This window comes from Pseudonocardia sp. Ae505_Ps2 (genome assembly GCF_001932425.1).
In the GTDB taxonomy this organism is placed as follows: domain Bacteria; phylum Actinomycetota; class Actinomycetes; order Mycobacteriales; family Pseudonocardiaceae; genus Pseudonocardia.
The window spans coordinates 888,350-1,003,692 of the sequence record NZ_MCIP01000001.1; the positions used below are offsets into that span (position 1 = coordinate 888,350).

General features: G+C 74.9%; 95 protein-coding genes, 2 pseudogenes and 2 riboswitches (2 of these 99 running past the window's edge). Of the genes and pseudogenes, 35 read left to right on the forward strand and 62 right to left on the reverse strand.

Features of this window, described 5'->3' with window-relative positions; translation table 11 throughout:
* The 3 genes from Ae505Ps2_RS04065 to Ae505Ps2_RS04075 all read left to right on the forward strand — a co-directional run.
* Positions 1–275: the 3' end of a glutaminyl-peptide cyclotransferase gene (locus tag Ae505Ps2_RS04065; protein ID WP_233147671.1), read on the forward strand. The gene continues 550 nt to the left of window position 1, outside the view; only the last 275 of its 825 coding nucleotides appear in the window; the start codon falls outside the window, past its left edge; the stop codon is at positions 273–275.
* Positions 276–351: 76 nt separating this feature from the next.
* Positions 352–1,881, forward strand: coding sequence for an MFS transporter (locus tag Ae505Ps2_RS04070; RefSeq protein ID WP_075309932.1), 1,530 nt, complete (start codon positions 352–354; stop codon positions 1,879–1,881).
* Positions 1,882–1,924: 43 nt separating this feature from the next.
* Positions 1,925–2,434: a DUF2771 family protein gene (locus Ae505Ps2_RS04075; protein WP_075309930.1), complete on the forward strand. Its 510-nt coding sequence runs from the start codon at positions 1,925–1,927 to the stop codon at positions 2,432–2,434.
* Between the two features lie 40 nt (positions 2,435–2,474).
* Here Ae505Ps2_RS04075 and Ae505Ps2_RS04080 read toward each other — a convergent pair whose 3' ends face one another.
* From Ae505Ps2_RS04080 to Ae505Ps2_RS04095, 4 genes are all read right to left on the reverse strand, one after another.
* Positions 2,475–3,398 (reverse strand): MsnO8 family LLM class oxidoreductase, encoded by a 924-nt coding sequence (locus tag Ae505Ps2_RS04080; RefSeq protein ID WP_233147672.1) that lies wholly within the window; start codon positions 3,396–3,398, stop codon positions 2,475–2,477.
* 88 nt (positions 3,399–3,486) lie between these two features.
* Complete coding sequence (locus Ae505Ps2_RS04085; RefSeq protein ID WP_043281879.1) at positions 3,487–3,873, reverse strand: cold-shock protein; 387 nt, start codon at positions 3,871–3,873, stop codon at positions 3,487–3,489.
* Between the two features lie 105 nt (positions 3,874–3,978).
* Positions 3,979–5,640, reverse strand: a complete 1,662-nt coding sequence (locus Ae505Ps2_RS04090; RefSeq protein ID WP_233147805.1) for an AMP-binding protein — start codon at positions 5,638–5,640, stop codon at positions 3,979–3,981.
* Positions 5,641–5,730: 90 nt separating this feature from the next.
* Positions 5,731–7,245 (reverse strand): phospholipase D-like domain-containing protein, encoded by a 1,515-nt coding sequence (locus Ae505Ps2_RS04095; protein ID WP_249265214.1) that lies wholly within the window; start codon positions 7,243–7,245, stop codon positions 5,731–5,733.
* A gap of 164 nt (positions 7,246–7,409) precedes the next feature.
* On the opposite strand from Ae505Ps2_RS04095, the gene Ae505Ps2_RS04100 reads away from it, so the two are divergent.
* On the forward strand, positions 7,410–8,087 hold the full coding sequence (locus Ae505Ps2_RS04100) for a hypothetical protein (protein WP_075309924.1): 678 nt from the start codon (positions 7,410–7,412) through the stop codon (positions 8,085–8,087).
* Here the strand turns inward: Ae505Ps2_RS04100 and Ae505Ps2_RS04105 are convergent.
* From Ae505Ps2_RS04105 to Ae505Ps2_RS04120, 4 genes are all read right to left on the reverse strand, one after another.
* Positions 8,084–9,274 carry a S8 family peptidase gene (locus Ae505Ps2_RS04105; RefSeq protein ID WP_084786195.1) on the reverse strand — a complete coding sequence of 397 codons (1,191 nt, stop codon included), beginning with the start codon at positions 9,272–9,274 and terminating at the stop codon, positions 8,084–8,086. The two genes, Ae505Ps2_RS04100 and Ae505Ps2_RS04105, sit on opposite strands and share 4 nt — an antisense overlap.
* Before the next feature lie 175 nt (positions 9,275–9,449).
* Complete coding sequence (locus tag Ae505Ps2_RS04110; RefSeq protein ID WP_170917101.1) at positions 9,450–10,526, reverse strand: ATP-binding cassette domain-containing protein; 1,077 nt, start codon at positions 10,524–10,526, stop codon at positions 9,450–9,452.
* Between the two features lie 35 nt (positions 10,527–10,561).
* On the reverse strand, positions 10,562–11,335 hold the full coding sequence (locus tag Ae505Ps2_RS04115; RefSeq protein ID WP_075312735.1) for an ABC transporter permease: 774 nt from the start codon (positions 11,333–11,335) through the stop codon (positions 10,562–10,564).
* Positions 11,336–11,430: 95 nt separating this feature from the next.
* On the reverse strand, positions 11,431–11,835 hold the full coding sequence (locus tag Ae505Ps2_RS04120; protein WP_020627631.1) for a helix-turn-helix transcriptional regulator: 405 nt from the start codon (positions 11,833–11,835) through the stop codon (positions 11,431–11,433).
* 95 nt (positions 11,836–11,930) lie between these two features.
* Here Ae505Ps2_RS04120 and Ae505Ps2_RS04125 point away from each other — a divergent pair, with 95 nt between their 5' ends.
* From Ae505Ps2_RS04125 to Ae505Ps2_RS04135, 3 genes are all read left to right on the forward strand, one after another.
* The gene (locus Ae505Ps2_RS04125; RefSeq protein WP_075309922.1) at positions 11,931–13,148 is read left to right on the forward strand and encodes an acyl-CoA dehydrogenase family protein; all 1,218 of its coding nucleotides are present in this window, start codon (positions 11,931–11,933) and stop codon (positions 13,146–13,148) included.
* Positions 13,149–13,300: 152 nt separating this feature from the next.
* Positions 13,301–14,425 (forward strand): GTP 3',8-cyclase MoaA, encoded by a 1,125-nt coding sequence (moaA, locus tag Ae505Ps2_RS04130; RefSeq protein ID WP_075553420.1) that lies wholly within the window; start codon positions 13,301–13,303, stop codon positions 14,423–14,425.
* Positions 14,426–14,427: 2 nt separating this feature from the next.
* Positions 14,428–14,700 carry a MoaD/ThiS family protein gene (locus Ae505Ps2_RS04135; protein ID WP_043281880.1) on the forward strand — a complete coding sequence of 91 codons (273 nt, stop codon included), beginning with the start codon at positions 14,428–14,430 and terminating at the stop codon, positions 14,698–14,700.
* 50 nt (positions 14,701–14,750) lie between these two features.
* Here the strand turns inward: Ae505Ps2_RS04135 and Ae505Ps2_RS04140 are convergent, their stop codons facing one another.
* A complete protein-coding gene (locus Ae505Ps2_RS04140; protein ID WP_075309920.1) occupies positions 14,751–15,233 on the reverse strand; it encodes a hypothetical protein in 483 nt (160 codons plus the stop codon).
* 104 nt (positions 15,234–15,337) lie between these two features.
* On the opposite strand from Ae505Ps2_RS04140, the gene Ae505Ps2_RS04145 reads away from it, so the two are divergent.
* Together Ae505Ps2_RS04145 and Ae505Ps2_RS04150 are read left to right on the forward strand one after the other, a co-directional pair.
* Positions 15,338–16,048: a response regulator transcription factor gene (locus Ae505Ps2_RS04145; RefSeq protein ID WP_020627636.1), complete on the forward strand. Its 711-nt coding sequence runs from the start codon at positions 15,338–15,340 to the stop codon at positions 16,046–16,048.
* Positions 16,048–17,331, forward strand: coding sequence for a HAMP domain-containing sensor histidine kinase (locus Ae505Ps2_RS04150; RefSeq protein WP_075333930.1), 1,284 nt, complete (start codon positions 16,048–16,050; stop codon positions 17,329–17,331). The genes Ae505Ps2_RS04145 and Ae505Ps2_RS04150 overlap by 1 nt, the downstream gene beginning before the upstream one ends.
* Before the next feature lie 87 nt (positions 17,332–17,418).
* Here the strand turns inward: Ae505Ps2_RS04150 and Ae505Ps2_RS04155 are convergent, their stop codons facing one another.
* From Ae505Ps2_RS04155 to Ae505Ps2_RS04170, 4 genes and pseudogenes are all read right to left on the reverse strand, one after another.
* Complete coding sequence (locus tag Ae505Ps2_RS04155) at positions 17,419–18,444, reverse strand: hypothetical protein (protein ID WP_139320126.1); 1,026 nt, start codon at positions 18,442–18,444, stop codon at positions 17,419–17,421.
* Positions 18,441–22,988, reverse strand: a complete 4,548-nt coding sequence (locus Ae505Ps2_RS04160) for a hypothetical protein (RefSeq protein WP_075553421.1) — start codon at positions 22,986–22,988, stop codon at positions 18,441–18,443. Before Ae505Ps2_RS04160 ends, Ae505Ps2_RS04155 begins: the two co-directional genes overlap by 4 nt.
* A gap of 517 nt (positions 22,989–23,505) precedes the next feature.
* A pseudogene (locus Ae505Ps2_RS30140) lies at positions 23,506–24,216 on the reverse strand (hypothetical protein); the annotation flags it as partial.
* Positions 24,213–25,673 (reverse strand): hypothetical protein, encoded by a 1,461-nt coding sequence (locus tag Ae505Ps2_RS04170; protein WP_075309908.1) that lies wholly within the window; start codon positions 25,671–25,673, stop codon positions 24,213–24,215. The pseudogene Ae505Ps2_RS30140 and the gene Ae505Ps2_RS04170, both read right to left, overlap by 4 nt.
* 146 nt (positions 25,674–25,819) lie before the next feature.
* On the opposite strand from Ae505Ps2_RS04170, the gene Ae505Ps2_RS04175 reads away from it, so the two are divergent.
* Positions 25,820–26,317 carry a PepSY domain-containing protein gene (locus tag Ae505Ps2_RS04175; RefSeq protein WP_075309906.1) on the forward strand — a complete coding sequence of 166 codons (498 nt, stop codon included), beginning with the start codon at positions 25,820–25,822 and terminating at the stop codon, positions 26,315–26,317.
* A gap of 82 nt (positions 26,318–26,399) precedes the next feature.
* Here the strand turns inward: Ae505Ps2_RS04175 and Ae505Ps2_RS04180 are convergent, their stop codons facing one another.
* The 7 genes from Ae505Ps2_RS04180 to mftF all read right to left on the reverse strand — a co-directional run bounded on the left by Ae505Ps2_RS04180 (position 26,400) and on the right by mftF (position 34,332).
* The gene (locus tag Ae505Ps2_RS04180) at positions 26,400–26,708 is read right to left on the reverse strand and encodes a hypothetical protein (RefSeq protein ID WP_020626515.1); all 309 of its coding nucleotides are present in this window, start codon (positions 26,706–26,708) and stop codon (positions 26,400–26,402) included.
* Entirely contained in the window at positions 26,705–27,721 is a 1,017-nt protein-coding gene (locus tag Ae505Ps2_RS04185) for a P1 family peptidase (RefSeq protein WP_020626514.1), read from the reverse strand. The genes Ae505Ps2_RS04180 and Ae505Ps2_RS04185 overlap by 4 nt, the downstream gene beginning before the upstream one ends.
* Before the next feature lie 76 nt (positions 27,722–27,797).
* The gene (locus Ae505Ps2_RS04190) at positions 27,798–28,517 is read right to left on the reverse strand and encodes an SRPBCC family protein (RefSeq protein WP_075309904.1); all 720 of its coding nucleotides are present in this window, start codon (positions 28,515–28,517) and stop codon (positions 27,798–27,800) included.
* Positions 28,518–28,602: 85 nt separating this feature from the next.
* Positions 28,603–29,454, reverse strand: coding sequence for a xanthine dehydrogenase family protein subunit M (locus tag Ae505Ps2_RS04195; RefSeq protein WP_075309902.1), 852 nt, complete (start codon positions 29,452–29,454; stop codon positions 28,603–28,605).
* Entirely contained in the window at positions 29,451–31,934 is a 2,484-nt protein-coding gene (locus tag Ae505Ps2_RS04200; protein ID WP_075309900.1) for a xanthine dehydrogenase family protein molybdopterin-binding subunit, read from the reverse strand. The genes Ae505Ps2_RS04195 and Ae505Ps2_RS04200 overlap by 4 nt, the downstream gene beginning before the upstream one ends.
* A gap of 1 nt (position 31,935) precedes the next feature.
* Complete coding sequence (locus Ae505Ps2_RS04205; protein WP_020626510.1) at positions 31,936–32,454, reverse strand: (2Fe-2S)-binding protein; 519 nt, start codon at positions 32,452–32,454, stop codon at positions 31,936–31,938.
* 384 nt (positions 32,455–32,838) lie between these two features.
* Positions 32,839–34,332, reverse strand: a complete 1,494-nt coding sequence (gene mftF, locus Ae505Ps2_RS04210) for a mycofactocin biosynthesis glycosyltransferase MftF (protein WP_075309898.1) — start codon at positions 34,330–34,332, stop codon at positions 32,839–32,841.
* Positions 34,333–34,429: 97 nt separating this feature from the next.
* Between mftF and Ae505Ps2_RS04215 the strand changes: the two genes are divergently transcribed.
* Complete coding sequence (locus Ae505Ps2_RS04215) at positions 34,430–35,560, forward strand: nucleotide pyrophosphatase/phosphodiesterase family protein (RefSeq protein WP_075309896.1); 1,131 nt, start codon at positions 34,430–34,432, stop codon at positions 35,558–35,560.
* A gap of 12 nt (positions 35,561–35,572) precedes the next feature.
* Here Ae505Ps2_RS04215 and Ae505Ps2_RS33085 read toward each other — a convergent pair whose 3' ends face one another.
* From Ae505Ps2_RS33085 to Ae505Ps2_RS04245, 6 genes are all read right to left on the reverse strand, one after another.
* Positions 35,573–37,264, reverse strand: coding sequence for an adenine deaminase C-terminal domain-containing protein (locus Ae505Ps2_RS33085; protein WP_075309894.1), 1,692 nt, complete (start codon positions 37,262–37,264; stop codon positions 35,573–35,575).
* The gene (locus Ae505Ps2_RS04225; RefSeq protein ID WP_349289819.1) at positions 37,261–38,016 is read right to left on the reverse strand and encodes a nucleoside hydrolase; all 756 of its coding nucleotides are present in this window, start codon (positions 38,014–38,016) and stop codon (positions 37,261–37,263) included. Before Ae505Ps2_RS04225 ends, Ae505Ps2_RS33085 begins: the two co-directional genes overlap by 4 nt.
* Before the next feature lie 237 nt (positions 38,017–38,253).
* Positions 38,254–39,318, reverse strand: a complete 1,065-nt coding sequence (locus tag Ae505Ps2_RS04230; protein ID WP_075309892.1) for an ABC transporter substrate-binding protein — start codon at positions 39,316–39,318, stop codon at positions 38,254–38,256.
* Positions 39,318–40,385, reverse strand: coding sequence for an ABC transporter ATP-binding protein (locus Ae505Ps2_RS04235; RefSeq protein WP_139318907.1), 1,068 nt, complete (start codon positions 40,383–40,385; stop codon positions 39,318–39,320). Before Ae505Ps2_RS04235 ends, Ae505Ps2_RS04230 begins: the two co-directional genes overlap by 1 nt.
* On the reverse strand, positions 40,382–41,176 hold the full coding sequence (locus Ae505Ps2_RS04240) for an ABC transporter permease (protein WP_075309891.1): 795 nt from the start codon (positions 41,174–41,176) through the stop codon (positions 40,382–40,384). Before Ae505Ps2_RS04240 ends, Ae505Ps2_RS04235 begins: the two co-directional genes overlap by 4 nt.
* The gene (locus Ae505Ps2_RS04245) at positions 41,173–41,994 is read right to left on the reverse strand and encodes an ABC transporter permease (protein WP_075309889.1); all 822 of its coding nucleotides are present in this window, start codon (positions 41,992–41,994) and stop codon (positions 41,173–41,175) included. The genes Ae505Ps2_RS04240 and Ae505Ps2_RS04245 overlap by 4 nt, the downstream gene beginning before the upstream one ends.
* A gap of 142 nt (positions 41,995–42,136) precedes the next feature.
* Between Ae505Ps2_RS04245 and Ae505Ps2_RS04250 the strand changes: the two genes are divergently transcribed.
* Complete coding sequence (locus tag Ae505Ps2_RS04250; RefSeq protein WP_075309887.1) at positions 42,137–43,114, forward strand: LacI family DNA-binding transcriptional regulator; 978 nt, start codon at positions 42,137–42,139, stop codon at positions 43,112–43,114.
* A gap of 63 nt (positions 43,115–43,177) precedes the next feature.
* Here Ae505Ps2_RS04250 and mftE read toward each other — a convergent pair whose 3' ends face one another.
* The 5 genes from mftE to mftA all read right to left on the reverse strand — a co-directional run bounded on the left by mftE (position 43,178) and on the right by mftA (position 50,268).
* Complete coding sequence (mftE, locus tag Ae505Ps2_RS04255; RefSeq protein WP_075309885.1) at positions 43,178–43,900, reverse strand: mycofactocin biosynthesis peptidyl-dipeptidase MftE; 723 nt, start codon at positions 43,898–43,900, stop codon at positions 43,178–43,180.
* Between the two features lie 130 nt (positions 43,901–44,030).
* Positions 44,031–48,599: a mycofactocin system FadH/OYE family oxidoreductase 2 gene (locus Ae505Ps2_RS33090; protein ID WP_249265371.1), complete on the reverse strand. Its 4,569-nt coding sequence runs from the start codon at positions 48,597–48,599 to the stop codon at positions 44,031–44,033.
* An 8-nt stretch (positions 48,600–48,607) separates the two neighbouring features.
* Complete coding sequence (gene mftC / locus Ae505Ps2_RS04275) at positions 48,608–49,843, reverse strand: mycofactocin radical SAM maturase (protein ID WP_075553423.1); 1,236 nt, start codon at positions 49,841–49,843, stop codon at positions 48,608–48,610.
* Between the two features lie 37 nt (positions 49,844–49,880).
* Complete coding sequence (mftB, locus tag Ae505Ps2_RS04280; protein ID WP_043280690.1) at positions 49,881–50,192, reverse strand: mycofactocin biosynthesis chaperone MftB; 312 nt, start codon at positions 50,190–50,192, stop codon at positions 49,881–49,883.
* A complete protein-coding gene (gene mftA, locus Ae505Ps2_RS04285; protein ID WP_060710386.1) occupies positions 50,182–50,268 on the reverse strand; it encodes a mycofactocin precursor MftA in 87 nt (28 codons plus the stop codon). The genes mftB and mftA overlap by 11 nt, the downstream gene beginning before the upstream one ends.
* A 264-nt stretch (positions 50,269–50,532) precedes the next feature.
* Between mftA and Ae505Ps2_RS33095 the strand changes: the two genes are divergently transcribed.
* Positions 50,533–51,558: a GNAT family N-acetyltransferase gene (locus tag Ae505Ps2_RS33095; protein WP_249265215.1), complete on the forward strand. Its 1,026-nt coding sequence runs from the start codon at positions 50,533–50,535 to the stop codon at positions 51,556–51,558.
* Positions 51,559–51,657: 99 nt separating this feature from the next.
* Positions 51,658–53,244: an ABC transporter substrate-binding protein gene (locus tag Ae505Ps2_RS04295; RefSeq protein ID WP_158071540.1), complete on the forward strand. Its 1,587-nt coding sequence runs from the start codon at positions 51,658–51,660 to the stop codon at positions 53,242–53,244.
* A gap of 92 nt (positions 53,245–53,336) precedes the next feature.
* On the opposite strand, the gene Ae505Ps2_RS04300 is transcribed toward Ae505Ps2_RS04295, so the two are convergent.
* Positions 53,337–53,699 (reverse strand): hypothetical protein, encoded by a 363-nt coding sequence (locus Ae505Ps2_RS04300; RefSeq protein WP_075309882.1) that lies wholly within the window; start codon positions 53,697–53,699, stop codon positions 53,337–53,339.
* A gap of 170 nt (positions 53,700–53,869) precedes the next feature.
* Here Ae505Ps2_RS04300 and Ae505Ps2_RS04305 point away from each other — a divergent pair, with 170 nt between their 5' ends.
* From Ae505Ps2_RS04305 to Ae505Ps2_RS04320, 4 genes are all read left to right on the forward strand, one after another.
* Positions 53,870–54,256, forward strand: coding sequence for a hypothetical protein (locus Ae505Ps2_RS04305; protein ID WP_075333935.1), 387 nt, complete (start codon positions 53,870–53,872; stop codon positions 54,254–54,256).
* 75 nt (positions 54,257–54,331) lie between these two features.
* Positions 54,332–54,535, forward strand: a riboswitch (cobalamin riboswitch).
* Between the two features lie 130 nt (positions 54,536–54,665).
* Positions 54,666–57,551: a ribonucleoside-diphosphate reductase subunit alpha gene (locus tag Ae505Ps2_RS04310; RefSeq protein WP_075309880.1), complete on the forward strand. Its 2,886-nt coding sequence runs from the start codon at positions 54,666–54,668 to the stop codon at positions 57,549–57,551.
* Positions 57,548–58,636, forward strand: coding sequence for a ribonucleotide-diphosphate reductase subunit beta (locus tag Ae505Ps2_RS04315; protein ID WP_020624607.1), 1,089 nt, complete (start codon positions 57,548–57,550; stop codon positions 58,634–58,636). Before Ae505Ps2_RS04310 ends, Ae505Ps2_RS04315 begins: the two co-directional genes overlap by 4 nt.
* 301 nt (positions 58,637–58,937) lie before the next feature.
* Positions 58,938–59,990 (forward strand): HoxN/HupN/NixA family nickel/cobalt transporter, encoded by a 1,053-nt coding sequence (locus Ae505Ps2_RS04320; RefSeq protein ID WP_233147807.1) that lies wholly within the window; start codon positions 58,938–58,940, stop codon positions 59,988–59,990.
* On the opposite strand, the gene Ae505Ps2_RS04325 is transcribed toward Ae505Ps2_RS04320, so the two are convergent.
* From Ae505Ps2_RS04325 to Ae505Ps2_RS04340, 4 genes are read right to left on the reverse strand one after another with little or no spacing between them, the layout of a single operon-like run.
* Positions 59,980–60,837 (reverse strand): siderophore-interacting protein, encoded by an 858-nt coding sequence (locus tag Ae505Ps2_RS04325; protein ID WP_075309879.1) that lies wholly within the window; start codon positions 60,835–60,837, stop codon positions 59,980–59,982. The genes Ae505Ps2_RS04320 and Ae505Ps2_RS04325 overlap by 11 nt on opposite strands.
* Positions 60,834–62,579 (reverse strand): ABC transporter ATP-binding protein, encoded by a 1,746-nt coding sequence (locus tag Ae505Ps2_RS04330; protein WP_075309878.1) that lies wholly within the window; start codon positions 62,577–62,579, stop codon positions 60,834–60,836. The genes Ae505Ps2_RS04325 and Ae505Ps2_RS04330 overlap by 4 nt, the downstream gene beginning before the upstream one ends.
* Positions 62,576–64,375, reverse strand: coding sequence for an ABC transporter ATP-binding protein (locus Ae505Ps2_RS04335; protein ID WP_075309877.1), 1,800 nt, complete (start codon positions 64,373–64,375; stop codon positions 62,576–62,578). The genes Ae505Ps2_RS04330 and Ae505Ps2_RS04335 overlap by 4 nt, the downstream gene beginning before the upstream one ends.
* Positions 64,372–65,121, reverse strand: a complete 750-nt coding sequence (locus Ae505Ps2_RS04340) for an ABC transporter substrate-binding protein (RefSeq protein WP_075553424.1) — start codon at positions 65,119–65,121, stop codon at positions 64,372–64,374. The genes Ae505Ps2_RS04335 and Ae505Ps2_RS04340 overlap by 4 nt, the downstream gene beginning before the upstream one ends.
* Positions 65,122–65,416: 295 nt before the next feature.
* Here Ae505Ps2_RS04340 and Ae505Ps2_RS31765 point away from each other — a divergent pair, with 295 nt between their 5' ends.
* Entirely contained in the window at positions 65,417–66,094 is a 678-nt protein-coding gene (locus Ae505Ps2_RS31765) for a helix-turn-helix domain-containing protein (RefSeq protein ID WP_020626904.1), read from the forward strand.
* A 6-nt stretch (positions 66,095–66,100) separates the two neighbouring features.
* On the opposite strand, the gene Ae505Ps2_RS04350 is transcribed toward Ae505Ps2_RS31765, so the two are convergent.
* Positions 66,101–67,120 (reverse strand): hypothetical protein, encoded by a 1,020-nt coding sequence (locus Ae505Ps2_RS04350; protein WP_075309875.1) that lies wholly within the window; start codon positions 67,118–67,120, stop codon positions 66,101–66,103.
* Positions 67,121–67,206: 86 nt separating this feature from the next.
* Between Ae505Ps2_RS04350 and Ae505Ps2_RS31770 the strand changes: the two genes are divergently transcribed.
* Positions 67,207–67,344 carry a hypothetical protein gene (locus Ae505Ps2_RS31770; RefSeq protein WP_020627609.1) on the forward strand — a complete coding sequence of 46 codons (138 nt, stop codon included), beginning with the start codon at positions 67,207–67,209 and terminating at the stop codon, positions 67,342–67,344.
* A gap of 2 nt (positions 67,345–67,346) precedes the next feature.
* Here Ae505Ps2_RS31770 and Ae505Ps2_RS04355 read toward each other — a convergent pair whose 3' ends face one another.
* The 4 genes from Ae505Ps2_RS04355 to metE all read right to left on the reverse strand — a co-directional run bounded on the left by Ae505Ps2_RS04355 (position 67,347) and on the right by metE (position 73,096).
* The gene (locus tag Ae505Ps2_RS04355) at positions 67,347–68,165 is read right to left on the reverse strand and encodes an ABC transporter permease (protein ID WP_075309873.1); all 819 of its coding nucleotides are present in this window, start codon (positions 68,163–68,165) and stop codon (positions 67,347–67,349) included.
* Entirely contained in the window at positions 68,162–69,106 is a 945-nt protein-coding gene (locus Ae505Ps2_RS04360; RefSeq protein WP_075309871.1) for an ABC transporter permease, read from the reverse strand. The genes Ae505Ps2_RS04355 and Ae505Ps2_RS04360 overlap by 4 nt, the downstream gene beginning before the upstream one ends.
* Complete coding sequence (locus tag Ae505Ps2_RS04365; RefSeq protein ID WP_075309869.1) at positions 69,103–70,629, reverse strand: ABC transporter substrate-binding protein; 1,527 nt, start codon at positions 70,627–70,629, stop codon at positions 69,103–69,105. Before Ae505Ps2_RS04365 ends, Ae505Ps2_RS04360 begins: the two co-directional genes overlap by 4 nt.
* A 166-nt stretch (positions 70,630–70,795) precedes the next feature.
* On the reverse strand, positions 70,796–73,096 hold the full coding sequence (gene metE / locus Ae505Ps2_RS04370; RefSeq protein WP_084786197.1) for a 5-methyltetrahydropteroyltriglutamate--homocysteine S-methyltransferase: 2,301 nt from the start codon (positions 73,094–73,096) through the stop codon (positions 70,796–70,798).
* Positions 73,097–73,222: 126 nt separating this feature from the next.
* Positions 73,223–73,432: riboswitch (cobalamin riboswitch) on the reverse strand.
* Between the two features lie 230 nt (positions 73,433–73,662).
* Between metE and mdo the strand changes: the two genes are divergently transcribed.
* The 3 genes from mdo to Ae505Ps2_RS04385 all read left to right on the forward strand — a co-directional run bounded on the left by mdo (position 73,663) and on the right by Ae505Ps2_RS04385 (position 77,923).
* Positions 73,663–74,955, forward strand: coding sequence for an NDMA-dependent methanol dehydrogenase (gene mdo / locus Ae505Ps2_RS04375; protein WP_020626210.1), 1,293 nt, complete (start codon positions 73,663–73,665; stop codon positions 74,953–74,955).
* Positions 74,956–75,091: 136 nt separating this feature from the next.
* Entirely contained in the window at positions 75,092–76,369 is a 1,278-nt protein-coding gene (locus Ae505Ps2_RS04380) for a MoxR family ATPase (RefSeq protein WP_075309867.1), read from the forward strand.
* Positions 76,370–76,381: 12 nt separating this feature from the next.
* Positions 76,382–77,923, forward strand: a complete 1,542-nt coding sequence (locus tag Ae505Ps2_RS04385) for a VWA domain-containing protein (RefSeq protein ID WP_075309865.1) — start codon at positions 76,382–76,384, stop codon at positions 77,921–77,923.
* A gap of 39 nt (positions 77,924–77,962) precedes the next feature.
* On the opposite strand, the gene Ae505Ps2_RS04390 is transcribed toward Ae505Ps2_RS04385, so the two are convergent.
* The gene (locus tag Ae505Ps2_RS04390; RefSeq protein WP_075333939.1) at positions 77,963–78,958 is read right to left on the reverse strand and encodes a zinc-binding alcohol dehydrogenase family protein; all 996 of its coding nucleotides are present in this window, start codon (positions 78,956–78,958) and stop codon (positions 77,963–77,965) included.
* 131 nt (positions 78,959–79,089) lie between these two features.
* On the opposite strand from Ae505Ps2_RS04390, the gene Ae505Ps2_RS04395 reads away from it, so the two are divergent.
* Positions 79,090–79,692 (forward strand): hypothetical protein, encoded by a 603-nt coding sequence (locus Ae505Ps2_RS04395; RefSeq protein ID WP_139318906.1) that lies wholly within the window; start codon positions 79,090–79,092, stop codon positions 79,690–79,692.
* Between the two features lie 125 nt (positions 79,693–79,817).
* Complete coding sequence (mftM, locus tag Ae505Ps2_RS04400; protein WP_075553425.1) at positions 79,818–80,528, forward strand: mycofactocin oligosaccharide methyltransferase MftM; 711 nt, start codon at positions 79,818–79,820, stop codon at positions 80,526–80,528.
* Here mftM and Ae505Ps2_RS33100 read toward each other — a convergent pair.
* From Ae505Ps2_RS33100 to Ae505Ps2_RS04410, 3 genes and pseudogenes are all read right to left on the reverse strand, one after another.
* A complete protein-coding gene (locus tag Ae505Ps2_RS33100) occupies positions 80,482–80,637 on the reverse strand; it encodes a DUF418 domain-containing protein (protein ID WP_349289845.1) in 156 nt (51 codons plus the stop codon). The genes mftM and Ae505Ps2_RS33100 overlap by 47 nt on opposite strands.
* Before the next feature lie 91 nt (positions 80,638–80,728).
* Positions 80,729–81,409: pseudogene (locus tag Ae505Ps2_RS33105) on the reverse strand (DUF418 domain-containing protein); the annotation flags it as partial.
* 199 nt (positions 81,410–81,608) lie between these two features.
* On the reverse strand, positions 81,609–82,208 hold the full coding sequence (locus Ae505Ps2_RS04410) for a hypothetical protein (RefSeq protein ID WP_020626203.1): 600 nt from the start codon (positions 82,206–82,208) through the stop codon (positions 81,609–81,611).
* A gap of 110 nt (positions 82,209–82,318) precedes the next feature.
* Between Ae505Ps2_RS04410 and Ae505Ps2_RS04415 the strand changes: the two genes are divergently transcribed.
* Positions 82,319–83,554, forward strand: coding sequence for a histidine kinase (locus tag Ae505Ps2_RS04415; RefSeq protein ID WP_083695323.1), 1,236 nt, complete (start codon positions 82,319–82,321; stop codon positions 83,552–83,554).
* Positions 83,551–84,192 (forward strand): response regulator transcription factor, encoded by a 642-nt coding sequence (locus tag Ae505Ps2_RS04420; protein WP_075309853.1) that lies wholly within the window; start codon positions 83,551–83,553, stop codon positions 84,190–84,192. The genes Ae505Ps2_RS04415 and Ae505Ps2_RS04420 overlap by 4 nt, the downstream gene beginning before the upstream one ends.
* Before the next feature lie 33 nt (positions 84,193–84,225).
* On the opposite strand, the gene Ae505Ps2_RS04425 is transcribed toward Ae505Ps2_RS04420, so the two are convergent.
* The 5 genes from Ae505Ps2_RS04425 to thiC form a co-directional block, all read right to left on the reverse strand.
* Positions 84,226–85,044 carry a xanthine dehydrogenase family protein subunit M gene (locus Ae505Ps2_RS04425; RefSeq protein ID WP_075553426.1) on the reverse strand — a complete coding sequence of 273 codons (819 nt, stop codon included), beginning with the start codon at positions 85,042–85,044 and terminating at the stop codon, positions 84,226–84,228.
* Positions 85,041–85,589, reverse strand: a complete 549-nt coding sequence (locus Ae505Ps2_RS04430; protein WP_075309849.1) for a (2Fe-2S)-binding protein — start codon at positions 85,587–85,589, stop codon at positions 85,041–85,043. Before Ae505Ps2_RS04430 ends, Ae505Ps2_RS04425 begins: the two co-directional genes overlap by 4 nt.
* Positions 85,586–87,847, reverse strand: coding sequence for a xanthine dehydrogenase family protein molybdopterin-binding subunit (locus Ae505Ps2_RS04435; protein ID WP_075553427.1), 2,262 nt, complete (start codon positions 87,845–87,847; stop codon positions 85,586–85,588). Before Ae505Ps2_RS04435 ends, Ae505Ps2_RS04430 begins: the two co-directional genes overlap by 4 nt.
* Before the next feature lie 191 nt (positions 87,848–88,038).
* Positions 88,039–88,890 (reverse strand): bifunctional hydroxymethylpyrimidine kinase/phosphomethylpyrimidine kinase, encoded by an 852-nt coding sequence (thiD, locus tag Ae505Ps2_RS04440; protein WP_139318905.1) that lies wholly within the window; start codon positions 88,888–88,890, stop codon positions 88,039–88,041.
* A gap of 196 nt (positions 88,891–89,086) precedes the next feature.
* Complete coding sequence (gene thiC / locus Ae505Ps2_RS04445) at positions 89,087–90,724, reverse strand: phosphomethylpyrimidine synthase ThiC (RefSeq protein ID WP_075309843.1); 1,638 nt, start codon at positions 90,722–90,724, stop codon at positions 89,087–89,089.
* A 199-nt stretch (positions 90,725–90,923) separates the two neighbouring features.
* On the opposite strand from thiC, the gene Ae505Ps2_RS04450 reads away from it, so the two are divergent.
* Positions 90,924–91,355 (forward strand): nitroreductase family deazaflavin-dependent oxidoreductase, encoded by a 432-nt coding sequence (locus Ae505Ps2_RS04450; RefSeq protein WP_075309841.1) that lies wholly within the window; start codon positions 90,924–90,926, stop codon positions 91,353–91,355.
* A 55-nt stretch (positions 91,356–91,410) separates the two neighbouring features.
* Here the strand turns inward: Ae505Ps2_RS04450 and Ae505Ps2_RS04455 are convergent, their stop codons facing one another.
* Positions 91,411–93,522: an FtsX-like permease family protein gene (locus Ae505Ps2_RS04455; RefSeq protein WP_075553428.1), complete on the reverse strand. Its 2,112-nt coding sequence runs from the start codon at positions 93,520–93,522 to the stop codon at positions 91,411–91,413.
* Entirely contained in the window at positions 93,519–94,331 is an 813-nt protein-coding gene (locus tag Ae505Ps2_RS04460; RefSeq protein ID WP_075554171.1) for an ABC transporter ATP-binding protein, read from the reverse strand. The genes Ae505Ps2_RS04455 and Ae505Ps2_RS04460 overlap by 4 nt, the downstream gene beginning before the upstream one ends.
* Before the next feature lie 120 nt (positions 94,332–94,451).
* Between Ae505Ps2_RS04460 and Ae505Ps2_RS04465 the strand changes: the two genes are divergently transcribed.
* On the forward strand, positions 94,452–95,615 hold the full coding sequence (locus Ae505Ps2_RS04465; protein ID WP_158071542.1) for a histidine kinase: 1,164 nt from the start codon (positions 94,452–94,454) through the stop codon (positions 95,613–95,615).
* Positions 95,612–96,256 (forward strand): response regulator transcription factor, encoded by a 645-nt coding sequence (locus Ae505Ps2_RS04470; protein ID WP_226361709.1) that lies wholly within the window; start codon positions 95,612–95,614, stop codon positions 96,254–96,256. The genes Ae505Ps2_RS04465 and Ae505Ps2_RS04470 overlap by 4 nt, the downstream gene beginning before the upstream one ends.
* A 6-nt stretch (positions 96,257–96,262) precedes the next feature.
* On the opposite strand, the gene Ae505Ps2_RS04475 is transcribed toward Ae505Ps2_RS04470, so the two are convergent.
* Positions 96,263–96,538 (reverse strand): hypothetical protein, encoded by a 276-nt coding sequence (locus Ae505Ps2_RS04475; RefSeq protein WP_139318904.1) that lies wholly within the window; start codon positions 96,536–96,538, stop codon positions 96,263–96,265.
* A gap of 107 nt (positions 96,539–96,645) precedes the next feature.
* A complete protein-coding gene (locus Ae505Ps2_RS04480) occupies positions 96,646–97,227 on the reverse strand; it encodes a peptide deformylase (protein ID WP_075309834.1) in 582 nt (193 codons plus the stop codon).
* Positions 97,228–97,431: 204 nt separating this feature from the next.
* Between Ae505Ps2_RS04480 and Ae505Ps2_RS04485 the strand changes: the two genes are divergently transcribed.
* Entirely contained in the window at positions 97,432–97,749 is a 318-nt protein-coding gene (locus Ae505Ps2_RS04485) for a DUF3263 domain-containing protein (protein WP_020622870.1), read from the forward strand.
* A 16-nt stretch (positions 97,750–97,765) separates the two neighbouring features.
* Positions 97,766–98,464, forward strand: a complete 699-nt coding sequence (locus Ae505Ps2_RS04490) for a LytR C-terminal domain-containing protein (RefSeq protein ID WP_075309832.1) — start codon at positions 97,766–97,768, stop codon at positions 98,462–98,464.
* Between the two features lie 162 nt (positions 98,465–98,626).
* Here Ae505Ps2_RS04490 and Ae505Ps2_RS04495 read toward each other — a convergent pair whose 3' ends face one another.
* The 4 genes from Ae505Ps2_RS04495 to glp all read right to left on the reverse strand — a co-directional run bounded on the left by Ae505Ps2_RS04495 (position 98,627) and on the right by glp (position 104,567).
* Positions 98,627–100,969 carry an AAA family ATPase gene (locus Ae505Ps2_RS04495; protein ID WP_075309830.1) on the reverse strand — a complete coding sequence of 781 codons (2,343 nt, stop codon included), beginning with the start codon at positions 100,967–100,969 and terminating at the stop codon, positions 98,627–98,629.
* A gap of 24 nt (positions 100,970–100,993) precedes the next feature.
* On the reverse strand, positions 100,994–102,001 hold the full coding sequence (gene pssA, locus Ae505Ps2_RS04500; RefSeq protein WP_075309828.1) for a CDP-diacylglycerol--serine O-phosphatidyltransferase: 1,008 nt from the start codon (positions 101,999–102,001) through the stop codon (positions 100,994–100,996).
* Positions 102,002–102,011: 10 nt separating this feature from the next.
* Positions 102,012–102,722, reverse strand: coding sequence for a phosphatidylserine decarboxylase (locus tag Ae505Ps2_RS04505; RefSeq protein WP_020622655.1), 711 nt, complete (start codon positions 102,720–102,722; stop codon positions 102,012–102,014).
* 603 nt (positions 102,723–103,325) lie between these two features.
* Entirely contained in the window at positions 103,326–104,567 is a 1,242-nt protein-coding gene (gene glp, locus Ae505Ps2_RS04510) for a gephyrin-like molybdotransferase Glp (RefSeq protein ID WP_020622656.1), read from the reverse strand.
* 217 nt (positions 104,568–104,784) lie between these two features.
* Here glp and groL point away from each other — a divergent pair, with 217 nt between their 5' ends.
* Positions 104,785–106,413: a chaperonin GroEL gene (gene groL, locus Ae505Ps2_RS04515; RefSeq protein WP_075553429.1), complete on the forward strand. Its 1,629-nt coding sequence runs from the start codon at positions 104,785–104,787 to the stop codon at positions 106,411–106,413.
* A 116-nt stretch (positions 106,414–106,529) separates the two neighbouring features.
* Here groL and Ae505Ps2_RS04520 read toward each other — a convergent pair whose 3' ends face one another.
* Positions 106,530–107,495, reverse strand: coding sequence for a WYL domain-containing protein (locus Ae505Ps2_RS04520; RefSeq protein ID WP_075309824.1), 966 nt, complete (start codon positions 107,493–107,495; stop codon positions 106,530–106,532).
* A 63-nt stretch (positions 107,496–107,558) separates the two neighbouring features.
* Here Ae505Ps2_RS04520 and Ae505Ps2_RS04525 point away from each other — a divergent pair, with 63 nt between their 5' ends.
* Positions 107,559–108,176 carry a TIGR03086 family metal-binding protein gene (locus tag Ae505Ps2_RS04525; protein WP_075309822.1) on the forward strand — a complete coding sequence of 206 codons (618 nt, stop codon included), beginning with the start codon at positions 107,559–107,561 and terminating at the stop codon, positions 108,174–108,176.
* Between the two features lie 47 nt (positions 108,177–108,223).
* On the opposite strand, the gene Ae505Ps2_RS33110 is transcribed toward Ae505Ps2_RS04525, so the two are convergent.
* The 3 genes from Ae505Ps2_RS33110 to Ae505Ps2_RS04540 form a co-directional block, all read right to left on the reverse strand.
* Positions 108,224–108,841 (reverse strand): PspC domain-containing protein, encoded by a 618-nt coding sequence (locus Ae505Ps2_RS33110; RefSeq protein ID WP_233147673.1) that lies wholly within the window; start codon positions 108,839–108,841, stop codon positions 108,224–108,226.
* A gap of 140 nt (positions 108,842–108,981) precedes the next feature.
* A complete protein-coding gene (locus Ae505Ps2_RS04535) occupies positions 108,982–109,200 on the reverse strand; it encodes a hypothetical protein (protein ID WP_075309820.1) in 219 nt (72 codons plus the stop codon).
* An 83-nt stretch (positions 109,201–109,283) separates the two neighbouring features.
* Entirely contained in the window at positions 109,284–110,945 is a 1,662-nt protein-coding gene (locus Ae505Ps2_RS04540) for a DNA repair helicase XPB (protein WP_075309818.1), read from the reverse strand.
* A 404-nt stretch (positions 110,946–111,349) separates the two neighbouring features.
* On the opposite strand from Ae505Ps2_RS04540, the gene Ae505Ps2_RS04545 reads away from it, so the two are divergent.
* Positions 111,350–115,343, forward strand: partial view of a nitrate- and nitrite sensing domain-containing protein gene (locus Ae505Ps2_RS04545; protein ID WP_075333944.1) — the 5' portion only. It continues 500 nt past the right edge of the window; 3,994 of the gene's 4,494 nt are visible here — the first part of the coding sequence; its start codon is at positions 111,350–111,352; its stop codon lies off the right edge, out of view.

Here is a 115,343-nt window from a genome sequence, read left to right on the forward strand (position 1 = left end):
TGGACGGCGTCCCGGTGACCCGGCTCAACGAGCTGGAGTGCGTCGGGGACCGGGTGTGGGCCAACGTCTGGCAGACCGACGACATCGTGCGGATCGACCCGGCGACCGGGGTCGTCGACGCCGTCGTCGACGCGACCGGGCTGCTGCCGGCCGGGCAGCGGGCCGGGGCCGACGTGCTCAACGGCATCGCCCACGTCGACGGCGACGAGTACCTGCTCACCGGCAAGCTGTGGCCGACGACGTTCCGGGTGCGGCTCCCGGTGCCCCCGGCCTGACGCACGCTGCGCCGGCCGGGTGACACCACCCGCCGGGATCGCCTGAACCGTCGGTGCCCGCCTGCACAATGACCGGGTGGCACCGAACCCGTTCCGCAGCCGCCGCCGGGCGGCCGCGTCGAGACGTGGCCGGGATCCGCGCACCACCCCGGTCAGGGCTCCGGCCACGACCCCGATCGCCTCGGACCCGGCGCTGCGCCGCGGGCGCCCCGCCGGTGCCGCCACCGACGAGCTGCCCCGCCCCGGCCCGGCCTCCGTCCCCCGCAGGCCGACGGTCACCCGGGTCGCCGTGCACCGCACCCGCGAGCTGGGCGGGCGCGCGGTCGCGCTGTTCCGGCGCGCCGCGACCGCCGACGGCGCCGACCGGTCCGGGCTGACCGCGCTCACCTACGCCACGATGCTGACCTACGCGCTCGACGCCGCGGTCGCCGTCGCGCTGGCGAACACGCTGTTCTTCGCGGCGGCGACGGCGGAGTCCACCGCGAACGTCGCGCTCTACCTGGCGATCACCGTCGCACCGTTCGCGCTGGTGGCGCCGGTGATCGGTCCCGCGCTGGACCGGTTGCAGCGGGGCAGGCGGATCGCGATGGCGGTGTCCTGCGCCGGGCGCGCGGTGCTCGCCGTGGTGCTGGTGTTCCACCTCGACGACTGGCTGCTCTACCCGGCCGCGCTGGGGATCATGGTGCTGTCCAAGTCGTTCCTGGTGCTCAAGGCGGCCGTGACCCCGCGGGTGCTGCCCTCGACGATCACCCTGGCGACGACGAACTCCCGGCTCACCACGTTCGGGATGGCCGCGGGCGGGGTCGCCGGGGCCGTCGCCGGCGGGGCTGCGCTGGTCGCGGGCGGGGCCGGGCCGCTGTGGTGGACGGCGCTGCTCGGGGTCGCCGGCGCGGTGCTCTGCCTGCGGATCCCCCGGTGGGTCGAGTCGACCGCGGGCGAGGTGACAGCCGCGGTGCCCGCCGCCCGCCCGGGCTCGCGCCGCTCCCGCGTCCCCGCCACCCGGGCGGTGCTCGTCGCGCTGTGGGGCACGAGCACGGTGCGGGTGCTGACCGGGTTCCTCACGCTGTTCGTCGCCTTCGTGGTGAAGGCCGGGGCCGAACGGTCACCCGACGGCGACCCCGCCGGCCAGCTGATGGTGATCGGGATGGTCGGTGCGGCCGCCGGCGTCGGGCTGTTCGTCGGCAACGCGGTGGGCGCGCGCAGCCGCTTCTCCCGGGTCGAGCCGGTGGTGCTGGCCGCGGCCGCGGCGGCGGTACTGGCCGCGGCGACGGTGGCGCTGCTGCCGGGCGTGCCGACGGCGGTGGTCGCGGCGCTGGTCGCGTCCACGGCGAGCGCGCTGGCGAAGGTCTGCCTCGACGCGGTGGTGCAGCGCGACCTGCCCGAGCACGCGCGGGCGTCGGCGTTCGGGCGGTCGGAGACCGTGTTGCAGCTGGCCTGGGTGCTGGGCGGCGCGATCGGGGTGCTCGCCCCGCACGACACGTTCCGCACCGGGTTCGTGATCGTGACCGGGGTGGTGGCGGTGTTCGCGCTGCAGGCCGCCCTGGTGCGCCGCGGCACCTCGCTGGTGCCGGGGCTGGGTCCGCGCCCGGCCGCCGTCGCCCGCTGAGGGCCGGCCCGCCCGCCGGGCCCCGGTCCGTACGCTGGTCGGCGTGATCACCCGCCCCCGACCGCGCCCCCGCCGGTCCGCCGGTGTGCTGGCCGGGACCCTGGCCGCGGCCACCCTCGTCCTCGCCGGGTGCGGTGGCGCGGCCCCGACCGTCACGTTCGACGTCGGCGGCACCGCGCTGGTCGCCGCACCCACCCAGTTCTGCGACACCAGCCTGCAGAACTGCCAGGACGCCCCGAACGCCCGGGTGACCGCGCCGGTCCCGCCCGGGACGGAGGTCCGCATCACGGTGCCCGAGGAGGTCTCCTCCGCGCCCTGGCAGGTCGCCTACGCGTTCACCCGCGGCACCGACCCGACCCCGGTCCAGCAGCGCAGCGCGATCGCCGCGCCGGGCACCCGCACCGACTTCACGCTGTCCCTGCCCGAGCCGGGCGACCGGCTCGTCACCGCGCAGGTGCAGGTGTTCGGGGCGCCGCCGTCGATCGACCCGGAGAGCACCGACATCCAGTTCCCGGTCCGCGCGACCTGGGTCCTGGTCGGCGAGCAGGGCTGAGCGGGCACGGACACCGGTCCCAGCGGCACCGATCCGGGTCTCAGCGGCCCGCGCCGAGCAGCCGGGCCAACGCGGCGTCGGAGTCGGCCTGCGCGTCGCGGTCGTGGGTCGAGGAGAACACCAACAGCTCGTCGGCGCCGGTGCGGGTCACCAGGTCGTCGAGGCGCTCGGCGACCGTGTCCTCGTCGCCGACGACGGAGCGGGCCAGCGCCCGGTCCACGGTCTCCCGCTGGCGCCGGGTCGTCACCCGCCGCGGGTCCGGCGGTTCCAGCGGCGGGAACTCGCCGGTGGTGCGGGCCGCGGCGTGCGCCCACGCCTCGGACAGCGCCAGCTGCGGGTCCCCGACGAGCACGTCGACGGACACCACGAGGTGCGCCGCGTCCCCGGCCCGCTCGCGGTAGTCCGCCAGCGTCGCCGGGTCGTCGAGCACCGGGCCGCCGACGACGACGGGCAGGCCCAGGTCACCGGCCATGGCCAGGCCCGCCCCGGTCGCGAGCAGGAACAGCGGCACGGCGTGCTCCAGCCGCGGCCGGGCGGTGACCGGGCCGCTGCCGTCGAGGTAGGCGCGCAGCTCGTCGAGGGCGGCGCGGAACGCGGCGTCGTCCGCGGCCCCGGCACGCAGGGCACGGCGCACCGGCTCGGTGAACCCGGGCGAGCGCCCGATCCCGAGGTCGATCCGCCCGGGGTGCAGCGCCTCCAGCAACGCGACCTGCTCCGCGACGACGAGCGGCTGGTGGTTGGGCAGCATGATCCCGCCCGAGCCGACCCGGATCCGCGACGTCGCCGCGCCCACCGCGGCCATCAGGACCGGCGGGCTGCCCGACGCGATCCCGGGCACGGCGTGGTGCTCGGCCACCCAGAACCGGTGGTAGCCGAGCTGCTCGGCGCGCACCGCGCGCGCCACCGTCCCGCGGACCGCGGCGGCGTCGGGCTCCCCGGCCCGCGTCCGCGAGCGGTCCAACATCGACAGGCGCACACCCGCCCCAACACCGCCCGCCCCCGCGACCATTCCGCCCCGCCCCGCCCCGCTGCGGCCCGGCGGGGCGGGTGGGTCAGCCGTCCAGGTCGCGGGCCACGGCCCGCACGGCCTCGGCGGCCAGCTTGCAGGTCTTGCGGTCGGGGTAGCGCCCGTGCCGCAGCGCCGGCTGGATCTTGTTCTCCAGCAGCCCCATCATGTCCTCGATGAGGCCGTGCAGCTCCTCGGCCGGGCGGCGGGTGTTCTCCACCGCGGACGCCTGCTTCTCGACGATGCGCACGGACAGCGCCTGCGGACCGCGGCGGCCCTCGGCCATCCCGAACTCGACCCGCTGACCGGACTTGAGCGCCTCCACGCCGGACGGCAGCGCCGCCTTGCGCACGTAGACGTCCTCACCGCCGTCCTGGGAGAGGAACCCGAAGCCCTTCTCCGCGTCGTACCACTTCACCCTGCCGGTGGGCACCGTCGTCCTCGATTCCTGCTTGCTGTGTTGCTGCGTGCACGACAAACGCGCCCGGGCTCCCCGGACGCGCCGTCCCTGATGGTACGCCTGGGAACCCGTCCGGGGTCAGGCGTTTCGGACGTTCGCCGCACCCTCCAGGTCCAGCAGCCCCACCGACTTCTCGCGCATCTCGACCTTGCGGACCTTGCCGGTGACCGTCATCGGGAACTCGTCGACGACGAGCACGTAGCGCGGGATCTTGTAGTGCGCCAGCTTCCCCGTGGCGAACTCGCGCAGCGTGTCGGCGGTCATGGTCGCCGCACCGTCGCGCAGCACCACCCAGGCGCAGAGCTCCTCGCCGTAGCGCTCGTCGGGGACCCCGATGACCTGGGCGTCGACGACGTCGGGGTGGGTGTAGAGGAACTCCTCGATCTCGCGCGGGTACACGTTCTCCCCGCCGCGGATGACCATGTCCTTGATCCGGCCGGTGATGTTGAGGTAGCCCTCGTCGTCCATCACGGCGAGATCGCCGGTGTGCATCCAGCGGGCGCGGTCGATGACCTCGGCGGTCTTCTCCGGCTGCTCCCAGTAGCCCAGCATCACCGAGTAGCCGCGGGTGCACAGCTCGCCGGGCTCGCCGCGCGGCAGTGTCCGGCCCGTCTCCGGGTCGACGACCTTGACCTCCAGGTGCGGGTGCACCCGCCCGACCGTGGACACCCGCCGTTCGAGGGTGTCGTCGGCGCGGGTCTGGGTCGACACCGGGCTGGTCTCGGTCATGCCGTAGGCGATGGTCACCTCGGTCATGCCCATCCGGTCGACGACCTGCTTCATCACCTCGACCGGGCACGGCGAGCCGGCCATGATCCCGGTGCGCAGGGTGGACAGGTCGTAGGAGCCGAAGTCCGGGTCGTTGAGCTCGGCGATGAACATCGTCGGCACCCCGTAGAGCGAGGTGCAGCGCTCCTGCTGCACGGCGTGCAGGGTCGCCTTCGGGTCGAAGCCCTGCGCCGGGACGACCATCGTCGCGCCGCTGGTGGAGCAGGCGAGGTTGCCCATGACCATGCCGAAGCAGTGGTAGAAGGGCACCGGGATGGCGACCCGGTCGGCCTCGGTGTAGCCGCAGGTCCGGCCGACGTAGTAGCCGTTGTTGAGGATGTTGTGGTGCGACAGCGTCGCGCCCTTCGGGAACCCGGTCGTCCCGGACGTGTACTGGATGTTGATCGGGTCGTCGGCCGTCAGCGACGCCTGGACCTGCGCCAGCTCGTCGCGGCGGGAGGCGTCGCCCGCGGCCAACGCGTCCCACTCGGGCGATCCGGTGATCACGACCTGCGTCAGCTCGGGGCAGTCCGGCCGGACCTCGGCGATCATCTTCTCGTAGTCGGAGGTCTTGAACGACGACGCTGACACCAGCGTCGAGATCCCGGCCTGCTTGAGCACGAACTCCAGCTCGTGGGTCCGGTAGGACGGGTTGATGTTGACCAGGACGACGCCGATCTTGGCCGTCGCGAACTGGGTCAGCGTCCACTCCGCGGTGTTCGGCGACCAGATCCCGAGCCGGTCCCCCACGGTGAGCCCGGTCGCGAGCAGGCCGGTGGCCAGGTCGTCGACGGCGGCCCGCAGCTCGCGGTAGGTCCAGCGGCGCCCGGTCTGCACCTCGACGAGCGCGTCGTTGTCCGGGACCCGGGCGACCGTGCGGTCGAGGTTGTCGCCGATGGTGTCGCCGAGCAGCGGGGTGTCCGAGATCCCGGACGCATAGGACGGGACGGCGGGGGTTCCGGCGGGGATCACGACGTCGTACTCCTCGGGTGGCTCAGTGCTGGTCGTCACATCCTCACCCCGGACGACGCGGTTGCCAACACCCGTCGGCATCACGCGACGTCACGACGAGGACAGGCGGCGCCTCCCGGACTCGGCGACCTTCGCCGCCCCGCGCCGTGCCCCGTGGGCCGCGCGGCGCAGCGGCCGCGGGGAGGGCTCGGGCCAGGGCCCGACCGGCACCAGTACCCGTTCGGCCGGGGCGAACCCGGCGGGGTAGCCGGGCACCCGCCAGGTCCCGGCCGGCGCGTCCGGCGGCAGCCACTCCGGCCGCCACATGCCCAGGGCGAGGTCCAGGTCGGCCAGCCGGGGGGCGAGCTCGTCGGTCAGCTCGGTGCGCAGGTGCTCGGCCCACAGCCGTACCCGCAGGTCACGCACCTGGTGGCCGGAGGTGACGAACGCCGTCGACAGCTCGGTGTCGGTGCCGCGCATCGAGCGGGAGAAGAAGTTGGCCGACCCGATGGAGGCGAAGACGTCGTCGACCAGCGCGAGCTTGGTGTGGACGGTGAGGTCCTCGATCCGGTGCATGATCACGTTGCCGCGGTCGCCCGGGGCGAGCTGGTCGATCACGCCGCGCTGGACGTCGCCGGTGACGCGGCGGCGGAACTTGTTCACCCCGGCGTCGACCGGGTCCTTGCGTCCCGAGCAGACGAGCACGACCTTCACCCCGCGGGCGGCGGCGTCGCGCAGCAGCCCGTAGAGCCGGAACGCCCGTCGCCCGCCCGGGACCTCGAAGAAGTACTGGTCCTCCAGGTAGACGTAGCGCCGGGCGCCGCGGATCGCCGCGGACAGCGTGTGGAAGACCTCCTGCACGCCGTGCCGCGGGAGCACCGTCCAGTGCCGCCGGTAGAGCATCCCGAAGTGGTCGATCTTCCACGGCCGCAGCGAGCGCAGGACCTGCACCGCGGTGCCCGGGGAGGGGTACGGCGGGGCCGGCGGCGACGGCGGCAGGTCGGCGACGAACGGCTCGGGGTTCATCGGCTCCCAGTCGGTGGGGCCGACCATGAACCGGCGCGGCGGGAGCGTGGCGGCCTCGGTCCACCGGCCGCGGTAGACCTCCCACACCCGGGCGGCACCGGGCCCGCGCAGCGCGGCGGCACCGTCGTGCCAGCCCCAGCGCTCCTCGCCGATGGACAGCCGGTCGTGCGGCTCGGCGTCGAACCGGTTGGCGGACAAATCCAGCCCGCCGACGAACGCCGTCAGCTCGCCGCCGACGTGGGTGAGCACCACCTTCTGGTGGTGGCAGCCGATCCCGGAGCCCGACCAGTCGAGCAGCACCCGTCCGGCCAGCTGCGGGCGGCGGCGCAGCTCCAGCGCGGCGAACGCGTTCGCCCGGAACGGCCCGATCGCCACCCCGGGCACCGAGCCGGAGAACACCGCCGCGGTGAGCAGCACGCGCAGGTCGACCCCGGCGTCGACGAGGCGCGCGAAGCGGTCGGCGAGCGCTTCGTAGCCCTCCTCGTCCGGAGCCAGGCCGCGCAGGTCCATGTCGGGTTCGAGGTTCAGGCCGGTGACCAGCACCGTGTCGCCGGGCCCCGCCCGGTCGAACAGGTCCCGCAGCCGGGCGAAGTAGTCCACGCCGTCGACGATCGGCTCCCACTCGGTGTCCTCGACGAACGTGGGGCACTCGGCGGTGGCGGGGGCGAGGTAGCGACGAGCGAGGGACGCGAGGTCGGCGGGGGCGTGCCGGGCATGCGCCGGACGCTATCGGGGTCACCGGGGGTCGCGCCTATCCTGCGGACATGGCACGCCCTGGCACGGTCGACCGGGTCTCCGCAGCGATCTCGGCGGCGGGGGCGGTGGTGGTCGGCGGCTGGTTCGTCGTGGCCGGCGTGCAGGCCGGGCGGGCGATCCCGTTCGTGGCGGCCGCGGTGGCCGTCACGGTGTTCGGGTTCCTGGCCCGGCGGTCGTGGCGGCTCGCGCGACAGGCCGAGTTCGCGCCCGCGGTGCCGGCGACGGAGGTCGTGGTACCCGGCGCGGGTGGGGCGGCCTCGACGCTGCCGGACGCGGTGCGGGTGGTGCCCGCGCTGTCGGCGGAGGGCCGGGAGCGGCTGGACCGGGTGGTGGACGTACTGGTCGCGGCCGCGGTGCTGCCGGCCGGGGTGGTGGACCCGGACCGGATCGCGGCGTCGGTCGCCGACCGGGGCGAGCCGGTGACCAGCGGGACCGTGCTCGACGCACTCGACGAGGCGGGCCCGGACGGCTGGGACGGGTTGCTGGACCGCCGTCCGGCGCGGGACGGCGCGCCCGACCTCTCCGGAAACCGCGGACCTCGCCTCGCGTGGCTGTGGACCGACCGGACGGTGTGGGTCGCGGCCCCGTCGAACGACCCGGCCGAGCTGAACGACCTGCTCGACCAGCCCGCGTACGAGCTGTGGGAGTGGGCCGACGAGGCCCGGATCGACGGGGCCCGGAGCTAGAGCCCGCCGGTCTGCAGCAGCCGGTTCGGGGTGCCGCCGGTGTCGCCGCCGTCGATCTTCCCCGGGACCGCGTTGTCGACGATCCACTTCTTGACGGTGGTGGCCGGGGCGTCCCCGCGGGCCTGCTTGTAGAGCGCCGCGACACCGGCCGCGAACGGCGCGGCCATCGAGGTCCCGCTGTAGGAGGCGGTGCCGCCACCGGGGACCGGCGCGACGATCCGGGTGCCCGGCGCGTAGAGCGCGACACAGCGGCCGGTCGAGGAGTTCGAGGCGCGCTTGTCGTCGATCGTCGAGTTCGCGACGACCAGCACGTCGTCGATCGCGCGGGGCAGCGCGGTGCAGTCGTCGCCGCCGGTGTTGCCCGCCGAGGACGCCGCGAACACCCCGGAGTCGATCATGCGCTGGACGGCCTGCTGGAGCATCGGCGAGCCGCCGTAGCTCCACGACATCACCGCGACCGCGGGGCCGCGCTTGTTCTTCGACACCCAGTCCAGACCGGCGATCAGCGACGACAGCGTCCCGGTGCCGTTGCAGTCGAGCACCTTCACCGCGCGCACGTTCGCGCCCGGTGCCACGCCGTAGTCCGTCGACGCGGCGATCCCCGCGACGACCGTGCCGTGCCCGTCGCAGTCGGTGTCGGTCCGGTCGATGGTGTTGAGCTCGAGCTTCGCCCGGCCGCCGAACTGCGGGTGGCTCGCGTCGACACCGGTGTCGAGGACGAAGACGGCCACCCCGGCGCCGGTCGCGGTGTGCCGGTACTGCCCGTCCAACGGCAGGTTCGGCTGGTCGATGCGGTCGAGCCCCCAGTTGCCCGGCGCCTGCTCGGCAGTGGCGAGCGGGACGACCGGCGCGTCCTGGTGGACGGCCTGCGGGTCGAGCGGGGAGATCGTGCGGTCCTCCTCCACCCCGACGACGCCGGGCCGGTCGCGCAGCTCGGTCGCCTGGGCGGGGGTGAGGTCCGCGGCGAAGCCGTGCACCACGCTGTCGAAGGTGGCCGTGGGTTCGACGCCGACGGACTCGGCGGCGGCCCGGGTCTGTCCGTCGGTCGCCGTCTGCACCAGGTATCCGGCAGGCGCCGACGCCGCCGTCTCGGTGGCGGACGCCGTCGGTGCGAGAGGAACACCGAGCGCGACCGCCAGGACACCGGCAGTGACCAGTCGGGCGGCGCGGGGACGCAGGGGACTCACAGACAGCGACGGTATGCGCCTGTGACGCCTGATGCGAGAGACACGATGGTGGTCCGGGTGACACATGGGACCACCCGGGTGACGGAGTGTTTCGGCACCGGGGGTGCCGGGCACGCCTGCCGACCGGGGTCCGGCAGGGCGCCGAGCTGCGCGATCAGCGGATCGGTCGCTGCTCTCAGGCGTGCCGGCCGTGCACGGCGACCTCGGTCGCCTTCACCGCGAACCACACCTCGTGACCGGGTTCGACACCCAGTTCGGCGACGGCGGCCGGGGTGACGTCGGCGGCCAGCCCGGCCACCCAGTCCGGCCCCCCGGCGACCGGTGCGGCCCGCAGCCGCACGGTGTCCCCGCGCGGCTCCAGCGCGGCGATCCGGACCGGGAAGACGTTGCGCGGACTGCCCCCGGGCCTGCTGCCGTGCACCGCCACCGCCGACGGCGGGAACACCGCGACCGCGGGCTCGCCCGCGGTGACCTCGACCGCGCGGCCCTGGATCTCGGTCCCGTCGGCGGTGCGCACCCCCGAGCCCTCGGCGGTGCCCGGCACCAGGTCCAGCCCCGCGATCCGGGCGGAGAACGCGCTCCGCGGACGGGCCAGGACGTCCCGGGCGGGACCGGACTCGACGATCCGGCCCCGGTCCAGCACGACGACGCGGTCGGCGAGCACGAGCGCGTCGAGCGCGTCGTGGGTGACCAGCAGGGCGGTCTGCTTGCCGTCGGCGATGACCCGGCGCAGCAGGGTGCGCATGGCGGGGGTGGCGTCGACGTCGAGAGCGGCGAGCGGCTCGTCGAGCAGCAGCAGCCCCGGGCGGGGGGCCAGCGCACGGGCCAGCGCGACCCGCTGCTGCTGCCCGCCGGAGAGCTGCGCGGGCCGGCGAGCGGCGAGCCCGCCGACACCGACGGCGTCGAGCAGGTCACGGGCCCGGGACTCGGCCGCGGCACGGGGCGTGCCCTGGGCCCGCGGCCCGAACGCGACGTTCGCCAGCGCCGACAGGTGCGGGAACAGCAGCGGTTCCTGGGCCAGCAGCCCGACGCCGCGCCGGTGCGGCGGCACGAAGGTCCCGTCGGCGGTGTCGAGCAGCGTCCGGCCGTCGACGCGCAGGTGCCCGGCGTCCGGACGCAGCAGCCCGGACAGGATGCCGAGCATCGTGGACTTGCCCGCCCCGTTCGGGCCGAGCACCGCGAGCACCTCGCCCGCGGCGACCGACAGCTCCAGGTCCAGGGCGAACCCGTCCCGGTCCAGCCGCGCCCTCATGTCCACACCGGGCTCCACCGTGTCGCCGCCGCTGCTCATCCGCGGCCGTCCAGACCCCGCGGTCGCCCGACGACGATCACCACCAGCGACACGACCACCAGCAGCAGCGACAGCGCGACGGCCCCCGCGACGTCGGTCTCGCCCTGCAGGTAGACCAGCAGCGGCAGGGTCCGGGTGGTGCCCTCCAGACTGCCGGCGAACGCGATCGTCGCACCGAACTCACCCATGCAGCGGGCGAAGGCCAGGACCAGCCCGGACGCCAGGCCGGGCAGCACCAGCGGCACGGTGACCCGGCGGAACGCCAGCCCCGGCGACGCGCCGAGGGTGGCCGCCGTCGCCTCGTAGCGCTCCCCCGCGGTCCGCAGCGCACCCTCCAGCGACACGATCAGGAACGGCATCGCGACGAAGGTCTGGGCCAGGACCACGGCGGCCGTCGAGAACGGGATGAAGATCCCGAACGCGGTGTCCAGACCCTGCCCGACCAGGCCGTTGGCGCCGAGCAGGAACAGCAGCGAGAGTCCGCCGACGACCGGCGGCAGCACCAGCGGGAGCAGCACGACCGAGCGGATCCCGCGCATCAGGCGGGGCAGCCGGTTGATCCGGCCGCGGGCCAGGACCACCGCGAGCGGCCCGCCGAGCAGCAGGCACAGCGTCGTGGAGATCGCCGCGGTCAGCAGCGACAGGCGCAGCGCCGACAGCGCGGCCTCGCTGGTGAGCAGACGGGGGGTCTCGGCCCAGTCGGCCTCCCAGAGCAGGCCGAGCACGGGCAGCGCGATCACGGCGAAGCCGATGCCGGCCGGGATCCACATCCAGACCGGCAGGCCGACGCCGGTGCCGTGGCGGTCGGCTGCGCCCTCGCGTCGCCGGGTCGGGGCCGGCGCGGCGGCGGTGCCGGCCCCCGGGATCACAGGTGTCCGCCCGGCGTCTCCACCACCACGTTCGTCGACTTGATCACCGCCACGGCGAGCGCACCGGGCTCGAGACCGAGCTCGCGCACGGCCTCGCTGCTCATCAGCGACACCACGCGGTGCGGCCCGCACTGCATCTCCACCTGGGCCATCACCGTGTCGGCCAGCACCGAGGTGACCAGACCGACCATCCGGTTGCGGGCCGAGCGCTGCACCACCGAGGGGTCCGGCGGGGCGGTCGCGTGGTCGCGGGCGAACGCGGCGAGCGCGGCACCGTCGATGACCTTGCGGTTCGACGCGTCGGCCTGCACCGGCAGCGTCCCCGCGTCCACCCAGCGGCGGACGGTGTCGTCGCTGACGCCGAGCAGTCGGGCGGCCTCGGAGATCCTGAAGTGCGGCACGGTCGCGATACTAGGGTCGCGCCTGCGGCGAGGCCACGGCGGACCGTCGACGCACGACCTGCCACCCGACGACGGCGTGTGGTCTGATCCTCGGCGTGGACTTCGCACCCAGCGCCGTGGCCGCCGACTACACCGGGCGCATGCGCGCCTTCCTCGACGAGCGCATCCTGCCGTCCGAGGCCGCCTACGACGCCTTCCGTGCGCAGCGGCGCGGCACGCCGCAGGAGTGGGACCTGCCACCGGTGGTGGAGGAGCTGAAGGCCGAGGCCCGCGAGCGGGGCCTGTGGAACCTGTTCCTGCCCGACGTCTCGGGCCTGTCCAACGTGGACTACGCCGCGGTGGCCGAGGTGTCCGGCTGGTCTCCGGTGATCGCCCCCGAGGTCATCAACTGCCAGGCCCCCGACACCGGGAACATGGAGACCCTGCACCTGTTCGGCACCCCCGCGCAGAAGCAGGAGTGGCTGGAACCGCTGCTGGCGGGCGAGATCCGCTCGGCGTTCGCGATGACCGAGCCGGACGTCGCCTCCTCCGACGCCACCAACATCCAGACCCGGATCCGGCGCGACGGCGACGACTACGTCATCGACGGCCGCAAGTGGTGGATCTCCGGTGCCGCCGACGAGCGCTGCCGGATCTTCATCGTCATGGGCAAGACCGCCGCGGACGACGACACCGTGTCGAACCACCGCCGCCAGTCGATGATCCTGGTCCCGCGCGACACGCCGGGCCTCACCATCGAGCGGCACCTGCCGACCTTCGGCTACCAGGACCAGCACGGGCACTCCGAGCTGCGGTTCGACGGCGTGCGGGTGCCCGCGTCGAACCTGCTCGGCGAGGAGGGCGGCGGCTTCGCGATCGCCCAGGCCCGCCTGGGCCCCGGCCGGATCCACCACTGCATGCGGCTGATCGGCATGGCCGAGCGTGCCCTGCACCTGATGACCGAGCGCGCACGGTCCCGGGTGGCCTTCGGCGGGCCGCTGGCCGACCAGGGCGTGGTGCGCGAGCAGATCGCGCTGTCCCGGATGGAGATCGAGCAGGCCCGGCTGCTCACCCTGAAGACGGCCTGGCTGATCGACGCGCACGGCGCCAAGGGCGCGGCGACCGAGATCGCCTCGATCAAGGTCGTGGTGCCCCGGATGGCCTGCACGGTGATCGACCGGGCGATGCAGGTGCACGGCGGCGCGGCGATGAGCGACGACACCCCGCTGGCCTACTTCTACGCGTGGGCGCGCGCCCTGCGCTTCGCCGACGGACCGGACGAGGTGCACGTCCGCTCCGTCGCCCGGCAGGAGCTGAAGGCCCACCGGACGTAACTATGTGACTAGTTCTTCGACTAGGTACACGGTGACTAGTTCCGCACCTGCGACGACGTAGCCGCAGCCACGTCCGCGGGTGCGGAATACCGGTCTGAGCTGCGGAAACCCACTCTGGGCGAGCGTCGCCGTCGGCGGCTAGCCTCGGCCCCATGACCACCCAGCTCGGCCTGCCGTCGCTGCGGGGCGGCACGTCCCGGGACCCGTCCCGCCCGGCCGACCCCCGTCTCGTCGACGGGTTCGGACGGGTCGCGACCGACCTGCGGATCTCGCTCACCGACCGCTGCAACCTGCGCTGCACCTACTGCATGCCCGCCGAGGGCCTGGACTGGATGCCTCGCTCCGAGCAGCTGACCGACGCGGAGCTGAACCGGCTGATCGCGCTCGCCGTGCGGGACCTCGGTGTCGAGGAGCTGCGGTTCACCGGCGGCGAGCCGCTGCCGCGCAAGGGCCTGGAGGACATCTTCGCCGCCGCGTCGGCGCTGGAGCCCCGTCCGGACATCTCGCTGACGACCAACGGCATCGGACTCGCCCGTCGTGCCGAGGCCCTCGCGGCGGCCGGGGTGAACCGGCTCAACGTCTCGATGGACACCCTGCGCCCGGAGCGGTTCGCGCAGATCACCCGGCGCGACCGGCTGTCGGACGTCATCGACGGGATGGCCGCCGCGCAGGCCGCGGGCCTGGCCCCGGTGAAGATCAACGCGGTGCTGCTGCGCGGCGTCAACGACGACGAGGCCGCGGACCTGCTGGAGTTCGCGCTGGCCCACGGCTACCAGCTGCGGTTCATCGAGCAGATGCCGCTGGACGCCCAGCACGGCTGGCGTCGCACCGAGATGATCACCGCCGACGAGATCCTGGCGCGGCTCGAGGAGCGCTTCGTGCTCACCCCGTCCGACGAGGACCGCGGCGGGGCACCCGCCGAGAAGTTCGTGGTCGAGAGCAGGCTGGACGGAACGAGCATCGGCACCGAGAGCAGGCTCGACGGAACGAGCATCGGCACCGCCGGGGGCCCGGCCACCGTCGGTGTGATCGCCTCGGTGACCCGCCCGTTCTGCGGGGCCTGCGACCGGACCCGGCTCACCGCCGACGGCCAGGTCCGCACCTGTCTGTTCGCCACCGGCGAGACCGACCTGCGCGCCATGCTCCGCGGCGGCGCGACCGATGCCGAGATCGCCGACGTCTGGCGCGACGCGATGTGGGGCAAGAAGGCCGGCCACGGCATCGACGACCCCGGATTCCTGCAGCCTGCGCGCCCGATGAGCGCGATCGGAGGATGACCATGACTCTGTCCCTGGAGACCAGGACCCTCACCGTCCGGTACTTCGCCGCGGCCAAGGCCGCCGCGGGGACCGGCGAGGAGACCGTGGAGCTCCCCGCCGGCGCGACGGTGGCCGACGCCGTCGCCGCGCTCGGCACCGCGCACGGCCCGGAGCTGGAGCGGGTCCTGCTGCGCTGCAGCTTCCTGCTCGACGAGGTGGCGGTGCGCGACCGCTCCGCCGTGGTGGGCGGGGCGGCCACCCTCGACGTGCTCCCGCCGTTCGCCGGCGGCTGAGCCCGACGCGTCCCGCCGCGGTGTCCCCCGAGGGCGTTCGCCCGGGCCGCTCAGTCCTCGGGGACGGTCGCGACCCGTCCGGTCGGAACCCCGCCGGCGCAGCTCAGGGTGACCCGGACGTCCGGTACGTCGTCGCCGTCGAAGACGACCTCGGCCGGGCCGATGTCCTTGTCGTCCTCGCGCTCCCAGCCCTGCGCGGGGTTGACCGAGACGATCCGCGGGGTCGCGCCGTCGCAGCGGGCCAGGACGTTCCCCGCGGCCCCGGCCTGCACCACCGCGGGCGGGGCCGCCACCGGCGCCGTCGTCGGGGCCGGTACGGGTGCCGGTGCAGCAGGCGCGGTGGGGGTGGCTGCGGCGGTGGCGGAGTGCTGGGCCAGCCGGGCGTCCACCTGCTCGGCGCTCAGCGGCTGTGTCTGGGTGCCCGCGAGGTCGCTGCCGATGCTCCCGACGGCCGTCAGGCCCAGGAGCAGGGCGCCGGCGGCCGCGGCGGTCCAGAGCGCGATCTGCAGGACGGGGCGGGTCGGTCGTTCCACGCGCACAGCATGCCCCGGACCCCGGTTAACGGATCCCTAAACGGGACACAAGCGACGGCTGGGACCCACCGCGGGCGCGGTCACGGCGGATAGGTTCTCCCCCCGTGGCCCAGATCCTGATCGTCGAGGACGACCCCGGCATCCGCGGTGCCCTCATCCGCGGGCTGACCGAGCGGGGGCACGCCGTCGACTCCGCGCCGACCGCGATGGCGGGGTTGGAGCACGCCGTCGGGAAGCGGCCCGACCTCGTGGTGCTCGACCTCGGCCTGCCCGACATGGACGGCACCACCATGCTGCGCATGCTTCGCGGTGCCAGCACGGTGCCGGTGATCGTCGCGACCGCCCGCGACGACGAGACCGAGATCGTCTCCGTGCTCGACGCGGGCGCCGACGACTACCTGGTCAAGCCGTTCGCGGCCGCCCAGCTCGACGCCCGGATCCGGGCGGTGCTGCGCCGGCTCGGCGACGGGGCCGGCGACCCGACGGTCGTCGTCGGCGGGCTGTCGGTGGACCCGCGGTCGCGGCGCGCGGTGCTCGACGGCGCCGAGCTGGAGCTGACCCCGCGCGAGTTCGACCTGCTGCACCACCTCGCCGCCCGCGCCGACCAGGTCGTCGGCAAGCGGGAGCTGATGACCGAGGTGTGGCAGCAGCCCTACGGCGGCGCCGACAAGACCGTCGACGTGCACCTGTCGTGGCTGCGCCGCAAGCTCGGCGAGACCGCGCAGGCCCCGCGCTACCTGCACTCGGTGCGCGGCGTCGGGGTCCGGCTGTCCGCGCCGTCGGCGCCGTCGGGAACCGGGCCGGGCACCGCCTGATGCGGCGGCGCATCCTCGTCCTCGTCGGGGCGACCGTGCTGCTGGTGCTGGTCGCGTTCGCGATCCCGCTCGCGACGCTGATCCGCTCGGTCGCGGAGAGCTCGGCGGTGTCCGCCGCGACCGTCCAGGCCCAGGTGCTGACCCCGGCCGTCGCGGGCGGCGACCGGTCGGTGCTGGCCCCCGCCGTCCAGAACGCCGACGGCCGCGACGCCTCCGACGTGTCGGTGTTCCTGCCCGACGGCACCGTCCTCGGCGCGCCGGCACCGCGCAGCCCGGTGGTCCGGCTGGGGCTGCTCGGGACGAGCGCGTCGACCGAGGCGCCCGGCGGGCGCGAGCTGGTGTTCGCGGTGACCGGTGCCGCCGGCGGCAACGCCGCGATCCGGGTGTTCGTCCCCGACGCCGAGCTCACCCGCGGTGTGACCCGCTCCTGGCTGCTGCTGGGCGGGCTCTCGCTGGTGCTGCTCGCCGGCGGGCTGCTGGTCGCGGACCGGCTGGCCCGCACCCTCGTCGACGCCGCCACCGACCTGTCCGGGGTGTCGGAGCGGCTCGCGGCCGGGGACCTGTCCGCGCGCGCCGACCCCGGTGCCCCGGCCGAGCTCGGCGTCGTTGCGGGGGCGTTGAACGGGCTGGCCGGGCGGATCTCGGAGCTGCTGCGCGAGGAGCGGGAGAACGTCGCGGACCTCGCGCACCGGGTCCGCACCCCACTCACCGCGCTGCGCCTGGACGCCGAGGCCCTGCGCGACCCGGACGACGTCGCCCGCATCTCGGCCGGGGTCGACGGCGTCGCGCGGGCGGTCACCGGCGCGATCGAGCAGGCCCGGCGACGCGGCGGCGGCACGACCCGCAGCACGGACGCGGCGGCCGTCGTCCGGGAGCGGGTGGAGTTCTGGCGGGTGCTGGCCGAGGACACCGACCGCTCGGTGACCCTGCACCTGGCCGACGGCCCGCTGCCCGTGGCCTGCGCGCCGGGTGACCTGGAGGCGTGTGTGGACGCGCTGCTGGGCAACGTGTTCGCGCACACCCCGGACGGGACGGCCTTCGGCGTGGAGCTGACGGCGCGCCCGGGCGGGGGCGCCCGGATCGTCGTGCACGACGACGGTCCCGGCCTGCCACCGGGCACCGACCCCACCTCGCGCGGGGTCAGCGGAGGCGGCTCGACGGGCCTGGGCCTCGACATCGCCCGACGCACCGCCGAACAGGCCGGCGGATCCCTGACCGTGACCTCACCCCCCACCAACGGCCTCCGAGTAGACCTGACCCTCGCCCCACCACCACCCCCCTGACGACGAAGTCACCCGCTCCCACAGGGGGTCGTGCGTCCCACACGGGTTCGGGTCCCGTGTGGGACACCGGAACCCGTGTGGGAGCGCTCAGTCGGGGGCGAGCCCGGCGCGCCAGGTCGGGGTGGCGGCCAGGTGGGTGGCGCCGACGGCTTCCTGGGCCAGGCGTGCACCTGACGCGAACAGGTCGCGGACGGGGCCGCGCAGCGCGGGATCGAGCCACTCGACGTCGGCGTGGTCGACGCTCGACGCGGCCGCCGGACGGCCGTGCTCCAGCAGCGCCCGGTACAGCCCGGTCGCTGGCCACACCGGCGGCAACCCCTCGGCGACGGCCAGCTCGCCCGCGCGGCGCGGGATCCGCAGCCCCGCCGCGTCGAGGTCGCCGAAGTACCGGATCGCGGAGTACCGGACCTCCGACGGCGGGGCCTCCCGCAGCGCGAGCACCGACGCGGTGAACGCGTCCCCGGCGCCCCAGGCGACCCCGCCGACCGCACCCGGCTCGGGTCGCAGCGCCCGGAGCAGCGAGTCCATCGTGTCGGCGTTCTCGACGACGAGCAGCACCGGCCCACCCCCGGGCAGCGGCTCGCGGTGCAGCGGCGGGACGACCCGGCGCGCCCGCAGGATCGCCAGGGAGAGCGCGCCGGGCAGGCGGCCGTCGAACGCCTTCTCGTCGCCGGTGATCTCCAGTGCGCGCTCCCGCAGCGGGACCTCGACCGCCCGCGCCGCGTGCCGGAACAGCCACTCGTTGACCTGCAGCAGCGTCGGCGACGGCCGGGGCAGGTCCGCCGCCCAGGACAGCTCGGCGTGCCACGGGGTGCGGTCCTGCGGCGCCGGGGCCGGGGCGGTACGCAGCAGCCGGACCGAGTTCGGCAGCGGCGGGCTGCCGTCGTCGGCGCGGTCGGTCGGCTCGATCACCCCGGCGGCGGTCAGCTCGGCCAGGACCGCGGCCAGGTTCCGCCGGGTGTCGACGCTGCCGACCATCGTGGGGTCGGCCCGCAGGAAGGCCGCGCGCACCGCCGAGCGCGGGATCCGGGTCCGCCCGGAGGCCCGCAGCAGCTCCGCGAGCCGTTCCGCGACCGGCCCGAGCGCAGCCCCTGCGTCCCCGGGCACGGTCATCCTGCCGATCCCGCGCCGTCGCCTGCGCCGGCGCGGCCTGCCCCGCCGTTGCGTGCGCCGGCGGGGACCACGGCCTCGGGGCGCCGGTAGACCCGCGCCGCGGTGATCCGGCCGCCGGGGGCGTCGGCGTCGGGCACCGACCGGGTGACCCGCTCGTCGACGGACAGGTACTTGCGTCCCGCGCGCAGGTCGGCGTCGTTGCGGAGCCGCACGAGCAGCGGGAACGACGACAGCGCGCCCGCGTCGAACAGCCCGGTCGTGTAGACCAGCTGCACCCCGAGTGCCTGCGCGACGCCGAACTGCAGCTCCAGCAGGTAGCCCGCCGACGCGCGCCCGATCGGGTTGTCGAGGAACAGCACGCCCGCGTGCGCCCGCCTGCCCTGCCCGCGCTGGTGCGCCCGCAGCGCCGCCATCGTGCAGTACAGGACGATCGCCGCGGTCAGCTGCTGCCCGCCGGAGAACACGTCCTTGATCGCGGAGACGCGCAGCCGCTCGGTTCGCAGCACGGCGTCGGGCTTGAGCATCTCGACCCGGACACCCTTCGGCATCGCCGCCCTGACCCCGCGCAGCAGCATGGACATGCCGTCGCGCCGGTCCTTGGCCTTGCCGCCCGCCATGCCGGTCGCGGTGCGGTCGACGACGGCGCCGAGCTCGTGGCGCAGCGCCGCGTCGGGCAGCTCCTCGAACCGGATCCGCAGGAACTGCTGGCCCGACCAGTCGCCGAGGCCCTCGGGCAGCTGGGACAGCCGCTGGGCGAGGCGCACCGTGCGCAGCGCCTCGCCGACCATCCCGGACAGCCGGGTGACGATCCCGGAGCGGTGCCGCTCGATGTTGCCGAGGTCGTCGTCGAGGGACCGCAGCCGCGGGCGCAGCGCCGCGATCCACTCCGCGGCGAGGCCCGGCATCTCCGACCGGTCGACGCCGGCGATGTGACGGTGCACCGGGGAGGTGAGGGTCGCGAACCGCGGGTCCTGCGCGAAGCGGGCGACGGCGTCGACCCCCTCGCGGACCTTCTTCTCGGCCCGCGTCCGCTCCCCCGCCGCGTCCCGGACGGCGTTCTGGTGGCGCTTGAGCGCGGCCTGCGCGGCTTCGACGTCGCCGTCGAACGGCACCCCGGACGGCTCGGGCGTCTCGTCCAACGAGGACACGACCAGCCCGAACCCGCGGGCGAGGTCGGTGGCGGTGCGGTGGGCGTCCTCGGCGGCGGCCCGGGCCCGACGACGGCGTTCCAGCTCCGTGCCCGCCGCGTCCAGGTCCGCCGCGGCGCGGGCGACCAGCTCACGGCCGTGCTCGGCGTCGCGGGGCGCGTCGTAGGGCGCGCAGTCCGCGGAGCGCCCCTCGGCACCGTGGTCGATCGGCCGCTCGCCGCCGGTGAACCGCTCCAGCTCGCGACGGGCGACGGCCAGCTCCGTCGCGGCGTCGGCGCGGCGGCGTTCGGCCTCGTCGTAGGCGGCCCTGGCCTGCTCCGCGGCGGCGCGACGGCTGGCGGCGTCGGCGCCGTCGGGGGTGTGCAGGAACGCCGTCGCGGCCTCGACGACGGTGCGCGGCAGCCCGTCGACGGCGATCCGGCGCTCCCGCGCGTCGGCCTCGGCCCGCTCCAGCGCACCGTGCAGGTCGGTGTCGACGGCGGCCGAGGCGTAGGCGTCGCGGGCCCGCTGGAACTCCTCGCGCAGCTCGGCCAGCGATCCCTCGGGGGCCCCGTCCGGCTCCGCGGTCGGGTCGCCGATCTCCTCGGGGGAGACCGGGAGCGCCGCGGCCTCGTCGCGCAGGGTGGTGCCGATGCCGCGCTGCCGATCGCGGGTCTGCTGGGCGTCGGCGGCCTCGCGAGCGGCGCGGTCGGCGGTGGTCCCGGCGGCGTCGGCCTCCTCGCGGGCCCGCGGGGCGTCGGCCTCCCCGGTGCGGATCCGCTCCTCGTGCGTCGCCCGGCGGGAGAGCTCGGTGCGCAGCGCGGCCAGCGCGTCCGCCCGGCGACGCGTGTCCCCGGCGGTCCGTTCCAGGCCGGGCCGGTCGGCGGCGAGCCGGTCGGCGCGCTCGTCGAGGTCCTCGACCGCGGCGCGGGTCGCCTCGTGCTCGGCGACGGCCGCGGCCCGTGCGGCCTCGGCGATCTCGGCGGCCTCGGTGAGGTCGGCGAGGGTGGGACGACGGTCGCGCAGCGCGGCGAACCGGTCCCGCAGCCTGCGGTCGTCGTCGAGGACGGTCTCCAGCTCGGCGAGCCGGGCGGCGCGCTCGGTGGTCTCGGCGACGAGGCGGACCCGGACCTGCTCGGCGGCCTCCTCGTCGTGCAGGGCCGGGTTGGGCGGCACGACGAAGTCGATCCCGGGCGCCGGGTCGGCGTCGGCGCGCAGCGCGGCGGTGGTGCCGACCGCGACCAGGCAGGCCGGCAGCAGCCGCGCGGAGTCCAGCCGGGTGCGGGCCCGCTCGGCGTCGCGCGCGTCGTTGAGCAGTACTCCGCCGGCCAGGTGCGGCAGCCGCGCCAGCACGGTCTCCCGGTCGGGGGCGGGCAGCTTCGCCAGGTAGCGACGCCCGGACCAGGCCGTGATCCCGGCGGACTCCAGCACCGCGAGGACGTCCTCGATCTCGGGCGGGTCGGGCAGCAGGCCGCCGTCGCCGAGCGCGGCGAGCGCGCGTTCGTCGCGGCGCTGGTCGCCGTGCAGGGTCGTCCGTTCCCGCTCGGCGCCGCGGATCGCGGTGGTCAGGGTGTCGACGACGAGGCCCGCGTCGGTGTCCGGACGGATCTCGTCGAGCCCGAGCAGCTCCGCGGGTCGGGTCTCCCCGGCGAGCGCGACGGCCTCGGCCTCCGCCGCGGATCGTGCGGCCTCGGCGGTCGCGGCGTCGGCGCGGGCGGCGGCCGCCGCGTCCTGTGCCGCGGTGCGGCGGGTCTCGGCGGCCCGGCGCTCCTCGCGGATCGCCGCGGCGGCGGTGTCGGCCTCGGCGAGCGCGGCGGCGCACCGCTCGGCGTCGATCCGGGCAGCCGCCGCCTCGTCCTCGACGTCGGCGGCGGTCGAGCCCGCCTTCAGGTGCCCCGCCTCGACGGCGGCCGCGACCCGGGTCTCGAGCTCGTCGAGGGCCTCGCGGGCGGCGCCGGCCGCGCTCTCGGCACGGGCGGCGTCCGCGGTGCGGGTGACCTGCTCGCGACGGGCGGCCGCCGCGCGCTCCTCGGCGTCGGCGCGGCGGGTCTCCGCGGCGTCCGCGGCGGCGTCGGCCTCCGCGGCGACGCGGGCCAGCGCGGCCGCGAGGGCACGGGCCGCGTCCTGCCGGGCCGCGAGCGCGGGCCGGGACTTCTGCTCCTCCTCCTCGACGCGGGCGCGCAGCCGCGCGGCCTCGGCGGCGGCGACGCGGTGCGCCAGCACCGGTTCGACGGCGTCGCGGGCCATCGACACGGCCGACGCGTCGTCGCGCTCGCGGGTCGCCTCGGCCGCGATCCGCTCCGCGGCCTCGACGGTGAGCACCGCGGTGAGTCTGCGCAGCTCACCGACGGTGTCCTGCAGCCGCTCCGCCGCACGGGCCGCGGACTGCTCGGCCTCGACGGCGCCGGCGGCCTCCTCGGCGGCGGTCACCGAGCGGGCCTCCTCGGCGACCCGGCGGGCCGCGATCCGCGACGCGGTCGCCGCCAGCTCGGCGCGCGCTGCGGTCTCGGTGTCGCGGGCCGCGGTCGCGGTGGCCTCGGCCTCGGCCTCGACCATCGGCTCCAGCCGGGACAGCGTGCCGTCGACGAACTCCCGCTCGGTCTCCAGCTCCTCGCGCTGGGCGAGCCGGTCGGCGTACCCGGCGACGAGCTCGGCGACGTTCTGCGGCTCCGCCGGGTCGAGCACCGCCCGCAGGAGGAAGTCGACGAACGCCTCGTCGGAGGAGAACGAGAACGCCTCGGCGGCCTCGCCCTCGCCGGCGTTCATGGCGCGCTGGTAGCGGAACAGCTCCGGGTCCAGCCCGACGTCGACGAGGTGACGCGTCCAGTCCCGGTGCCCGGTCTCCCAGGCGAGCTCGGCGTCGGGGTACTCGCGGTGCGCGGTCTGCAGACGCTCCCGGAACGCGGCCAGGGTGACCCTGCGGCCGTCGTGGGTGAACGGCAGGTCGTCGAGCCCCATCCCGGGGACCGGCCGGAAGGAGTACCACGCGTCGGCCAGCTTCTCCGGATCGGTGGAGGCGACGTGCCCGCGCCACTCCGACACCTTCCCGGTGACCAGGAGCCGCCCGGTGCCGACGTGCATCCACTCGCAGACGACGTGCGCCACGTCCTCGGCGAGCACGAAGTTCTCCAGCACCGTGGTGCTGGTGGTGCCGACGACCTGACGCCGCCCCGGCAGCAGCACCGAGAAGATCAGCTTGAGCAGGACGGACTTGCCGCCACCGTTCTCCAGGAACAGCACCGACGCCGGCGACGGCCGCCGCGGTGTCGTGCGGTCCAGCGCGTCCGGGGCGAACAGGTCCTCCTGCACGGCGACCTTCACCGGGGCTCCGACGCCCCGCAGGTCGAGCGCGACGTCCTGGTAGCGCGCGGCGGTCGGCCCGCCGGAGAACAGGCGGACGCGGGTCAGCTCATACATCGCGTGCCTCCGTGGGTTCGTCGGTCGCCGGAGGGTCCGCCCGATCCGTCGGGCCGGGCTCGTCCGTCGCGCCGGCATGCGCTGTCGGGCCGGCATCCGTGTCCCCGACCGGGACCCCCTCCTGTGCGGAGTCGCTTACCGGGTAAGCGAGTTCCGCACCGGCACCTCCCGCATCGGCACCTCCCGGTGCGCCATCCGCCACCACTCCGTCTCCCCCGGCACCCTCCCGGCCGAATTCGCTTACCCGGTAAGCGAATTCCTGCGGGACACCCGTTCCGTCGAAGCCGTCGGGATCACCGGCGCCGTCGAGGACACCGGCCCGTTCGGCGCCACCGGCGCGTTCGGGGCCACCGGCGCCGTCGAAGGCACCGGCCGGGCCGCCACCCCGTGCAGCGGGCGACGGTTCGGCGGACTCCGCCGGCCCGGACGGCCCGGCCGTGCCCTCCGCACCGGCGCCCGGCGGGTCGAACACCCCGTCGTGCTCGGTCACCAGGGTCCCGGCGGCGGTCGCGGCGGGCAGGACGTTCAGGGCCAGCAGCTCGTCGAAGGCCCGCTGGGCGGCGAGCTCCCGCACCTGCACCTGGTAGCGCGGCGTCGTCCGGTAGGCGCCCTCCGCCCCGACCGGCACGAGGAAGCCCTGGTCGGCGAGGAACCGCAGGGCCTTGCCGACGATCCCGCGGGTGGTGGACTCCCCGACCCGGCCGTCCTTGGTCGCGGTGGCCTCCGGACGGCGCTGCCAGACCCGCCAGACCTCCTCGAGCTGCGGGGCGTCGGACTCGGGGTCGGCGGGACCCGCGGCACGCTCGTTCAGCACCCGGCAGGCCTCGCGGACGGCGCCGTCGACGAGCTCCACCGAGACCCGGCCGACGTAGGAGTCGTCGCCGAGGTCGTCGGGGCGGGGGAAGGCCAGCGCGGCGACGGCGAGGTGCGCGATGCCGTGCAGGACCTTGTCCGCGCCGCGGTTGGCCAGGGCGGTGCGGCGGGCGTACTCGTCCATCCGGATCTCGAAGACCGAGCCCTCGGTCGCGGCGAGGACGATGCCCGGTCCGGTGTCGACGGCGAGCACGACCAGGCCGAGGCCGGAGGCTACGCGCTGCACGGTCGTGCGGAACTCGTCGTCCTCCCGGTAGCGGCGGACCAGGTCGGCGTAGTCGGGGTCGCGTCCGGGCAGCGCCTTGGGTCGCATGCCGTAGCCGACCAGGCGGGCCGCGGTCTCGGTGTCACTCATGTCTGCGCCGTCCGTCGGTTCGTCTGTCCACCCAGCACACCGGCCCGCGCCAGCAGCAGGTCGGCGCCGCCGAACTCGGGGTCGTCGAGGACCGTCCCGTCGTCGACGGCGACCAGCACCGACGGGTCGCCCTGGGTCCGGGCCGTGGCCACCGCCGTCCCGACGGCGTGCACCGCCCGCAGCGCGACCAGCTGCGGCAGGTCCGCCCCGGCGGCGCGGGCCGCCGCGAGCGCCGCGGACAGCCGCACCGGGTGCTCGATCTCGTCGGGCAGCACGGCGTCGGCGGCAGCCCACGTCTCCACCCCGAACCGCTCGCGCGGCTGCGGGGCGAGCTCCGGCTCGGGCACCTCGGCGCCGAACGGGTCCCGGTCGCTCGGCGGCGTCAGCAACGTCTCGACCAGCCCGCCCAGGCTCGGCACCGACGGGTTGCGCACACCGGCCCCGGCCGCGAAGTAGCCGGTCACCGGGTCGTGCGCCGCCTCGACGGTCAGCGCCAACGACGGCCGCAGGAGCTGCCCGAACACGTCGACGGCGGCCCGCTTCGGCTTCCCGGAGAACTGCTGGCGATCCTGCTCGGCGCGGAACGCGGCCCCCGCCTCCTGCAACCGCGCCTGCAGCTGGGTGTGCCGCTGGATGCAGTCGTCGACGACGGTCACCAGCTCCGCGGCCTGCCGGCGGCGCCCCGGCTCGGTGGCCTCGTCGCGGGCGTCGGCGATGTTCGCCTTGATCATCGTCTCGGCGCGGTAGCGGGACTCGATGTGGGTCAGTGCCTCGTCGAGCAGCTGCGGGACCGCGTCCAGCCAGTCCACCGACCGGACGTCGCGGCGGGTGGCCTCCAGCTTGCGCCGCAACGACTCCGCGTACTGCACGGTCCGGTAGCGGGCCTGCTCGGCCGCCAGCCGGGCGTCGCCGAGACGACCGCGGACGATCAGCGTCTCCAGCTTCGTCTCGGCCGCCTCCTGGGCCGACTCGACGTCGGTGTCCAGCGCCCCGACCAGCACGTTGATCGCCTCGTCCGAGGCACGCAGGTAGATCCCGCCGTCCGGGGCGGCGACCTCGACGAGCAGCTTGAAGTCGAACCGGCGACGCACGTAGTGCCCCTCGTCGTCGGTCGTTCCGTACTCCACGGCGAACCCGCGGTCGATCGACCCCACGTTGATCAGGTTGTCGATCACCCACTGTGCGACGCGGACGTACTCCGACCGCGGGGCCCCCGGCACCTGCGCGCCGACGAACGGCAGCAGCCGCCGGACGACCTCCGCGTGGTCCGCACCGTGGTCGAAGTCCATGGCCAGGGTGACCTGGTCGATCGCCTGCAGCCCGATCTCGGCCATCTGGTAGCCGGTCGCGTCCCAGTCGAGCCGCCCCTTGCGGGCGTCGAGGTCGTGCAGCGGCGCCGTGCAGGCCAGGGCCTTCAGCCGGCGCGCCACTCCCTCGTCCGGGCTGATGGTCGACACCCCGACGACTGTAGTTCGACCGCTCCGGGCCCTAACGCCGCCTTAGGGCTCACGCAGCGCGACCTTGGGGACGGCGACGGCACAGTTCCCACCGTCACCGGGTCGCACCGACCCGGACCAGCCGAAACCCCCGGAGGAAGATCATCGTGCGTACCCCGCTCACCGTTGCCGCCGTCGCCGCCACCGGCCTCCTGCTCGTCGGCGGGGGCACCGCCCTCGCATTCGGGGCGGGTGGTGCCCCCGACGAGCTCGCCGTCGTCCCGACCGGCGCCGCGATCGCGCGCACCGCCGACCTGCTGCCCCCGGAGCTGCCCCGCACCGACGCCACCGCGCCGACGACCGCCGCTCCTGCGCCCCCCGCGCCAGCGGTCGACCGCGCCGCCGCCGAGCGTGCCGCCCTGGCCGCCGCGGGCGGGGGCCGTGTCACGAAGGTCGAGTTCGACAGCGACGACCGGGACGACCGGGACGACCGGGACGACGACCGCGACGCCGGCGACGACGACCGGGACCACTGGGAGGTCGAGGTCCTGAACGGCACCATCGAGCACGACATCGACATCGACGCCGCCACCGGCCAGGTCCTCGACCACGACCGCGACGACCAGTCCGACGACCACCGGAACGACGACCGCGACGACGACTGACCCGACCGCACCCGGCGCGGCACGGTGCCGCCGTCCCGACCGCACCGCCGGCCGGGGTGGCGGCGTCCGAGCGCCGGGCCGGTCAGTCCCGGCCCGCGCTCCCGTCGGCCGCGGCCAGCACGGTCGACCGCAGCAGCTCCCGCTCCCCGGACGGGGCGACGGCGTCGAGCAGCTCGTCGAGGGTGTGGCACAGCGTGTAGTAGCCGCTGAGGAACGACACGGTCCAGCCTTCGCCGAACGCGCGCACGTCCACGCCCCGCACCACGTCGTTCACCGCCCGGGCCGCGGCCCGCCGCCGGGGCAGCCCCACCAGACGCACCGCGTCCGGGTCCGGCGCGGGAGGCGGGCGCGGCGCACGCGGGCGGCCCAGCCACGGGTTCGGCGCGCTCACCGACCCGCCACGAGCGACGAGTACGACGGCCGGTCCGGCGCCGCCTCCGCCGCGAGCAGGGCGTGCGCCACGGCCCGCGCCGTCACCTCCGCCGCGGCCGCCTGCAACGCGAACACCCCGGTCGCGTCCGGCGCGGACCGCGTTCCCGTGGCCAGCGCGAACGCGCAGTCGCCGTCGCGGATCGTGTGCACCGGGGAGATCGACCGGGCCAGGCCGTCGTGCGCCATCGTGGCCAGCCGGGTGCAGCCGACCTTGTCCAGGGCGGCGTCGGTGCCGACGACGACCAACGTCGTCGCCGTCCCCAGCGGGCTCTCGTGCCCCGCGTACAGCTCCGCGAGCCGCTCCGGCGGAGCGAGGGCCGGAGCCACCCCGACGGTGAACTCGCCGGGAAGACCGTGCCGGGCGCCGTACACCGCACCGGTGGCCGGGTCCGCAGCCGCACCGCCCGAGTTGAGCACGACCAGGGCCGCGATCGTCGTCCCGGCGGCGGAGCCCTCGGTCAGCACCGCCGACGCCGAGCCGACGCCGCCGCGCAGCCCGCCGGACACCGCGCCGGTGCCCGCCCCGACCGAGCCCTGGACGACCGGCCCGGCGTGCGCATCGTCGTAGGCGGCCGCACCGGTGTCGGCGGTCGGGCGGACGCGGACGTCGCCACCGCGGCCGAGGTCGAACACCACCGCGGCCGGCACGATCGGCACGACGGCGCCGGGCACGGGGAAGCCCTCGCCGTCGCGCTCCAGCCGGGCCATCACCCCGGAGGCGGCGTCGAGACCGAACGCGCTGCCCCCGGACAGGGTGACGGCGTGCACCCGCTGGACCGTCGCGACCGGGTCGAGCAGGTCGGTCTCCCGGGTGCCGGGCGCGGCGCCGCGCACGTCGACACCCGCGACCGCGCCGCCCGGCGGGGCCAGCACCACCGTCGTCCCGCTGCGGGCGCCCGGCCCGCTCACCGCCGCGTGCCCGACCCGCAGGCCCTCGACGTCGGTCAGCCCGTTCCGCTCACCCGCTCGCACGGCACCATCCTGCCCCGCAACGCCACGGGCCGGCACCGCGGAACGCGGCACCGGCCCGGAAGAACCTGCGGAGGACTCAGCCCTTCGAGTCGCCGCGCAGGCGCTTGACCAGCACGAACAGCAGCACGAGCGCACCGATGCCGCCCAGCACGGGCGCGAGGCGCTTGAGCACCGGGGCACCCGCCGAGTCGAGCAGATCGATGGCCTCGACCGGGCTGCTCTGCGGCTGGTAGGGGCGCTTCACCGGTGTGGGAGCGGCCTGCTCACCCGGAGCCGGCGGGACCGCCGGGATCGGGCTGGTCTCGTCGGCCGCGTGCTTCGGGCCGGCACCGTTGGACGACGCCCCGCCGGGCCCGGTCAGCTTGTCCGCGACGCAGCTCGAGAACTGGCCGATGATCTTGTCGGCGACGTCGGAGATGACACCCCGGCCGAACTGCGCCGGACGACCGGTGACGGTCATGTCGGTGACCATCGTGACCGAGGTCTTGTCCGGGCCGTCGGCGACCATCGTGCCGGTCACGATGGCCTTGGCCGTGCCGTTGCCGCGGGCGTCGCGGCCGGACGCGTCGATGACGACCTTGTGGTTGGCGTCGTCCCGCTCGATGTAGGTGCCCTTGCCCTTGTAGGTGAGCGAGATCGGGCCGAGCTTGACCTTGACGGTGCCCTGGAACGAGTCGCCCTCGTACTCGGTGAGGGTCGCCCCGGGGAAGCACGGCGCGATGAGCTCCGGGTCGTTGAGCGCCTTCCAGGCGTCCTCGATCGGCGCGGCGATCGTGAACTTGTTCTCCAGCTGCATGTGTCTTCCAAGCCTCCTCGAACGAACACCGGCGCCGGTCCGGGAACCCCGGAACCGGCGCCGGCGTCGGCGTGCTTCTGGTTCGTCAGCCGGCGGCGGCCAGCACCGCACGACCGGTGAGCACCTTCGCCAGGTGCTCACGGTAGTCGGCGGCGGCGTCGGCGTCACTCGGAGCGGAGGTGCCCTCCAGGGCGTGCTCCGCCGCGGCCTTCGCGACGTCCGGACCGGCGGACTTGCCCACCAGGGCCTGCTCGACACCGGTCGCCCGGATCGGCGTGCTGCCCATGTTGGTGAGTCCGACGCGGGCCTCGGTGATGGTCCCGCCGTCCACCTTCAGCGCGACGGCGACGGCCACCATCGACCACGCCTGGGCGACCCGGTTGAACTTCTCGTAGTGGCTCTTCCAGCCGGTGTACTTCGGGAACCGGATCATGGTGAGGATCTCGCCCTCGCCGATGGCGGTCGTGAAGTAGTCCTGGAAGAAGTCCTTCGCCGTGACCAGGCGGGTCCCGCCGGAGCCGAGGATGACGAACTCGGCGTCCAGGGCCAGCGCGGCCGCACCGAGGTCACCGGCCGGGTCGGCGTGCGCGAGCGCACCGCCCAGCGTGCCGCGGTGGCGGACCTGCGGGTCCGCGACGGTCTCGGTGGCCCGGGCGATCAGCTCGACGTGGGTGTTCACCAGGTCGTTGCGCATGACCTCGTGGTGGGTGGCCATCGCGCCGACCATGACGTACTGGTCGTCCTCGCCGATCCGCTTGAGCTCGGGGATGCCCCCGAGGTCGATGATCGTGCTCGGCGCGGCCATCCGCAGACGCAGCACCGGCAGCAGGCTCTGGCCGCCCGCGAGGATCTTGGCGTCCTCACCGGCCGACTGCAGGGCCGTCACGGCCTCCTCGACCGAGGAGGGCCGGACGTAGTCGAACTTCGCCGGGATCACTGGACCTCTCCCTTGGGGTTGTTCGGGTCGATGGAGCCGAGGCCGGCGCCGGGGGCGTGGACGTCGCTCGGGGTCTCCTGCGGGTTCCTGCCCTTGGCGACCTGCAGGGCCCGCCATACGCGCTGCGAGGTGGTCGGCATCTCGATCTCGTCGACGCCGAGGTGGCGCACCGCGTCCAGCACACCGTTGAGGATGGCCGGGGTCGAGGCGATGGTGCCCGCCTCGCCGACGCCCTTCACACCGAGCGGGTTGGACGTCGCCGGGGTGGAGACCGTCTCGGTGGTGAAGCTCGGCAGGTCCGCCGCGGACGGGATCGTGTAGTCGACGAACGTGGCGTTGACCAGGGTGCCCTGGTCGTCGTAGTTCGCCTCCTCGAACAGGGCCTGCGCGATGCCCTGGGCGAGACCGCCGTGCACCTGCCCCTCGACGATCAGCGGGTTGATGACGTTGCCGATGTCGTCGACGCAGACGTACTTGCGCAGCGTGACCCGGCCGGTGTCGGTGTCGACCTCGATGGCCGCCAGGTGCGTGCCGTGCGGGTAGGAGAAGTTCTCCGGGTCGAACACGGCGTCGGAGTCCAGCGACGGCTCCATGCCCTCCGGGTAGTCGTGCGCCATGAACGCGGCGAACGCGATCTCCTGGATGGCCTTGCCCTTGTCGGTGCCCTTGACCGTGAACTGGCCGTTCGCGAACTCCAGGTCGTCCTCGGAGGCCTCGAGCAGGTGCGCGGCGATCTTCTTCGCCTTCTCGATGACCTTGTCCGCGGCGTTGACGATCGCGACACCGCCGACGACCAGCGAGCGCGAGCCGTAGGTGTCGAGGCCCTTCGGCGCCACCTGGGTGTCGCCGTGCAGGATCTCGACGTCCTCGAACGCGACGCCCAGCTTGTCCGCGACGATCTGCGAGAACGCCGTCTCGTGGCCCTGGCCGTGGGCGGAGGCACCGGTGGTGACCTCGACCTTGCCGGTGGCGAGCATCCGGATGCTCGCGGCCTCCCAGCCGCCGGCGCCGTAGTCCAGCGAGCCGAGCACCCGGGACGGGGCGAGACCGCACATCTCGGTGAAGGTCGAGATGCCGATGCCCAGCTGGACCGGGTCGTTGTTCTTCCGGCGCTCCTCCTGCTCACGGCGCAGACCGGCGTAGTCGAACAGCTCCATCGCGCGCTGGGTGGCCTGCTCGTAGTTGCCGGTGTCGTAGGTCAGGCCCACGACCGTCGTGAACGGGAACTCCTCGTGCTTGATCCAGTTCTGCTCGCGCAGCTCCATCGGGTCGCGGCCGAGCTCGACGGCCAGCTCGTCGAGCATGCGCTCGACGGCGAAGGTCGCCTCGGGACGGCCGGCACCGCGGTAGGCGTCGGTCAGCGTCTTGTTGGTGAAGACGTTGGAGCAGGTGAACTTCAGCGCGGGGATCTTGTAGATCGCGTTGAACATGAACGCGCCGAGGATCGGCACACCCGGCCCGACCAGGCCCAGGTAGGCACCCATGTCGGCGTAGAGGTGGACGTCGAACCCGGTGATGGTGCCGTCCTTCTTGGCGGTCATCACGAGGTCCTGGATCTGGTCCCGGGCGTGGTGCGCGGTGAGCATGCACTCGCTGCGGGTCTCGGTCCACTTGACCGGCTTGCCCAGCTTCTGCGCCAGCAGGACGCAGAGCATCTCCTCGGGCAGCACACCGATCTTGCCGCCGAAGCCGCCGCCCACGTCGGGGGCGATGACGCGCAGCTTGGACTCCGGCACCCCGAGGGTCACCGTGGTCATGGTGCGCAGGATGTGCGGCACCTGGGTCGCAGCCCAGATCGTCAGCTGCTCGCCGGTCGGGTCCACGACGCAGGAGCGGGGCTCCATGAACGCGGGGATCAGGCGCTGCTGACGGAAGCGGCGACGGACGACGACGGAGTCGCTGTCGGCCTCGGCGGCCTTGATGGCCTCGGCCACGTCGGCACCGGTGCCGGCCGCGGCGGAGTCGAACACCCAGGTCGCGGAGACGTTGGTGCCGAGGTCCGGGTGGACCAGCTCGGCGCCGTCCTGCGCGGCGGTCTCCATGTCGAGGACCGGCTCGAGCGGCTCGTAGTCGACCTCGACGAGTTCGGCGGCGTCGCGCGCGGCGGCGGCCGACCGGGCGACGACGACGGCGACGCCCTCACCGGAGAAGTTGACGCGGCCGACGGCGAGCACCGGGCGCTGCGGGGCCTTCTGGTCCGGGGTGATCGGCCACGCGCAGGGCATGCCGACCTCCTCCGCACCGAGGTCGGCCGCGGTGTAGACGCCGAACACACCCGGGGCCTTCTCGGCCTCGGACTTGTCGATCGAGGTGATGGTCGCCCGCGCGATCGTCGAGCGGACGACGGCGATGTGGACGGTGCCCGGAGGGGTGATGGAGTCGGTGTAGCGGGACCGGCCGGTGATGAGGCGCTGGTCCTCCTTGCGGACCCGGGCCTTGCCGATCTCGCCGGTCGTGGTGGGTTCGGCGGTCGTCGTCACGTCAGTTACCTCCCGCGACCGGGGCGGCCTGGCCGGAGGGCGCAGCGGCGACTCCCGGCTTCATGTTCTTCGCCGCGGTCTGCACGGCGCGCACGATGTTCTGGTAGCCCGTGCAGCGGCAGAGGTTGCCCTCGATGCCCTCGCGGACCTCCTGCTCGGACGGGTCGGGGTTGTCCCCGAGCAGGTCCACCGCAGCCATGATCATTCCCGGCGTGCAGTACCCGCACTGCAGACCGTGACACTCGCGGAAGGCCTCCTGCACCGGGTGCAGCTGACCGTCGCGGGCGAGGCCCTCGATGGTGGTGACCTCGGCGCCGTCGGCCTGGACCGCGAGCACCGAACAGGACTTCACGCTCTGTCCGTTGAGATGAACCGTGCAGGCACCGCAGTTGCTGGTGTCGCAGCCGATCAGCGTCCCCGTCTTGCCCAGCGTCTCCCTCAGGTACTGCGCGAGCAACATGCGGGGCTCGACGTCGTCGGCGTAGTTCACGCCGTCGACGGTGACCCGGACCTCTGTCATGAACTCTCACTCCTCGTACGCGACCACGCACGCTCCGAAGCGCGGGGGTCTGACCGGGGACTCCGTCCGAGGAACGCCGTTCGCCGTCGCCTGACTCGCGACCACGCCGGCGCGCCCGGAAAAGTTGCCGCACGTCTCGTGTGGCGGCGCCCACATCACACTCCCGATCTTCCTGGGGTGCAAGGAGCCCGGAGCGGGAGGAGCGGAGGTCGGATGGCGTGTCGCCGACGTCACGGCGACAGCCTGTCGCGCGCAACCGCAGGCGCGGAGAACGCAGGCGAGAGCCGCCCGCAGAAACGGATCCGTGACGCAACACGAATCACCCGTTCAGACCAGCCCGGACGGAGTGGTTCCACGTCGCAGGTCAGGGAAGCCTAACCTGTGTCAACGTCGGGCGCCAGGGCCGGCCGGACGCAGCGGGGCGGCGGTCCGGTGCTCGACCGCCCCCCACCACAGACCCGCCCCGTAGGCGAGGTCGTCGAGTCGGTGCGCCAGCAGGTGCAGCAGCGGTCCGGTGCGGACCCGCGGGTCACGGTCGCGGTGGCGCCACCAGTCGGCCAGCCCCTCCGCCAGCGCCGCCACGACGACCGCGCGGCGGGCCCGGCGCGACACCAGGCAGCCGAGGGCGGCGACCGGCCAGAAGTGCCGGGTCAGCGCCGACGCCGTCTGCCACAGCGCCCCGGACAGGCCGAGCGCGGTGAGCAGCGCCGCACCGCGCCGCGGCCGCTCGAGCCGGGGCAGCGCGCGGGACAGCCGTTCGGTCGCGACGCCGGTGACGACGGCGGCGAGCGCCGTCGCCCCCCGCCGCTGGACGAGCAGGAGCAGGCAGACCGCCGCCGTCCACGGCGAGAGGATCAGCGGCGGGACCGCGCCGGGGTGCCTGCATGCCAGCGGCGCCGCCCCGGTGCCGTAGAACGCCTTGCGCCGCAACCACTCCCCGGGGTGCGTGCGGTGGTCGTGGGCGACGCGGGAGACGGGCTCGAAGCGCATCGCCCAGCCGGCGTCGTGCAGGCGCAGGACGAGGTCGACGTCCTCGGCGACGTGCATCCGCGGGTCGAACGCGACCGGTCCGACCGCCGACACCCGCACGAGCATCGCCGCGCTCGGCACGTAGGCGACCCGGGACCGCGGCACGACCAGCGCCGCGTCGGGGCCCAGGTCCAGCGACGACCGCACCGCCTCGTAGCGCCCGACGGCCCCGCGCAGCCCACCGCCCCGCTCCGGGTCCAGCGCCACGATCCGCGGTGCGACGAGGCCGACCGCGGGGTCGGCGAGGTGGGCGAGCAGTGGGGGCAGCCAGCCGGGTTCGGGGACGACGTCGGAGTCGAGGAACACCACGAACGGGGTGGTCGCGGCGGCCAGGCCGGCGTTGCGGGCGGCTGCCGGGCCGCGCGGGGTGGCGTGCCGCAGCACGGTCCCCCCGACCCGCTCGACGGCGCGGCGCAGCGGTGCCGGGTCGGCGGACCCGTCGTCGACGACGATCGGGCCGGCCACCCCGGTCCCGGCCAGCGCGGCGAGGAGCCGGTCCAGCGGGCGGTCCTTCACCGGGACGACGACGGTGACCTCGGCCGCGGTGACCCCGGCCGGTGCGTCGGTGAGGGGGTGGGCGAGCCCGGCGTCGAGCAGGGTGCGGGCCAGGGACCGCTCGGTGGGGCCGGTGACGACCAGCGGGCGCCCGGGGGCGGGCAGCAGCGCGCGGGCCCGCGCGGACAGGTGCACCAGCCGGGGCGGGGCGCCGCCGAGCAGGGCCGCCCCGCCGTCGAGCCGTCGGGTGCGCCGGTCGAGCACGACCCGGAAGCCGTCCGGGAGCCTGCGGTCCGCCGGGCCGGCCGGTTCCCCGGTGGACGGGCGGTCGGGGTCGGTCCGGGCGACGGTCACCTGCGGGAGCCTTCCATCCCCGGGCGTGGCCGGTCGACACCCGCACCTGCCCGATCGGCGTGGTCCGCCCGGGCCCGGCCGGGGCAGACTCCCGGACATGTCCGAGGTCCTCCCCCGCTACGGCTCGGCGACGCTGGCCGACGTCCTGCCCGCCCTGACGCACGCGATCGGCGCCCCGCTCGACCAGCGGCCGCCCGCGTTCGTGCTGCCGCAGGCCCGGGCCGCGGTGCTGCTGCTGGTCGACGGCCTCGGCCACGAGCCGCTGCGCGCCCACGCCGACGACGCGCCGGTGCTGGCCGGGCTCGCCGATGCCGGGCCGCTGACCGTCGGCTTCCCCTCGACGACGCCGATCAGCCTGACCTCGCTCGGCACCGGGCTGCCCCCGGGCGCGCACGGCACCCTGGGCCTGCGGTTCCGCGTCGACGGGGAGCTGCTCGACGCGCTGGGCTGGTCCTCGGGCCGCCGGGACCTGCGGGAGACGCTCGTCCCGGAGCGGGTGCAGCCGGAACCGACGGTGCTGGAGCGCGCCGCGGCGGCGGGCGTCGCGGTGCGGTCGGTGTCACCGCTGGAGTTCCGGACGTCCGGGCTGACCCGGTCCGGGCTGCGCGGCGGCGAGTACCGCGGGGTCGCCGCGCTCGGCGACCTGGCCGTCGAGATCCTCGCCGGCGTCGAGGGGCCGGGACCCCGGCTGGTCTACGGCTACCACGCCGACCTCGACAAGGTCGGCCACCTGTACGGCCCCGGGACGCCGGCGTGGCGCTGGCAGCTGCGCCAGGTCGACGCGCTGCTCGGGATGCTCCTGGCCGAGCTGCCCGCGGGCACGCTGCTGGCCGTCACCGGTGACCACGGCATGGTCACCGTCGACCGGACCGTCGACGCCGACACCACCCCGGCGCTGACCGACGGAGTGGCGCTGCTCGGCGGGGACCCGCGCGCCCGCCACGTCTACACCGGACCCGGGGCGACGGCCGACGTGCTCGCCGCCTGGCGGGCCGTGCTCGGCGACGACGCGTCCGTCGTCACCCGGGAGGAGGCGGTGGCCCGGGGCTGGTTCGGCCCGGTCGCCGACCGGGTGCTCGACCGGATCGGCGACGTCGTCGTCGCGATGCACGGGACGGCAGCGGTGGTCCGGACCGAGGCCGAGCCGTTCCTGTCGACGTTCCCCGGCCAGCACGGCTCGTTCACCACCGCCGAGCAGCTCGTGCCCCTGCTCTCCCACGCGAGCTGAGCGGCACCGCGCTCACCCGCCCGCGCGCACCGCCGGTTCCCAGTCCCGCTCGACGACCCGCACCAGCCCCCGGTCGGTGATCTTCACCTGCGGCGAGACCGGCAGCGTCATGGTCGTCAGGCTCATGAACGGGTTGGCGTGGTCCCAGCCCCACTCGCGCACCGCGGAGCGGATCTCCCGGGCCGCCGCGGCGACCTCGTCCGCGGGGAGGTCGGACATGACGCCCCCGATCGGCAGCCTCAGCTCCACTGGCGCGGAGTCCTCTCGCACCAGGGCGATCCCGCCGCCGGCCGCACGAACCCGGCCGGCGGCCTCGGCGAGTGCCCCGGCGGACGTGGCGACGACGGTGAGGTTGTGACTGTCGTGTGCGTAGGTCGTCGCGAAGGCTCCGGGCGTGGGGGCGAACCCCAGCACCGGTGCAGTCTGCCGCGACGCGGCCCCGGTGTGCCGTTCGACCACCGTCACCACTGCGCAGCGGCCCTCCCACTCGACGACACCGTCGCGCACCGGCAGGACGATCTCGTCCGGCTCGGTGTAGGTGTCGACCGGGTTGACCCGCAACGCGCGGAACGGGTACTCGCCGTCGGGCAGGTCGGTCCGCCACCGTCCGTCCGGGGCCTCGGGCAGCCGGACCGTCCCGCCGAACGGGTGCGACGGCGTCGGGCGCGGGGTGGGCTCACCGACCGGCACACCACCGCACACCACGTGCTCGGGGACGAAGGAGGTCAGGTCGCGCAGCACGACGAGGTCTGCCCGCCGGCCGGGGGCGACGACGCCACGATCGTCGAGGCCGAGCCGGCGTGCCGGGTGCAGGGTCAGCGCGCGCAGAGCCGCCAGGGCCGGGAGCCCGCAGTCCAGGGCGACGCCCGCCAGGTGGTCGAGATGCCCGTGGTCGACCGCCGCGTCCGGGGCGACGTCGTCGCTGACCAGGCAGAAGTCCGGCAGCACCGGCAGCGCGAGCAACGCCTCGACGAGCTCGGGCCGCAGGCACTTCTCCTGCAGCATCATGACCATCCCGAGCCGGGCCTTCTCCACGGTGACCTCGGGCGAGTTCTTCGTGTGGTCGGAGTCGACGCCCGCCCACAGGTACTCGTTCAGGTCTGCCCCACTGATGTGCGGGCAGTGACCGTCCAGGCGCACCCCGGCCCGGCACGCCGCGTCGATGATCGCCAGGGTCCGTGGGTCCCCGCCGATCACGGCCCGGTAGTCCATGACCTCGCCGAGCGTCGTGACGCCGCCCCAGCCGAGCATCTCGGCGATGTCGTCGGCGTCGAGGTCGGCCCCGGCGGTCTCGAACCCGTGCAGCGACGGCACGCAGGACGGCACCGCCCACCGGATGTCCTGTCGCAGGCCACGGCCCTGCTCGATCATCCAGGCCATGCCCTCGCGACCGGCGACGTTGACGATCTCGTGCGGGTCGGCCAGCACGGTTGTCGTGCCCCGGTGCAGGGTGAGCGCCTCGAACTCGGCCGGCGGCACCAGCGAGCTCTCCACGTGCATGTGCGCGTCGATGTAGCCGGGCACGACGAGCCGCCCGGTCACGTCCAGCTCTTCCGCGGCGGTCAGCTCCGCCCGGTCCGGGGCGAGCACGGCTCGGATCCGGTCCCCCTCGACCAGCACGTCCGCGCGGAACGTCTCGCCGGTGTGGACGGAGACGACGGATCCGCCGCGCAGCAGCAGCGTTCCGGTGATCGCACGCATCATCGGGCGTCCTCCAGGACGGCGAGCAGGCGGTGACGGACGGGGTCCGGGTCGAGGTCCAGGGCGAGCTCGACCGTGGCGGGCCGCCCGGTGCGGCCGTACACGTCGGTCACCAGCGCCCCCCGGGTGAGCTCGCCGACGCACTCGACGTCGACGGGGTGGCGCCGCCAGCAGAACCGTTCCGGATCGAGCAGCGCGACGACGGCCGTCGCGTCGTGCACCCGGCACTCGCGGACCCCGTGCCGGCGGGCGTGTCCCTCCACCAGACCCTGCAGCATTGCGCCTGCGGTGGCGGTGACCGGGTCCGCGGAGCCGGCGAGCCGGTCGGCGACGGCGCCCGGCAGCACGACCCGGCGGGTCACGTCGAGTGGCACCAGCCGGACGGGCAGACCGCTGGTGAGCACCACCCGGGCCGCCTCCGGGTCGCAGTAGGTGTTGAACTCCGCGGCGGGGGTGACGTTGCCCGGGGCGAAGGCGGCGCCTCCCATGTGGACGACGCCGGCGAGCATGCCTGCCGCCTCGGGGTCGCGCTCGAGGAGCCGGGCCACGTTCGTCAGCGGTCCGAGCGCGAGCAGCACGAGCTCGCCCGGGTGCGTCCGGGCCAGGCGGGCGATCAGGTCGACCGCGGCCGTCCCGTCGCCACGGCCGTCCGGGCCGTGGCCCCCGGTACCGGGCGTGCCGGCGACCAAACGGGCGCCCGGCGGCAGGACGACCCCGCCGAGGGCGCCCGGGCCGTGCACCGGCTCGTCGGGCACCCGGGGGCCACCGGCGAGCGGCCCGGCCGCCCCCATCGCGACCGGCAGGTCCGCCGGCCAGGTCCAGCACGGCGGTGGCGTTGGCCGTCACCTGCTCGATCCCTGCGTTGCCCGCCACCGTCGTCACCCCGGCCACCCGCAGTGCGGAGGAGCCCAGAGCCAGGAGCAGCGCAATCGCGTCGTCGACCCCGGGATCGGTGTCGATCACGACCGGGAGCGGCGGTGTCGGCTCCGGCACTAGCCCGACACCTCGCGGGCGAACCGGTCGATCCACGCGCCGCGGTTCGCGCCGACGAAGTCGAGGTCCAGCGGGACGTAGCCGGCTGCACCCGGGTCGGTCGCGGCGCCGCCGGACACCTCGGTCATGATCGGCGGGACGGTCGCGGCCCGGTTCACCGGCTTGTCGGAGAACGCCGTGGCGGTGCGGGTCTGCACCTCCGGCGACAGCAGGTAGTTCACGAACCGCTGGGCGCCGTCGGTGTTCGCGGCCCCCTCGACGATCTCCGCCTTGTTGTAGGACAGCACTCGTCCCCGGTCGAACGGGGCCCAGGCGACCGGCCGGCCGGCCTCGACGGCGTCGTAGGCGAACAGGTCCAGGCCCGGCGCGGCGACGACCTCGCCCCGCTCGAGCAGGCTGAGCAGCTCGGTGGTGCTCGAGTAGAACTGCAGCACGTTCGGCTTGAGCTCGGCCAGCTTCGCGAACGCGGTGTCGACGTCCTGCGGCCCGCTGCCGAAGGTCTCTGCGACCGCGATGAGGAACGGGATCCCCGCCGTCGCCGAGATGTCGGGGACCGCGATCCGGCCCGCCAGCTCCGGGTCCCAGAGCGACGCGACCGTCGGCGGTCCGTCGGGGAAGGCGTCGGTCGAGTAGAGGACGCCCGGCAGCGTGAAGGTGTACGGGATTCCCTGGCCCGGGGCGTCCCGGGCGAACTCGACGGTGTCCGCCCGGTTCGGCACCGACCCCGGGTCGATGTCGGTGAACAGCCCCTCCCGCTCCCCGTCGGCGGCGAACAGGTCGGAGATCAGCACGACGTCGACGTCCGGACGGGCCCGGTCGACCAGCAGCCGGTTGTACCGGTCGGAGTTCGAGCCCGGGTCGAAGGTGACCCGGATGCCGGTCTCCTCCTCGAACGGGGCGACGACGGTCTTCTCGAACTCCTCCGCCCCGAAGCTGAACCCGGACACGACGAGCTCGTCGGAACCCCCGCCCGAGCCGCCGGGTCCGCCGCAGCCGGCGAGCAACACCGCCGTCACGGCCCCGAAGACCCACACGGCGTTCCTCTTCATGACGGGCCTGGCCATCACAGGACCTCCTCGGGGTCGGCTTCCAGACTCACGATCGCGGACACCCGCAGCTCCACCCGGACCCGGTCACCAGGGGCCGGTTCGGGCGTGCCGGTGACGCCCTGCACCTCGGCCTCGCCCCCGTGCGTCGGGACGACGGCGGTGGCGGTGCTGTAGGTCCCGCGGTAGGTCGACGAGCGCATCGTCCCGTCGAGGACGACGACGTCGCGGGCGTCGCCGGGGGCCGCGTCGGTGGCTCCGCCATCGGGGTGCACCCGCACGTGCTCGGGCCGGATCGCGACGCGACCGCGCCCGGGGAGGTCGAGGACGTTGCGGTAGCCGAGGAACTCGGCGACGAACCGGGTGCGGGGCCGCTCGAAGACCTCCCGTGGCGTGCCCTCCTGCGCGACCCGGCCGCGGTCCAGCAGCACGATGCGGTCGGCGACGGCCAGCGCCTCCTCCTGGTCGTGCGTGACCAGCACGGTGGTCAGGCCGGTCTCGCGCTGCACCCTGGCGAGTTCGTCGCGCAGCTGCACCCGCAGCCGGGCGTCGAGGTTGGACAGCGGCTCGTCGAGCAGCAGCACGTCCGGGCGCACGACGACGGCGCGGGCGAGCGCGACCCGCTGCTGCTGGCCACCGGACAGCTCGGCCGGGCGGCGCGCGCCGAGGTGCGCGAGTCCGACCAGGTCCAGCGCCTCGTGCACCCGCCGGTCCCGTTCGACGCGGCCGACCTTGCGCATCCGCAGCCCGAACGCGACGTTCTCCGCCACGCTCAGGTGCGGGAACAGCGCGTAGGACTGGAAGACCATGCCGATGTTGCGACGGCGGACCGGCATCCGGGTGGCGTCCGTACCGTTGATCGTCACCCGACCCGCGGTGGGCTCCAGGTAGCCGGCGATCATGCGCAGCAGGGTGGTCTTGCCACAGCCGCTGGGTCCGAGCAGCGCCAGGAACTCGCCCCGTCGCACCGACAGGTCGAGGTCGTCCACGACCGGGCCCGCTCCGAAGTCGCGACTGACGCCGGACAGTCCCACCACGTCGTCGTCGGTGGCGGTCGGGGGACGCACCGGGGCGGGGGTCGTCATGAGGAACTCCGTCCGAAGACCTTCTGGAATCCGACCAGCCGTTCGGTCACCAGCGCGACGGCCACCGCGAACACCAGCAACAGGGTGCTGGCGGCGGCGACCATCGGGGTGAAGGACGTCTGGACGTAGGACAGCATCGCCACCGGCAGCGTCTCCACGCGTCGGGAGGTGAGCATCAGCGACAGCGGCACGTTGTTGAACGAGGTGAGCACCGACAGGATCGACGCGGCCACCACACCGGGAGCGATCACCGGGAGGGTGATCCGGAAGAACGTGGTCAGCGGGCCCGCACCGAGCCCGGTCGCGGCCTCCTCGAGCGCCGGGTCGGCGGCGAGCAGCGACGCGCCGGTCACGCGCACCGTGTAGGGCAGCAGGAGCACCGCGTGCCCGACGACCAGCGCGGACAACGTGTCGATCCCGGCCTGCACGACGAAGAACTGGAACAGCGCGAAGCTGAGGACCAGTTCGGGCACGATCAGCGGCGACAGGAACAGCGTCTGCAGCAGGGTGCGCCCGCGCGGTGAGCGCCGGTGGATCGCGTAGGTGGCCGGGACGCCGACGACGAGCGCGAGCACCGTCGCGAACACCGCGACGACCAGGCTCGTGCCGAGCGCCGAGCGGAACGGCTCGTAGGACACCGCCTCGGTGAACCACCGCAGCGACAGCCCTTCCGGCGGGAAGGCCAGCGCCGTCCCGGCCGTGACCGCGATGCCGACGACGACGACGATCGGGAACAGCAGGAAGAACACGGCGACCGCGGCGAGCACCGTCAGCACGGGACGACGGGTCACCGGCGGGCCCCGATCGCCGGGACCCGGGCGAGCACCAGCGTCACGACCAGCAGGATCGCGGTCATGATGATGGCGACCGCGCTGGCGGCACTCCAGTTCACCGAGGTGTTCGCCTCCTGGTAGAGCAGGGTGGCCAGGGTCCGGTTGCGGGTGCCGCCCAGCAGCGACGGCGTGGTGAACGCGGTGACCGAGCCGGCGAACACGAGGATCGCGCCGACGGCCGTCCCGGGCAGGGCGAGCGGGAACACCACCCGGGTGAACACCGCCGCGTTGCCGGCTCCCATGCCGCGGGCGGCGTCCTCGAGGGCCGGGTCGACCGAGGCCAGCGAGCTGTAGGCGGTGAGGATCAGCAGCGGCATGAACAGCTGGGTGAGGCCGAGCACCATCGCGGTCTCGGTGTAGAGCAGCTGGACCGGTCCCGACGCCAGCCCGACGCCCTGCAGGGCACGGCTGACCAGCCCCTCCCCGCCGAGCAGCACGATCCAGGCGAAGGTCCGCACGACGGTGGACAGCAGCAGGGGGAACGTGACCGCGAGCAGCAGCAGCGCCCGCCACCGCGGCGCGACCCGGCTGATCAGCCACGCCACCGGGAACCCGAGCAGCACGCTGGCCAGGGTCGCGAGCCCGGCCACCCGGGCGGTGCGGGCCACGATCTCGATCACGTAGGGATCGGTCACCGCCGCGAGCAACGCGCCGGGTACGTCCGGGGCGGGGTCGGCGGCCGGGGCCAGCAGCATCGTCACGTACGGATAGCCGAAGCCCACGACGAGCAGCACCACCGCGGGCAGCACCAACGCCGCGGTCGCCAGTCGTCGCATCGGGTCTCCGTTCGCTCACCAACTGCAACCGGTTGCAGCAACCGGTTGCAGCGGACGCTACAGTTGGCCGTGGGAGAGCCGCAATCCGATCCATCCCGGATTCATCAGGACGAAACACACCGCGGCACGAGAGGAACGACGCGTGATCAGGCTCGAGGATGTCGCCCGTGCGGCCGGCGTCTCGAAGTCCACTGCTTCCCGCGCGCTCAGCCGGCCCGATCTCGTCGCCGCGGGCACCCGCGAACGCGTCCAGCGCCTCGCCACGGAGATGGGGCTCAGCCTCAACCCGGCGGCACGGGCCCTGTTCACCGGGCGTACCGGGACCATCGCGATGGTCGTCCCGTCGCTCACCAACCCCTACTTCGGCCCGATCCTGGCCGGGGCGCAGCGAGAGCTGTCCACGGCCGGCGGCCACTCGTTGATCTCCTCGGCCGTCGACGGTGACCAGGAGATCGAGCTGGCGGGCGGACTCCTCGGGCACGCCGACGGTGTACTGCTGGTCGCCCCCCGCGCCCCCGAGGACGGGCTGCGCGAGCTCGCGTCCCGGATCCCGCTCGCCGTGATCGACCGACCCGTCCGTGGACTGCCCGCGTTCCTCGCCGACACCCCACGCGGGGTCGGCCGGCTGACCGAGCACCTGCTCGGGCTCGGACACCGGCGCATCGGCTACGTCGGCGGCCCGCACGGCTCGTCGCTGGACCGGCTGCGGGTAGCCGCCGCGACCCGCCGGGTACGGACGGTCGGCGGGCGGCTCGACGTGGTCGGCTCGGAGAGCCCTGATCTGGACACCGGCCTCCGCCTGGCCGCCCGGTGGCCGTTTGCCGACGAGGTCACCGCGGTCGTGGCCTACTCGAGCTACATCGCGCTCGGGCTGCTGATCGGGCTGCGCGAGCAGGGTGTCGACGTCCCGGGCCGGATGAGCGTCGCAGCGGTCGACCACCTGGCCGCGGTTGGGGGCGACGACGGCTCGGACCCGCTGTTGACCGCGCTCCGGGTGCCACTGGAGGAGCTCGGCCGGGCCGCCGCGGCCGCACTGGCCGCGGTGCCGCACGCCCCGCCCGGCGTCACCCGGATCGGCACGGACCTCGTGCCCGGCCGCAGTACCGGCCCGCCCCACTGAGCACCGGGCGCCGGGTGGTGTGCGGAGCGCCGGCGCCGGCTCACCGGGCGGCGTGACCCCGCGCTACGCCGCCGGCGGGCGGAGACGCCCGGTGCCGGGGTCGGGGTCCCAGGCGGTGACCGCCGCCGACGCCGTCGCCGTGATCGCCGCGAGCAGGCGCCGGCCCTCCTCGGCCGACGCCCCGGCCGGGTCGCCGAGCACGCCGTTCGGGCTGACCGCGGCGATCCCCCCGGCCCGCAGCTCCGCGATGACCTCGCGCAGCGGCCGGGTGTCGCCCATCTCGGCGCGGTCGGCGCGAACCGCCCCGGGGTGCAGGTGGGTGAGCAGCGAGGTCTCGTAGCGCCCGGCGTGGGCGTCCAGCGGTACGCCGGGGACGTCGGCGACGCAGGACAGCCAGCCGGCGTCGCGGCCCTCGTGGCGCAGCAGGGTCACCGCGGACCGCAGCGCGGCGACGTTGCCGCCGTGCCCGTTGAGCAGCACCAGCCTCGACGCCCACCGGCACGCCGAGCGGCCGTACTCGACGAGCACGGTGCGCAGTGCGTCCTCCCCGATCGACACGGTGCCGGGGAAGCCCTCGTGCTCGCCCGCGGCGCCGTAGGGCAGCGCGGGGGCGAGGACCAGTCCCGGGTCGGCGTCGTGCAGCGCCGCGGCGACCGCCGAGGCGACGGCGGTGTCGGTGCCCAGCGGCAGGTGCGGGCCGTGCTGCTCGGTGGAGCCGACCGGCACGAGCAGCGTGTACACCGCGGCCGGGTCGAGGTCGGGCCAGGTGAGATCCGCGAGCAGCACGGTCCCAGCCTGCCCGGTCGGGTCCCGGTCCGGCGCGGCGCGGTCACCGCGGGGACGACGACGCCACCCGGCAGCGACGACGCCACCCCGCAGCACGGAGGCCGGTGGGCCGGCGCGCCCGGGGCGGTGGTCACGGCGCGACAGCAGGGACCGGGGCCGGACGCAGGTCGAGCAGCGTCCCCTCGCGGATCGCGGCGTCGAACCGGCGCGGGGCCAGGGCGTCGCCGATGCGGTGCACCGGCCACGGCCCGTCGGCCAGTGCGGTCCAGAGGCGGGTGGCGGGCACGGTGGCCGTCGCGGCGACGACGGCGCCGACCTCGCGACGCTCGGCGCGACCGGTCGGGTGGTGCAGCAGCTCCACCGTGCAGCCCGGTCCTCCTGCGCAGCCCGGCCCCCCTGCGCTCTGCTCACCCCCGCGCTCGCCCCTGCGCAGCACCCCGAGCACGGCCCGGTCGGTGCTGCAGCGGATCCCGGCGGCGTGCGCGCGGCGGCGGAACCCCTCGCGGTCCAGGGTGAGTCCGAGGTCCTGCCCGACGACCAGCGCCGGTGTGACGATCTCGACGGCGTGCCCGCGGGCGGCGAGCAGCTCGGCGACCGAGGTGGCCTGGTGGAACCCGAGTTCGTCGACGACGAGCACCGGGCCCGCGGGCAGGCGCACCCCGGCCAGCACGTCGTCCACGGCGACGGTCAGCCGCTCGGGGTCCCACGGCGGGGTGGCGGGCACCGACCCGGTGGCGACGACGACCGCCGCGGGGTCCAGCTCGTCGACGAGACCGCGGTCGACGGTCGTGCCGTACCGGACCTCGACCCCGGCCGTGTGCACCTCGCGCAGCAGGTCGGCGACGACGTGGCCGAGTTCGGCCCGCCCGGGCGCGGTCGCCGCGAGGGCGAGCCGCCCACCGGGGGTGCCCGCGCGTTCGGCGAGCAGCACCCGGTGCCCGCGTCCGGCGAGGGACGCGGCCGCGGCGAGCCCGGCGGGCCCGGCCCCGACGACGAGCACCCGCCCCGGCGCGGGGTCGGCGGACCGGGCGAGCGGGACGAGCCGCTCGCGTCCCGCGGCCGGGTTGACCGCGCAGCCCAGCGGCAGGTTCAGCCCGACCCGGCCGATGCAGTCCTGGTTGCATCCGACGCAGCGGCGCACCGGGCGTCCGGTGAGGGCCTTGGTCGCGAAGCCGGGGTCGGCGATCTGCCCGCGGGCGACGCCGACGAGGTCGCACTCGCCGCGCGCGAGGGCCGCGGCGGCCTGCTCGGGTGTGGTGAACCGGCCGACCCCGATCACCGGGAGGTCTGCCCCGGCTGCCCGGACGGTGCGGCGCAGGGTCGCGGCGAGGTGCCCGGCGTAGCCCGGCGGGGTGTGCATGGAGGGCTCGATGAGGTGCAGCGTCGAGGTGGCGACCCCGATCGAGGTGTTGAGGTGGTCGACCTGCCCGGTCGCGGCGAGCCGGCGGGCGAGGTCGGCGCCGTCGGCGGGGGTGATGCCGCCCTCGATGCGCTCGTCGACACCGATCCGCAGACCCAGCACCGGGTCCGGGCCGATCGCGGCACGGACGGCGGCGACGATGTCGAGCACCAGCTTCGCCCGGTCGCGGCCCCAGGCGTCGGTGCGGTGGTTGGTGGCCGGGGAGAGGAACAGCCGCAGCAGCGAGGCGTGCGAGCACTGGAGCTCGACGCCGTCGAACCCGCCGGCGACGCAGCGCGCGGCGACGTCGGCGAACGCGGCGACGATCTCCCCGATCCCGGCGGCGTCGAGCTCGGCGGGGACCTCCCGGAACATCGGGTCGGGCAGCGCCGACGGCCCGACGACGGCCGCACGCGAGTACATCCCCGACCCTTGCGCACCGTTGTGGTTGAGCTGGGCGAGCACGCGCGCGCCATGGGCGTGCACCGCGTCGGTGAGGGCGCGGTAGCCGGGCAGCACGGCCGGGTCGTGACCGCGGATCAGCCGCTCGTACGGCCGGTCCGACGGGTGGACGGCGTGCTCCTCGGTGATCACCAGTCCGGCGCCGCCCGCGGCTCGGGCCGCGTAGTAGGCGGTGTGCCGGTCGGTCGGCATGCCGCCCTCGGCGAAGCCGGTGAGGTGGGCGGTGAAGACGATCCGGTTGCGCATTGTGGTGCGGCCGAGGCGCAGGGGGTCGCCGAGCCGGGGCCGCGGGAGCTCCCCGTCCGCGGACTCCGGCGGCGCGGCCCCACCGGCCCCGGTCGTGTCACGTGCCCCGGCGCGGGTCGTGCCGCCCGCCGTCGCGTCTGCCTCCGCCTCCGCCTCCGCCTCCGCGAGAGCGAACGCGGCCCGCCGCCCCTCCCGCACCGCCTCGGCGAGCGTCCGCGGCGCGACCCGGTCCCCCGCGGGGTGACAGCCGGGCAGCGCCGGGAGCGCGTTCTGCGGGAGCCGCGGTCCGCAGTCGACGACGGCCGCGCACGGCACGGTCGTCACCGCAGCGGTGTGGACGTCCACCAGCTCCGCGACCCCGCCTCGCACCGCTCCCGGCCGGGTGAACAGCGCCCGCCGGACACCGGCCCGTTCCAGCCGCACGTTCGCCGCGGCCATGTCCCCGCAGCGGCCGAGCTGGTGCCCGGCGACGACGTCCGGGGTGGACAGCACCACCCGGTACCCGGCCCCGGCGAGCAGCTCCGCGACCCCCGGCCCGGTCCAGTCCCCGAGCGGGTCGACGACGAGCACCGGTGCGTTCCGCGGAACGCGCGCGGAGGCGAGCACCGCGACGACACCGACTGATCGCGCCACCCCCGCGCAGAGCTCCGCCGCGGCGAGCACCGGGACGTCCGCGTCGACCACCGGTGGCGGAGGCCGGGACCCGGTCGCGAGCACCACCGCCACACCCCGCTCCCGGGCGGCGGCGAGCGTCGCGGCGTCCACCTCGGACCCCAGCCGGACGTCGACGCCGAGCCGGTCGAGCTCCGCGGCCCACCACGGTGCAGCGAGCGCGAGCCGGTCCCGGCCGGGCAGTACCGCCGCCGCGGGCAGCAGGCCGCCGAGCCGGTCGGCGCGCTCGTGCAGCGTGACCGGATGTCCGCGCAGTGCCAGCGTCCGGGCCGCTTCGAGCCCCGCGGGCCCTCCCCCGACGACGAGCACCGCCCGCCGAGGCGCCACGCCGCGTTCCGCGGAACGCGGCTCACCGCCCGCGGCCGTGTCCCCGCGCTGTTCCCCCGGGGCATCCGGACCCCGTTCCGCGGAACGGTCCACCGGACCCTCGACGGTGTCCGAACCGCGTTCCGCGGAACGCACCCGTTGACCGGCGACGCCCTCCGGACCGCGTTCAGCGGAACGCTCCGGCAGCCCGGTGTCCCCTTCCGAACCGCGTTCCGCGGAACGCGCCCGAGGACCGGCGACACCCTCAGGAGCGCGTTCCGCGGAACGCGACGGGACCGTGTGCGGCTCCGGGTCCGGGTCGGTCCGTTCGTGCCCCGACCGGGGCTCCAGCTCGTCGCCGACCACCGGGTTGCGCGGGTCCCGAGCCGCGGCGAGGGAGTTGGTGAGCAGGCACGGCCGGATCCGCTCCGGTGTCCCGGCCCGGGCCAGCGCGACGAGCCGCGGGTCCGTGATCTGCGCTCTCGTCATCTCGACGATATCGGCGTCGCCGCTGGTCAGCGCCCCCTCGGCGAGGGCGTGGGTGGCGACGCTGCCGGCCAGGACGACCGTCGTCGCACCGGCGATGGCGCGCCGCAGGCCGCCGCACCGGCCCCGGAGGAACGCCTCGGGCGTGTGCAGGTCCGGCCGGGTCGCGGCGACCGACAACGCGCTCCCGACGACAGGGACGAGCAGGTCCACCCGGTCGGCGACGGCCCGGGCGATGGCGAGGCCGTCGTCACCGGTGACACCGGCCCAGGGTGCGAGCTCATCCACACACAGGCGCACCGCCAGCAGGGGGTCCGGTCCGATCGCGGCCCGCACGGCGTCGAGGACCTCGCGCAGCAGCAGGGCACGGTCGCGGCCGTACGCGTCGTCGCGGTGGTTGGTCAGGCCGGAGCAGAACTGGCGCAGCAGCGAGTGCTGTCCGGCGGAGATCTCCACACCGTCCACACCGCTGTCCACAGCCGCGCGGGCCGCGTCGGCGAAGCCGCGGACCACCGCGTCGATCTCCGCGGCCCCCATCGCGACCGGGACCTCACGGGACACGACGTCGGGCACCGACGAGGGCGCCCACAGCGGGTGCCCGGAGTGCGCGGAGCTGCCCTGCCCACCGGCGTGCGCGAGCCCGGCCAGCACGAGCGTCCCGTACGGCCGGCACGCCGCGACGACCGCCGCCCACCCGGCCGCGGCGGGCACCCGCGCACCGTCCCGGTCACCGTCCCGGTCACCGAGATGCAGCTCAGCGGGCCCGAAAGATCCACAGTTCCCGCTGAGCTGCATCTCGACGCGCGCCGCCGCGGCAGGGCCGGGCCGTGCGGCAGGGCCGGGCCGTGCAGCTTGGCCACGCGGTTCAGCAGGGCCCTGCGGCGCGGCGGTGGGGAAGGCGGCAGGGAAGGCGGCGGGGGCGTAGGCGTAGGGATGGTCCGAGGCGTGCACCGACGCCGGCTCGGTCACGACGATCCCGGCGCCCCCCGCGGCCCGGGCGGCGTAGTAGGCGACGTGCCGGTCGGTGATCTCCCGGGCCGCGTTCCCGAGGTTGGTCTCGTGCGGCCCGAACAGCACACGCGAGGGGGCCCGCCGACCACGCAGGTCGACGGGCCCCGTCAGCAGCAGGTCCGTGGTCAGCGGGTCGCGACCGGCTGCGCCGCGGGCACGGCGTCCGGCGCGAACCCGGCGAGCGGGTTCTCGTCGCACGCCCGGTCCGGCCGGCGCGGCGGCGGGGCGAGCGAGAGCATCGTCGGCTGCTTCGGCGCACGGGAGTTGCGCGGCGCGGAGCGCGAGTGGTCCACGTCGGACTTCGGGATCACCGCGTCGGAGGAGCGCGCGGCCAGCATCGCCTCGCCGTAGCCCTGCACGCACTCCGGGTCCGGGCCGTCGAGCGGCAGGCCGGTGAAGAACTTCGCCGCCATGCAGCCGCCCTGGCAGGAGTCGTAGTGCGAGCACGAGGCGCAGGCCCCGCCGGTCTGCGGCTGGCGCAGCTCGGTGAACAGCTCGGAGTGCTCCCACACCTCCTTGAAGCCGCCCTCGTCGCGGACGTTGCCCGCCAGGAAGTTCTCGTGGATCGCGAACGGGCAGGCGTAGACGTCGCCCACCGGGTCGATCAGGCAGACCACGCGGCCCGCGCCGCACAGGTTCAGCCCGGGCAGGGCCTCGCCGTAGGCCGACAGGTGGAAGAACGAGTCACCGGTCAGGACCTGGTCGCCGTTCGCGACCAGCCAGTCGTAGAGCTGCTTCTGCTGGGCCTGGGTCGGGTGCAGCTCGTCCCAGACGTCGGCGCCGCGGCCGGACGGGCGGAGACGGGTGATGCGCAGCTGGGCGCCGTACTTGTCGGCGATGGCCTTGAACTCGTCGAGCTGGTCGACGTTCTCCCGGGTCATCACGACCGAGGTCTTGGGGTGCTTGAAGCCCGCCTCGGCGAGGTTCTCCAGCGCGGTGATCGCGGTGTCGAACGAGCCGGGGCCCCGCACGTAGTCGTTGACCTCGGCCGTCGCGCCGTCCATCGAGATCTGGATGTCGACGTAGTCGGTCGCGGCGAGCTGCGCGGCACGGGCCTTGTCGAGCTTGACGCCGTTGGTGGAGAACTTGACGCCGACGTCGTGGGCGATGGCGTAGTCCAGCAGCTCCCAGAAGTCCGGGCGCACGGTCGGCTCGCCGCCACCGATGTTGATGTAGAAGACCTGCATGCGCTGCAGCTCGTCGATGACGGCCTTGGCCTCGGCGGTGCTCAGCTCGCGCGGGTCGCGCCGCCCCGAGCTGGACAGGCAGTGCACGCACGCGAGGTTGCACGCGTAGGTGAGCTCCCAGGTCAGGCAGATGGGCGAGTTCAGGCCGTACTGGAAGTGGTCGACCAGCTTCACGGGCACCTCACTGTGGTGGTCGGCGGGGCGGGCGGGACTAGCGGGCGACGATCGTGCGGGACTTCAGCAGTCCGGCGAGGGCACGCAGGTAGGCGTCGTGCTGGGCCTCGGGGACGTCGGCGGCCACGACGGCCGACCGGGCGTCCGGCTGGTTCTCCAGGTCGCGCACGACCGAGACCAGCTGGGGCGTCTTGAGGAAGGACAGCTTGCGGGTCACGAAGTCGTACACCAGGGCGCCGAAGGGCTCCGGACGCAGCGAGACGCTCTCGCTGAGCCGGTACGGTGCCGCGGGGTCGAAAGCCCCCGCGGCACCGTCCGGAACCGTGGTGTCGAGGGGCTTAGTAGACACCGCACATGCCGTCGATGGAGACCTCCTCGACGAGGGTCTCCTCGGTCAGGGCGTCCTCGTTCTGGTGCTCACTCATGCGCAACCTCCGCTGGATCCGACTCTCGGCGAGAGAGGTGGTGAACCGCCCCGCCGGCCGGCGGTGGCAGCGGATCGGACGCTATTGGCACCCGGTGCCGGAAATCAATACTCGACATCCACGCCCGTCCGTTCGGACGGGCGGGCAGGCTGTCTCCCATGACGGTCGGGACGGTCCTGCTGCACCTCTGCACCCCGGGTGAGTGGCGGAGGTGGCTCGACACCGGAGCCGTGGCTCCCCCCCTCCCTCGACGAGGTCGGGTTCGTGCACCTGTCGACGCCCGACCAGGTCGCCCTGCCCGCGCAGCGCCTGTTCGCCGGCCGGTCGGACCTGGTCCTGCTCGTCCTCGACCCGGCCCGGATCGACGGCGCCGGGATCGACGTCCGGTGGGAGCCGGGCGTGCCGACCGACCCGGCGTCGATGCGGTTCCCGCACGCCTACGGGGCGGTGCCGGCGTCGGCGGTGCTGATGGTGCTGCCCTACCGGCCCGGCCCGGACGGCTTCGCCGCCCCGGAGGTCCCCGAACCCGGCGCAGCGGCGCGGGCGATGGGGTTCGAGCCGTCGATGCTGCGCCGCGGCGCGAGCGCGGAGGAGCCCGTGACCGGCGGCGTCGCGGTCCGGACCGACGCCTGGCCGGTGTCGCGGATGCACAACCGGCTGCTGCTCGACCGTCCTGACCGGACCGATCCGGCCACCGTGCTCGCCGAGGCCGACCGGGCGCTCACCGCGCACGGCCTGCACCCGAACGCGCTGCTGTGGGGACCGGGCGCGGACGAGCTGGCCGACGGCCTGCGCGCCGCCGGGTGGTCGGTCGCGGCGAACGAGGCCATGACCGCCCCCACCACGACCGGCGCGCCCCCGGACACGGCGACGGTCACCGAGCTGGACCACCACGAGCTCCGCGGGTTCCGGCGCGCCTCCTGGGCCCGGGACCTGCCCGGCACCGGACCCGAGGACCTCGGCCAGCTGGTCGACCGCGACACCGGCGACGACCGGGTGCTGGCCCTGCACCGCCTCGCCGTCGTCGTCGACGACCGGGTGGTGGCGGCCGCGACGCTGCGCCGCGACGGTGCGACGGCCTGGCTCGACGCCCTGGAGACCGACCGGGCCCACCGCGGCCGGGGGCACGGCCGGGCGCTGCTGGCCCGCTCCCGCGAGCTCGCCGCCGAGCACGGCTGCGACCTGCTCGCACTGGGCGCCGGCGTCGACGACTGGCCACGGGACTGGTACCGGCGCAGCGGGTTCACGCCGGTCGGCACCCACCTCGAGGCCGCCGGCCCGCGCCGGTGATCTCTCCGGGTCGGGCACGCCCTGTCCTGAGCCCGCCCGGCACCCGCGGAGGTCCCTCCCCGCCGCCTCGGCCGTGACCGCACCGGGCACCCTGTGGTCGTGCAGTTGAGCCGTCGATCGTTCCTGCGGGCCGCCGGTGCGACCGCGGCGCTGGCGGGGATTCCGGCGCTGGCCGCGTGCGGGGCCCCGGCCGACACCACCGCCCCTCGGCTGGTGGCCGCGTTCGCCGGTGACGGCCCGCTCGGCGTCCCGGACCCGCACGTGGTGTGGCGGCCGGTGGACCGGGCGCGGGCGGCGGCCGTCGCGGACACGCTGCTGGTCTGGGACCAGGACATGACCCCACGGCCGCACCTGGCCGCGTCGGCGGCGCCGGACCGGACGGGGACGAGATGGCGGATCCGGCTGCGCGACGCCCCCGCCCACGACGGGCGCCCGCTGACCTCGGCCGACGTGCTGGCGTCGCTGCGCCGGATCACCGATCCCGCCACCGGGGCGACGGCGGCACCGTTGCTGGCCGGGCTCGACCTCGCCGCCAGCCGGGCGGTCTCGGCGTCGGAGGTGGAGCTGGTGCTCGGCGCCCCGGACTTCCTGTTCGGCCTCGTCCTGGGCTCGCCGGGCACCGGCATCGTGCGCGACGGCCGCGGCACCCCGCCGGTGGGCACCGGAGCGTTCCGCTGGCTGCCCGGGTCCCCGGACGCGCTCTACCGGCACGACGGCCACTGGCTGGGCGCGGCGCGCTCGCCCGCCGTGGAGTTCGTGGTGGACGACGACGAGGAGAACCGCTACCAGTCCCTCGTGGACGGTCACGTGCACTGGGCGCACGACCTGTTCCCGCACAGCGCGCGCCGGCTGCTCGGGCGGGTCGGCACGACGGTGGTGTCCGCGCCGGGCTCGGCGACCCGCTTCCTCGACGTCGGCCCGGCCGGGTCGGCCCCCGGCACCGGTACGGCGGGCGGCACGACCGCCGGGGCGTCCGGCGACGTGCTCGGCGATCCCCGGCTGGCCGAGGCGGTCCGGCTCGGCATCGACCGGACCGAGCTCGTCCGCGAGGTGCTGCTCGACCTCGCCGAGCCGGGCGACGACCTGTTCGGCCCGGGCCTGGCGTATCACCCGGCCGGGTTCGCGCCGGTGGAGCGCGACGTCGCCCGCGCGCGGGAGCTCGTCGCGGCGGCGGGCGCGGACCGGCTGGAGGTGCCGCTGCTGTTCGACCCGTTCGACCCGATGTCGCGCCCGGCCGCCGACACCGTCGTGGAACAGCTCGCCGAGATCGGGCTGACCTGCACGCCGCGCGAGCCGGACCCGCCCGACGCCGTCCCGACCCCGGGCATCCGGTTCCGCCGGGCCGCGGCGACCCCGCTCCCGCTGTACCTGCGCGCGACCGCGGGCCCGGACCCCGCCGACGACGCCCCGCCCGCCGCGACCGCGGGCGACGACGGCGCGCCGGCCGCACCGGCCGCGGCGGGACGGGCCGACGTGCGTGCCCTGCTCGCCACCGCGCGCGGGGTGCCCGACGAGGCGCGCCGGGTCGAGGCCCTGCGACGCGCCCAGCTCCTGCTGCGCGACCGCTCGACCGTCTGGTCCTCGGGCGACGAGCACGTCGGCGTCTCCGCCGACCTGACCGGCGTCGAGCCCGCCCGGCCCGACACCGCCACCTGGGCCCGGTTCCACCGGCTGCGGATGGGGTGACCCGCTGCGGGCGGGGCTCGGAACCGCTCCCGGCCGCAGGACGGGCGTGCGCAGCCGGGCCAGGGGCCCGGCCGCGCACGCCCCGCCGGGCCTCAGGCGCCGGCGTGCTCGCGCAGCAGCGCCGCCGTCTCGCGGGTGACCTCGGCGTGCAGCCGACAGTGCTCGTGGTGGTCGGCGTGGGCGCCGCAGGCCGCGGCGGACGCCTCGCAGGCCAGCGCGGCGGCCGAGGCGGCGGCCTCGCCGACGGCCTTGTCCCCGGTGCGGCGGCCGAGCACGGCCGCGGCGGCGGTGCAGAGGTCGGCGGCGTCGAGCGCCAGCAGGACCTCGGTCTCCATCCCGCCGGAGGCGACCATCGCCGAGGCGCAGGCGGTGCTCGCGCGGGCGGCGTCGTGCAGCTTCTCGACGACGACGGCCGGGGTGGTGACGCCGGCGGCGTCCAGGACGTGGTGGCTCACGGGATCTCCCTGTCGATGGTGGAACGGTCGGCGGCGGAGTACCCCACGGCGGGCCCTGCCTACCCGCCGCGCCTCGTCGACCACGACCGTCCGCCGGGCCGGTGCCGCCGGACACCCGTCGTCGCCGTGATCACCTGAACAGTTCGTCAGGTGTCACGTAGGGTCGGGGCGTGTCCGCCCTCCCCGCCGTCACCGCCTGCCGGGGGTGCTGCTGCGGCTCCGGCCGCAAGCACCCCGGCCTCGACCGCGACCACCACGACCGGCTGCTCGACCGGCTGACCGACGGCCTGGCCGGGCACGCCCGGCTGCGCACCAGCGAGTGCCTGGGCCCGTGCGCGGACTCCGACGTCCTGGTGGTCGCCCCGGCGCCCGGGGCCCGCCGGGCGGGCGCCCGCCCGGTCTGGCTCCGTGCGGTCCTGGACGCCGCGACCACGGACGCGGTCGCGGCCTGGGTGCGCGCCGGCGGGCCGGGCCTCGCCGCCGTCCCGCCCGCACTCGCGGGGCACGTGTTCACCCCCGGCCCCCGGGCGACGGCCGAGGGACGGGCGGCGGGCTGACCCCGGACCGCCGGTCACCGAGGGGGGTCGCATCCGCACCGATGGGGGGATGGAGTAGCTCTGCCCACAAGATGTAGTGTCCGGATCACTGGTGGTTCACCGGCCCGCCCGGGCCGGTGAGGCAAGAGGGAACCCGGTGGGAATCCGGGACTGCCCCGCAGCGGTGAACGGGAACGACCGCCGTCAACAGCACTGGGAGTGATCCCGGGAAGCGACGGCCAGTAGGTGTGAGCAGTGCGCCCGTGAGTCCGAAGACCTGCCACCGGTGCGCGTACCGACCGGTGCGCGCTGCTCCGGGGCCTCGTGGGACGGCGCCAGGGTGCGGTGGGCCGCCGACGGCACGGGACCCGCCGCCTCCTCGCACCGCGCCCGCCCCCGGAGGCGACGGCGACTCGCGAGGAGAGAGCCCGTGACGGCTTCCACCGCTGCACCGGCAACAGCACCCCCGGCCCTGCGCGTCATCCGGCGCGACGGCTCCGAGACCGGGTTCGACGCCACGAAGATCTCGGTGGCGACGACCAAGGCGTTCCTGGCGGTCGAGGGGGACTCGGGCGCGACGTCGTCGCGGCTGCACCACCTCGTGGCCGGGCTGACCGACCAGGTCGTCGCGGCGCTGACCCGGCACCCGGCGCACGCCGTGCACGTCGAGCAGATCCAGGACCAGGTCGAGCTCGCCCTGATGCGCGGCGGCCACCACAAGGTCGCCCGTTCCTACGTGCTCTACCGCGAGCAGCAGGCACGGGCCCGGGAACGCGACGGCGGGGACAGCGTGTCGGACGCACCGGTCGTGCACGTCACCGGGCCCGACGGCAGCCGGACCCCACTGGACCGTGACCGGGTCGCCGCGGTGCTCGGCGAGGCGTGCGACGGCATCGACGACGTCGCGCCGGAGCCGGTGCTCGCCGAGCTGGACCGCACCGTCTACGACGGCATCACCGCCGACGAGCTGGCCCAGGCCCTGGTCCTGGCCGCCCGCACCCTGGTGGAGCGCGAGCCCGCCTACTCCCTGGTGGCGTCCCGACTGCTGCTGGACCGGCTCCGCGCCGAGGCCGTCTCCCACCTGGCGGGCACCCGGGAGACCCCGGACCACGCGACGATGACCGAGCGGTACGCGTCCTACACGAAGGACTACCTGCGCCACGCCATCGCGATCGGCCTGGTCGACCCCGAGCTCGCGACCTTCGACCTGGACCGGGTCACCGCCGCCCTCCGCCCGGACCGTGACCTGCAGATCGGCTTCCTCGGCCTGCAGACCCTCTACGACCGCTACTTCCTGCACGAGCGCGGCGTGCGCTTCGAGCTGCCGCAGGCGTTCTTCCTGCGGGTCGCGATGGGGCTGGCGGTGCGCGAGATCGACCGCGAGGCCCGGGCGATCGAGTTCTACGAGGTCCTGTCCAGCTTCGACTTCATGGCCTCGACCCCGACGCTGTTCAACTCCGGCACCACCCGGCCGCAGCTGTCGTCGTGCTTCCTCACCACCGTCGACGACGACCTGGAGTCGATCTTCGGCGGGTACCGGAACAACGCGCTGCTGGCCAAGTACTCCGGTGGGCTCGGCAACGACTGGACCCCGGTCCGCGGCCTCGGCGCGCACATCCGCGGCACCAACGGCGTCTCCCAGGGGGTGGTGCCGTTCCTCAAGATCGCCGGGGACACGGCCGTCGCGGTGAACCAGGGCGGCAAGCGCAAGGGCGCGGCGTGCGCCTACCTGGAGACCTGGCACGTCGACATCGAGGAGTTCCTCGACCTGCGCAAGAACACCGGCGACGACCGCCGCCGGACCCACGACATGAACACCGCGAACTGGGTGCCCGACGAGTTCCTGCGCCGCGTGCAGGCCGACGCCGAGTGGACACTGTTCTCCCCGGACGAGGTGCCCGACCTGCACGACCTCTACGGCACCGCGTTCGCCCAGCGGTACCGCGAGTACGAGGCGGCCGCGGCGCGCGGCGAGATCCGGGTGCACCGCACGGTGCGCGCGGTCGAGCTGTGGCGGCGGATGCTGACCATGCTGTTCGAGACCGGGCACCCGTGGATCACGTTCAAGGACCCGTGCAACCTGCGCAGCCCGCAGCAGCACGCGGGGGTGGTGCACTCGTCGAACCTGTGCACCGAGATCACCCTGAACACCCGCGCCGGCGACGAGGGCGAGGTCGCGGTCTGCAACCTCGGCTCGGTGAACCTCGCCGCGCACGTCACGCGCGACGGGCTCGACGCGGACAAGCTCCGTCGCACGGTGACGACCGCGGTGCGGATGCTCGACAACGTCGTGGACATCAACTTCTACACGATCCCCGAGGCCCGCCGGTCCAACCTGCGCCACCGCCCGGTCGGCCTGGGCATGATGGGCTTCTCCGACGCGCTGTTCGTCCAGCGCATCGCCCCCGCGAGCGACGCGGCCGTCGAGTTCGCCGACACCTCGGCCGAGCTCCTGAGCTTCCACGCGATCACCGCGTCGTCGGACCTGGCGGTCGAGCGCGGCCGCTACGCCAGCTTCGACGGGTCGCTGTGGAGCCGCGGGATCCTGCCGCTGGACTCGCTCGACCTGCTGGCCGCGGCCCGCGGCGACGGCGAGCTCGAGATCGACCGGTCGTCCACGCTGGACTGGGACACACTGCGGGAGAAGGTCCGCACCCAGGGGATGCGCAACTCCAACGTGCTCGCGATCGCCCCGACGGCGACGATCTCGAACATCTGCGGGGTCGGGCAGTCGATCGAGCCGATCCACCTCAACCTGTACGTGAAGTCCAACATGTCCGGCGACTTCACCGTGATCAACCCGCACCTGGTCCGCGACCTCAAGGAGCGCGGGCTGTGGGACGAGGTGATGGTCGCCGACCTGAAGTACTTCGACGGGTCGCTGGCCGAGATCGACCGGGTCCCCGCCGACCTGAAGGAGCTCTACGCGACCGCGTTCGAGATCGAGCCGAGCCGGCTCGTGGCCGCGGCGTCGCGCCGGCAGAAGTGGCTCGACCAGGCCCAGTCGTTGAACCTCTACCTGGCCTCCCCCAGCGGCCGTGCCCTGGACGAGCTCTACCGCCTGGCCTGGCGTTCGGGCCTCAAGACCACCTACTACCTGCGCACCCGCGCGGCGACGGCCGTCGAGAAGTCCACCCTCACCGGCACCGACGGCCGACTGACCGGCGTGCCCAGCACCCCCGCGGCCGCCCCGGCCCCGGCGGCCCCGGCGCCGTCGCCCGCGGCGACCGTGCCCGCGGTCCCCGTCACCGCCCCCGATCTCGACCCGGGCGCCGCCTGCTCGGTCGACGACCCCGACTGCGAGGCCTGCCAGTGAGCACCCCGACCACCGACCGCCACACGGGCGCCGACACCAGCGGGCTCGGCGAGATCGCCCGCGGCGCCGCCCCGATCGACGCCGACGACAAGCGCATGATCAACGCGCGGGCCGACGTCAACCAGCTCCTGCCGCTCAAGTACACCTGGGCCTGGGAGAAGTACCTGGCCGGCTGCGCCAACCACTGGATGCCGACCGAGGTCGCCATGCAGGCCGACATCGCGCTGTGGCGCTCCCCCGGCGGCCTCACCGACGACGAGCGCCTGATGCTCACCCGCAACCTCGGCTTCTTCGCCACCGCCGAGTCGCTGGTCGCGAACAACATCGTGCTCGCCGTCTACCGCCACCTCACCAACCCCGAGTGCCGGCAGTACCTGCTGCGGCAGTCGTTCGAGGAGGCGGTGCACACCCACACGTTCCAGTACGTGTGCGAGTCCCTCGGGCTCGACGAGGGCGAGCTGTTCAACGCCTACCGGACCGTCCCGTCGATCACCGAGAAGGACGCCTGGGCGCTGCGCTACACCCAGGCGCTGTCCGACCCGGACTTCCGCACCGGCACCCCGGAGAACGACCGCGCGTTCCTGCGCGACCTGGTCGCCTTCTACGTGGTGTTCGAGGGCATGTGGTTCTACACCGGGTTCGCCCAGATCCTCGCGCTCGGCCGGCGCAACAAGATGGTGGGCATCGCCGAGCAGTACCAGTACATCCTGCGCGACGAGTCGATCCACCTGAACTTCGGCATCGACTGCATCAACCAGATCAAGATCGAGAACCCGCACCTGTGGACCGCGGGGTTCGTCGCGGAGATCCGGACGATGCTGCGGGAGGCGTGCGAGCTGGAGGTCGCCTACGCCCGCGACACCATGCCCCGCGGGATGCTCGGGCTCACCGCCGAGTCCTGCGAGCGGTACCTGCGGTTCATCACCGACCGGCGCGCCGAGCAGATCGGGCTCGCCCCGCTGTTCGGAGAACCGGAGAACCCGTTCCCGTGGATGAGCGAGGCGATGGACCTGCGCAAGGAGAAGAACTTCTTCGAGACGCGGGTGACCGAGTACCGCACCGGGGGCTCGCTGGACTGGGACTGACGGCGGAGCGGACGGGCCGGCCGACGTCGGTCCGTCCGCTCATGCGTTCAGGCCGACCTACCCGAAAGGTGAGGGATCTTCCGGGCACCGCCGCAGCAGCGTCGCCAATCACCGGCAGCAGCCATGACACCGCGGCTGCGGTGGGCGCACGGTGGCCGCGATCGCGCCGCCCGCTCCGGGCGGCCCCGACGCCGGGAGTCCGTCGATGTCCGCCCCCCAGCCCGTCCCCACCGGGGCCCCCTCCCCCGCCCGCCGGTGGCGTGCCGCCCTCGACCGCCACGACCGCCGGTCGCTCGCCGGCATGTTCGGGTTCATCGCGCTGCTGCACGTCCTGGGGTTCGGCGTGCTCGTCGTCCTCGTCGCGCCGGCGCACTACGACCTCGGCTCCTCCGGGGTGTTCGGCATCGGGATCGGTGTGCTCGCCTACACCCTCGGCCTGCGGCACGCCTTCGACGCCGACCACATCGCCGCGATCGACAACACCACCCGCAAGCTGCTCGCCGACGGCGGCCGCCGACCGCTGTCGGTCGGGTTCTGGTTCTCCCTCGGCCACTCGACGGTGGTGTTCGCCCTGACCTTCCTGCTCGGGCTCGGGGTCCGGGCACTCGCCGGGCAGGTCGGCGACGACGACTCCACCCTGCACGCCGTCACCGGGATCATCGGGTCGTCGGTGTCCGGGGTGTTCCTGTGGATCATCGGGCTGCTCAACCTGGTCGTGCTGGTCGGGATCGTCGGGGTGTTCCGGCGGATGCGGCGCGGCGAGTACAGCGAGGCCGAGCTGGAGGAGCACCTCGCCAAGCGGGGCCTGATGAACCGCTTCCTCGGTGGGCTGGCCCGGTCGGTGCGCAAGCCATGGCACATCTACCCGATCGGCTTCCTGTTCGGACTCGGCTTCGACACCGCGACCGAGGTGACGCTGCTCGTGCTGGCCGGCGGTGCCGCCGCGTTCGCCCTGCCGTTCTACGCGATCCTCGTGCTGCCGGTGCTGTTCGCGGCCGGGATGAGCCTGCTCGACACCGTCGACGGCGTCTTCATGAACGTCGCCTACGGCTGGGCCTTCGCCCGGCCGGTGCGCAAGGTCTACTACAACATCACCATCACGGCGCTGTCCGTCGCCGTCGCGCTGGTCATCGGCACCATCGAGCTCGTGAGCGTGCTGGTGCAGGAGACCGGAACCACCTCCGCGCCGCTGGTCGCGGTCGCCGGCATCCCGCTCGACGACGCCGGCTACGGCATCGTCGGCCTCTTCGTCGTCGCCTGGCTGGTGGCGCTCGCGGTCTGGCGGTTCGGCCGGGTCGAGCAGCGGTGGGCCGCCGCGCCCACGGAGGGCCCGACGGAGGCCGTCAGGAGGTGACGGGCATCTGCTCGGCCACGTCCGCCATGTCCTGCTCGGTCGGCGCGTCGTCCTGGGTCAGGTCGCGCCGCCAGTACCCGGTGAACGCGACCCGGGCCTTGTCGAGCCCGCGCTCGCCGACCAGGTGGCGGCGGACCGCCCGCACCGCGGACGCCTCCCCGGCGACCCAGGCGAACACCGGCTCCGCCGGGGTCGCCGGGAGCTCCACCGCGCGCACCGCGTCGAGCAGGGTTCCCGCGCCGCGGTGCACCCAGTGCACGTCGGCGCCGGGGAGCTCCTGCTCCTCCTCCGGTCCGGCGACCTCGACGACCGCGACCGCCCGGGTCCCGGCCGGGAGCTGCTCCACGATCGCCCCGATCGCGGGCAGCGCGGTCTCGTCGCCGACCAGCAGCCGCACCGGCTCGCCGTCCGGGCTGCGGTACCCCGCGACGGCCGGGCCCAGCACCCCGACCGGGTCGCCGATGGCGGCCCGCGCCGCCCAGCGGCTCGCCGGGCCGGCGTGCCCGCCCCCCGGCTCCCCCTCCCCGTGCAGCACGAAGTCGACGACCATCCGGCCGGCGTCGGGGTCCAGGGCGCGCACGGTGTAGGAACGCATCCACGGCCGTCGCTGTTCGGGCACGGCCAGGTAGCGGGCGTACCAGCCGGCGACACTGCCGTCGTCGGGGGCCGGCGGGATCTCGGGGACGCCGCCGTCGCGGGCGAAGAACAGCTTCACCTGCTGGTCGGGGGCGATCTGCTCGACGCCGACAAGGTCGTCGGAGTCGAGGGTGATCCGGCGCATCCGCGGGGTCAGCGGCTCGATGCCGCTCACCCGGGCGATCGCGCAGGACGGCAGTGGTGCGGTCATGAGGGCTCCCCGGTTCCGACGAGCCGCCAGCCGCGGGCGCGGCGGCGGGAGTTCCAGAAGGCGGCGTACCGGCCCTGCTGGGCCCGCAGCTCGGCGTGCGTGCCGACCTCGGCGACCCGGCCGTCGTCGAGCACGACGATCCGGTCCGCGCCGACCACCGTGGGCAGCCGGTGGGCGATCACCAGGACGGTGCTGCGCTGCGCCAGGACCCGCATCGACTCCGTGAAGAACCGCTCGTTCTCCGGGTCGAGCGCGGCGGTGGCCTCGTCGAGCAGCACGATGTCGGCGTTCTTGAGCAGCGCGCGGGCGACCGACACCCGCTGGCGCTCCCCGCCCGACAGCGACGTGCCGCCCTCCCCGACCCGGGTGTCCCAGCCGTCGGGGAGCCGCTCGACGATCTCGGTCACCCCGGCCAGCCGGGCGGCCTCGGCGACCTCGGCGTCGGTGGCGGCCGGGCGGCCGAGACGGACGTTGGCCTCCAGCGTCCCGTCGAACAGGTAGACGTCCTGGAAGACCAGCGCCAGCTGGGCCATCAGGTCCTCGGTGGTCTGGTCCCGGACGTCGGCACCGCCCACCCGCACGGTGCCGGTGTCGACGTCCCAGAAGCGCGCGACCAGCCGGGTCACCGTGGTCTTGCCCGACCCGGACGCGCCGACCAGCGCGACCGTCTCGCGCGGCGCGATCCGCAGCGTGACGTCGCGCAGCACCGGCGTCGACGGCTCGTAGCCGAACCCGACCCCGTCGAGCTCGACGGCCCCGGGATCGTGCCGCTCCGCCGACCAGTGCGGCTCGGGCAGCGGCTCCTCGCCCAGCACCGCCACCAGCCGGCCCAGGTCGTTGCGGGCGATCCGGACGACGCCGGCGTAGTCGCCGACCTCGGCCAGCGGGCCGGTGAACCGGGCGGCCAGCGCGAGCAGCGCCACCATCCGGAGGGCGTCGAGCGTGCCGCCGAGCACCAGGTACACGCCGGTCAGCAGGATCGCGCTGAACGTCAGCTGCACCGCGAACCCCCCGGTCACGATGCCCGCCGTCGCCAGCCACATCGAGCGCCGCCCCGCGCGGTACTGGGCGTCGATCGCGTCCTCCAACGGCCGGTGCCCGGCGGCACCGCGGCCGAACGCCCGCAGCACCCGCTGGGTCCGGGCGAACTCCACGACCCGGTTGCCCGCGGCCACCGCGGCGGCGTCGTCGAGCGCGTCGCCGCGCCCCACCCAGGACGCCGACGCCCGGAACGCCAGCCAGAGCACCGGCACGCACACCAGGGCGGCCAGCGCGAGCCGCACGTCGAACAGCAGCATCGCCAGCACGATCGTCGCCGGCGTCACCACCGCGACGACCAGCGGTGTCAGCAGGTGCGCGAACAGCCCCGCGATCATCGTGGTGCCGCCGGTGGCGATCCGCGACAGCCGGCCGACCCGCTCCGAGGAGAACCAGCCCAGCGGCAGCGCGGACACGTGGTCCCCGAGCCGTTCGTGCAGCGTCGTCAGCACGACCAGGGCGACGCCGAAGCCCGCCATCGCCTGCACGTAGTAGAGGACGCAGGCGGCCACGACGGCCACCGCCAGCACCCCCACCCAGGTCAGGGCGGCACCGGTGTCCCCGGCGAACAGCGCCTCCAGGAACGGCACGAGCAGGACCGTCGCGACGCCCTGGAGGACACCGAACGCGCTCACCCACCCCAGGTAGGCGTAGAGCCTGCGCCGGTGTTCCGGCCCCAGGATCAGCAACAGGTCGCCGATCACGACAGCTCCTCCCCCACCCGGTGGGCGGTCCACATCGCGGCGTAGCGGCCGCCGCGGGCCAGCAGCTCGGTGTGCGTGCCGGTCTCGCGCACGACCCCGCCGTCGACGACGGCGATCCGGTCGGCCCCGGTGACCGTCGAGAGCCGGTGCGCGACGACGATCACCGTCCGCCCGCGGGCCAGCTCCGACAGCGCGTCCTGGATGTCGGCCTCGGACTCCGGGTCGGCGAACGCGGTCGCCTCGTCGAGGACCAGGACCGGGGTGTCGGCGAGCAGGGCCCTGGCGATCGACACGCGCTGTGCCTCGCCACCGGAGAGCAGCGCGTCCTCGCCGACGACGGAGTCGTAGCCGTGGGGCAGCGCCAGGACCCGCTCGTGGATCCGGGCGGCCCGGCAGGCGGCGTGCAGCTCCTCGTCGGGGGCGTCGGGTCGGCCCAGCCGCACGTTGTCCGCGATGCTCCCGTGCACGAGCTGCACGTCCTGCAGGACGAAGCCGACGTGGCGGTAGAGCACCTCGGGCGCGATCTCCCGGACGTCGACGCCGCCGATCCGGACCGCGCCGCCGGTGACGTCGTGGAACCGGGCGACCAGGGTGGCCAGCGTCGACTTGCCCGCCCCGGACGGCCCGACCAGTGCGGTCACCGTCCCCTCCGGACAGTCCAGGTCGATCCCGCGCAGCACCTCGCCGCCGCCGGGGTAGGCGAACCGCACCCCGTCGAACTCGACCCGGTGCCCGGACGACACCCGCGGCGCGTCGGGGACCGGCAGCACCGGGGTGTCGAGCAGCTCGTGGATGCGGCGCGCGGCCGCGGCGGCGGTGCGCCGGTTCGACGCCCCGAAGCCGAGCGCGGTGATCGTGGTCGGGACGACGAGCGACACCAGGATCCCGGTCATCGCCTCGACCGGGGTGACCCAGCCGGCGTCGACGAACCACAGCACGCCCGCGCAGGACACGAGCAGCACCACCGGGGCGGAGAGCGCCATCGCGGCGAACGCCTCGACCCGCAGCATCGGCCCGACCCACTCGGCGTAGAAGCGGCCGAAGTCGCGGGCGGCCTCGGCGTAGCCGCGGTGCGCGCGCCGGGCCTGGCCGAAGGTCTTGACGACCGCGATGCCGGACACGAACTCGACGACCGCGCTGCTGATCCGGGCGTTCCCGGCGGCCATCTGGTCGACCTTCGCGGCGTAGCCGCGCATCATCCAGGCGTAGGCGGCCGCGTAGAACGGCACCGTGACCAGCGCGAGCAGTGCGAGACGCCAGTCCAGCCAGGCGAGGTAGCCGACCCCGGCGAGCGGCAGGACCCAGGCCGCGACCCACTCGACGGGATGGTGGGCGACGACCTGGTGCAGGTCGTGCACGTCGTCCTGGGCCGCCTTGCGCACCAGTCCCGAGGAGCGCTCGGAGAACCAGCCCAGCGGCACCCGCCCCAGGTGGGCGGTCATCCGGCGGCGCAGCACCGCCTGCAGCCGGACGTCGGCGACGTGGGTGATCGCGAGCGCCAGCCCGGTCAGCCCGGCCCGGGCGCCGAGCCCGGCGAGGACCAGCCACACCGCGGCCTCGACGGCGGACCGGTCCACCGGGCCGGGTGCGAGCAGCGCGTCGGCGAGCCCGGCCAGAGCCACGAAAGGGACGAGCCCGGCTGCGGCGCCGAGTGCGCCGAGCACCTGCGCGACCCGGATCCGGCCGGCGACGGGTCGCAACAGCTCGGTCAGCGCGGCGGCCTCGGCCCGCTGCCGCGACGGCGGGGCGTCGGGTTCGGCCGCCGGCGCGGCGACCTGGTCGGTTGTTGCCGTCACGACGTCTCCAGCAGCGGTCGCAGGGTCTCGATCAGGGCGGGGGTGGACGCCGGGTTCGGCGTCAGCAGCAGTGCGGAGTCGGCGACGGACAGCAGGTGCAGGCGGCCCTCGCGGACCAGCGGGCCGCGCGCCACCAGCGGTCGGGTGGTGAACTCCCGGCCCTCGCCGTCGGTGGGCACGCCGATCAGCACGACGTCGGCGTCGTCGAGCAGGCCGAGCTGCTCGTCGGGGAGCTGCACGATGCCGGCCTGCCACGGCGGCAGCGCGGCCACCGCCGGTGGGACGGTGAGGCCGATCCGCTCGAAGAACCGGACCGACGGGCCGTCCGGGGCGGTCACCAGATAGGTGGTCCCGGCCGCGTACTGGCCGAAGACGTAGCGCCGGTCCGGTCCCAGCTCCGCTCGGAACCGGGCGAGGGCGGCGTCGGACCGGGCGATCAGCGCCTCGGCGGCGTCGGCACGGCCGAGTGCGGCACCGATCATCCGCGTGAGGTCCTCGCCGGCGTCCTGCAGCAGCGCGTGACGGTACGACACCGTCGGGGCGATCGTCGCCAGCCGCGGATAGGCCGCCGCGTAGCCCGGCTGCGCGGTCGTCATCAGGATGAGGTCCGGCCGCAGCGCCGCGACGGCCTCGATGTCGGGCGAGGGGATCGAGTGTCGACACCCCGGCCGGCAGCGGCGGGTCGACCCCGCGCCAGGACCCGTCCGGCGCGGCGGGGTTGCGCACCGCCCCGACGACCGGGGCACCCAGCGCGCTCGCGATCTGCGCGTCGCCCGCCCCCAGGACGACGACCCGCTGCGGGGGCGCGGGCACCACGGCCTCCCCCTGCCCGTGCGGGACCGTCACCGGGAACGCCGCACCCGCGGGCCCGGCCGGGTCACTCGTTCCGGTGACCCCGGGCGCGCACCCGGACAGCGCGACCAACCCGGCCAGGACCAGCACCGACCATGGGATCCGCACGCCACCTCCTCTATGATGATTAGGCGAACCTTAGCTATCTCTGAATCGCGTTCGCAATCCCCTCCGACGTACGGTCCCGGGGTGAGCCCCACCACCGGCGCACGGGCGGGCAACCGTCCGGGCCCCAAGCCACGCCTGACCCGCGAGGAGATCGTCGAGGCGGCCGTCGAGGTCGGCGTCGACCGGCTGACCGTCGCCGCCGTGGCCGACCGGCTCGGCGTCGCGGCCGGCACCCTCTACCGCTACGTCGACGGCCTGGAAGAGATCGCCGGCGCGGCACTGGCCCTGGTGCTCGCCCGCACCCCGCTGCCCGACGCGTCGGCCGGCTGGCGGGCGTTCCTCGAGGCCGAGGCCGCACTCGCGTTCGACCTGCTGCTGCGCTACGCCGCACTCGCCCAGGACGTGGGGGCCGACCTCGGCGCGGTCGCCGGCGACCGGCTGGACCGGATCGTCGGCACGCTGCGGGACACCGGCGGCTTCGACACCGCGGCCGCGGTGCGGATCGCCGACGCCGTGCTCGACATCGTCGCCGACGGGGCGACCCAGACCCGCTGGGTGCGCGGCCCGGACGGCGGCCCCGGCGACCTGTCCGAGGCCGCGCGGGCCTACCTCGGGTCGGTCACGGAGGGGATCCGCCCGAGCCTGGAGGCGATCATGGCCGACCCGCACGAGCACGTGCTGGACAAGGTCGCCCTGGTCCTCGACGGCGTCGAGCTGCGCCGGGCCGCCGGGCGGCCCGGGTACGGCGGGGCCGGCTGAGCGGCCTCACCCGCCGTTGCGGTCGCCCTCCGGGTCGAGCAGGTCCCGGGCCGAGGTCCGGCCGCGCCAGGCGTCGAGCACGGCCGCGTCGGCCCCGCCGGCGACGGCCAGCACCCGCAGCGCGACGGCCTGCGCAGCGCGCGCCGGCGCCGTCGCGGGGCGGGGGCCCGGCGGCTCACCAGCGGCGACCGAGCGGACGACCTCGGCCGTGACCGCCTGCTGCTCCGGGTCGCCGAAGCGCTCCAGCAGCCGGTCGAAGCAGGCCGCGCGGGTCGGGTCGAACGGGATCGGCCGCCCGGTCAGGTCGGTGAGCGGGTGTGCCGGGTAGAGGTGCGCGCAGGGCAGGTGACCGGCGGGCACGGGAACGGTCGCCGCGTGCGTGCGGCCCTCGCGCAGCACGTGCGGGAGCAGGTGGGTGTGCGGCCCGTCCGGGGAGCGGCCCTCCGGCGGCGGGATCGCGGCGTACACCTCGACCCGGCCGAGCGCGGTGGTGAACACCCGGTGCGGGCCCGCCGCGACCAGGGCGGCGGTCAGCGCGCCGTCGAGCGGGCTACCCTCGGCGCGGCGCAGCAGCCCGAGCAGGTCGGGATCGGCCGTGCGCACGCAGGCGTCCACGGTGGCCGTACCGAGCCCGAGGTCGACGAGCACGGCGTCGCGGTCGGCCGGTCGCAGCGCGCAGCGGTCGGGACCGAGCACGGTGACCGAGGTCCGCGCGGCCCTGCGTGCCGCGGCCGCGGGCAGGCAGAACGCGACCGCGTGGTTCCAGTGCTCGTGCGGGCCGACCGGCGTCCGGTAGGCCAGCGGCCGGGTCGCCGGGTGCGCCGCAATCCGGATCCCGCCGCGGGCGGTGACGACCGCACCCGGCCCGGACGGCACGACGGCCTCGTCGGGGGTCCGGACGAACTCGGCGATCGCGCCGGGCGCACCCATGCTCCAGCCCGCGTACGGGTCGGCCAGGTACGCACCCAGCAGCCCGGCCACGGTGTCCCCGACCACAGCGTCCCCGGCCACGTCGTCCACGTCCACGCCTCTCACCCTGCCCCTCCGACGGGAGGGTTCACACCCCGACACGGTCTGTCGCACAGTGATGGCAACAACGATAGGGAGGCATCGTGGACGAGCACCCGCACGACGGCCAGGAGTGCGCCGGCTGCGACTGGGAGGGCAGACCGGAGGCGTTCCGGTGGTTCCCCGAGCTGGGCAGGCCCCTCGACCCGGCGGGCGGGCGCGGCCAGGGTCACGCGGCCTGAGCTCACCGGGCGCCCACCCGTTCCCATCGGCGTCCCCACCACAGGGCCGTCCCGGCCGTCAGCACGACCGCCAGCGAGGGCACGAGCACCACCTGCGGCGCGCCGAACAGGTACTCGCGGCCCTCGGCCACCATCGCGCCCCACTCCGCGGTCGGCGGCTGCACGCCGAGCCCGAGGAACGACAGCCCGGAGACGGTGAGCAGGGTGCTCGCGAACCGGACGCAGGCGTGCGCGGCCAGCGGCGGGACGAGGTTCCGGGCGACGTGCCGGGTCAGGACCCGCCCGGGCCCGGCGCCGAGGGCGACCGCCGCCGTCACGTACTCCCGCTGGCGCTCGGCGAGGGCGAGCAGGTAGGTCTGCCGGGCGAACGGCGTCCAGGCGATCACCGTGACCGCCACCAGCAGGGATCCGACGCCCGGACCCAGCGCGACCGCGGCGAGCAGCCCGAACAGCACCACCGGGATCGCGGCCAGGACGTCGACCACCCGCATCACCGCCCGCCCGACCGGGCCCGCGACCGCGGCGAGCGCCCCGACGGCGACCCCGACCACCCCGGTGACCAGCACCGCGGACAGCGCCAGCCCGACCGTCAGCCGTCCGCCGTGGACGGTGCGCGCGAGCAGGTCCCGGCCCAGCTGGTCGGTGCCCAGCGGGTGGGCCGCGGACGGGCCGGCGAGCATCCCGGCGAAGTCGACGGCGTCCGGGTCGGGCAGCGGCACCCAGAGCAGGCCTGCCGGAACGAGCATCGGCACCGGCCCCACCACGAGCAGGGCGGCCACCCCGGCCGCGACCCACCACGCGGTCCGCGCCCGGGCCCTCACCGCGACCCCGCCGAGCGCAGCACCGGGTCCAGCGCCGTCGCCAGCACCTCCACCAGCACCCCCGCGACCACCGCGACCGCGACGACGAGCAGCGTGCCCGCCTGCACCACCGGCAGGTCCTGCGCGACGACGGCCCGGTGCAGCAAGCGGCCCAGCCCCGGGATCCCGAACACGACCTCGACCACCACCGAGCCGCCCAGCAGCCCGGCGACGAACATCCCGGCCAGCGCGGTCACCGAGGTCGTCGCGAGCCGGGCGCCGTGCCGCCACAGGACCCGGTGCTCACCGAGCCCCTTGGCCCGCGCGACGAGCACGTGCGGCCGGCTCAGCACCCCGGCGGTCTCGGCGCGGACGAGCTGGGCGGCGAGCGCCCCCGGGTAGGCGGCCAGGGTCAGCACCGGCAGGACCAGGTGGGCGGGGTCGCCCCAGCCGAGCGCGGGCAGCGCCCCGGCCCACACCGCGAACACCAGCACCAGCCAGGGGGCGAGCACGAACTCCGGCACCGCGACCCCGGCGACGGTGCCCAGCCCGAGGAACCGGTCGAGCGCCCCGCCGGGACGGCGCGCCGCGTACACCCCGGCGGGGATGCCGACGACCGCCGCCAGGGCGAGGGCGAGCACGGCGAGCAGCCCGGAGACAGTCGCGGCGTCGGCGATCTGGTCGGCGACCGGGGTCCGCGCGACGTAGCCGTAGCCGAGGTCGCCGCGCAGCACCCCGCCCAGCCAGCGCAGGTACTGCTCGGTGACCGGTGCGTCCAGCCCGAGCGAGGACCGCAGCCGCGCCTCGGTCGCCGGGTCCGGCACGGCCTCGGCGCTGCGGGCCCGCAGGACCGCCCGCGCCGGGTCGACGCCGACCAGCCGCGGCAGCGCGAACACCAGCACCGACGCGGCCAGCAGCACCGGCCCGACGACCAGGAGCCGGCGCAGCAGGAGCCCGATCACCCCGTGGTCGGGGTGAGCTGCGGCAGCACCGGGCGGATCTGCAGCGGGTCGGGGACGAAGCCGGTCGCCCCGCGCAGCACGGCGGTGTTGAGCGGGTGCACGACCATGACGCCGACGGCGTCGCGGGTCAGCATCGCCGCGGCCTCGCGGAACATCTGCTGGCGGGCCGCCGGGTCGACGGTGGAGTTGAGCCGGTCGACCAGCGCGTCGTAGGAGGGGCTGCAGTACTGGTCGATCGCGTAGCTGCCGTCGCAGGTGTAGTCCGAGGTCAGCGTGCTCGCCGCGTCCGGGAAGTCGGACAGGTAGCTGCGCGAGTTGAGGAACATGTCGTAGTCACCGGCGAGGACCTTCGGCTCCTGGGCGTCGTAGTTCCCGACGGTGATCTCGACGCGCACCCCGGCGGAGGCGAGCATCGCCTGGATCGCGTTCGCCAGCGCGGGCAGCTCGGGCCGGTTCGGGAAGGTCCACAGCCGCACGGTCAGCGGGTTCTGCTCGGTGTAGCCGGCCTCGGCGAGCAGCTGCCGGGCCCGGGCGACGTCGGCGCCCGGCGGCGGAGCTGTCTCGCCCCAGGGGACGGCCCCGCCGAACAGGTCGGCCGCGGGCGCGGCCCCACCGGCGAGCACCTGCCGGGCCAGCACCGGGCGGTCGATCGCCGCGGTGACGGCCTGGCGCACCCGCAGGTCGTCGAACGGCTTGGCGGACTGGTTGAGCTGCAGCGGCACGGTGCGCGCGTTCGGGTACTCGACGACCTCGGCCCCGGCCGAGCGGACCTGGTCGAGCTGGGCCTGCGGCAGGCCCTCGGCGAACTGGACGTCACCGGACTGGATCGCGAGCGCCCTGGCCTGCGGGTCCTCGACGTAGCGGACGGTGACCCGGGCGGCGCCCGCCGGCTCGCCCCAGTAGTCGTCGTTGCGGACCAGCTGCGCGGAGTCGGTGCCGCTGACGGACTCCAGCACGAAGGGACCGGTCGCGGTGCGCAGGTACTCCGGCGCCCCGCCGCCGGTGTACGCGGCGGGCGCGAGGATGCCGAGGTTGCCGCTGGACAGACGCAGCGGCATGACCGGGTCGGGCTCGGTGGTGGTGATGCGCACGGCGTCCGGGCCGTCGGGGGCGACGGCGAAGCCGATGCCGCGGATCGCCCGCGGCGGGGCCTCGACGCCCGCGACGTAGCGCAGCGCGGTGACGACGGCGTCCGGGGTGAGCGGGGAGCCGTCGTGGAACCGCACGCCCTGGCGCAGGGTGAACCGCCAGGCGTTGCCCTGCTGCTGCCACGCGGTCGCGAGCATCGGCGCCGACCGGGCGTCGGCGTCGACGGTGGTCAGGGTCTCCGCGACGCCGAGGGACTGCAGCCGGGCGCCGTCGTCGGCGTCGAAGGCGTAGTCGGAGCGCGGCGGGAACTGCAGGGCCACGGTCAGCTCGCCGGACGGGTCCGGGGTCGCGGTACCGCCGCCCCCGCCGGCGCCGCATCCGGCGAGCAGCAGGGCGGCGGCCGCGAGCAGTGCGGCCATCTGTCGTGCGATCACCCCGTATGCCTACATCTGAGCACCTATTCAATCAATGCGGCGTGAGCACCGCCCTCGTCCCGCACGACTCCCGGCACGAGTCCCCGCACGGGCGGGCCGTCCGTACCGAACCTCCGTACGGACGGCCCGCTCGTCACCCGCGACGGGTGGCCGGCGCGGACCGGGCTCAGCCGGTCGCGGTCGCCTCACGGACGCGACGGGCCGCGGCGACCAGGTTGGTCAGCGCCGCGACCGTCTCGGGTTCCGCGCGGGTCTTGAGCCCGCAGTCCGGGTTGGCCCACAGCCGGTCCGGGCCGATGTGGCGCAGGGCCGCGCGGAGCTGGTCGACCAGCTCGTCGGTGGCGGGGACCTCGGGCGAGTGGACGTCGTAGACGCCCGGGCCGAGCCCACGCGGGACCCCCGGGCCGAGGTCGGCCAGCACCTCCATCCGCGACCGGGCCGCCTCGACCGTGGTGACGTCGGCGTCGAGCCCGTCGATCGCCCCCACCACCTCGCCGAACTCGGAGTAGCAGAGGTGGGTGTGGATCTGGGTGGTGTCGGCGACGGCACCGACGGCCAGCCGGAACGCGTCCACCGCCCAGTCCAGGTAGGCGGCCCGGTCGCGCTCGTGCAGCGGCAGCAGCTCGCGCAGCGCGGGCTCGTCGACCTGGACGATCCGGATCCCGGCCGCCTCCAGGTCGACGACCTCGTCGCGCAGGGCCAGCCCGACCTGCCGGGCGGTGTCGCCCAGCGGCTGGTCGTCGCGCACGAACGACCAGGCGAGGATGGTGACCGGCCCGGTGAGCATCCCCTTCACCGGCGCCTCGGACAGCGACTGCGCGAACTCCGCCCAGCCGACGGTGATCGGCCGGGGCCGGGACACGTCGGAGTGCAGGATCGGCGGGCGCACGCAGCGCGAGCCGTAGGACTGCACCCAGCCGTGGTCGGTGGTGGCGAAGCCGTCGAGGTTCTCGGCGAAGTACTGGACCATGTCGTTGCGCTCGGGCTCGCCGTGCACCAGGACGTCGAGCCCGATGTCCTCCTGCAGCCGCACCACCCGGACGATCTCCTGGCGCATCCGCTCGGTGTAGGTGCCGGTGTCGATCACGCCGGAGCGGTGCGCGGCCCGGTCGCGCCGGATCTGCGCGGTCTGCGGGAAGGAGCCGATCGTCGTCGTGGGGACGACGGGCAGGCCGAGCGCCTCGCGCTGGACCTTCGCCCGCACGTCGCCGTGGCTGCGCCGGTAGTGGTCGGGGCCGAGAGCGGCGAGCCGGGAGCGCACCCGCTCGTCGCGGCGCGCGGTGGCCGCGACCCGCTCTCTGGTGGCTCGTGCGGCGTCTAACTCCGCCGCGACCGCGTCCGGGCCCTCGTGCAGGGCGCGCCCGAGGAGCACGACCTCCTCGACCTTCTGCCGGGCGAACGCCAGCATGTCGACGACGTCGCCGGGCAGGGCCGTCTCGACGGTCAGGTCGTAGGGAACGTGCAGCAGCGAGCACGACGTGGAGACCTCGACCCGCCCCGCGACGCCGACCAGCCGCTGCGCCGTCGCCAGCGCCCGGTCCAGGTCGGTGCGCCACACGTTGCGCCCGTCGACGACGCCGGCCAGCACCACCTTCCGGTCCAGCCCGGGGACCGCCGGGTCGAGGGCATCGAGGTCGGCACCCCCCGCGACGAGGTCGAGCGCCAGCCCCTCGACGGCCGTGGCGGCGAGCGCGGGCAGCGCCGGGCCCAGCTCCCCGAAGTACGACGCGACGAGGATCTTCGGCCGCCGGGTCGCCGAGGCGAGCCGGTCGTAGGCCCGGCGCAGCGCCGCGATCTCCTCCGGCGTCCGGTCGGCGGCGAAGGCGGGCTCGTCGAGCTGCACCCATTCCGCGCCCGCCTCGGCGAGCTCGGCGAGCAGGTCGCGGTAGACCTCGACGAGCGGCCCGAGCAGGTCCAGCGGGCGGAAGCCCTCCGGTGCGCCGTCGGCCGGTTTCGACAGCAGCAGGAAGGTCACCGGTCCGACCAGCACCGGGCGGGTGGTGATCCCGATGCGCAGGGCCTCTCGGAACTCGTCGAGGGCCTTGCGGCTGCCCGGCGCGAGCCGGGTGGCCGGGCCGACCTCGGGGACCAGGTAGTGGTAGTTCGTGTCGAACCACTTGGTCATCTCGCAGGCCGGGGCACCGGTGCGGCCGCGCGCCATCGCGAACAGCCGCTCCAGCGGGTCGGTGATGCCGGCGAAGCGCTCCGGCACCGCCCCGACCGCCAGCGCGGTGTCTCCGACGTGGTCGTAGAACGAGAACGTGTTGCCCGGCACCGAGCCGAGCCCGGCGTCGCGCAACCCGGTCCAGGTGTCGCGGCGCAGTCCGGCGGCGACGTCGTGCAGTGCCGACGCGTCGCTCCGCCCGGCCCAGTACGCCTCGGTCGCCCGCTTGAGCTCCCGGTCCGGCCCGATCCGGGGGTACCCCAGGACGGTGCTGCCGATGGTGCTGCTGGAAGGAATGCTCACGGCCCTCTCTCCTCGCGAGTGCGGTGGAGGACCCGTCGCCGGCAGGGGGCGCCCGCGACCGCCGGGCACGACGGTGCCCGGTCGTCCGCCCGGCCCTCCCGCGAGGCCACGGATCCGCGCACGCCGGACGGCGCACGCACCGGCGGCAGGTCTTCGGACTCACGGGCGCACTGCTCACACCTACTGGCCGTCGCTTCCCGGGATCACTCCCAGTGCTGTTGACGGCGGTCGTTCCCGTTCACCGCTGCGGGGCAGTCCCGGATTCCCACCGGGTTCCCTCTTGCCTCGTGACGCCCCGTTCCCGGGATGACACGAACCGTCGGCGGACCGACCCTAACCCAGGACGAGCCCGGCGAACTGTTGCCGAACTCTCCCTGTTGCAATATGTTTGCAGTACTCAGCCCTCTCCACACGGATCGACGGGCGACCTCACCCTGCCCCCCTCCGTTCGGAGGGGTTTCCTGCCCGGTCTCCCGAGGGGTAATGCCGATCACCCCTGTGCGCGCGGCCACAGGGGTCCTAGCGTTCGGCCCCGACCCCATCCGCCTGCCTCAGAAAGGGCTGACATGCAGGTAGACGAGCTGCTCAAGCCGTTCCCCATCAAGGAGTTCCACCCGTTCCCTCGCGCGCTCATGGGCCCGGGGTCGCACGAGCTGATCGGCCCCGAGGCGCTCAAGCTGGGCTTCAAGAAGACCCTGGTGATGACGTCGGGCCTGCGCGGCACCGACATCGTCCACAAGATCGTCGAGTCGATGAAGTACCACGGCCTCGAGGTCGTGCTGTACGACAAGGTCGAGTCGAACCCCAAGGACTACAACGTCATGGACGCTGTGGGCCTCTACCAGCAGAACAACTGCGACTCCTTCGTCTCCATCGGCGGCGGCTCCTCGCACGACGCCTGCAAGGGCGCGCGCGTCTCGGTCGCCCACGACGGTCGCAACGTCAACGAGTTCGAGGGCTTCAACAAGTCCGAGAACCCGGCCAACCCGCCGCACATCGCGGTCTCCACCACGGCCGGTACCGGCTCGGAGACCTCGTGGGCCTACGTCATCACCGACACCACGACCGACCCCGACAACCCGCACAAGTACGTCGCCTTCGACGACGCGTCGGTCACCACCCTCGCGATCGACGACCCGGTGCTCTACTACGACTGCCCGATCGACTACACCGCGCAGTGCGGGTTCGACGTGCTCGCCCACGCCTCGGAGCCCTACGTCTCGCGGCTGGACTTCCAGCCGTCGCTGGGCAACGCCCTGCACGCCATCAAGCTGACCTCCCAGAACCTGCGCAAGGCCGTCTGGAACGGCCAGGAGCTCTCCGGCCGCGAGGGCATGATGTACGCGCAGTACATCGCCGCCCAGGCGTTCAACTCCGGTGGTCTCGGCATCATCCACTCGATCAGCCACGCTGTGTCGGCGTTCTACGACACCCACCACGGCCTGAACAACGCCATCGCGCTGCCCCGCGTGTGGGCGTTCAACATGCCGGTGGTCTACGAGCGCTTCGCCGACATCGCCGAGGCCATGGGTGTCGACACCCGCGGCATGACCAAGCCGCAGGCCGCCGACGCGGCGCTCGCCGCGTCCATCCGGCTGCTGCGCGACGTGGGCATCCCGGAGAAGTTCGCCGACGTCAAGCAGGACACCTACTCGAAGAACCGGCTCGGGGTCGGCCCGACCAAGTTCTACGAGAACGCGCCCACCATCATCGGCGACGCGGCCGACGTCGACCGGATCACCAACCACGTCCTCGGCGACGCCTGCACCCCGGGCAACCCGAAGGAGTGCACGTTCGAGACCGTCCGCCCGGTCGTCGACCACTCCATCAACGGTGACCTGGACGACCTGCTGACCTGATCCGCAGGTCAGGAGGTCCACCGTCGCACCGGCGGGCCCAGCCGTCCGAGGCGATACTCGGGTGGGTGGGCCCGCCGGCCGCGGCCCCGCTCGTCCCCGCACCAGAGCCGGTGCAGTCCGCGAAGGAGATACCCGAGTGTCCGAGGCTGTCGTCCCCACGGTGACCGAGGCGGCGGAGGCCGTCGCCTCGACCGGCCCCTTCGAGTCCGTCGACCAGGTGGTCGAGACCCTGCGGGAGCAGGGCTACATCGCCGACACCCGCCTGGCGACGACGGTGTTCCTGCTGACCCGCCTGGACAAGCCGCTGCTGCTGGAGGGACCCGCCGGGGTCGGCAAGACCGAGCTGGCCAAGATGCTCGCCGTCGCCACCGGGCGCCGACTGCTGCGTCTGCAGTGCTACGAGGGCCAGGACGAGACCAAGGCCCTGTACGAGTGGGACTACGGCAAGCAGCTGATGTACACCCAGATCCTCCGCGAGAAGATCGGGCAGCTCGTCTCCGACGCCCCGGACCTCGCCTCCGCGGTCGACCGCATCGGGTCCCAGGAGAGCGTGTTCTTCTCCGAACGCTTCCTCGCGCCGCGTCCGCTGCTGGAGGCCATCCGCTCCGAGCAGCCCGTCGTGCTGCTGATCGACGAGGTCGACCGCGCCGACGAGGCGCTGGAGGCCGTACTGCTGGAGACCCTGGGCGAGTTCCAGATCTCCGTCCCCGAGATCGGGACCTTCGTCGCGACGCAGCGCCCGTACGTGCTGCTGACCTCGAACAACACCCGGGACCTCGCCGCCGCGCTCAAGCGTCGCTGCCTGCACCTGTTCCTCGACTACCCGTCGGCCTCCCGCGAGCTGGAGATCGTGAAGTCGAAGAAGACCGGGCTGTCGGACCAGCTGGCCGAGGAGCTCGTCAACGTCGTGCGCGGACTGCGCGAGCTGGAGCTGCGCAAGTCGCCGTCGATCTCGGAGACCATCGACTGGGCCCGCACGCTGGCCGTCCTGGGCGTCGGCGAGCTGAGCTCGCAGGTCCTCTCCGACACCGTCTCGGTCGTGGTCAAGTACGACAAGGACGTCACGAAGGCCCTGGACGCGCTGCCGCGGCTGGTCGACCCGAACGCGGTCGTCGCCGAGCACGGCCACGGACACGGGCACGGCCATGGGCATGGACACGGCCACGACGGCGACCACGACCACGACGAGCCCGCCGCCCCGCCGGCGCGCACCGCGGGCGCCCGTGGCGACGACCCGGACGACGGCGACGTCGACGGCCGCGCCAAGCGCGCGGCGAAGGACCAGGCGGGCCGGCACGGCGGCATCTACGGCGGCCTCCCGGGCGGCGTGGCCCCGCCGCCGTCGGCGATCCGGAAGGTCTCGCCCGGCCAGGGCACCCGCTCCTTCGGCGGCTCCCGCAAGCGCCCGGTCTGATCGGGCGTCGGCATGGAAGCGAGCATCCACCGCTTCGTCCGGCTCCTGCGGATCCGGTCGGTGCGCATCTCGGTCTCCGAGGCGCTCGACGCGATGGCCTGTGCCGCCCAGCCGGGAGTGCTGTCCGACAGGTCGGTGCTGAAGGAGGCGCTGCGCATCGCGCTGATCAAGGACCGCCGCGACGAGGCGACCTTCGACGAGGTCTTCGACCTGTTCTTCTCCCTGGTCAGGGTGGGCGAGGCCGAAACGGGTCACGGCCACGGGCACGGGCACGGCGACATGTCCGACGACACCCCGCTGGAGAACTTCACGCTGTCCGAGGAACCGTCGGAGACCCCCCAGGAGGGCCACGACCACGGCTCCCCGGTCGACATCAAGGAGTTCTTCGACCCGGAGGACCTGGCCGAGCAGTACAACCTGCACCAGGAGGCCAACAAGATCGACATGGCCTCGATGACGGACGAGATCGTGCTCTCCAAGGAGCAGGCAGGCGACGTCGCCGACGGCCAGCGCGTCCAGATCGAGACCGACCGGTTCTCCGGCGGTGGCCGGCCCGGTGACATCTCCCAGCAGCAGGGCACGAAGGTCGACGCCGACCTGTCGGTCGCCCAGCAGGACGCGCTGCTGGGCTGGCTGAACTCCGAGGAGGACCGGCTCTCGGAGTCCGAGCAGGGGACCGAGGACGACGCGGCCGCCCTGCGCCGGCGTCTCACCGGGGTGCTCGACAACCTCCCCGAGCTGCTCAAGGCCCACCTGGAGAAGCTGCTCGCGATCGAGCAGCGGATCGTCGAGGGCCACGACGACGCCGAACGCGTCGCCGAGGTCGACCGGGCGAACGAGTCCGAGCGCATGCAGCTGGAGGAGTCGCTGCGGCGGCTCGCGAAGTCACTGCACGGCGCGCTCACCCACCGCAGAAGGGTCTCGCCGCGGGGCCGGATCGACTCGGCCCGGACCATGCGCAGGAACATGCGCTACGACGGCGTCCCCTTCTCCCCGGTCACCGTGCAGCGCCAGGAGGACAAGCCGCGCTTGGTGGTGCTGACCGACGTCTCGCTGTCGGTCCGGGCCACCGCACGGTTCACCCTGCACCTGGTGCACGGTCTGCAGGACCTGTTCGGCCAGGTGCGCTCGTTCGCGTTCGTCGCCGACCTGGTCGAGGTGACCGACCTGTTCGCCGACCACCCCGTCGAGCACGCCCTCGGGCTGATCTTCGGCGGCGACCAGCTCGACGTCGACGCGAACTCCCACTACGGCCTGGCCTTCGGCCAGTTCCTGGAGGACCACGGCTCGGCGGTCACCCGGCGCACCACGGTGCTGGTGCTCGGCGACGGCCGGGGCAACGGCAACGATCCCAACATGGAGGCGTTCGTCGAGATCACCCGGCGGGCCAGGGAGACGATCTGGCTGACCCCGGAACCGCGGTACTCCTGGGGGCTGGGTCGCTGCGACCTGCCCGCCTACGCCGAGTACTGCGACCGCGTCCGCGTGGTCCGGGACCTGTCCGGCTTCGAGGCCACGACCAACGAGATGGCCGGCGAGCTGATCGGCCGCTGACCCCGGCCCCGTCCCCCGATGGCGCACGAACCCCCGGGGTCAGCGCTCGACGACGATCTTCCCGACGGTGCTGCCGGACTCGATGAGCCGGTGCGCCTCGCGGACCGACTCGGCGGTCAGTCCCTGCAGCCGCCGCGTCTCGGTGCTGCGCAGCTCGCCGGCGTCGACCAGGCGGGCGACCTCGTCCAGGATCTCCCGCTGCACCGTCGAGGTCGGCTCGGACAGCGGCCGGGTGAACATCAGCTCCCAGTGCCAGGCCTGCGACTTCGTCTTCAGCGGCAGGGTGTCCAGCCCCTCCGGCTCGTCGATGGCGACGACGATGCCGCGCGGGGTCATGAGCTCGGCGTAGGCCTCGACGTTGCCCTCCGAGACCGGTGAGAACACGTACTGGACGCCGTCCGGAGCGGCCGCACGGACGGTCGTGACGAGGTCGTGGTGGTCGGCGATCGCGTGCGCGCCCATCGCGCGGGCCCAGTCCGCGGACTCCGCCCGCGACGCGGTGCCGACCAGGGTCAGCCCGGTGCGGCGGCCGAGCTGCAGGACCATCGAGCCGACGCCGCCCGCGGCGGACACCACGAGCAGGGTGCCGGTGGACTCGGCGGTGACCCGCAGGTGGTCGTGCAGGCACTCCCAGGCCGTGAGCGAGGTCAGCGGCAGCGCGGCAGCGGCGGCGAAGTCCAGGCTCGAGGGCTTGCGGCCGACGATGCGCGAGTCGACGAGCTGACGGTGGGCGTTGCTGCCGGGCCGGTCGATCGCGCCGGCGTAGTAGACCTCGTCGCCGGGGGTGTACCCCTGCACCGACGCCCCCACCCCGACGACGACGCCCGCCGCGTCGTACCCGAGGACCTTCGGCCCGTCGGCCGGGTCGAAGGAGGCACGGACCTTGCGGTCGACCGGGTTCACCGAGACGGCGCGGACGTCGACGAGCAGGTCGTACGGTCCGGGGTCGCCGACCTCGATCTCCGAGTCCACCAGGGCCCCGGGATCCTCGATCGGCAGCGGGCGGGGTGCGACGACGGCGGGGACGAGAGCCATGACCGAACGCTAACCGCGCGAGCGTCCGGCCGCGCACCGCGCCGGCCCCCGGGATGGGCCGTTCGGCCCATTTCGGACCGCGCGGCGGCCGCCCCACGTATCATCGGGGGTCCCTTCGGAAGGCGGGCCGTGTGGTGGGTGAGGGTGGGCTGGTCGTCCGGGCCGTCGGGCGGGTGTGCACGGCGCTGTGGGGCTACACGCCCGGGGTGATCCCCGCGATGGTCGCCACGATGGGCAGCGGTCCCGCGCTGCGCTGGTTCGCCGCGAACTTCCCGCGTTTCCTGGTCACCCTGCGTGTGCTGGGCCCCGTCCGCACCCACCTGGCCGGGCTCACGATCTCCCTGGTGAACGGGTGCACGTACTGCGCCTACGGCCGCGCGCACGCCCTGGAGCTGATCCACCTGCGCGACCGGGGCCGGTTGTTCCCGCTCGACGCCCGCACCCTGGAGAGCTGGAACGGGCTGTCCCGCCGCGAGATCGGGCTGCGGTTGCGCGGTGTGCTCGAACAGGCCGGGATGCACGCCGAGGTGATCTGGGTGGACCGGACCCTGGCCCTGCTGGACGGCGCCCCGCCCGTCGACGCCGACGAGCGCCGCATCGCCCACCTGTGCCGGATGGTCGGCACCATGAACGCGATCGCGGTCGCCGCGGGGACCGTCCCGGACGGCGCCCACGACCCGGTCAACAAGGACACCGCGCTGAAGGCCCGGCTGCTCGCCGCGCAGACGGTCTGAGCCCCCGGACGCCGGCACTCGCCCCCCACCGTCCGGACGGGGAGGGACCGGGCCGTCGGACGTGGTGCGGCGTACCGGTGACCGCCTAGCGTGGCGTGGGTCCCCCGCACGCACAGGAGCGATCCATGATCGGAACCGACCGGCTCTCCAACGACCTCGCCGGCTGGCTGGACCGCACCCTGGTGCAGCCCGGGATCCTGCCGGCCGAGCGCTTCGAGGAGGCGTTCGTCGCCTGCGTCGCGAGCGCCGCGAAGGACCCCGAGCTCCCGGACGACGCGTGGCTCGCCTTCTACCGCAACACCCTCGACGCGCTGGTCGGAGAGCCCGAGCCGGGCGGCACCAACGCCGAGATGGCGCCGGTGCACGCCCGCGCCCGGTCCCTCGTGCTGGGCGAGGAGGTGCTGGAGCTCGGCTGCTGCTTCGGCTTCCTGTCGCTCCAGCTGGCCCGCGACGGCCACCGCGTCACCGCCACCGACCTCACCGGCGGCACCGTCGAGCTGCTGCCCCGGATGGCGCCGCAGCTCGGCGCCGACCTGGAGACCCACGTCGCCGACGCGCGTGCCGTCGCGCTGCCCGACGGGTGCGCGGACACCGTGTTCGCCGTGCACCTCGTCGAGCACCTGTCCGAGTCCGACGGCGACGAGGTCGTCGCCGAGATGCTGCGCCTCGCCCGGCGACGGGTGGTCGTCGCCGTCCCGTTCGAGGACGAGCCGAACCCCGCCTGGGGTCACGTCCGGGTCTTCGACGAGCGCGTCCTGACCCGGATCGGGGAGCGCACCGGCCGGTCGTTCACGGTGTCCGAGCACCACGGCGGCTGGCTGGTGATCGACCTCTGAGCAGGGCGTGGGTGAGCGCCTCCAGCGGGCCGCGGTCGTGGCCGCGCAACCACCACCCCGCCGCCGCGGCCGAGCCGGCGACGACGAGGGCCCACACCGCGACGACCACCCCGGTCCGCAGCGGCGCCGGCAACGCCGACGAGCGCCCCGGCCAGGCCGAGCCCCCAGGCGCCGAACAGGACCGCGGCCACGACGTTCTGGCCGACGTAGCAGGTCATCGCGGTCCGGCCGAGCGCGGTGAGCCCGCGCCGCACCGGGCCGGCCGGACCACGCAGTCGCGCCAGGACCTCCGGCACCAGGCCGAGCAGCCCCAGCGCGACCAGCGGTGCCACCAGGTAGCGCTCGACGAGGAACCACGGGGCGCCGCCGAGCGTGGTGAGCAGGGTGAGCACCACCCCGACGGCCCCGGTGCCGATCAGCCGCCGGCGCAGGGTGACGGCGGCGGTGTCGAACAGGCCGGCGCGCAGCAGGGCCGACCCGGCCAGGAACAGCGCCACCGCCGACGGGACGATCAGCACGAGCTCGACCCGGTAGAGCAGCGGGTCGGTCAGCCGGGCGGCGACCTGTCCGGTCCAGGTCGCCGGGTACGGCGGGAGCGGCACGTCGGCCCCGGTGCTGCCGGCCGTCGCGACGGACGCGCCGACCACGAGCAGCACCGTGACCGCCCCGGCGACGCAGGCCGCCGCCGTCCGCACCCGCGCCGACCGGCCCACCAGCCACGCGACCAGCACCGAGGCGATCGCGTAGCCCATCAGCACGTCGAACTCGAAGACCAGCACGTAGTGCAGCAGTCCCTCGGTGAACAGGATCCCGGCCCGGGCGAGGTAGCGGCCGGGCCACCGCAGCCCGCGGCGCACCGCGGAGCGGTACTGCAGCTCCATCCCGATGCCGAACAGCAGGGTGAGAAGTGCGAGGAACTTGCCGTTCGCGACGGCGCGGAGCGCGGTGTCGAGCCACCACCCCGCGGAGAACCCGGCGAACACCGCACCCGGCCCGCGCGGGTCGGCGAACACCCAGACGTTCGTCGCGAAGGTCCCGGCGATCGCGAGGCCGCGCAGCACGTCCGGCGCGGCGAGGCGGTCACCGGGCACCGGAGCGCTCCCGGTCGTCGGTACCGGGGAACACCGTCGCCCACAGCGGCCCCGCGACGAACCAGATCCCGGCGATCAGCGACGCCGTCGCCAGCCAGGACCACATCGGGTCCCCCGACCAGGCACCCGGCGCCGGGACCGCGCGGCCGCCGACCACCGACAGCAGCACCAGCACCGCCGCCGTGATCACCCAGGCGGCGACGACCTTGCCGTACTCGCGCCACTCGTACCGCATCCGGGCGGCCCCGCCCCGGGGCGGGCGTACCGGTGCCGGGCCGCCCGCGAAGCGGTGGGCGAACCGGACGTCGGCCCAGCGCACCAGCGAGTGTCCGAACGCGACGGTGATCCCGAGGTAGAGCGCGGCCAGCCCGTGCACCCGCGACGGTTCGCCGCCGGTCGCCAGGTCCACCGTCGAGGCGGTGACCAGCACGAGGTCCATCAGCGGCACCCCCAGCAGCAACACCGCACCCAGGCCCCGGCGACGCAGCACGTAGCGCGCCCCCAGCCCGGCCAGCAGGAACACCCAGAACCCGATCTCGGCGCCGACGATCAGCCACAGCAGCGGCTCGGCGAACAACGACTCCCCCATGGCCGGCGATCGTGCCGCCCCGCCCGCGGTGGCGCGTCCGGCGTGCGACCGATCCGCGCGTACCACCTTCGACGGACGCGGCGCGGGCGCCGGGCGTGCTGGGATGAGGTGTGATCACGTACCTGGTGAACCGCGACGGCGGCGCACCCTCGGTGCTCCGCGACGCCGGGACGGGCGTCGTGTGGTTCGTGGTCGGGCTGCTGCTGATCTGGGCGCTGCCCGACGCGGGGATCGCCTGGTCCGGCGCGGGGTCAGGAGGGGCGACACCGGCGTCGCTGCTGTTCATGGGGGTGGGCTGCGCCGCGTCGGTGCTGCGCCGGATCGCGGTGCCCGCCGGGCTGCTGGTCGGCACGGCGGCCGTGGTCGCGGGCCCCGTCCTGGAAGGCCGGACCGAGATCGGGACCGTGCTCGTGTTCACCGACCTGCTCTACTGCGCCGTGGTGTTCCCGCCGTGGCGCACCGCACGGGCGGTCGCCGTCGCTGCCGGTGGGGTCGCCACCGTCCTGGGCGTCGTGGCACTGCTGACCACGGGCATGCGCACCGGCACCTACGCGGTGCTCAACCTGACGCTCGTCGTCGGGCTCCCACTGGTCTGGGGGCTGGAGGTGCGCCGGTTCCGGGACCTGGCGGCCGTCGAGCGGGAGCGGGCCGCCGCGGTGGAGCAGACAGCGGCCCGGGAGCGGGACGCCGCCGTCGCCGCGGAGCGGGCCCGGATGGCCCGCGACCTGCACGACGTCGTCGCCGGTCGGCTGTCGGCGATCGCGCTGCAGTCCGAGGCGGCGCTGCAGCCCGGCGCCGACCCGGCGTTGGTCCGGCAGGTGCTGGGGACGGTGCGGTCCTCCGGTGTCGCCGCGCTCGGGGAGATGCGCACGATGATCGGGCTGCTGCGCGACGGCGACACGGCCGACCCGCCCGGGGCGCCCGCCCGGCTGTCCGAGGTCGACGCGCTGCTCGACGAGGCCCGCGCCGCCGGCCTGTCCCCCGTCCTGCACGACGAGCGCGGCGCGGACCCGCTGCCCGCCCCGGTCGACCTCGCCGGGTACCGCATCGTGCAGGAGTCGCTGACCAACGCCGCGAAGCACGCACCCGGCTCGCAGGTGACGGTGCGCCTGAGCCTCCACTCCGATGCCCCGGGCCGGCTGCTCGTCGAGGTCCGCAACGGCCCCGGGCGGCGCCCCGCGGCGGCTCCGGGGCTGCACGGCGGCACCGGCCTCGACGGCCTGCGCGAGCGCGCCCGTGCCGTCGGAGGGACCCTGCACGCTGGCCCCGACGGCGACGGCTGGCTGGTCCGGGCCGATCTGCCACTGGCCGCCGTCGCCCCGGACACCGACGTGGTGGCGCGATGACCGTGCGGGTGGTCGTCGCCGACGACCAGGAGGCGGTCCGCACGGGGCTGGTGCTGATCCTGGGCTCGGCCCCGGACATCGACGTCGTCGCCGAAGTGGCCGACGGGCTCTCGGCCGTGCGGGCGGCCGCGGAGCACCGGCCCGACGTGGTGCTGATGGACATCCGGATGCCCGGCATCGACGGCATCGAGGCGACGCGGCGGATCCTCGCCGGGGGCGGGCCGACCCAGGTCCTGGTGCTGACCACGTTCGACCTCGACGAGCTCGTCGACGGCGCGCTCGCGGCCGGGGCTGCCGGGTTCCTGCTGAAGTCGGTCGACGCGACCCGGCTGACCGACGGCGTGCGGGCCGTGGCCCGCGGCGAGGGAGTGCTGGCACCGGAGGTGACCCGGCGGGTGATCCGCCGCTACGCGGGGGCGCCGCGGCCGTCGTCGGTACCGGGGCTGGAGACGCTCACCGCGCGCGAGACCGACGTGCTCGCCGGGCTGGGCCGCGGGCTGTCCAACGCCGAGCTGTCCGCGGAGCTGGTCATCTCGGAGGGGACGACGAAGACGCACGTGTCCCGGGTCCTGGCGAAGCTGGGCCTGCGCTCCCGCACCCAGGCCGCGATCGCCGCCCAGGAGGCCGGGCTCGTGTGAGCCCGGCCCCCGGTGCTCGGTCGGCGGGGTGGCTCAGCCCTGGCCGCGCGCCGTCTCGAGCGCGCGCCGGGTCAGCACCTGCACCAGGTGGGTGCGGTACGCGACCGACCCGTGGGTGTCGGCCGGCGGCTCGGTGCCCTCGGCGGCCAGCGCGGCCGCCTCGGCGACCGAGCGCCCGTCGGCGAGGGCCTGCTCGGTCGCGGACGCCCGCAGCGCGGTCGACCCCATGTTGACCAGGCCTATCCGGTCACCGGACACCGCGACGGCGACGATGGCCCAGTCGTTGCTGCGCCGGGTGAACTTCTCGTACGCCCAGCCCTGGTCACCGCAGCGCGGGATCCGGATCTCGACGATCAGCTCGTCGGGCTCGCGGACGGTGGTGAACACGCCGGTGTAGAACTCGCCGATCGGCACCGAGCGCTTCCCGCGCGGCCCCTGCAGGACGACGGTGGCGTCCAGCGCGAGCAGCGCGGCGGGCAGGTCCGCGGCCGGGTCGGCGTGCGCGACGGTGCCGCCGAGCGTGCCGCGGGCCCGGATCTGCGGGTCACCGACGGTGCGGGCGACCGCTCCGAGCAGCGGCACCTCGGCCGCGACCTCGGCGGAGTCGACCACGTCGCGGTGCTTGGTGCCCGCACCGACGGCGAGCTCGTCGCCCTCGACACGGATGTAGGACAGCTCCGGGAGCCTGCCGATGTCGATCAGGAACTCCGGCGCGCCGAGGCGCACCTTCATGACCGGGATCAGCGAGTGGCCGCCGGCCAGGACGCTGGAGTCCTCGCCCTTCTCGGCGAGCAGCGCGATGGCGTCGTCGAGGGTGTCCGGGCGGGCGTAGTCGAACGCGAGGGGGATCATGCGCCGGCCTCCCCGCGGGAGAAGCCGGGCGCGGTACGCAGCGCGTCGGACTCGGCCTCGGCCTTCTGCGCGGCGTCCGGGTCCTTCCCCGCGGCGACGAGCACCGCGCGCACGATGTTGTGGTAGCCCGTGCAGCGGCAGAGGTTGCCCTCCAGGCCCTCGCGGACCTTCCGCTCGTCCAGGTCGTCGTCGTGGCTGATCAGCGACACCGCGGACATGACCATGCCCGGGGTGCAGAAGCCGCACTGCAGCCCGTGCTCGGACCGGAACGCCGCGGTGACCGGGTGCTCGGGGCGGCCCTCGGCGGCGCCGTCGAGCCCCTCCATGGTGGTGACCGACTGCTGGTCGGCCTGCACCGACAGCACGGTGCACGACTTGACCGCGTCCCCGTCGAGCAGCACGGTGCACGCGCCGCACGACGTGGTGTCGCAGCCGATGTTGGTGGCCTTCAGCCCGACGGTCTCCCGCAGGTAGTGCGCGAGCAGCTGACGGGGCTCCACGTCGGCACTGGTGGGCTCACCGTTGACGGTGATCTCGACCTTCACTTGGAGGCCTCCTGGATGGCTTCCCAGACCCGCATCGGGGTCAGGGGCATGTCGATGTGCGTGACGCCGAGGTGGGACAGGGCGTCGATGACCGCGCTCTGGGTGGCGGGGGTGGAGCCGATCGTCCCGGCCTCGCCGATGCCCTTGTAGCCCATCGGGTTGACCGGCGTCGGGGTCGTCATCTCGACCAGGTCGAAGCTGGGCAGCTCGGCGGCCGACGGGATGCCGTAGTCGGCGAAGGTGCCGGTGAGCGGCTGCCCCTCCTCGTCGTAGATGACCTCCTCGAGCAGCGCCTGCGCGATGCCCTGGGCGATCCCGCCGTGCCGCTGACCGTCGCAGAGCAGCGGGTTGAGGATGGGTCCGGCGTCGTCGACGGCGACGATCTTCTCGACCGTCACCTTGCCGGACTCGGTGTCCACCTCGACGACGCAGACGTGCGCGCCGAACGGGAAGGTCGGCTTCTTGCCGTCCCAGGTCGTGTCGACCTTGAGCTGCTCGGAGGCGGCCAGCTCGGCCAGGGTCACCGACTTCGCGCCGGGGACGCCCCTGACGGTGATCGCGGCGTGCTCGGGGTCGAGCTCCAGGTCGTCCACGCCCGCCTCGAGCAGCTCCGCGGCGCGCTGCTTGGCCAGGTCGACCAGCTCGGCCGAGGCCTGGTGCACCGCGACGCCACCGGTCTGCAGCGAGCGCGACCCCATGGTGCCGCCGCCGCGCGGGACGAGGTCGGTGTCGCCGTGCTTGACGGTGATCTTCTCGATCGGGACGCCGAGCTGGTCGGACGCGAGCATCGCCCACGCCGTGGCGTGGCCCTGCCCGTGCGGGGACGTGCCGGTCAGCACGGTCACCGAGCCGTCCGGGTGCACCTCCACCGACGCGTCCTCGGCGAACGCACCGCCACCGGTGATCTCGACGTAGGAGGAGACGCCGATGCCGAGCTGGCGGGCGTCGCCGGACTCCCGGCGGGCCTTCTGCTCGGCGCGCAGCCCGGCGTAGCCGGACTTCTCCAGGGCCAGGTCGATGGCCTTGGCGTACTCGCCGGAGTCGTACTCGACCCCGCCCTTGGTCTGGAACGGGAACTTGTCCGGGGCGACCACGTTCAGCTTGCGGACCTCCGCCGGGTCCTTGCCGATCTCGGCGGCGAACAGGTCCATCGCCCGCTCGATCGCCGCGGTCGCCTCCGGTCGCCCGGCGCCGCGGTAGGCGGCGATCGAGGTCGTGTTGGTGACGACGGTGCGCGCGCGGGAGTCGACGTTCGCGATGTCGTAGGTGCCGGGCGCCATCATGCGGGTGAACATCGGCAGGAAGGTCCCGAGGCGCGGGTAGGCGCCCAGGTCCTGCACGACGTCGATCCGGTAGTGGGTGACCCGGCCCTCACTGGTGCCGCCGATCGTGACGGTCTGGCGCTGGGCGCGGCCCTGCACCATGCCGGTCATGTTCTCCGAGCGGGACTCGTTCCAGCGGACCGGGCGGCCCTGCCGGCGTGCGAGCCAGGCGACGAGACCGAACTCCGGGTCCGAGCCGATCTTCGCGCCGAAGCCGCCGCCGACGTCGGGGAGCACGACCCGCACCTTGTCCTTGTCCAGGCCCAGCCAGCCGGCGATCTCGTCGCGGCCGCCCTGGGCGTTCTGGTTGGACATGTAGACGGTGACGTGGTCGCCGTCCCAGACGGCACTGGCGGCGCGGGTCTCCAGCGGGGCCGCGGCCAGCCGCTGGTTCACCAGGTCCCGGGAGACGACGACCTCGCAGCCGTCGAAGAACGTGGCGTCCTGCTCCTCGTCGTGCCCGTAGGCGGCCGCGGTGTTGGTCCCGGCCTCGGGGAACAGCAGGGTCTCGTCACGGACCGCGGCCAGCGGGTCGATCACGACGTCGAGGGGCTCGTACTCGACGTCGACCAGCTCGGCCGCGTCCTCACCCTGGTAGAACTCCTCGGTGAGGACCGCCGCGACCGGCTCGCCGACGAACCGCACGCGGTCGGTGGCGAGGAACGGGCGGGTCATGGCCTTGTTGGCGCCCGGGAACAGCAGCGCCGGGGCGATGTCGAGGTCGGCCCCGGTGACGACGGCGACGACGCCGGGCGACGCGAGCGCCGCCGAGGTGTCGATCGAGGTGATCGTCGCGTGGGCCAGCGGGGAGCGGACGAGCGTCAGGTGCAACGCCCCGGTCAGCCGCTCCTCGGTCAGGTCGTCGGTGTAGGTCGCGCCGCGCGTGAGGAAGACCGGATCCTCGGTGCGGACGACGCGGGTGCCCAAGATGCTCATCGCGCGGAAGCGTATACACCTCCACCGGCAAGTGCGATGCAGACCACAGCGACCGATCCCCAGGTCAGGGCACCCTTCGCGGAGCGACGCGCGAGCCGGGATCCGCATCTGCGGCCCGCCGGGGCCCGGTCGTTCCCGACCTCGGATTTGTTGAGATCGCATCCATCTCGCATCCAAGGGGGTGCGCAGGGTCAGTCGTCCTCCTCCCACCACGGCCGCACGGCCCACAGCGGGGACACCGGGCCGTGCCCGGCGCCCAGCGGGTAGGCGTGCCGGACCGCCTCGACGATGTAGCGCTTCCCGAAGCGCACCGCCGCCTCCAGCTCCATCCCGCGGGCGAGCCCGGACGCGATCGCGGCGGCCAGGGAGTCCCCGCCGCCGTGGGTGTGGCCGGTGTCGAAACGCGGGCCGGGCAGCTCGACGACCGTGTCGCCGTCGTAGAGGAGGTCCAGGCAGCCGTCGGTGTCCTCGGCGAGGTGGCCGCCCTTCACCAGGACCGCGCGCGGGCCGAGCGCGTGCAGCGCCTTCGCCGCGGCGTACTGGCCCGCGCGGTCGTGGACGTCGTGCTCGACGAGCAGCCGGATCTCGTCGAGGTTCGGTGTGACCAGCGTGGCCCGCGGGAACAGCGTGTGCCGGTAGGCGTCCAGCGCCTCGGCGGCCAGCAGCGGGTCCCCGTGCATCGAGGCCGCGACCGGGTCGACGACCAGCGGCGTGGCCCGACCGGCGCCGATGTCGCATCCGTCGCAGGCCCGCGCGACGGTCTCGATGATCTCGGCGTTCGCGAGCATCCCGGTCTTCGCGGCCTGCAGCCCGATGTCGGAGGCGACCGTGGCGATCTGCCCGGCGATCGTCTCGACCGGGACGGTGTGCACGCCGGTGACCCCGACCGAGTTCTGCACGGTCACCGCACAGACGGCGAGGCAGCCGTGCACCCCGCAGGCGGCGAAGGTGCGCAGGTCCGCGGCGATGCCCGCGCCACCGCCCGAGTCGGTGCCCGCGATCGTCATGACCCGGGGCGGGGTGGTGCCGACGGTGGGCTCCATGGACGTGTCCTCCCTGGCCGGCATTACCCGGCCGGTACGCGGTCGGCGACGCCGGTCCCGGTGGGACCCGGCCGCCCTCTCAGCCCGCCTGTTCCGCGAGCTCCCGCGTCGTGCGTGGTCGCCGACGACGGTAGACGGTGCCGGGGCCGCGGGTGGGATCCCGCGGCCCCGGCGGGGCACGCCCCGGTCCGGTGCCTCAGTCCGCGGTGGCGATCGGCAGGTACACCCGGCCGCCCTCGTCGCGGAACTCCCCGGACTTCTCCGCCATCCCGGCCTCGATCGCCTCGACGCTGGTCAGCCCGTGCGCCTCGGCGTAGTCGCGGACGTCCTGGGTGATCCGCATCGAGCAGAACTTCGGCCCGCACATCGAGCAGAAGTGCGCCGTCTTCGCGGGCTCGGCCGGCAGCGTCTCGTCGTGGTAGGCGGTCGCGGTGTCCGGGTCGAGCGAGAGCGCGAACTGGTCGCGCCAGCGGAACTCGAACCGCGCCGCCGACAGCGCGTCGTCGCGGGCCTGGGCGTGCGGGTGGCCCTTGGCCAGGTCCGCGGCGTGCGCGGCGATCTTGTAGCTGATCACCCCGACCTTGACGTCGTCGCGGTTCGGCAGCCCCAGGTGTTCCTTGGGCGTGACGTAGCAGAGCATCGCGGTCCCGGCCTCGGCGATGCGGGCGGCGCCGATCGCGGAGGTGATGTGGTCGTAGCCGGGCGCGATGTCGGTGGCCAGCGGGCCGAGGGTGTAGAACGGCGCCTCGTCGCACCACTCCTCCTCCAGCCGCACGTTCTCGACGATCTTGTCCATCGGGACGTGGCCGGGGCCCTCGATCATGACCTGCACGTCGTACCCGCGCGCGATCCGCGTCAGCTCGCCGAGGGTGGCGAGCTCGGCGAGCTGGGCCTCGTCGTTGGCGTCGGCGATCGAGCCGGGGCGCAGGCCGTCGCCGAGGGAGAACGTGACGTCGTAGCGGCGGAGGATCTCGCACAGCTCGGCGAAGTGGGTGTACAGGAACGACTCGGTGTGGTGCGCCAGGCACCACGCCGCCATGATCGAGCCGCCGCGGGAGACGATCCCGGTGACCCGCTTGGCGGTCAGCGGGACGTGCCGCAGCAGCACCCCGGCGTGCACGGTCATGTAGTCCACGCCCTGCTCGCACTGCTCGAGCACGGTGTCGCGGTAGATCTCCCAGCTCAGCGCGGCCGGGTCCCCGTTGCACTTCTCCAGGGCCTGGTAGATCGGCACGGTGCCGATCGGGACCGGGGAGTTGCGCAGGATCCACTCGCGCGTCTCGTGGATGTCCTTGCCGGTGGACAGGTCCATCACGGTGTCGGCGCCCCACCGGGTCGCCCACACCATCTTCTCCACCTCCTCGGCGATCGAGGAGCTCACCGCGGAGTTGCCGATGTTGGCGTTGACCTTGGTGAGGAACCGCTTGCCGATGATCATCGGCTCGCACTCGGGGTGGTTGCGGTTGGCCGGGATCACCGCGCGGCCGCGGGCGACCTCGGCGCGGACGAGCTCCGCGTCGCACCGCTCACGGACGGCGATGTAGGCCATCTCGGGGGTGACGATCCCGGCCCGTGCCCAGGACATCTGGGTCCCCGGCTCCCGCGACCCGACCCACGGCTCCCGCAGCCGGGGCAGCCCGGCGTGCAGGTCGACGGTCGCGTCGGAGTCGGTGTACGGGCCGGAGGTGTCGTAGACGTCGTGGTGCTCGCCGTTGGAGAGCGAGATCCGCCGGACCGGGACGGTGATGCCGTCCGGGCCCTCGATCCAGGCCTTGGCCGAGCCCTGGATCGGGCCGGTGGTGACCTGCTGCGGACGCACTGGTGCCGTTGTCATGACGGTCCTCCCTGGCCGGCATTACCCGGCCGGTTCTGCGGTCGGCGACCGGCGAGTCGCCCTCTCAGCCCCGCGCGACGGAGCTCCCGCGTGTTCAGTTGGTCGTGCACCGGCACCGTAGGCACCGTCCGGCGACGAACACCAGCCCCTCACCCGGCTGCGAGGAATGATCACCGGTGGTATCGGGTTCTCCACCGGTATGACGCAGAACGCTGAGCTCTCCCCGACCGACTGGGTCCGCGAGCAGACCGAGAAGATCCTCGAGAACGGCACCACCGAGGGCGTCACCGTCATGGACCGCCCGATCGTGCTGGTCACGACCACCGGCGCGAAGTCCGGCAAGAAGCGCTACGTGCCGGTGATGCGCGTCGAGCACGACGGTTCGTACGCGATGATCGCCTCCAAGGGCGGCACCCCGGAGCACCCGGCCTGGTACCACAACGTGGTCGCGAACCCGCAGGTCCAGGTCCAGGACGGCACGCAGACCGGCACGTTCGTGGCCCGCGAGGTCACCGGCGACGAGCGCCAGGAGTGGTGGGACCGCTCCGTCGAGGCCTACCCGCCCTACGCCGAGTACCAGGAGAAGACCTCCCGGGTCATCCCGGTGTTCGTGCTGGAGCCCGCGAACTGACCCACCGGGGCCACCCGCGCGCCCGACCCCCCGGTCCGGGCGCGCGGGTACGCGCTCACGCCGCGACGACGCCGTGCGCGGGCTCGATCCGCCCGGCGCGGCGCAACGGCCCCACCGACGCGAGCACCGCGACCGCGACCACCGCGACCGCCAGCCCGGCGAGCTGCCCCAGCGGCGGCACCGTGAGCGATCCGAGGCCGGACGCCGTCAGCGCCAGCAGGCCGTAAACACCTCCCAGCACGACGCCGAGCACCGCCGCGACCGCGCCGGCGAGCGCCGCCTCGATCGCGACCGCGCGCCGTGACGCGGCCCGCGACAGCCCGAGCGTGCGCAGCAACGCGATCTCCCGGGTCCGTTCGCTGACCGACAGCGCCAGGGTCACCCCGATCCCGACGACCGCCACCAGCAGCGTCACTCCGACCAGGCCCAGTCCGACCCCGCGGACGGCGCCGACCGTGGTCTCGGCCTGTTCGCGCAGCTCCGCGGTGAACGCGACCGGTGCGTCGCCCGCGGCCCGCACCACCGCGGTCCGCACGGCCACCGGGTCGACCCCCGGCGCCGGGTCGACGAGCACGAGGCCGTCGGCCTCCCGGGCGGTCAGCTCGGGCACGGCGTCGAGCCGGGCCGCGAGCGACGCGGCCTCGCCGGCGTCGGCGTACACGACGATGTCGGCCGGGTAGTCCCGTTCGAGGGACGCCGTGACGTCCGCCGAGGCGCCTGCCACGGCGACGAGCATCGCTGCGGTCAGCCCCACGCCCAGCGACAGCACCGTCGTCATCGCCGCGGTACGCCGCGACATCCGTCGCGCGTTGCCCACCGCGATCCGCCCCGGCGCCCACCGCGCGACGACCGGCGCCACCAGCGCCGCGGCGCCGGACACCACGAACGGCCCGGTCGCCACGAGCGCCGCGAACACCAGCATCCCGGACAGCGCAGCCAGCACCAGCCCGCCCAGCGGGCTCCCCATGGCGACGCCGGCGACGGCGAGCAGCACCGCCAGGACGAGCGAGACCGCGGCGAGCGACAGCCGCACCCGGGCCCGCGGCGCGCGTGCACCGCTCGCGTCCGCCGCGCCGAGCGCCACCACCGGCGGGGTCCGGCCGGCGGCGAGCGCCGGGGCCAGCGCTGCCAGCACCGTCACGACGACGGCGAGCAGCACGCATCCCGCGATCCGCCCCCACGGCACCACGAGCGCCGGGGCGTTCATCCCGGCCGCGCCCGCCGCCGCCAGGGCGACCCACCCGCCCGCGACGGCGACGGCTGCCCCGGCGACCCCCGCGACCAGCCCGGTGAGCGCCGCCTCGGCCAGCACCGACCGCACCACCTGCCCGCGGCCCGCACCGACGCAGCGCAGCAGCGCCAGCTCACGGGTGCGGCGGGCCAGCACGATCCGGAACGTCGAGGCGACCACCACGGCCGCGGCGACCAGCGCCAGCCCGACGAACACCGACAGCCCGGCCAGCAGCGCGTCCGCCGACGCCGAGGCCGACGCCAGGTCCTCGGTGCGCTGGTCGTCGGCGGTCCGGACCCCGGTGACGCCCGGGACGGCGGCGAGCGCGGTCGGGTCCGGCTTCCCGGCAACCGCGGTGCGGTAGGCGGACAGCCCGGCGGCGGCCGGGTCGTCGTCGCGGACGACGAGCGAGTCGATGCCCTCGGAACGGACCGGCACCACCCCGGTGACCGTCAGCGTGCGGTCGCCGAGGCCGACCGTGGCGCCGGGGGCGAGCCCGGTGCGCTCCGCGGTGCTCGCCCCGACCAGCGCCTCCCCCGGGCCGGCGGGCAGGCGACCGGCCGTCAGCGGCTCCAGCCCCTGCAGCGGCCCGGTCATCGGGTCGGTGCTCAGCAACCAGGTGCCGCTCGCGCCGCCCGCGACGACGGCGACCGCACCCGACCGGGAGGTCGACACCGCGGTCACCCCCGACAGCGCGCGCAGCCGGCCCTCCAGCTCCGTCGTGGCGGCCCCCGACGAGGTGTCGGTCTCCAGGGCGAACGTCGCGCCCGCGGGCACCGACGACGTGTTCCCCAGGAGGTCGGCGCGCAGGCTCGCCGTCAGCAGCACCGCCGCGGCGGCGAACACCGTCGCCACCAGCACGGCGAGCCCGGTCAGCAGCAGCTGACGCGGGCTGCGCCGGGCCCCGGCGACGGCCGCGCGGGTCGCCGGGTTCACCGGGCCACCGGACCGGTGATCGTGGCGTCGGCGATCGCGGGGGCGCCGGTGCCGGTGAGCGCGCCCATCGCGGACAGCACCCGGTCCGGGCTGGGCCGGTCCAGCCGGCCCGCGGCACGACCGTCGCGCAGCAGCAGCACCTGGTCCGACGCCGCGGCCGCCAGCGGGTCGTGGGTGACCATGACGACGGTCTGGCCGTAGTCGTCCACGCAGGCCCGCAGCAGGCCCAGCAGCTCACGCCCGGAACGGGTGTCGAGTGCGCCGGTCGGCTCGTCGGCGACGACGATCTCCGGGCGGCCCAGCAGCGCCCTGGCCACCGCGACGCGCTGGCGCTGCCCGCCGGACAGCTCCGAGGGCAGGTGGGTGAGCCGGTCACCGATGCCCAGCCGCTCGACGAGCTCGGCCCGCCACGCGTGGTTCGGCCGGCGCCCGGCCAGCGAGGCCGCGAGGTCGATGTTCTCGCCCGCGGTCAGGTGTGGCAGCAGGTTGCCGTCCTGGAAGACGAATCCCATCCGGTCACGCCGGACGCGGGTCAGCGCGGACTCGTTCAGGGCCCCCAGGTCGGTCTCGCCCAGCAGCACCTGCCCCGACGTCGGCCGGTCCAGACCGGCCAGGCAGTGCAGCAGCGTGGACTTGCCCGAGCCGCTCGGCCCCATCACCGCGGTGAACCGGCCCGCGGGCAGCCACAGCGTGACCCCGTCCAGCGCGCGGACCGCGGCCCGGCCGCTCCCGTAGGTGCGGACCAGGTTCACCGTCGCGGCGGCGATCCGCTCGGGCACGTCGGCCGGATTCCGCGAACCATGGATCATGGCGCTCACGGTGCCGTCGGGAGGGCGCCGGGGCATCAGCCCGTGGTACGGAGTTCACCGAGGGGTCGTCGTACTTCCGACCGAGGGCGACGGGCCACGGCGCGCCCTACCGTGATCACCATGAACGCCGGAACACGCCGCGGCCGGAACATCCTGGTCGGGCTCGAGCTGCTCGCCTACCTGTTCTGGGCGCTGTGCGACGCCGCCCTGGGCCTGAGCTCGGGCGTCCAGGTACCGAGCGGCGCGGTGTACGGCCTGCTCGTGGCGGGCGTCGTGCTCCTCCGGTACCGGACGGGCACCCGCCCGCTCCCCGTCGCGGCGATCGCGTTCGGGCTGTCCGTGTGCGGCTCGGTCGGGGCCCTGCTGACCGGCGGGATCCCGTTCCTGTCGCTGACCGAGCTGTTCGCACTGGCCGTGGTCACGGTGTCGACGGTGCGGACCGCACCGGTCCGGGCGGTGATCGTGACGGCGGCGGTGTCGCTGTGCGTCATCGTGAGCATGCCGCTGCTGCGCGTGCCGGGCATCGACCGCGAGGTGTTCGCCAGCCTGACCGTGGTCGGCTGGGCCGGCACGATGGTCGTCGCGACCGCGGCGCGCGAGCTGTGGCAGCGCCGCTCGGCCCGGCTCGCCCAGACCCGCAACGAGGAGCGGCTCGAGCTGGCCCGCGAGCTGCACGACACCGTCGCCCACCACGTCACCGCGATCGTGGTGGCGGCGCAGGCCGGCGTGGTGGTCGCGGGCAGCCGCCCGGAGGAGGCCGGCCGGGCCCTGGAGGCGATCGAGCGGGCCGGTGCCGAGGCCCTCGACGGGATGCGCCGCATGGTCGGCGTGCTGCGCTCGGGCGCCGGGGACGACACCGGGGACGGGGCCGTGCGCACCCCCGGACACGGCCTCGACGACATCGAGGACGTCGTCGCCCGCTTCGACCCCGACGGCGGCCGGGCCCGGCTGGAGATCGCACCCGAGGTGCGGACGGCCCGGCTCGGCCCGGCCGTCGCGGCGACCGCGTTCCGGGTGGTGCGCGAGGCACTGACCAACGTGCACCGGCACGCGCCCGGCGCGAGCAGGGTGTCGGTCGGCCTCCATCTGCAGGCGGGCAGGCTGGTGACCGTGGTGCACAACGACGGGACCGGGACGGAGAACCCGCTGCGCGACCCGGGCGGGTACGGGCTGGCGGGGATGCGGGAGCGGGTGGAGGCCCTCGGCGGGTCGCTGCACGCCGGGGCGGACGGCCCCGGCCGGTGGATCGTCGTCGCCGAGGTGCCGGCCGGGGACGGCCGGTGAACGCGATCCGGGTCCTGCTCGCCGACGACCAGGAGATGGTGCGCACCGGGTTCGGGCTGATCCTGTCCGCCGAGGACGGCATCGAGGTCGTCGGGGAGGCCGCCACCGGCACCGACGCCGTCGCCATGGCCCGCGAGCTGCGCCCGGACGTCGTGCTCATGGACGTCCGGATGCCGGGGATGGACGGGATCGCCGCGACCCGCGCGCTGACCGCGGACCCGGACCCGCCGCGGATCGTGGTGGTCACGACGTTCGACCTGGACGAGTACGTCTACGGTGCGCTGCGCTCGGGCGCCTGCGGGTTCCTGCTGAAGACGGCGGGCCCGCGGCTGCTCGTCGAGTCGGTCCGCGCCGCCGCGGCGGGCGACGCGCTGGTGTCGCCGTCGGTCACCGTGCGGCTGCTGGAGCGGCTGACCGAGCCGGAGCCGGCCCGCGCCGACGTCCACGCCACGCTCTCACCGCGCGAGCTGGAGGTCGTGAAGGCGGTCGCCCGCGGCCGGACGAATTCCGAGATCGCCGGGGACCTGTTCGTGTCGCTGTCGACGGTGAAGACCCACATCGCCAACATCGGGTCCAAGCTCGACGCCCGCAACCGGGTGGAGATCGCGGCGTGGGCCTGGGAGAACCGTCTGGTCGAGTAGCGCCGTTCAGACCCGGGCGGCGTTCCGGCCGACCGGGGTGAGCGGGCGGCGCTGCGCCGGGATCCGCAGCGGGGCGACGACGTCGCCGAGCGCCTCCGGGTACGCGGTGGGCGCGGCCGACAGCAGCGCGGGCACGTCGTCGTCGGGCAGCGGGACCTGCGCACCGAGCTGGGCGGCGCCGCGCTCGGACGCGCGGGCGTCCCACAGCTCGAACAGCGGCTGCGCGGCCATGACGAGCAGCACGGCGAGGACGGGGAGGACTGCGAGGATCGTGAGCACCATGGCGTCCACGATGCCCCCGGGGAGCACCCCGCCACATCGGTCGTGGGGCCGGTTCTCCCAGGTCGACCCCTAGTACCGGGGTATGACTCCCGGGGTCGACCCCGGGGTCATCCCCGGGGGACGTCCTCCGCCTCGACGGCCGACGGGTCCCAGGAGTCCGACGGCGAGCCCCAGCCGTTGCGCTTGAGCATCTTCTTCGCCGCGCGCTGGTGGCGGCCCATCAGCCGGTCCAGGTACAGACGCCCGTCGAGGTGGTCGGTCTCGTGCTGCATGCAGCGGGCGAAGAAGCCGCGCCCCTCGTACGACACGGGCTCGCCGTCGAGATCGGTGCCGGTCACCCGGGCCCACTCCGCCCGGCCGGTCGCGAAGTTCTCGCCGGGCACCGACAGGCAGCCCTCCTGGTCGTCGTCCGGGTCCGGCATGATCTCCGGGATCTCCGAGGTCTCCAGCACCGGGTTGACGACGAGCCCGCGGCGCATGGTGCGGGTCTCCTCGTCGGGGCAGTCGAAGACGAACAGCCGCAGGTCCACGCCCACCTGGTTGGCCGCGAGGCCGACGCCGTTCGCGGCCGCCATCGTCTCGAACATGTCCTCGACCAGCGTCCGGACCGAGTCGTCGACCGTGACGACGGGGCGGGTGGGGGTGTGGAGCACGGGGTCGCCGACCATGCGGATGCGCAGAACCGTCACCGGAGCAGCCTACGGTCGCCGCCGGAGGTGACCCGGCCGGGCGGTTTCGTTGTGGACCGACCCGCTCTCCAGGCGCGTCGCGGCCGGGGACCGTCGGTCCCCTGTGGTTGAATCCGCACCGCGAATGACAGACGTGTCGTTCGTCGTCGCGGTGCCCGGGCGGGGCCGCCGCAGTACGAGATCGTCGTCCGCTCGAGGAGCGTGATGGAGTCCGCCGGGTCCCTGCCGGAACGCCGCGGAGCGCACCGGCGCACCGCTGCCGTGTCCTCCCGCGAGCTCGACCGCCGCGAACGCGAGATCCTCGCGTTCGAGGCCCAGTGGTGGAAGTACGCGGGTGCCAAGGAGCAGGCGATCCGCGAGCTGTTCGACATGTCGGCCACCCGCTACTACCAGGTGCTGAACGCCCTGGTCGACAAGCCGGAGGCGCTGGCGGTGGACCCGCTGCTGGTCAAGCGCCTGCGCCGGCTGCGCTCCAGCAGGCAGCGCACCCGCGCCGCCCGTCGCCTCGGCCTCGAGCCCTGACAGCCAGGAGGTCACGATGACCGCACCCGCGTCCGGTGGGCAGTCACCGCTGAAGATCGCCGGTATCGCGCTGGTCGGCGTCGGTGTGGTCGCCGCTGTCGTCGGCCTGATCGGCCTCACCGGCGGCGGTGAGGACGGCGGCAACCAGGCCGCGCCTCCGTCGGCGTCGGCCGAGCCCGCCCCGGCCCCCGCTCCGGGGGACGGCACCGGCGACGGCGCCGTGCCCGGCACCGGCGCCACCCCCGCCCCGGGCACGCCCGGGGAGACCTCACCGTTCACCCCCGGAGCGCCCGGCACGCCGGGCTCCCCCGGGTACGAGGGCGCCGGCCCGGCCGTCGCCGCGCCGCCGCCCGCCGCGGGCTCCGGCCCCGGCTCCGCGGGCCAGGGCGGCTCCGGCTCCGCCGCCGGAGAGGGGTCCGCGGTCGTGGCCCGTCCGGTCGTGCGGATCTACAACAACTCGACCATCCGCGGTCTCGCCGAGAAGGCGGCCGGGGAGTTCCGTACCAACGGTTGGACCGTGTCCCAGGTGCAGAACTACTCCCAGGGCGTCATCCCGACCACGACCGTCTACTACCGGCAGGGCACCACCGAGAAGGCCGCGGCCGAGGAGATCGCGAAGAAGTTCGGCATCCGTTCTGAGCCCCGCTTCGACGGCATCCAGGACGCGACGCCCGGCGTCATCGTCATCGTGACGCGGGACTTCTCCGCCGCCTGACCCGACCGACCGCAGCGGCCCCGGACGATCCGTCCGGGGCCGCTGCGCTGTTCAGGGGCCCGCTGTGCTGTTCCGAGGGTGCTGCGTCGATCCGGGGCGCAGCGCCGTTCCCGGGGTGCTGCGCCGTTCCAGGGGCGCTGCGCCGCCCCGGGCCGCGGCGACTCAGCCGTCGCTGCGGCGGCGGGCGTAGGCCTCCAGCTCGGCGACCTGCGCCGGGTCCAGCGACGCCCGCACGGTGCGACGTGCCGTCGCCAGGTGCGCCGCAGTCACCTCGCCCGCGTCGAGGGACTCCCGCATCGCGGTCAGTGCCGCCTCACGCAGCAGCGCCGCACAGTCCGCCGCCGAGTAACCGTCCAGTTCGGAGGCGAGCGCGTCGAGGTCGACGTCGTCGGCCAGCGGCACGTCGCGGCCCGCCGCGCGCAGGATGTCCGCCCGCGCGTCGGCATCCGGCGGCGGGACGAACACCAGCCGCTCCAGCCGGCCCGGGCGCAGCATCGCCGGGTCGATCAGCTCGGGCCGGTTGGTCGCCCCGACCACGACGACCTCGCGCAGCGGTGTGGCCCCGTCCAGCTCGGTCAGCAGCGCGGCGACGACGCGGTCGGCCACCCCGGCGTCGGTGGAGCCCCCGCGGCGCGGGGCGAGCGCGTCGACCTCGTCGAGGAAGATCAGTGCCGGAGCGGCCTCGGCCGCGCGGCGGAACAGCTCGCGGACCGCCCGCTCGGACTCGCCGACGTACTTGTCGAGCAGCTCGGCGCCCTTCACCGCGAACACGTTGAGGTCACCGGAGCCGGCGAGCGCACGCAGCAGGAACGTCTTGCCGCCGCCCGGCGGGCCGTAGAGCAGCACCCCGCGCGGGGCGTCGACCCCGAGCCGGGCGAACGAGTCCGGGTGGCGCAGCGGCCACAGCACCGCCTCGGTCAGGGCCGCCTTGACCTCGGTCATGTCGCCGACGTCGTCGAGGGTGAGCCCGCCGCTGCCGAGGGTGCCACCACCGGACAGCGAGATCGGGCGGACCGAGCCGACGGCGTCGAGCAGGTCGGACTGGTGGACCTGTTCGGTGGGCTCGGCGCCGCTGCCGCGCAGCGCCGCGCTCACCGCGGCCTCCCGGCGGACCGCGGCCAGGTCCGCGACGACGAAGCCGGGGGTGCGGGCGGCGACCGCGCCCAGGTCGACGTCGTCGGCACGGGGGACGTCGGCCAGCAGCCGCTCCAGCAGCGCACGCCGGGTCGCGGTGTCGGGCAGGCCGACCGACAGCTCGCGGTCCACCAGGTCGGGGGCCCGCAGCCGCGGGTCCAGCGCCTCCGGCTCGGCGCTGGTGACCACGAGCGCCGGCCCGCCGGGCGCGGTCGCCGCGCGCAGCTCGTCGAGGACCAGGGTGGCCAGCGGCGGCGGGTCGGCGGCGGGGAGCAGGGCGTGCGCGTCGTGCACCAGCAGCACCGCGGGGCCGTCGGCACCCGTCGCGCCGGACCCACCGGTGCGGGCCCGGGCGATCGCCGCCCGGACCCGCTCGGCCGCGGCGGCCGGCTCGACGGCGGCGACGGCCGGGGCGACGAGCTCCACGCAGCGCGCGCCCGCCGCCGCGGCCGCGCTGCGCACCAGGGTCGCCTTGCCCGCGCCCTCCGGCCCGGAGACGAGCACGCCGAGCCGGGCGTCGCCGCCGAGCCGGGTCAGCAGCTCCGGGCGGCGGAACATGAGCTCGAACCAGTCCAGCAGCCGGCGCGCGACGGCCTCGTTCGCGGCGAGGTCCTCCAGCGGCACCACCGGCTCGGTGGATCCGGCGGGCCCACCGGGCCCCTCCACGGCCCCCGGAGCGGCTCCCGCGGCAGCGGCCGAGGCTGTGGCGGTGGCCAGGGACGCAGGGGACCTGACGGGCCCGCCAGGGCCGGGGCCCCCGAGCGCAGCCGGGGCGGTGCCGCCGGTGTCCCCGGAATCCCCCGTGTCCCCGGTGTCCCGACCGCCCTGCCAGCCCACCACCGTCGACGGCGTCACCACCACCGGTCCGGCCGGATCGGCGACGGCGACGGTCAGCAGCTCAGAGGTCCACGTCCCGCCGACGGCCGCGGCCAGCGCACGACGCACCGAGCGGACGTCGGACCCGGCCGCCGGGGCGATGTCCTGCGGGAGCAGGGACACGGCGTCACCGCGTACCAGGACCTTCCCCATCAGGGCGAGTCGCAGCGTCGCCGGGGCGACCGTGGCGGTGGTCAGCGCGGACCCGACCAGGCGCACCTCCCGGGCCGCGGTGACCGGCGCCGGCGCGACGACGACGGTCGCACCGTCGGTCAGCCCGGCGTTGGAGAGGGTGACGTCGTCGAGCCGGGCCTGCCCGTGCGGGTCGCCCGGCGCACCGGCGACGGCGAGCGCCGCGGTGACCCGGGCCCCGGTGAGGGTCACCGCGTCCCAGGAGCGCAGGCCGAGCGCGGCGAGCACCTCGGGGTGCAGCCGGACGACACCACGGCGGGCGTCGGCGGCCGCGGGGGCCAGTCGGGCGACGAGCTCCAGCACGGGCGGTCCTCCGGAGGGTCGGGGTCAGCGACGGCGCAGGCCGAGGCGGCGGCCGGAACCGCGGGGCGCGGCGGCGACGCCCGGACCGCGCGGGTCCCGGACGGCGCGGGTGTCGCGCAGGCCGTCGCGGCGGGCCTCGCCCTCCGGGTCGAGCCGTCGCCGGACACCCCTGGCCACCGCCCCGGCCCGGCCGGCGACCCGGCGGCGCAGCGGCGGTCGCAGACCGAGCCGACGGGCGGACCGGGCCGCGCGGGCGACGGCGCGGCGCTGGCGGGTCGGCACGTCCCACGCCTCGGGGTGGCGCGAGAGCCAGCGGTAGCGGTAGGCCGTCCAGGGCAGGAGCAGCAGATAGGCGACCCCGGCGACGGCGATGCCGAGGAACGGGATCGTGATCAGGATCGCGACGACCGCGGCCACGCCGACCAGCAGCCAGCGGGTGGCGCGGGGCGAGACCCGGACCGTCTTGAGCGACAGCGTCGGGATGCGGCTGACCATGAGCCCGGCCGTGACCAGCGCCCAGACCCCGACCAGCGGCCGCTCCGACCACCAGCCCTGGCCGAAGTGCAGCCAGAGGTAGAGCGGGATGCCCGCGGTCAGCGCGGCCGCGGGGGCCGGGACGCCGACGAAGAACTCGCGGGCGAACGGCGGGGCGCTGTCGTCGTCGATCAGGGTGTTGAAACGTGCCAGGCGCAGCGCCATGCACACCGCGAACACCAGGGCCACGATCCAGCCGGCCCGGGTCCCCTCGAACGCCCAGATGTAGATGACCAGGGCGGGGGCGACGCCGAAGGACACCAGGTCGGCCAGCGAGTCGAGCTCGGCGCCGATCCGGCTGGACGCGTCGAGCAGCCGGGCCAGGCCACCGTCGAGGGCGTCGCAGAGCGCGGCCACGAGGATGGCGACGATCGCGAAGTCGAAGCGCGACTGGAGCGCGAAGTAGACCGCGGTCAGGCCCGCGCAGAGGTTGAGGACGGTGACCGCGTTGGGCAGCAGCCGCACGCCGGCCGGGTATCCGCCGGCGGGGCGGGACATCCCCACGACCTCAGCGCTCCGCCGCCTCGGCCACCAGGCCGAGCACGGTCTCCCCGCCCACGGTCCGCTGGCCGGGGCGGACCAGCGCGGTCGTCCCTGGCGGGAGGTAGGTGTCCACCCGCGACCCGAACCGGATGAGACCGAACCGCTCGCCCGCGGCGACCTCGTCGCCGTCGCGCAGGGCGCAGACGATCCGGCGGGCCAGCAGGCCGGCGATCTGCACGACCCCGACCCCGACACCGTCGGCGCGGACCACGGTGATCGCGTTGCGCTCGTTGTCCTCGCTGGCCTTGTCCAGGTCCGCCGACAGGAACGTGCCGGGCGTGTACTGGACCCGCGCGACGCGGCCGTGCACCGGCACCCACTGGACGTGCACGTCCAGCACGGTCAGGAAGATCGAGACCCGGGTGTGCGGGACGCGCGGCAGGTCGAGCTCGGCGGGCGGGACCGTCTCGGTCACGGTGGCGACCGTGCCGTCGGCGGGGGCCAGCACGGCGTCGGTGCGCAGCGGCGGGGTGCGGACGGGGTCGCGGAAGAACAGCGCGGTGGCCGCGGTGGCGAGCAGGCCCGGCAGGGTGCCGCGGCCGGTGAGGGCGCGCACTCCCGCCGCGGCGAGCGCCACACCGGCGACGATCGGACGGCCACCCGGGTGCATCGGGGGGATCGCGTCCCGGACCAGCCGGGCGATGTGGGTCGGGGAGGTCCCGGTTCCTTCGGCCATGGTGGGTCGTCGGCTCCTGATGCTCCGGTAGGGGATCACCAACGCTACGCGGGCACCACGGACGCCCGTCCGGCGGGACGACCGGGACACGCCGAGGATCCGGGGGTCCCCGTGCCGGGGTGCGACCGGTGGAACGATCGGCCGTTCATGCCCGACGCCGTCCGCATGCGGTGCGCGATCCCGCGGGCCCGGTCGACGGCACAAAAAGGGCCGGGGCCGTCGTCCCCCGAGACGACGACCCCGGCCGTGGAACCGCTCGTCCGCTCCCCAGCGACGGGCGGTGGGTCTTGTGCTGTAAAGGGTCTACCCCTCCACAGCGGAAAGTATTCCTCTCCGACGACCGGCAGTCCAGATCACGACGGATGTCCGCCGTGATCTACCTCTTTCGGCCGAACGGACACCCTCCACGACGTCGCGCGCGGTGAGATCGTTGCCCCGGCTGCCCATGAAACAGCTCACACTTTCGGCGCAGCCGCACATCCGCGTGAGTGGCAGGCCCGTTGCACAGCGCAGTCCTGCTGGCGACACCCGGACGCCATGCCGGCCCGCTCGGCTCCGCAGGTCACCGTTCGGCGCGGCACACGCACGACCACCGACGTCGGGTCACGGGGCGTCGAGCAGCCAGACCGCGACCTGCTCGCCGTCGGCGACGGCGGTCGTGTCGGCGGGCAGGTCGATCAGGCAGTCGGCCCTGGCGAGCGCCGCGATCAGGTGCGACCCGGTGGATCCCACCTCCGACACGGTCCCGGCTGCGGCGTCGAGCAGGCCGCGCCGGAACTGGCGGCGCCCGGCGGGCGAGGAGAGCGCCCCGGACAGCCGCGCGGTCACCACCGGCCGCGCCGGCGCGGGATGGCCGACCGCCGCCCGGAGCGCGGGCCGGACGAACACCTCGAACGACACCTGCGAGCTCACCGGGTTCCCGGGCAGGGTGACCGTGGCGACCTCGACCCCGCCCAGCTCCAGCCGTCCGCAGCCCTGCGGGCCGCCGGGCTGCATCGCGACCTTGCCGAACTCCACGCCGTGGCCGGTCATGGCGTCCTTGACGACCTCGTAGGCGCCCGCGCTCACCCCGCCGGAGGTGAGGACCAGGTCCACGCCCTCGCCGACCCGCTCCGCGAGCACCGCCCGGAACCGCTCGACGTCGTCGGGGACGAAGGACAGCTGCTCGGCGGTCCCGCCGGCCTCCCGGACCGCGACGGCGAGCATCGTGCCGTTGGACTCGTAGATCTGCCCCGGCTCCAGCGCGCCGCCCGGGGCGACGAGCTCCGAGCCGGTGGACAGCACCAGCACGTGCGGGCGGCGGCGCACCGGCAGCTCAGCCCGGCCGACGGCGGCGGCGAGCCCGATCTGGGGGGCGGCCAGCACGGTCCCGGCCCGCAGCACGACGGCGCCGGCCGCCGCGTCCTCCCCCGCCCGGCGCACGAACGCGCCCACCTCGGGGGCCTCGGTGATCCGGACCCGCTCGACGCCGGCGTCGGTCCGCTCCACCGGCACGATCGCGTCGGCACCCGCGGGCACCGGGGCGCCCGTCATGATCCGGGCGACCGTGCCCGGCGCCAGCGCGGGGACGTCGGTGCGCCCGGCCGGGATGTCGGTCGACACCGCGAACTCCAGCGGCGCCCCGGGGGACGCGCCGGCCAGCTCGGCGGCGCGCACCGCGTAGCCGTCCATCGCGGAGTTGTCGAAGGGCGGCAGCGCGACGCCCGCCGTCAGGTCCTCGGCCAGCACCCGGCCGCTCGCCTCGGCCAGCGCGACCTGCTCGGTCCCGGTCGGCGGGAGCAGGGCCGCGACCGCCGCGGCATGCTCGGAGACGGTGCGCGGACCGGCCTGCGACCAGGTGCTCATGACCCCATCCTGCCCGCCCCCGCGCGAGGCCCGCAGCCGGGCGGGCCCGCTTGCACTCTCCACGGGCGAGTGCTAGAAACGGGCTCAGCATCCACTGGCACTCGTGTCCGTGGAGTGCCAAGGTCGGGTCGGTGAGTCCGGCGCAGGGTTGCCGGGCGTCCGTCGCGGGCACCGCATCCGATCACTCGACTCACCTCTATCGGAGGGCAACACCCCCATGGCGAAGCAGATCGCGTTCGACGAGGAGGCCCGTCGCGGCCTCGAGCGGGGCATGAACACCCTCGCCGACGCCGTCAAGGTGACGCTGGGCCCGAAGGGCCGCAACGTCGTGCTCGAGAAGAAGTGGGGCGCGCCGACCATCACCAACGATGGTGTGTCGATCGCCAAGGAGATCGAGCTCGAGGACTCCTGGGAGAAGATCGGCGCCGAGCTGGTGAAGGAGGTCGCCAAGAAGACCGACGACATCGCCGGTGACGGCACCACCACCGCCACCGTGCTGGCCCAGGCGCTGGTCCGTGAGGGCCTGCGCAACGTGGCCGCCGGCGCGAACCCGATGTCGCTCAAGCGCGGGATCGAGAAGGCCACCGAGGCCGTCTCCCAGGCGCTGCTGAAGTCGGCCAAGGAGATCGAGACCAAGGAGCAGATCGCTGCCACGGCCTCCATCTCGGCCGCCGACCCGCAGATCGGCGAGCTCATCGCCGAGGCGATGGACAAGGTCGGCAAGGAAGGCGTCATCACGGTCGAGGAGTCGCAGACCTTCGGGCTCGGGCTCGAGCTCACCGAGGGCATGCGCTTCGACAAGGGCTACATCTCGCCCTACTTCGTGACCGACGCCGAGCGCATGGAGGTCGAGCTCGAGGACCCGTACGTCCTCCTCGTCTCCTCCAAGATCTCGACCGTCAAGGACCTGCTCCCGCTGCTGGAGAAGGTCATGCAGTCGGGCAAGCCGCTGGCCATCATCGCCGAGGACGTCGAGGGCGAGGCCCTGGCCACCCTGGTCGTCAACAAGATCCGTGGCACCTTCAAGTCCGTCGCCGTCAAGGCCCCGGGCTTCGGTGACCGCCGCGAGGCGATGTTCGCCGACATGGCCATCCTGACCGGTGGCGAGGTCATCTCGGAGAAGGTCGGTCTCAAGCTCGACACCGCCGACCTGTCCCTGCTGGGCACCGCCCGCAAGGTCGTCGTGACCAAGGACGAGACGACCATCGTCGACGGCGCCGGTGACGCCGACCAGATCGCCGGCCGGGTCAACCAGATCCGCGCCGAGATCGACCGCACCGACTCCGACTACGACCGCGAGAAGCTCCAGGAGCGCCTCGCCAAGCTGGCCGGCGGCGTCGCCGTCATCAAGGCCGGCGCGGCGACCGAGGTCGAGCTCAAGGAGCGCAAGCACCGCATCGAGGACGCCGTCCGCAACGCGAAGGCGGCCGTCGAGGAGGGCATCGTCGCCGGCGGCGGCGTGGCGCTCATCCAGGCCGGTGCCGGCCTGTTCGAGGGCCTCGGCCTGGACGGTGACGAGGCCACCGGCGCGAACATCGTCAAGGTCGCGCTGGAGGCCCCGCTCAAGCAGATCGCGGTCAACGCCGGCCTCGAGGGCGGCGTCGTCGCGGAGAAGGTCCGCAACCTGCCCACCGGTGAGGGCCTCGACGCCGCCACCGGCGAGTACAAGGACCTCATCAAGGCCGGGATCATCGACCCCGCCAAGGTGACCCGCTCGGCGCTGCAGAACGCGGCCTCCATCGCGGCCCTGTTCCTCACCACCGAGGCGGTCATCGCCGACAAGCCGGAGAAGGGCGGCGGCGCCCCCGCCGACCCGACCGGTGGCATGGGCGGCATGGACTTCTGATCGGTCCTGCCTCACCAGGCACACAGCACCACCCCGCGGGGCGGTACCGGTTCGCCGGTGCCGCCCCGCGACGCGTCCGGGGGGCGCCCGTCGGGGGTCGCGGTCGGGGGTCGCGGTCACCCCAGCGCGGCGACGGCCGCGCGGGCCCGCTCCCGCAACGCCGTCAGCAGCTCCGGCGGGTCCAGCACCCGCACGTCCGGCAGGAGCGGCCACAGCGCCCGTCCGGCGTGGGCGAGGTCCCCGAACGCGGCGACCACCTCGGTCGTCCCGTCCCGGGTCCGCTCCTCCTCGACCGTGACGGCGGACAGCGCCTCCCGGCGGTCGGCGGGCAGCGCGAGCCGGACCCGGAGCCCGGGCCGCCGCGCCCGGAAGTTTTCGCGACGGCGCAGCCACAGCTCCTCCAGGTCGACGCCCTCGGGCCGGTGCGCGGCCTCGGCCAGCGGCTCGGCCTCCTCGATCCGCGACACCCGGTAGGTGCGGTCCTCCCCGTCGCGCAGCGCCAGCAGGTACCAGCGCCCCGCCGCCTGGACGAGCCCGACCGGGTCGACGACGCGCTCGGCGGCGGGCCCGGGCTCCGCCCCCGGCCGGGTCCCGGCCCGGTAGCGGATGCGGAGCCGGACCCCGCCGAACACCGCGCGCTGGACGGCGGTGAGCACGTCGGTGGTCGCGCCGTCGTCGGTGTCGCGCAGCCAGCCACCGCGCCGGACGAGTACCCGTCCGGCGGCGTCGGTGGCCTGCTCCCGGGCCGCGTCCGGCAGCGCGGCGACGATCTTGCGCATGGCCGAGGCGAACTCCGTGCCCAGCCCGAGCGCGCCGGGCGTCGACGTCGCGCCGGAGCCGAGCAGCGCGACCGCCTCCGCCGGGGTCAGGCCGGTGAGGTCGGTGGTAAAGCCCGGCAGCAGCGCGAAGCCGCCGTGCCTGCCGCGTTCGGCGTAGACGGGGATGCCCGCGGCGGACAGGGCCTCGACGTCGCGCAGCACGGTGCGCTCGGAGACCTCCAGCTCGCGGGCGAGCACGGCGGCGGTCGCCCGGCCGCGGTGACGCAGCAGGAGCACGAGGGACAGGAGCCGGTCGGCGCGCACGTCCCGGAGAGTGCCACGGAATCATGACAGGAGATGTCAGGTATCGCGGGCACGCTGACGCCCATGACGAACGCGACGCTCACCACCGACCCCCGTCCCGCCTACCTGGCCGCCCTCGACTGGGTCGCCGACCTCGCGAGGGCCGTCCCCGCGGACCGGATGGCCGACCCCACCCCCTGCGACGGCTTCGACGTCCGCACCCTGCTCGCGCACCTGGTCACGACGCTGCGCCGACCGGCGTCGATCGCCGCCGGGACCGACCCGCTGGCCCATCCGGTGGTCAGCGAGGACGTGCTCGACGACCCGGCGACCGCCTACGTCGCCGAGGCGGCGGCGCTGAAGGCCGTCTGGGCAGGCCCCGAGGGCGAGGCGCTGCTCGATCGGGTCGCGCGGCTGGCGTTCGGCGAGGTCCCGGCGCGGACCGCGCTGACCGTGTTCCTGAACGAGACGCTCGTGCACGGCTGGGACCTGGCCGTCGCGACCGGGCAGGACCCGGAGGCCGACCCGGACCTGGCGACGACGGCGCTCGCCACCGCCCGCGCGTTCCTGCCCGCCGAGCCGCGTGGCGGCCCGGTGCCGTTCGGGCCGGTCGTGGAGCACCGTCCGGAGGCGGGACCGACCGAACGGCTGGCCAACTGGTCGGGCCGGGTGTCGACGGGCTGGGTGACGACGGCCGGGTGACGACGGGCCGGGCGGGCCGACGGAGGGACTGAGCTCCCGGCACTGGCTCAGGCGGCGGGCGCGATCAGCCAGACGGCGAGGTACACCAGCGCTGCCGCGCCGCCGGTGAACAGGGTGAGGACGAGGACCGCGATGCGCAGCAGCGCGGGATCCACACCCAGGTCGGCGGCGAGACCACCGCAGACACCGCCGAGCATCCGGTCGGTGCTGCTGCGCCGGAGCCGGAACGCGGCGACGCGGTCGCCGATCCCGGGCGTCGCGGGCCGGGGCCCGGCGCCGGAGGGGCCTCCGGCAGGCGTGCCGGGGTGCGCGGACGGCCCGGGAGCGCCGGCCCCGAGGTCCCCGAACGGGCCGGGCCCGGCCGCGTCGGGGCCGGAGGCGGCGGGAGCGGCGGTGGGAGCGGGGGCAGGGGTCGCGCTCTCCTCGACCATCGGCACCCGGTCGGTGACCGGATCGGTCTCGGTGCGTCCGGTACCTCCGGCGTCGGGATCCGCGGCGATCCGGGCGGTCGGCTGCTCGTCGAACCCGGTGATCCCCGTGATCTCGGTGTTGCTCTCGGTGCTGATCTCGGTGCCGTTCTCGATGATCCCGGTGCCGCGCTCGGCGCTCTCGAAGGCGTCGGTCCCGGTCGACGCGGTACCGGTCGTGCTCGTGTTGTTCTCCATGGCTCCACGGTGTCGCCCGGGCGCCCGCCGGGACTCGGGACGAGCCCGGAGACCGACCCGGAACCGCACCGCCCCGTCTCAGGGCCCGGCACCGCCTGTCTCAGGGCCCGGCACCGCCCGGCCCGGGGTCACGGCGGCGCTCAGCCGGGCGGGCGGGGCCTCTGCGGACGGCCGCACGGCGGCGGCTCGACCGGACGACGCCGCACCGGCGGCACCGCGGACGGCGGACCCGGCCGGGGCGGCGGCTCGGGCACCTGCCGGTCCCGCATGCGCAGCACGCGCCCGAGCACCAGCGCGACGACGACCGACACGACCAGCCACGCCGCGACCCCGACGAGGACCCAGAGGGCGGTCGGCATGCGCCCTCCTCCGGCGTCGTGGACTCGACTCAGTGTGCCCCTGATCAGCGACGCGCGGAGGTCGCGCGTCCGGGTGAGCGTGCTCAGCCGGCGTCGGGCAGGGCGGGCCCGAGGAGGTCGTCGGCGTCGACGATCCGGTAGGCGTAGCCCTGCTCGGCGAGGAACCGCTGCCGGTGCGCGGCGTAGTCGGTGTCCACGGTGTCGCGGGACACCACCGAGTAGAAGTGCGCCTGGCGACCGTCGTTCTTCGGGCGCAGCAGCCGGCCGAGCCGCTGGGCCTCCTCCTGCCGGGACCCGAACGTCCCGCTGACCTGCACCGCGATCGTCGCCTCCGGCAGGTCGATGGAGAAGTTCGCGACCTTGGAGACGACCAGGGTCGTGATCTCGCCGCGGCGGAAGGCGTCGAACAGCTTCTCGCGCTCCCGGTTGCGGGTGGAGCCCTGGATGACCGGGGCGCCGAGCTTCTCCCCCAGCGCGTCGAGCTGCTCCAGGTAGGCCCCGATGACCAGCGTCTGCTCCCCCTTGTGCCGGTCCAGGATCGCCTGCACGACGTTGAGCTTGGTGTCCGCCGTCGACGCCGTCCGGTAGCGCTCCTCGGCGTCGGCCGTCGCGTACGACATGCGCTCGGCCTCGGTCAGCGTGACCCGCACCTCGATGCACTCGGCCGGCGCGATCCAGCCCTGGGCCTCGATGTCGCGCCACGGGGCGCCGTAGCGCTTGGGGCCGATCAGGGAGAACACGTCGCCCTCACGGCCGTCCTCGCGGACCAGGGTCGCGGTGAGGCCGAGCCTGCGACGGGACTGCAGGTCCGCCGTCATCCGGAAGACCGGGGCCGGCAGGAGGTGCACCTCGTCGTAGACGACCAGGCCCCAGTCGCGGGAGTCGAACAGCTCCAGGTGCTTGTACTCGCCCTTGGTCTTGCGGGTGACGACCTGGTAGGTGGCGATGGTGACCGGGCGGATCTCCTTCTTCTCGCCCGAGTACTCGCCGATCTCCTCCTCGGTCAGCGACGTCCGCGCGACGAGTTCGCGCTTCCACTGCCGCCCGGACACGGTGTTGGTGACCAGGATCAGGGTGGTCGCGCCGGCCTTGGCCATCGCGGCCGCACCGACCAGGGTCTTGCCCGCGCCGCAGGGCAGCACGACCACGCCCGAGCCGCCCTCCCAGAACCCGTCGACGGCGTGGCGCTGGTAGTCGCGCAGCGTCCAGCCGTCCTGCTCCAGGGCGATCGGGTGGGCCTCGCCGTCGACGTAGCCCGCGAGGTCCTCGGCGGGCCAGCCGACCTTGAGCAGCGCCTGCTTCAGGTGCCCCCGCTCGGACGGGTGGACCACGACGGTGTCGTCGTCCACCCGGGCGCCCAGCATCGGGCTGATCTTCTTCTGCCGGAGGATCTCCTCCAGCACGGCACGGTCCAGCGCGGTGAGGACGAGGCCGTGCGCGGGGTGGTTGGACAGCTGCAGCCGCCCGTAGCGCCCCATCGTGTCGACGACGTCGACCAGCAGCGGCTGGGGGACCGGGTAGCGGGCCCAGCGGACCAGCGCGTCGACGACCTGCTCGGCGTCGTGCCCGGCGGCACGCGCGTTCCACAGGGCCAACGGGGTGACGCGGTAGGTGTGGACGTGCTCGGGTGCCCGCTCCAGCTCGGCGAAGGGCGCGATGGCCGCACGGGCCGCCGCGGAGTCGGGGTGGTCGACCTCGAGCAACAGCGTCTTGTCGGACTGCACGATCAGGGGGCCGTCGGTCACGGAACGAATCCTCTCGAGGCCGGAGAACGGGGCGTGGCGGGTCCGCCGGACGCCGAGCGGAGACGAACGGTCGGCGTGGCGGGTCCGCCGGACGCCGAGCGGAGACGAACGGTCGGCGTGTGTCACGTCACGTGACGACGAAGCAACCGGCCATACGCCACTCGGGAGACGAGGGTTCCGGGGGCTAGACTCGGCAGCCGTCCGTCACGCACAGACGGGACCCGACACGATCCTATCCGTCCGACTCCCCCGGGACGCGGCAACCGCCGCCCCGTGTCGGTCGCGATGCGGTCGAGCGGTCCCGTCGTGACCCCGAAAGGCGCACCGGACCAGCTGATGCTCCCCGACCTCGTGCCCGCCGCGCCGCCCGTCCCCGGACCGGAGACCGACAGGGAGATCTCGCCGTGACCACCGTGACCAGCACGGAACGCCCGAGCACGTGGTCGGAGCGACTCGACCCGCGGAACTGGAGCCTGGTCGCCAAGCTGGCGGTCGTCGGCCTGGTCCCCACGGTCCTCGCCCTGTCCATCGGCGCCATCCGCGTCGTCGACCAGGCCAACGTGGCCGAGGAGCTCAGCCGCGGCAGCGGACTGGTCGACGTGCACCGCCAGATCGAGACGCTGACCGGCGCGCTGCAGAACGAGCGCGACGCCGCGGTCCGCTTCGTGGCGGGCAACCGGCTCGGTGACCGGGCCGTCGTCGAACGGGCGCAGGCCACGACCGACCAGGCGCTGCAGGCCACGACGGCAGGGCTCGACACCGCCGAGCAGCAGGCCCCCGACCTGGCCACGGCCCGCCGGCAGGCGGACACCACACTGGGCCAGCTGCCGGTCATCCGGTCGCAGGTCGCCGAGGGCCCGACCCCGGCCGCCGACCTCACCGGCCGCTACACCGCGGTCGTCCAGCGCACGCTGGGACTCGACCGGGCCCTGGTGGGGCGGCTGCAGACCGCCGACACCGCGGGTCTGACCACGGCGATCACCGCCGGGGCGAGCGCCCGCGAGGCCCTGCAGCTCGAGCGCACCGTGATCGGTGGCGCGCTCGCCGCGGGGACGCTGGAGGAGCAGCAGCGCGCACAGGCCACCGGCGCCGAGGCCTCGTTCCAGGCCGCGGCCGGTGACTTCCAGTCGTCGCTGACGCCGGAGCAGGCCCAGTCCTTCGGGAACTTCGCCGCGGGCCAGGCGAACGCCGAGCGCAACGCCCTGCGCGACCAGGCGCTGTCGGTCCCGCCGGGCGTCGCACCGCCGGTCGACCCGAACGCGTGGAACACCGCCGTCGACCGGTCGGTCGCCGCGGTCGACCAGTCCACGGCGGCCGCCCAGCAGGCGTTCGTCGACGGCCGGGCCAGGGCCGCCGAACAGGCGGGCAACACCGCGGGCCTCAACTCCGTGCTGCTGATGCTCACGATCCTGCTGACCGCGGGGATCATCCTGCTGCTGGGCCGGCAGATGGTCCGTTCGCTGCGCCTGCTGCGCAGCTCGGCGCTCGAGGTCGCGGAGCAGAAGCTGCCCGCGGCGGTTCAGGGCATGCGCTCCGGTCAGGCACCGAACGCGCTCGTCGAGCCGGTCCCGCTGGACAGCCGCGACGAGATCGGCCAGGTGGCGCGGGCCTTCGACGCCGTGCACGGCCAGGCCATCCGCCTCGCCGCCGACCAGGCCGCGCTGCAGCAGAACGTCAACTCGATGTTCGTCAACCTCTCCCGCCGGTCGCAGGCACTGGTCGAGCGCCAGCTGCAGCTGATCGAGCAGCTGGAGAGCAACGAGCAGGACCCGGACCAGCTGTCGAACCTGTTCCAGCTGGACCACCTCGCGACCCGTATGCGCCGCAACAGCGAGAACCTGCTGGTCCTCGCGGGCACCGACCTGGCGAAGCGGAACGTGGCGCCGGTGCAGGTCGTGGACGTCCTGCGGGCCGCGGTGTCGGAGGTCGAGCAGTACCAGCGGGTCGTCGTGCAGACCCCGCCGAACGCGACGATCGCCGGTCGTGCCGCGAACGACCTCGTGCACCTGCTGGCCGAGCTGCTGGACAACGCGACGAACTTCTCGCCGCCGGACTCGCAGGTCGTCATGACGACGACCCGCACCGCCGACGAGTCGCTGCTGATCGAGATCTCCGACCGCGGCGTCGGCATGACCGACTCCGAGCTGGTCGACGCCAACCAGCGTCTGTCCGGCCCGGCCGAGGTCGACGTGTCGGCGTCGCGGCGGATGGGTCTGTTCGTGGTCGGTCGGCTGGCCGCCCGGCACCGCGTCGGCGTCCGGCTCGCCTCGGCCGCCGTCGGCGGCGGCTCCGGTGGGCTGAGCGCCTCGGTGACCGTGCCGCCGCAGCTGGTGCCCTCGGCGCAGCTGCCCGAGCAGCGCCGCGACGGCGATCCGGGCGGCTGGGGCGGCGTGCCGCCCCAGGGTGGCGACCAGCACGCCCCGCAGGTGCCCGCCCCGGCGCTGACCGGTGGCGGAGCACCCGACGGGCCCCCGTCGGCCGCCCCGACCGCGGTGAACGGGAACGGTCGCGGTGGTCCGCTGCCATCGATGGTCGCGGGCTCCGACGGCCCGATGACCCCGACCTTCGAGGCCGGTGCGTCCTCGTCCACGACGCCGCGCAACGGCTCGGGCTCGAGCCTGCCGACGCGCCGTCCGGGGTCGTCGCTGACGAAGAACGCGGCCCCCGGCGACGCCGGTGGGCAGACCGCCGACGGACCGGCCCCGACCCTGAACGGGTCCGCCCCGCAGGGTCTGTCGGCCTTCGCGCCGTCGCAGGACGGGGGGCGCGACGCGCGTACCCCGGCCGACGTCTTCACCCCGGCCGACGAGGCAGGCCCTGGTCCCGCCGACGGCGACTCCCCGCGCGGCGCCGAGGCGTTCCGGGGCACCGGCCCCGCGCCGCACGGCGCCGACGACCGCCCGTCCGGCGACGCCGGCCCCGGCGCCGAGGCCCTCGCCGACACAGAGGACGGCACCGAGGGCACCGAGTCGACCGCGGCCCTGGCCGACGGCACCGACAGCACCGACGGCACCGACAAGGCCGACAGCACCGAACGCGCCGGCACCGAGGCGGACCGCTCCGGCGGCACCGCTGCCCCGTCGGCGGCGGCCGCACTCGGGCTGGTGGGCGCCGCCGCGGCGGCCACCGCGGCCCGGGCACGCGGTGACCGCGACATGGACGACACCGTCGTCCTGGACCGGGCGATCGGCGACGGTCCCGAGGACCACCGGCAGGCCCCGGCCGACGACGAGCGCTCCGAGGCGACCGACGCCGGATCCGACGACCGGGACGGGGCCGGTCAGGACAGTGCCGATCAGGACCGTGCCGCCCCGGGCACCGACGGGACCCCGGACCACCGGATCACCGGCACGGTCGCCGACCGGGACACCGACGGCGCCGCCGAGGACTCCACCGACGGGACCACCCCGCAGGAGACCCCGGTCGCGGCCCGCACGAACGGCATCGCGCCGTTCCCCCCGGCCCCCGCCGACCGCGCGGACGTCCCCGGCACCGACGGTGACGCCCAGGACAAGGCCGGCGCCGCGGACACTGCCGACACCGAGGTGAGCGCCCCGTCCGGCGACACCGACCACGCCGACACCTCCGGGGTCGCCGAGGTCGAGGCGGGCCACACCGGGCCCGACCTCGCCGAGGACGACGCCACCGGTGCCGCCGGTGCCGCCGGCTCGACGGACACTCCCGGAACCGGTGCCGACGGCGCCCGCCCCGCGGACACCGCAGCCGAGGACGGCGCCGCCCGGAGCACCGGGCCCGGAGACAGCGGCACCGGGGACAGCAGCACCGGCGATGGCAGGACCGGGGACACCGGCCCGACGCGCAGCGACCCCGAGACCGCGGGATTCCCGACGGTCCGCACGTCCGGCCGCACGCCGATGGGCGGACCGCTCCCGGCCCGCACCAACGGGACCCGCCCCTCGCCGTCGCGCCGCCCGGTCATGCCGGTCCGCGGCGCCGGGCCGGCGCTGCCCACCCGCGGTCCGGGCCGCCAGGGCCCGCCCCCGGCACCGGCCCGCGGCCCGCAGCAGCCCGCACCCCAGCAGGCTCAGCCGGTCCAGCAGCAGGCGCGTCCGGGTCAGCAGGTCCAGCCGGCGACGGGCCGGCAGGAGCCCGCACCGCTGCCGAAGCGCGAGGGTGGCCGGGCCGGCGGTCCGGCGAGCCTCGCCGCGGCCTCCGCCGGCTCCTCGCAGGACGAGCTGTTCGCGCCGAAGGTGGCCGTCGAGGGCGATCGGGGTCAGCTCCGGCGCCCCGGGGCGGTCGAGTCGGCCCGGGCCCAGACCGGGTTCGACATGGGTCAGACCACCCCGATCTTCGACGACATCGCCTCGGCCTGGTTCCGCTCGAACCGGTCGGTGCCGGTCCGCTGGCAGGACGCCGCCGGCCCGAACGGTGGCGCCC

Bases quoted from the DNA above. Each gene is read 5' to 3' on its own strand.
- Ae505Ps2_RS04080 (WP_233147672.1), bottom strand. From the start codon at position 3,398: ATGTTGGACCGCTCGCGGACGCGGGCCGGGGAGCCCGACGCCGCCGCG.
- Ae505Ps2_RS04100 (WP_075309924.1), top strand. From the start codon at position 7,410: ATGGCACGCCCTGGCACGGTCGACCGGGTCTCCGCAGCGATCTCGGCG.
- Ae505Ps2_RS04110 (WP_170917101.1), bottom strand. From the start codon at position 10,526: ATGAGGGCGCGGCTGGACCGGGACGGGTTCGCCCTGGACCTGGAGCTG.
- Ae505Ps2_RS04115 (WP_075312735.1), bottom strand. From the start codon at position 11,335: ATGTGGATCCCGGCCGGCATCGGCTTCGCCGTGATCGCGCTGCCCGTG.
- moaA (WP_075553420.1), top strand. From the start codon at position 13,301: ATGACCACCCAGCTCGGCCTGCCGTCGCTGCGGGGCGGCACGTCCCGG.
- Ae505Ps2_RS04135 (WP_043281880.1), top strand. From the start codon at position 14,428: ATGACTCTGTCCCTGGAGACCAGGACCCTCACCGTCCGGTACTTCGCC.
- Ae505Ps2_RS04150 (WP_075333930.1), top strand. From the start codon at position 16,048: ATGCGGCGGCGCATCCTCGTCCTCGTCGGGGCGACCGTGCTGCTGGTG.
- Ae505Ps2_RS04155 (WP_139320126.1), bottom strand. From the start codon at position 18,444: ATGACCGTGCCCGGGGACGCAGGGGCTGCGCTCGGGCCGGTCGCGGAA.
- Ae505Ps2_RS04160 (WP_075553421.1), bottom strand. From the start codon at position 22,988: ATGTATGAGCTGACCCGCGTCCGCCTGTTCTCCGGCGGGCCGACCGCC.
- Ae505Ps2_RS04190 (WP_075309904.1), bottom strand. From the start codon at position 28,517: ATGCAGCTGGAGAACAAGTTCACGATCGCCGCGCCGATCGAGGACGCC.
- Ae505Ps2_RS04205 (WP_020626510.1), bottom strand. From the start codon at position 32,454: ATGACAGAGGTCCGGGTCACCGTCGACGGCGTGAACTACGCCGACGAC.
- Ae505Ps2_RS04215 (WP_075309896.1), top strand. From the start codon at position 34,430: ATGTCCGAGGTCCTCCCCCGCTACGGCTCGGCGACGCTGGCCGACGTC.
- Ae505Ps2_RS33085 (WP_075309894.1), bottom strand. From the start codon at position 37,264: ATGATGCGTGCGATCACCGGAACGCTGCTGCTGCGCGGCGGATCCGTC.
- Ae505Ps2_RS04230 (WP_075309892.1), bottom strand. From the start codon at position 39,318: ATGGCCAGGCCCGTCATGAAGAGGAACGCCGTGTGGGTCTTCGGGGCC.
- Ae505Ps2_RS04235 (WP_139318907.1), bottom strand. From the start codon at position 40,385: ATGACGACCCCCGCCCCGGTGCGTCCCCCGACCGCCACCGACGACGAC.
- Ae505Ps2_RS04245 (WP_075309889.1), bottom strand. From the start codon at position 41,994: ATGCGACGACTGGCGACCGCGGCGTTGGTGCTGCCCGCGGTGGTGCTG.
- mftA (WP_060710386.1), bottom strand. From the start codon at position 50,268: ATGAGTGAGCACCAGAACGAGGACGCCCTGACCGAGGAGACCCTCGTC.
- Ae505Ps2_RS04320 (WP_233147807.1), top strand. From the start codon at position 58,938: ATGTTCGGGTTCATCGCGCTGCTGCACGTCCTGGGGTTCGGCGTGCTC.
- Ae505Ps2_RS04325 (WP_075309879.1), bottom strand. From the start codon at position 60,837: ATGACCGCACCACTGCCGTCCTGCGCGATCGCCCGGGTGAGCGGCATC.
- mdo (WP_020626210.1), top strand. From the start codon at position 73,663: ATGCAGGTAGACGAGCTGCTCAAGCCGTTCCCCATCAAGGAGTTCCAC.
- Ae505Ps2_RS04385 (WP_075309865.1), top strand. From the start codon at position 76,382: ATGGAAGCGAGCATCCACCGCTTCGTCCGGCTCCTGCGGATCCGGTCG.
- Ae505Ps2_RS04390 (WP_075333939.1), bottom strand. From the start codon at position 78,958: ATGGCTCTCGTCCCCGCCGTCGTCGCACCCCGCCCGCTGCCGATCGAG.
- mftM (WP_075553425.1), top strand. From the start codon at position 79,818: ATGATCGGAACCGACCGGCTCTCCAACGACCTCGCCGGCTGGCTGGAC.
- Ae505Ps2_RS04410 (WP_020626203.1), bottom strand. From the start codon at position 82,208: ATGGGGGAGTCGTTGTTCGCCGAGCCGCTGCTGTGGCTGATCGTCGGC.
- Ae505Ps2_RS04420 (WP_075309853.1), top strand. From the start codon at position 83,551: ATGACCGTGCGGGTGGTCGTCGCCGACGACCAGGAGGCGGTCCGCACG.
- Ae505Ps2_RS04425 (WP_075553426.1), bottom strand. From the start codon at position 85,044: ATGATCCCCCTCGCGTTCGACTACGCCCGCCCGGACACCCTCGACGAC.
- Ae505Ps2_RS04435 (WP_075553427.1), bottom strand. From the start codon at position 87,847: ATGAGCATCTTGGGCACCCGCGTCGTCCGCACCGAGGATCCGGTCTTC.
- thiD (WP_139318905.1), bottom strand. From the start codon at position 88,890: ATGGAGCCCACCGTCGGCACCACCCCGCCCCGGGTCATGACGATCGCG.
- thiC (WP_075309843.1), bottom strand. From the start codon at position 90,724: ATGACAACGGCACCAGTGCGTCCGCAGCAGGTCACCACCGGCCCGATC.
- Ae505Ps2_RS04450 (WP_075309841.1), top strand. From the start codon at position 90,924: ATGACGCAGAACGCTGAGCTCTCCCCGACCGACTGGGTCCGCGAGCAG.
- Ae505Ps2_RS04460 (WP_075554171.1), bottom strand. From the start codon at position 94,331: ATGATCCATGGTTCGCGGAATCCGGCCGACGTGCCCGAGCGGATCGCC.
- Ae505Ps2_RS04465 (WP_158071542.1), top strand. From the start codon at position 94,452: ATGAACGCCGGAACACGCCGCGGCCGGAACATCCTGGTCGGGCTCGAG.
- Ae505Ps2_RS04475 (WP_139318904.1), bottom strand. From the start codon at position 96,538: ATGGTGCTCACGATCCTCGCAGTCCTCCCCGTCCTCGCCGTGCTGCTC.
- Ae505Ps2_RS04485 (WP_020622870.1), top strand. From the start codon at position 97,432: ATGGAGTCCGCCGGGTCCCTGCCGGAACGCCGCGGAGCGCACCGGCGC.
- Ae505Ps2_RS04490 (WP_075309832.1), top strand. From the start codon at position 97,766: ATGACCGCACCCGCGTCCGGTGGGCAGTCACCGCTGAAGATCGCCGGT.
- pssA (WP_075309828.1), bottom strand. From the start codon at position 102,001: ATGTCCCGCCCCGCCGGCGGATACCCGGCCGGCGTGCGGCTGCTGCCC.
- Ae505Ps2_RS04505 (WP_020622655.1), bottom strand. From the start codon at position 102,722: ATGGCCGAAGGAACCGGGACCTCCCCGACCCACATCGCCCGGCTGGTC.
- glp (WP_020622656.1), bottom strand. From the start codon at position 104,567: ATGAGCACCTGGTCGCAGGCCGGTCCGCGCACCGTCTCCGAGCATGCC.
- groL (WP_075553429.1), top strand. From the start codon at position 104,785: ATGGCGAAGCAGATCGCGTTCGACGAGGAGGCCCGTCGCGGCCTCGAG.
- Ae505Ps2_RS04525 (WP_075309822.1), top strand. From the start codon at position 107,559: ATGACGAACGCGACGCTCACCACCGACCCCCGTCCCGCCTACCTGGCC.
- Ae505Ps2_RS33110 (WP_233147673.1), bottom strand. From the start codon at position 108,841: ATGGAGAACAACACGAGCACGACCGGTACCGCGTCGACCGGGACCGAC.
- Ae505Ps2_RS04535 (WP_075309820.1), bottom strand. From the start codon at position 109,200: ATGCCGACCGCCCTCTGGGTCCTCGTCGGGGTCGCGGCGTGGCTGGTC.